This is a genomic window from Bradyrhizobium sp. CIR18 (assembly GCF_014198295.1).
Lineage (GTDB): Bacteria > Pseudomonadota > Alphaproteobacteria > Rhizobiales > Xanthobacteraceae > Bradyrhizobium.
In genome coordinates this window covers 1,168,828-1,281,704 of sequence record NZ_JACIHF010000001.1, presented here as the reverse complement: position 1 = coordinate 1,281,704, position 112,877 = coordinate 1,168,828, and the positions used below count along the sequence as shown (strand labels likewise).

General features: G+C 64.2%; 109 protein-coding genes and 4 tRNA genes (2 of these 113 only partly in view). 69 read left to right on the top strand and 44 right to left on the bottom strand.

Features of this window, described 5'->3' with window-relative positions:
* A protein-coding gene (locus GGD65_RS06360; RefSeq protein ID WP_183234679.1) for a lytic transglycosylase domain-containing protein crosses the window boundary here: on the top strand, positions 1-181 show its 3' end. 899 nt of this gene lie to the left of the window's left edge; the window shows 181 of its 1,080 coding nt (coding positions 900-1,080); the start codon falls outside the window, past its left edge; the stop codon is at positions 179-181.
* Positions 182-346: 165 nt separating this feature from the next.
* Positions 347-1,522 (top strand): DUF2336 domain-containing protein, encoded by a 1,176-nt coding sequence (locus GGD65_RS06355; RefSeq protein WP_092260354.1) that lies wholly within the window; start codon positions 347-349, stop codon positions 1,520-1,522.
* 154 nt (positions 1,523-1,676) lie between these two features.
* Here the strand turns inward: GGD65_RS06355 and GGD65_RS06350 are convergent, their stop codons facing one another.
* The 3 genes from GGD65_RS06350 to GGD65_RS06340 form a co-directional block, all read right to left on the bottom strand.
* Positions 1,677-2,255, bottom strand: a complete 579-nt coding sequence (locus GGD65_RS06350) for an Hpt domain-containing protein (protein ID WP_183234678.1) — start codon at positions 2,253-2,255, stop codon at positions 1,677-1,679.
* 28 nt (positions 2,256-2,283) lie between these two features.
* Complete coding sequence (locus tag GGD65_RS06345; RefSeq protein ID WP_008549760.1) at positions 2,284-2,829, bottom strand: response regulator; 546 nt, start codon at positions 2,827-2,829, stop codon at positions 2,284-2,286.
* A gap of 97 nt (positions 2,830-2,926) precedes the next feature.
* A complete protein-coding gene (locus tag GGD65_RS06340) occupies positions 2,927-3,706 on the bottom strand; it encodes an NAD kinase (RefSeq protein ID WP_018322166.1) in 780 nt (259 codons plus the stop codon).
* A 249-nt stretch (positions 3,707-3,955) separates the two neighbouring features.
* Between GGD65_RS06340 and GGD65_RS06335 the strand changes: the two genes are divergently transcribed.
* The gene (locus tag GGD65_RS06335) at positions 3,956-5,524 is read left to right on the top strand and encodes a S10 family peptidase (protein WP_183234677.1); all 1,569 of its coding nucleotides are present in this window, start codon (positions 3,956-3,958) and stop codon (positions 5,522-5,524) included.
* Between the two features lie 51 nt (positions 5,525-5,575).
* Here the strand turns inward: GGD65_RS06335 and GGD65_RS06330 are convergent, their stop codons facing one another.
* The gene (locus GGD65_RS06330) at positions 5,576-6,958 is read right to left on the bottom strand and encodes a serine hydrolase (protein ID WP_183234676.1); all 1,383 of its coding nucleotides are present in this window, start codon (positions 6,956-6,958) and stop codon (positions 5,576-5,578) included.
* Between the two features lie 108 nt (positions 6,959-7,066).
* Entirely contained in the window at positions 7,067-7,609 is a 543-nt protein-coding gene (locus tag GGD65_RS06325; RefSeq protein WP_092260345.1) for a tetratricopeptide repeat protein, read from the bottom strand.
* Positions 7,610-7,859: 250 nt separating this feature from the next.
* Here GGD65_RS06325 and GGD65_RS06320 point away from each other — a divergent pair, with 250 nt between their 5' ends.
* From GGD65_RS06320 to GGD65_RS40945, 4 genes are all read left to right on the top strand, one after another.
* Positions 7,860-8,267 carry a His-rich protein BRANT gene (locus tag GGD65_RS06320; protein WP_183234675.1) on the top strand — a complete coding sequence of 136 codons (408 nt, stop codon included), beginning with the start codon at positions 7,860-7,862 and terminating at the stop codon, positions 8,265-8,267.
* Between the two features lie 212 nt (positions 8,268-8,479).
* Positions 8,480-8,914 (top strand): hypothetical protein, encoded by a 435-nt coding sequence (locus tag GGD65_RS06315; RefSeq protein ID WP_183234674.1) that lies wholly within the window; start codon positions 8,480-8,482, stop codon positions 8,912-8,914.
* 286 nt (positions 8,915-9,200) lie between these two features.
* On the top strand, positions 9,201-9,908 hold the full coding sequence (locus GGD65_RS06310) for an outer membrane protein (protein WP_183229926.1): 708 nt from the start codon (positions 9,201-9,203) through the stop codon (positions 9,906-9,908).
* Between the two features lie 249 nt (positions 9,909-10,157).
* A complete protein-coding gene (locus GGD65_RS40945; protein ID WP_018322173.1) occupies positions 10,158-10,400 on the top strand; it encodes a DUF6719 family protein in 243 nt (80 codons plus the stop codon).
* Between the two features lie 27 nt (positions 10,401-10,427).
* On the opposite strand, the gene GGD65_RS06300 is transcribed toward GGD65_RS40945, so the two are convergent.
* Together GGD65_RS06300 and GGD65_RS06295 are read right to left on the bottom strand one after the other, a co-directional pair.
* Positions 10,428-10,682, bottom strand: coding sequence for a hypothetical protein (locus GGD65_RS06300; protein ID WP_183234673.1), 255 nt, complete (start codon positions 10,680-10,682; stop codon positions 10,428-10,430).
* Between the two features lie 304 nt (positions 10,683-10,986).
* Positions 10,987-11,361, bottom strand: coding sequence for a hypothetical protein (locus GGD65_RS06295; RefSeq protein ID WP_183234672.1), 375 nt, complete (start codon positions 11,359-11,361; stop codon positions 10,987-10,989).
* Between the two features lie 99 nt (positions 11,362-11,460).
* Here GGD65_RS06295 and GGD65_RS06290 point away from each other — a divergent pair, with 99 nt between their 5' ends.
* Positions 11,461-11,625, top strand: a complete 165-nt coding sequence (locus GGD65_RS06290) for a hypothetical protein (protein ID WP_018322177.1) — start codon at positions 11,461-11,463, stop codon at positions 11,623-11,625.
* 3 nt (positions 11,626-11,628) lie between these two features.
* Here GGD65_RS06290 and GGD65_RS06285 read toward each other — a convergent pair whose 3' ends face one another.
* Positions 11,629-11,829, bottom strand: coding sequence for a hypothetical protein (locus GGD65_RS06285; RefSeq protein WP_018322178.1), 201 nt, complete (start codon positions 11,827-11,829; stop codon positions 11,629-11,631).
* Between the two features lie 246 nt (positions 11,830-12,075).
* Between GGD65_RS06285 and GGD65_RS06280 the strand changes: the two genes are divergently transcribed.
* From GGD65_RS06280 to GGD65_RS06265, 4 genes are all read left to right on the top strand, one after another.
* Positions 12,076-13,773, top strand: a complete 1,698-nt coding sequence (locus GGD65_RS06280; protein ID WP_183234671.1) for a methyl-accepting chemotaxis protein — start codon at positions 12,076-12,078, stop codon at positions 13,771-13,773.
* A 197-nt stretch (positions 13,774-13,970) separates the two neighbouring features.
* A complete protein-coding gene (locus tag GGD65_RS06275) occupies positions 13,971-14,684 on the top strand; it encodes a class I SAM-dependent methyltransferase (RefSeq protein ID WP_183234670.1) in 714 nt (237 codons plus the stop codon).
* 99 nt (positions 14,685-14,783) lie between these two features.
* Positions 14,784-16,616 (top strand): PQQ-binding-like beta-propeller repeat protein, encoded by a 1,833-nt coding sequence (locus tag GGD65_RS06270; protein WP_183234669.1) that lies wholly within the window; start codon positions 14,784-14,786, stop codon positions 16,614-16,616.
* A gap of 235 nt (positions 16,617-16,851) precedes the next feature.
* Complete coding sequence (locus tag GGD65_RS06265) at positions 16,852-17,265, top strand: GFA family protein (RefSeq protein WP_183234668.1); 414 nt, start codon at positions 16,852-16,854, stop codon at positions 17,263-17,265.
* Between the two features lie 18 nt (positions 17,266-17,283).
* Here the strand turns inward: GGD65_RS06265 and GGD65_RS06260 are convergent.
* A tRNA-Thr gene (locus tag GGD65_RS06260) sits at positions 17,284-17,358 on the bottom strand.
* A gap of 164 nt (positions 17,359-17,522) precedes the next feature.
* Positions 17,523-18,062: a hypothetical protein gene (locus GGD65_RS06255; RefSeq protein WP_183234667.1), complete on the bottom strand. Its 540-nt coding sequence runs from the start codon at positions 18,060-18,062 to the stop codon at positions 17,523-17,525.
* Positions 18,063-18,344: 282 nt separating this feature from the next.
* Between GGD65_RS06255 and GGD65_RS06250 the strand changes: the two genes are divergently transcribed.
* Entirely contained in the window at positions 18,345-18,830 is a 486-nt protein-coding gene (locus GGD65_RS06250; protein WP_179734391.1) for a hypothetical protein, read from the top strand.
* A 43-nt stretch (positions 18,831-18,873) separates the two neighbouring features.
* On the top strand, positions 18,874-19,377 hold the full coding sequence (locus GGD65_RS06245; RefSeq protein ID WP_183234666.1) for a hypothetical protein: 504 nt from the start codon (positions 18,874-18,876) through the stop codon (positions 19,375-19,377).
* 211 nt (positions 19,378-19,588) lie between these two features.
* Here GGD65_RS06245 and GGD65_RS06240 read toward each other — a convergent pair.
* A tRNA-Tyr gene (locus GGD65_RS06240) sits at positions 19,589-19,674 on the bottom strand.
* Between the two features lie 206 nt (positions 19,675-19,880).
* On the opposite strand from GGD65_RS06240, the gene rlmB reads away from it, so the two are divergent.
* Complete coding sequence (gene rlmB, locus GGD65_RS06235) at positions 19,881-20,708, top strand: 23S rRNA (guanosine(2251)-2'-O)-methyltransferase RlmB (RefSeq protein WP_183234665.1); 828 nt, start codon at positions 19,881-19,883, stop codon at positions 20,706-20,708.
* A 17-nt stretch (positions 20,709-20,725) separates the two neighbouring features.
* Here rlmB and GGD65_RS06230 read toward each other — a convergent pair whose 3' ends face one another.
* Together GGD65_RS06230 and GGD65_RS06225 are read right to left on the bottom strand one after the other, a co-directional pair.
* Positions 20,726-21,757: an LLM class flavin-dependent oxidoreductase gene (locus GGD65_RS06230; RefSeq protein ID WP_183234664.1), complete on the bottom strand. Its 1,032-nt coding sequence runs from the start codon at positions 21,755-21,757 to the stop codon at positions 20,726-20,728.
* 150 nt (positions 21,758-21,907) lie between these two features.
* Positions 21,908-22,855, bottom strand: a complete 948-nt coding sequence (locus tag GGD65_RS06225) for a LysR family transcriptional regulator (RefSeq protein WP_283806125.1) — start codon at positions 22,853-22,855, stop codon at positions 21,908-21,910.
* A gap of 87 nt (positions 22,856-22,942) precedes the next feature.
* Here GGD65_RS06225 and GGD65_RS06220 point away from each other — a divergent pair, with 87 nt between their 5' ends.
* From GGD65_RS06220 to GGD65_RS06210, 3 genes are all read left to right on the top strand, one after another.
* The gene (locus tag GGD65_RS06220; RefSeq protein ID WP_183234663.1) at positions 22,943-24,301 is read left to right on the top strand and encodes an MFS transporter; all 1,359 of its coding nucleotides are present in this window, start codon (positions 22,943-22,945) and stop codon (positions 24,299-24,301) included.
* Between the two features lie 247 nt (positions 24,302-24,548).
* Positions 24,549-24,794, top strand: a complete 246-nt coding sequence (locus tag GGD65_RS40080; protein ID WP_246783198.1) for a hypothetical protein — start codon at positions 24,549-24,551, stop codon at positions 24,792-24,794.
* Positions 24,795-24,811: 17 nt separating this feature from the next.
* Entirely contained in the window at positions 24,812-26,059 is a 1,248-nt protein-coding gene (locus GGD65_RS06210; RefSeq protein ID WP_183234662.1) for an amidohydrolase family protein, read from the top strand.
* 40 nt (positions 26,060-26,099) lie between these two features.
* Here the strand turns inward: GGD65_RS06210 and GGD65_RS06205 are convergent, their stop codons facing one another.
* On the bottom strand, positions 26,100-27,080 hold the full coding sequence (locus tag GGD65_RS06205) for an NADPH:quinone oxidoreductase family protein (protein ID WP_183234661.1): 981 nt from the start codon (positions 27,078-27,080) through the stop codon (positions 26,100-26,102).
* Positions 27,081-27,136: 56 nt separating this feature from the next.
* Positions 27,137-29,194, bottom strand: a complete 2,058-nt coding sequence (locus tag GGD65_RS06200) for an ATP-dependent helicase (protein WP_183234660.1) — start codon at positions 29,192-29,194, stop codon at positions 27,137-27,139.
* A gap of 128 nt (positions 29,195-29,322) precedes the next feature.
* Here GGD65_RS06200 and GGD65_RS06195 point away from each other — a divergent pair, with 128 nt between their 5' ends.
* On the top strand, positions 29,323-29,913 hold the full coding sequence (locus tag GGD65_RS06195; RefSeq protein ID WP_018322195.1) for a TMEM175 family protein: 591 nt from the start codon (positions 29,323-29,325) through the stop codon (positions 29,911-29,913).
* 9 nt (positions 29,914-29,922) lie between these two features.
* Here the strand turns inward: GGD65_RS06195 and GGD65_RS06190 are convergent, their stop codons facing one another.
* Entirely contained in the window at positions 29,923-30,303 is a 381-nt protein-coding gene (locus GGD65_RS06190; protein ID WP_026202701.1) for a YciI family protein, read from the bottom strand.
* A gap of 212 nt (positions 30,304-30,515) precedes the next feature.
* Here GGD65_RS06190 and GGD65_RS06185 point away from each other — a divergent pair, with 212 nt between their 5' ends.
* The gene (locus GGD65_RS06185; protein ID WP_038950498.1) at positions 30,516-30,698 is read left to right on the top strand and encodes a hypothetical protein; all 183 of its coding nucleotides are present in this window, start codon (positions 30,516-30,518) and stop codon (positions 30,696-30,698) included.
* A 22-nt stretch (positions 30,699-30,720) separates the two neighbouring features.
* Positions 30,721-30,924, top strand: a complete 204-nt coding sequence (locus tag GGD65_RS06180) for a hypothetical protein (protein WP_183234659.1) — start codon at positions 30,721-30,723, stop codon at positions 30,922-30,924.
* An 11-nt stretch (positions 30,925-30,935) separates the two neighbouring features.
* Here GGD65_RS06180 and GGD65_RS06175 read toward each other — a convergent pair whose 3' ends face one another.
* Complete coding sequence (locus tag GGD65_RS06175; protein WP_183233182.1) at positions 30,936-31,649, bottom strand: ABC transporter substrate-binding protein; 714 nt, start codon at positions 31,647-31,649, stop codon at positions 30,936-30,938.
* Positions 31,650-31,995: 346 nt separating this feature from the next.
* On the opposite strand from GGD65_RS06175, the gene GGD65_RS06170 reads away from it, so the two are divergent.
* The 9 genes from GGD65_RS06170 to GGD65_RS06130 all read left to right on the top strand — a co-directional run bounded on the left by GGD65_RS06170 (position 31,996) and on the right by GGD65_RS06130 (position 40,902).
* Entirely contained in the window at positions 31,996-34,401 is a 2,406-nt protein-coding gene (locus tag GGD65_RS06170) for an ATP-binding protein (RefSeq protein ID WP_183234658.1), read from the top strand.
* A gap of 330 nt (positions 34,402-34,731) precedes the next feature.
* A tRNA-Gly gene (locus GGD65_RS06165) sits at positions 34,732-34,805 on the top strand.
* Between the two features lie 464 nt (positions 34,806-35,269).
* Positions 35,270-35,860, top strand: a complete 591-nt coding sequence (locus tag GGD65_RS06160; protein ID WP_183234657.1) for an RNA polymerase sigma factor — start codon at positions 35,270-35,272, stop codon at positions 35,858-35,860.
* Between the two features lie 184 nt (positions 35,861-36,044).
* Positions 36,045-37,973, top strand: a complete 1,929-nt coding sequence (locus GGD65_RS06155) for a VWA domain-containing protein (protein WP_246783197.1) — start codon at positions 36,045-36,047, stop codon at positions 37,971-37,973.
* Positions 37,974-38,190: 217 nt separating this feature from the next.
* On the top strand, positions 38,191-38,496 hold the full coding sequence (locus tag GGD65_RS06150) for a hypothetical protein (RefSeq protein ID WP_183234655.1): 306 nt from the start codon (positions 38,191-38,193) through the stop codon (positions 38,494-38,496).
* A 163-nt stretch (positions 38,497-38,659) separates the two neighbouring features.
* Positions 38,660-39,100, top strand: coding sequence for a DUF2231 domain-containing protein (locus GGD65_RS06145; RefSeq protein WP_183234960.1), 441 nt, complete (start codon positions 38,660-38,662; stop codon positions 39,098-39,100).
* Complete coding sequence (locus GGD65_RS06140) at positions 39,097-40,434, top strand: sorbosone dehydrogenase family protein (RefSeq protein ID WP_183234654.1); 1,338 nt, start codon at positions 39,097-39,099, stop codon at positions 40,432-40,434. The genes GGD65_RS06145 and GGD65_RS06140 overlap by 4 nt, the downstream gene beginning before the upstream one ends.
* A gap of 68 nt (positions 40,435-40,502) precedes the next feature.
* A complete protein-coding gene (locus tag GGD65_RS06135) occupies positions 40,503-40,718 on the top strand; it encodes a hypothetical protein (protein WP_018322207.1) in 216 nt (71 codons plus the stop codon).
* A gap of 13 nt (positions 40,719-40,731) precedes the next feature.
* Positions 40,732-40,902, top strand: a complete 171-nt coding sequence (locus tag GGD65_RS06130) for a hypothetical protein (protein WP_018322208.1) — start codon at positions 40,732-40,734, stop codon at positions 40,900-40,902.
* 23 nt (positions 40,903-40,925) lie between these two features.
* On the opposite strand, the gene GGD65_RS06125 is transcribed toward GGD65_RS06130, so the two are convergent.
* Both GGD65_RS06125 and GGD65_RS06120 read right to left on the bottom strand, forming a co-directional pair.
* Positions 40,926-41,864: a sugar kinase gene (locus tag GGD65_RS06125; RefSeq protein WP_018322209.1), complete on the bottom strand. Its 939-nt coding sequence runs from the start codon at positions 41,862-41,864 to the stop codon at positions 40,926-40,928.
* Complete coding sequence (locus tag GGD65_RS06120) at positions 41,848-42,894, bottom strand: SPFH domain-containing protein (RefSeq protein WP_038972347.1); 1,047 nt, start codon at positions 42,892-42,894, stop codon at positions 41,848-41,850. Before GGD65_RS06120 ends, GGD65_RS06125 begins: the two co-directional genes overlap by 17 nt.
* Positions 42,895-42,995: 101 nt before the next feature.
* Between GGD65_RS06120 and GGD65_RS06115 the strand changes: the two genes are divergently transcribed.
* The 7 genes from GGD65_RS06115 to GGD65_RS06085 all read left to right on the top strand — a co-directional run bounded on the left by GGD65_RS06115 (position 42,996) and on the right by GGD65_RS06085 (position 50,019).
* Positions 42,996-43,736, top strand: coding sequence for an NrtR DNA-binding winged helix domain-containing protein (locus GGD65_RS06115; RefSeq protein WP_183234653.1), 741 nt, complete (start codon positions 42,996-42,998; stop codon positions 43,734-43,736).
* Positions 43,737-44,006: 270 nt separating this feature from the next.
* Positions 44,007-45,404, top strand: a complete 1,398-nt coding sequence (locus tag GGD65_RS06110; protein ID WP_183234652.1) for an MFS transporter — start codon at positions 44,007-44,009, stop codon at positions 45,402-45,404.
* 122 nt (positions 45,405-45,526) lie between these two features.
* Positions 45,527-46,354, top strand: coding sequence for a 3-keto-5-aminohexanoate cleavage protein (locus GGD65_RS06105; protein ID WP_092260283.1), 828 nt, complete (start codon positions 45,527-45,529; stop codon positions 46,352-46,354).
* Between the two features lie 135 nt (positions 46,355-46,489).
* Positions 46,490-47,695, top strand: a complete 1,206-nt coding sequence (locus GGD65_RS06100) for an MFS transporter (RefSeq protein ID WP_183234651.1) — start codon at positions 46,490-46,492, stop codon at positions 47,693-47,695.
* Positions 47,696-47,874: 179 nt separating this feature from the next.
* A complete protein-coding gene (locus tag GGD65_RS06095; RefSeq protein ID WP_183234650.1) occupies positions 47,875-49,104 on the top strand; it encodes a CaiB/BaiF CoA-transferase family protein in 1,230 nt (409 codons plus the stop codon).
* Between the two features lie 209 nt (positions 49,105-49,313).
* Positions 49,314-49,529 (top strand): hypothetical protein, encoded by a 216-nt coding sequence (locus tag GGD65_RS06090; protein ID WP_018322217.1) that lies wholly within the window; start codon positions 49,314-49,316, stop codon positions 49,527-49,529.
* 97 nt (positions 49,530-49,626) lie between these two features.
* Positions 49,627-50,019: a RidA family protein gene (locus GGD65_RS06085; RefSeq protein WP_183234649.1), complete on the top strand. Its 393-nt coding sequence runs from the start codon at positions 49,627-49,629 to the stop codon at positions 50,017-50,019.
* A gap of 4 nt (positions 50,020-50,023) precedes the next feature.
* Here the strand turns inward: GGD65_RS06085 and GGD65_RS06080 are convergent, their stop codons facing one another.
* Positions 50,024-50,686 (bottom strand): TetR/AcrR family transcriptional regulator, encoded by a 663-nt coding sequence (locus GGD65_RS06080; RefSeq protein ID WP_183234648.1) that lies wholly within the window; start codon positions 50,684-50,686, stop codon positions 50,024-50,026.
* 320 nt (positions 50,687-51,006) lie between these two features.
* Between GGD65_RS06080 and GGD65_RS06075 the strand changes: the two genes are divergently transcribed.
* On the top strand, positions 51,007-52,242 hold the full coding sequence (locus GGD65_RS06075; protein WP_018322220.1) for an acyl-CoA dehydrogenase family protein: 1,236 nt from the start codon (positions 51,007-51,009) through the stop codon (positions 52,240-52,242).
* A gap of 140 nt (positions 52,243-52,382) precedes the next feature.
* On the top strand, positions 52,383-53,441 hold the full coding sequence (locus GGD65_RS06070) for a phosphotransferase family protein (protein ID WP_018322221.1): 1,059 nt from the start codon (positions 52,383-52,385) through the stop codon (positions 53,439-53,441).
* Positions 53,442-53,718: 277 nt separating this feature from the next.
* Here the strand turns inward: GGD65_RS06070 and argE are convergent, their stop codons facing one another.
* Positions 53,719-54,897, bottom strand: a complete 1,179-nt coding sequence (gene argE / locus GGD65_RS06065) for an acetylornithine deacetylase (protein ID WP_183234647.1) — start codon at positions 54,895-54,897, stop codon at positions 53,719-53,721.
* Between the two features lie 1,026 nt (positions 54,898-55,923).
* On the bottom strand, positions 55,924-56,709 hold the full coding sequence (locus GGD65_RS06060; protein ID WP_018322223.1) for an SDR family NAD(P)-dependent oxidoreductase: 786 nt from the start codon (positions 56,707-56,709) through the stop codon (positions 55,924-55,926).
* A gap of 135 nt (positions 56,710-56,844) precedes the next feature.
* On the opposite strand from GGD65_RS06060, the gene GGD65_RS06055 reads away from it, so the two are divergent.
* Positions 56,845-57,543 carry a histidine phosphatase family protein gene (locus GGD65_RS06055; RefSeq protein WP_179734435.1) on the top strand — a complete coding sequence of 233 codons (699 nt, stop codon included), beginning with the start codon at positions 56,845-56,847 and terminating at the stop codon, positions 57,541-57,543.
* Between the two features lie 81 nt (positions 57,544-57,624).
* Positions 57,625-58,392, top strand: coding sequence for an SDR family NAD(P)-dependent oxidoreductase (locus tag GGD65_RS06050; RefSeq protein ID WP_141934334.1), 768 nt, complete (start codon positions 57,625-57,627; stop codon positions 58,390-58,392).
* A gap of 206 nt (positions 58,393-58,598) precedes the next feature.
* Here the strand turns inward: GGD65_RS06050 and GGD65_RS06045 are convergent, their stop codons facing one another.
* Positions 58,599-59,834, bottom strand: a complete 1,236-nt coding sequence (locus GGD65_RS06045; RefSeq protein WP_183234646.1) for a serine hydrolase — start codon at positions 59,832-59,834, stop codon at positions 58,599-58,601.
* Positions 59,835-59,985: 151 nt separating this feature from the next.
* On the opposite strand from GGD65_RS06045, the gene GGD65_RS06040 reads away from it, so the two are divergent.
* A tRNA-Trp gene (locus tag GGD65_RS06040) sits at positions 59,986-60,061 on the top strand.
* Positions 60,062-60,197: 136 nt separating this feature from the next.
* Here GGD65_RS06040 and GGD65_RS06035 read toward each other — a convergent pair.
* The 3 genes from GGD65_RS06035 to GGD65_RS06025 form a co-directional block, all read right to left on the bottom strand.
* Positions 60,198-60,959, bottom strand: a complete 762-nt coding sequence (locus tag GGD65_RS06035) for a glycosyltransferase family 2 protein (protein WP_183234645.1) — start codon at positions 60,957-60,959, stop codon at positions 60,198-60,200.
* Between the two features lie 143 nt (positions 60,960-61,102).
* Complete coding sequence (locus tag GGD65_RS06030) at positions 61,103-61,609, bottom strand: hypothetical protein (RefSeq protein ID WP_179739812.1); 507 nt, start codon at positions 61,607-61,609, stop codon at positions 61,103-61,105.
* A gap of 9 nt (positions 61,610-61,618) precedes the next feature.
* Positions 61,619-62,125 carry a hypothetical protein gene (locus GGD65_RS06025; RefSeq protein WP_183234644.1) on the bottom strand — a complete coding sequence of 169 codons (507 nt, stop codon included), beginning with the start codon at positions 62,123-62,125 and terminating at the stop codon, positions 61,619-61,621.
* A 152-nt stretch (positions 62,126-62,277) separates the two neighbouring features.
* Here GGD65_RS06025 and GGD65_RS06020 point away from each other — a divergent pair, with 152 nt between their 5' ends.
* On the top strand, positions 62,278-63,948 hold the full coding sequence (locus tag GGD65_RS06020; protein ID WP_183234643.1) for a hypothetical protein: 1,671 nt from the start codon (positions 62,278-62,280) through the stop codon (positions 63,946-63,948).
* Here GGD65_RS06020 and GGD65_RS06015 read toward each other — a convergent pair.
* From GGD65_RS06015 to GGD65_RS06000, 4 genes are all read right to left on the bottom strand, one after another.
* Positions 63,938-64,972 (bottom strand): Gfo/Idh/MocA family protein, encoded by a 1,035-nt coding sequence (locus GGD65_RS06015; protein ID WP_183234642.1) that lies wholly within the window; start codon positions 64,970-64,972, stop codon positions 63,938-63,940. The genes GGD65_RS06020 and GGD65_RS06015 overlap by 11 nt on opposite strands.
* Positions 64,973-64,985: 13 nt before the next feature.
* A complete protein-coding gene (locus GGD65_RS06010) occupies positions 64,986-66,179 on the bottom strand; it encodes a class I SAM-dependent methyltransferase (protein ID WP_183234641.1) in 1,194 nt (397 codons plus the stop codon).
* A complete protein-coding gene (locus GGD65_RS06005; protein ID WP_183234640.1) occupies positions 66,172-67,389 on the bottom strand; it encodes a class I SAM-dependent methyltransferase in 1,218 nt (405 codons plus the stop codon). The genes GGD65_RS06010 and GGD65_RS06005 overlap by 8 nt, the downstream gene beginning before the upstream one ends.
* A 235-nt stretch (positions 67,390-67,624) precedes the next feature.
* Positions 67,625-69,520, bottom strand: a complete 1,896-nt coding sequence (locus tag GGD65_RS06000; RefSeq protein WP_183234639.1) for a hypothetical protein — start codon at positions 69,518-69,520, stop codon at positions 67,625-67,627.
* A 229-nt stretch (positions 69,521-69,749) separates the two neighbouring features.
* Between GGD65_RS06000 and GGD65_RS05995 the strand changes: the two genes are divergently transcribed.
* On the top strand, positions 69,750-69,953 hold the full coding sequence (locus GGD65_RS05995; protein ID WP_183234638.1) for a hypothetical protein: 204 nt from the start codon (positions 69,750-69,752) through the stop codon (positions 69,951-69,953).
* A gap of 24 nt (positions 69,954-69,977) precedes the next feature.
* Here the strand turns inward: GGD65_RS05995 and GGD65_RS05990 are convergent, their stop codons facing one another.
* The 14 genes from GGD65_RS05990 to GGD65_RS05925 all read right to left on the bottom strand — a co-directional run bounded on the left by GGD65_RS05990 (position 69,978) and on the right by GGD65_RS05925 (position 82,803).
* Positions 69,978-70,949, bottom strand: a complete 972-nt coding sequence (locus GGD65_RS05990) for a lysylphosphatidylglycerol synthase transmembrane domain-containing protein (RefSeq protein WP_183234637.1) — start codon at positions 70,947-70,949, stop codon at positions 69,978-69,980.
* Positions 70,950-71,010: 61 nt separating this feature from the next.
* A complete protein-coding gene (locus tag GGD65_RS05985; protein WP_183234636.1) occupies positions 71,011-71,586 on the bottom strand; it encodes a WbuC family cupin fold metalloprotein in 576 nt (191 codons plus the stop codon).
* A complete protein-coding gene (locus GGD65_RS05980; protein ID WP_183234635.1) occupies positions 71,564-72,229 on the bottom strand; it encodes a class I SAM-dependent methyltransferase in 666 nt (221 codons plus the stop codon). The genes GGD65_RS05985 and GGD65_RS05980 overlap by 23 nt, the downstream gene beginning before the upstream one ends.
* A 25-nt stretch (positions 72,230-72,254) precedes the next feature.
* Positions 72,255-72,647 (bottom strand): LIC12192 family sporadic carbohydrate cluster protein, encoded by a 393-nt coding sequence (locus tag GGD65_RS05975; protein WP_183234634.1) that lies wholly within the window; start codon positions 72,645-72,647, stop codon positions 72,255-72,257.
* The gene (locus tag GGD65_RS05970; protein ID WP_018322239.1) at positions 72,640-73,446 is read right to left on the bottom strand and encodes a sporadic carbohydrate cluster 2OG-Fe(II) oxygenase; all 807 of its coding nucleotides are present in this window, start codon (positions 73,444-73,446) and stop codon (positions 72,640-72,642) included. The genes GGD65_RS05975 and GGD65_RS05970 overlap by 8 nt, the downstream gene beginning before the upstream one ends.
* On the bottom strand, positions 73,443-74,561 hold the full coding sequence (locus tag GGD65_RS05965; RefSeq protein ID WP_179739835.1) for a DegT/DnrJ/EryC1/StrS aminotransferase family protein: 1,119 nt from the start codon (positions 74,559-74,561) through the stop codon (positions 73,443-73,445). Before GGD65_RS05965 ends, GGD65_RS05970 begins: the two co-directional genes overlap by 4 nt.
* Positions 74,551-75,657, bottom strand: a complete 1,107-nt coding sequence (locus GGD65_RS05960) for a DegT/DnrJ/EryC1/StrS aminotransferase family protein (protein ID WP_092260241.1) — start codon at positions 75,655-75,657, stop codon at positions 74,551-74,553. The genes GGD65_RS05965 and GGD65_RS05960 overlap by 11 nt, the downstream gene beginning before the upstream one ends.
* Before the next feature lie 8 nt (positions 75,658-75,665).
* Entirely contained in the window at positions 75,666-76,625 is a 960-nt protein-coding gene (locus GGD65_RS05955) for a transketolase family protein (RefSeq protein WP_183234633.1), read from the bottom strand.
* Between the two features lie 10 nt (positions 76,626-76,635).
* Positions 76,636-77,484 (bottom strand): transketolase, encoded by an 849-nt coding sequence (locus GGD65_RS05950; RefSeq protein ID WP_018322243.1) that lies wholly within the window; start codon positions 77,482-77,484, stop codon positions 76,636-76,638.
* Positions 77,459-78,496, bottom strand: a complete 1,038-nt coding sequence (locus GGD65_RS05945) for an aminoglycoside phosphotransferase family protein (protein ID WP_246783195.1) — start codon at positions 78,494-78,496, stop codon at positions 77,459-77,461. Before GGD65_RS05945 ends, GGD65_RS05950 begins: the two co-directional genes overlap by 26 nt.
* Entirely contained in the window at positions 78,493-79,104 is a 612-nt protein-coding gene (locus tag GGD65_RS05940) for a hypothetical protein (RefSeq protein ID WP_246783194.1), read from the bottom strand. The genes GGD65_RS05945 and GGD65_RS05940 overlap by 4 nt, the downstream gene beginning before the upstream one ends.
* 5 nt (positions 79,105-79,109) lie before the next feature.
* The gene (locus GGD65_RS05935) at positions 79,110-80,111 is read right to left on the bottom strand and encodes an NAD(P)-dependent oxidoreductase (protein ID WP_092260233.1); all 1,002 of its coding nucleotides are present in this window, start codon (positions 80,109-80,111) and stop codon (positions 79,110-79,112) included.
* Between the two features lie 27 nt (positions 80,112-80,138).
* Complete coding sequence (locus GGD65_RS05930; protein ID WP_183234630.1) at positions 80,139-81,704, bottom strand: PfkB family carbohydrate kinase; 1,566 nt, start codon at positions 81,702-81,704, stop codon at positions 80,139-80,141.
* 82 nt (positions 81,705-81,786) lie between these two features.
* A complete protein-coding gene (locus GGD65_RS05925) occupies positions 81,787-82,803 on the bottom strand; it encodes an SDR family oxidoreductase (RefSeq protein WP_092260401.1) in 1,017 nt (338 codons plus the stop codon).
* Positions 82,804-82,968: 165 nt separating this feature from the next.
* On the opposite strand from GGD65_RS05925, the gene GGD65_RS05920 reads away from it, so the two are divergent.
* From GGD65_RS05920 to rplV, 25 genes are all read left to right on the top strand, one after another.
* A complete protein-coding gene (locus tag GGD65_RS05920; RefSeq protein WP_244550731.1) occupies positions 82,969-83,556 on the top strand; it encodes an SIS domain-containing protein in 588 nt (195 codons plus the stop codon).
* A gap of 12 nt (positions 83,557-83,568) precedes the next feature.
* Positions 83,569-84,588 (top strand): lysylphosphatidylglycerol synthase transmembrane domain-containing protein, encoded by a 1,020-nt coding sequence (locus GGD65_RS05915; protein ID WP_183234629.1) that lies wholly within the window; start codon positions 83,569-83,571, stop codon positions 84,586-84,588.
* 85 nt (positions 84,589-84,673) lie between these two features.
* Complete coding sequence (locus GGD65_RS05910) at positions 84,674-85,942, top strand: class I SAM-dependent methyltransferase (RefSeq protein ID WP_179739848.1); 1,269 nt, start codon at positions 84,674-84,676, stop codon at positions 85,940-85,942.
* A gap of 366 nt (positions 85,943-86,308) precedes the next feature.
* The gene (gene secE, locus GGD65_RS05905) at positions 86,309-86,500 is read left to right on the top strand and encodes a preprotein translocase subunit SecE (protein WP_026202711.1); all 192 of its coding nucleotides are present in this window, start codon (positions 86,309-86,311) and stop codon (positions 86,498-86,500) included.
* Positions 86,500-87,054: a transcription termination/antitermination protein NusG gene (gene nusG / locus GGD65_RS05900; protein WP_008136441.1), complete on the top strand. Its 555-nt coding sequence runs from the start codon at positions 86,500-86,502 to the stop codon at positions 87,052-87,054. The genes secE and nusG overlap by 1 nt, the downstream gene beginning before the upstream one ends.
* A 133-nt stretch (positions 87,055-87,187) precedes the next feature.
* Positions 87,188-87,616, top strand: a complete 429-nt coding sequence (gene rplK, locus GGD65_RS05895) for a 50S ribosomal protein L11 (protein ID WP_006611824.1) — start codon at positions 87,188-87,190, stop codon at positions 87,614-87,616.
* A gap of 6 nt (positions 87,617-87,622) precedes the next feature.
* Complete coding sequence (rplA, locus tag GGD65_RS05890) at positions 87,623-88,315, top strand: 50S ribosomal protein L1 (protein WP_018322253.1); 693 nt, start codon at positions 87,623-87,625, stop codon at positions 88,313-88,315.
* A gap of 89 nt (positions 88,316-88,404) precedes the next feature.
* Positions 88,405-89,358 (top strand): 2-hydroxyacid dehydrogenase, encoded by a 954-nt coding sequence (locus tag GGD65_RS05885; RefSeq protein WP_183234628.1) that lies wholly within the window; start codon positions 88,405-88,407, stop codon positions 89,356-89,358.
* A 575-nt stretch (positions 89,359-89,933) separates the two neighbouring features.
* Entirely contained in the window at positions 89,934-90,452 is a 519-nt protein-coding gene (gene rplJ, locus GGD65_RS05880) for a 50S ribosomal protein L10 (RefSeq protein ID WP_018322254.1), read from the top strand.
* 54 nt (positions 90,453-90,506) lie between these two features.
* Positions 90,507-90,884 (top strand): 50S ribosomal protein L7/L12, encoded by a 378-nt coding sequence (gene rplL / locus GGD65_RS05875; RefSeq protein WP_018322255.1) that lies wholly within the window; start codon positions 90,507-90,509, stop codon positions 90,882-90,884.
* Between the two features lie 483 nt (positions 90,885-91,367).
* Positions 91,368-95,486: a DNA-directed RNA polymerase subunit beta gene (gene rpoB, locus GGD65_RS05870; RefSeq protein WP_018322256.1), complete on the top strand. Its 4,119-nt coding sequence runs from the start codon at positions 91,368-91,370 to the stop codon at positions 95,484-95,486.
* A 128-nt stretch (positions 95,487-95,614) separates the two neighbouring features.
* Positions 95,615-99,811 carry a DNA-directed RNA polymerase subunit beta' gene (gene rpoC / locus GGD65_RS05865; RefSeq protein ID WP_183234627.1) on the top strand — a complete coding sequence of 1,399 codons (4,197 nt, stop codon included), beginning with the start codon at positions 95,615-95,617 and terminating at the stop codon, positions 99,809-99,811.
* 191 nt (positions 99,812-100,002) lie between these two features.
* The gene (locus tag GGD65_RS05860; protein ID WP_183234626.1) at positions 100,003-102,063 is read left to right on the top strand and encodes an FAD-dependent oxidoreductase; all 2,061 of its coding nucleotides are present in this window, start codon (positions 100,003-100,005) and stop codon (positions 102,061-102,063) included.
* Positions 102,064-102,198: 135 nt separating this feature from the next.
* Complete coding sequence (locus GGD65_RS05855) at positions 102,199-104,226, top strand: ABC transporter ATP-binding protein (RefSeq protein WP_092260221.1); 2,028 nt, start codon at positions 102,199-102,201, stop codon at positions 104,224-104,226.
* 878 nt (positions 104,227-105,104) lie between these two features.
* Positions 105,105-105,476, top strand: a complete 372-nt coding sequence (gene rpsL / locus GGD65_RS05850) for a 30S ribosomal protein S12 (protein WP_007603006.1) — start codon at positions 105,105-105,107, stop codon at positions 105,474-105,476.
* Positions 105,477-105,491: 15 nt separating this feature from the next.
* Positions 105,492-105,962: a 30S ribosomal protein S7 gene (gene rpsG / locus GGD65_RS05845; RefSeq protein ID WP_018322260.1), complete on the top strand. Its 471-nt coding sequence runs from the start codon at positions 105,492-105,494 to the stop codon at positions 105,960-105,962.
* A 30-nt stretch (positions 105,963-105,992) separates the two neighbouring features.
* Positions 105,993-108,065, top strand: coding sequence for an elongation factor G (gene fusA, locus GGD65_RS05840; RefSeq protein ID WP_018322261.1), 2,073 nt, complete (start codon positions 105,993-105,995; stop codon positions 108,063-108,065).
* Between the two features lie 40 nt (positions 108,066-108,105).
* Complete coding sequence (tuf, locus tag GGD65_RS05835; RefSeq protein ID WP_008136415.1) at positions 108,106-109,296, top strand: elongation factor Tu; 1,191 nt, start codon at positions 108,106-108,108, stop codon at positions 109,294-109,296.
* An 83-nt stretch (positions 109,297-109,379) separates the two neighbouring features.
* The gene (gene rpsJ, locus GGD65_RS05830) at positions 109,380-109,688 is read left to right on the top strand and encodes a 30S ribosomal protein S10 (protein WP_002712302.1); all 309 of its coding nucleotides are present in this window, start codon (positions 109,380-109,382) and stop codon (positions 109,686-109,688) included.
* Positions 109,689-109,741: 53 nt separating this feature from the next.
* Positions 109,742-110,458 (top strand): 50S ribosomal protein L3, encoded by a 717-nt coding sequence (gene rplC, locus GGD65_RS05825; RefSeq protein WP_018322262.1) that lies wholly within the window; start codon positions 109,742-109,744, stop codon positions 110,456-110,458.
* A gap of 1 nt (position 110,459) precedes the next feature.
* On the top strand, positions 110,460-111,080 hold the full coding sequence (gene rplD / locus GGD65_RS05820) for a 50S ribosomal protein L4 (RefSeq protein WP_020508797.1): 621 nt from the start codon (positions 110,460-110,462) through the stop codon (positions 111,078-111,080).
* Entirely contained in the window at positions 111,077-111,379 is a 303-nt protein-coding gene (locus tag GGD65_RS05815) for a 50S ribosomal protein L23 (RefSeq protein ID WP_018322264.1), read from the top strand. Before rplD ends, GGD65_RS05815 begins: the two co-directional genes overlap by 4 nt.
* A gap of 12 nt (positions 111,380-111,391) precedes the next feature.
* Positions 111,392-112,225 (top strand): 50S ribosomal protein L2, encoded by an 834-nt coding sequence (rplB, locus tag GGD65_RS05810; RefSeq protein ID WP_018322265.1) that lies wholly within the window; start codon positions 111,392-111,394, stop codon positions 112,223-112,225.
* Positions 112,226-112,237: 12 nt separating this feature from the next.
* The gene (gene rpsS, locus GGD65_RS05805) at positions 112,238-112,516 is read left to right on the top strand and encodes a 30S ribosomal protein S19 (protein ID WP_008136357.1); all 279 of its coding nucleotides are present in this window, start codon (positions 112,238-112,240) and stop codon (positions 112,514-112,516) included.
* 10 nt (positions 112,517-112,526) lie between these two features.
* Positions 112,527-112,877 carry the 5' portion of a 50S ribosomal protein L22 gene (gene rplV, locus GGD65_RS05800; RefSeq protein WP_008136353.1) on the top strand. The gene runs 36 nt beyond the window's last position, so 351 of the gene's 387 nt are visible here — the first part of the coding sequence; the start codon lies at positions 112,527-112,529; its stop codon lies off the right edge, out of view.

Sequence of the window (112,877 nt, the reverse complement as noted above, 5' to 3'; positions counted from 1 at the left end):
GATCTATCAGCCCGGCGATGCCACGCAGCCGGTCTCGACCACAGTGCAGAAATTGTGGGGCAACAACGCCTCGCTCACGTCGGTCGCACCAGCGACCTCAGTTGCATCCGCGACGCCGGATGTGCGTCCGCCGCAGCCGCTCGATCTGTTCAGCGATCGCAGCGGCACGTTCTCGAGCTGACCCCGCTCTCGTGTCCCGGACGCGCTGCAGCGCCTCTGTTCCCTTAACAAAACGTCAATAAAACCAGCCAGTTATGGTGAACGCTTTGTTAAGCGTCGTGGTTTATTTTGTGTTGCAGGTGACGAGCCGTCACCATTTTCGTTTGTTGTGTAAGCCGGAAGCAGCATGATTGTTCGGCAGTTTATCAATTGGATCAGGACGGCGCCCGCCGGCGAGCGGGCCGAGGCAACACGGGCGTTGGCCCGGGCCTGGCTGATATCAGATCTTTCGACCGACGACCGCCTCGCCGCCGAAGGCGCGCTTCTGATGCAGCTCGACGATCCCTCGCCGCTGGTGCGGCAGGCGATGGCCGAGGCTTTTGCGCGCAGCACGGATGCGCCGGCCTCGATCGTGCGGGCGCTGTCGGCGGACCAGCCGACCGTCGCGCTGCCCGTGCTCGAACATTCCCCGCTGCTGATCGATGCCGATCTCGTCGACATCGTCGCGACCGGCAATGACGAGGTGCAATGCGCGGTCGCACGCCGCATCGCGCTGCCGGTCTCGGTCTGCGCCGCCATCGCCGAAGTCGGCTGCGCGGCGGCCGCGCTGGAGCTGATCGAAAATCCCAACGCCGAGCTTGCACCATTCTCCTGGGACCGCATCGTCGAGCGCCACGGCCATCTCGCCGCGATCCGCGAGGCGATGCTGGTGCTGGACGATCTGCCGTCCGCAACGCGTGCCGCGCTGGTGGCGAAGCTCTCCGAGACGCTGGCGCAATTCGTCGTGGCGCGGAACTGGCTCAGCGCCGACCGCGCCGAACGCATCGCGCTCGAGGCGCGCGACCGTTCCACCATGAACATCGCATCGCGCTCGCGCGGCGAGGACATGCAGGGCCTGGTGCGGCACCTGCGCATCACCGGCCAGCTCACGGCAGGCCTCATCTTGCGCGCGCTGTTGTCGAGCAATCTCGATTTGTTCGACGCGGCGCTGGCCGAGCTCGCCGACCTGCCGCTGGCGCGCGTCACCGCGCTGCTGCACGACCGCGGCGGCAACAGCCTGCACGCGCTGCTGCGCCGCGCCGGGCTTCCCGAGGCGACGTTCGCGGCGTTCCAGGTCGCGCTCGATGCCTGCCACGAGCAGGGCTTCGTCGACAGCGACGACGGAGCGGTGCGGCTGCGTCGGCGCATGGTCGAGCGCGTGCTCACCCATTGCGAGACCGACCGCGGCGTCACCGAGCCGCTGATGGTCCTGCTCCGCCGCTTCGCCACGGAGTCCGCGCGGGAGGAAGCAAGGCTGTTCTGCGACGAGCTGGTCGCGGATGATACGATCGATCCGCTGTATGGCGATCTGATTGCCGCGTAGCGAGCTGCCGTAGGGTGGGCAAAGGCGCACAGCGCCATGCCCACGACCTATCAGTATGATTCGAGATGAATCGTGGGCACGCTTCGCTTTGCCCACCCTACGATGCTGCCCGTGTGGATGGAGCAGCCTCCCACGAGATGAAAAAGACGGGCCTTTACTCCGCCGGCGCTATGCTCGGCGCGAGGATCACCTCGAGATGCTCGGGGCGGTCGCGGTTGACCTGGGTGAGATAATCGTCGGCGACCTTGCGCAGGCGGCGGCTGAGCTCGGCGGAGACGCTGATGCTGTCGAGCCTGGTGTTCTCGTGCACGATGGCGAGGATGGCGTTGATGTGGTGCGTGAACAATTCGGCCGGCACCTTTTCCAGATCAGGCGCATGCTCGATGACGCGGCACAGGCTCTCGGCGATTCCGGCTGCGGCTGGATAGCCGAAGGTCGCGGCGTCGCCCTTGATGTCATGCGCGGCGCGGAACAGCTCGTCGCGCCGCTCCTTGGTGAAGCCGTCATTGCGGATGGCGACATAGGCGGCCGACAGACGGTTGACCTCGGTCGTCATCCAATCCTTGAACTCGCCGGACAGGCCCGCGAGCGCCTGCTCGGCGCGGCCGATCGGATCGTCCATGTCCTTGCCTTCGACCCGGCGCAGGACTTTCCGCAGCGGGTTGGGCTGCGTGATGATTTGATGCGTGGCGAAGGCCGTGACCTCGATGTCCTTTGCGCTGTTCTTCGCCATGATGCCTGCCTCGTCTGAAGGCGTTGCGCTAGATGGATGAGCGGGCCTTGTCGAGCAGCGAGGGCTGCTGGAGCACCTCGTGCTTCTCGCCTACGCGGCGCTCGGGACCCATATAGGCGGAATTGGTGTTGCGGCGCCGGTCCGGCCCGAAATAGGTCTTGGTCTTGATGAAGGGGCGGGGATTGGCGACCACGTTGAGGATGCGCTGATAGAGCCCCTTGGCCGAGATCGGCTTGGCCAGGAATTCGGTGACGCCGGCATCGCGCGCCACGGTGACGCGGCGCTTCTCGGAATGGCCGGTCAGCATGATGATCGGCGCGTAGGGGTTGCCCTTGGATTCCGGCTGCCGGATCATCTGCGCCAGCTCGAGCCCGTCGAAGATCGGCATGGCCCAGTCGGTGATGACGATGTCAGGCACGTAATGGCTGTACATTTCCAGCGCGGTAGCGCCGTCCTCGGCCTCATAGACCTCGCGCGCGCCGAAGGAATGCAGCAGCGTCCGCAGGATGCGGCGCATGTGCGGATTGTCGTCGCAGACGAGGAAGCGCAGCTTGTTGAAGTCGATACGGAACATGACGCCCGGGCCAAAGCGGTCAACCTTCGTTAACCATATCGTGGCGAGGGTTAACGAAGGGTTGCGACCGGGCTCCCGCAGCGTGCGGGGCAGGGGCTCAGTAGCCGAACTGCTCGCGCAAAATGCGTTCTTCCAGGCTGTGGCCGGGGTCGAACAGCATGCGCATCGAGATGCTCTTGTCGGACAGGACCTCGACCCGCCGGACCCTGCGGACCTCCTCATGGTCGGCGACGGCCGCGACCGGACGCTTGTCGTCCTCCAGCACCTCGATCACGACATAGGCGGTGTTGGGCAGCAGCGCCCCGCGCCAGCGGCGCGGGCGGAAGGCGCTGATCGGGGTCAGTGCCAGAAGGGCGGCGTTGATCGGCAGGATCGGTCCCTGCGCCGACAGATTGTAGGCCGTCGAGCCGGCCGGCGTTGCCACGATGATGCCGTCGGCGATCAGCTCGGGCATGCGCTCGCGCTCGTCGATCAGGATCCGCAGGCGCGCCGCCTGCGAGGTCTGCCGGAACAGGTAGACCTCGTTGATGGCGTGGTGCAAATGGACGCGGTCATTGACGTCGGTTGCACGCATCAGGAGCGGATTGATCTCGGATTCATGCGCCGTCTCGAGCCGCGTGCGCAGATCGTGCGTCGCGTATTCGTTCATCAGGAAGCCGACGGTGCCGCGATGCATGCCGTAGATCGGCTTTCCCGTGCGCATGTTCTGGTGCAGCGTCTGGAGCATCAGCCCGTCCCCCCCCAGCGCGACCACGACGTCGGCCTCCCTGGGGTCGCAATTGCCATAGTCCCTGGTGAGCTGGCTGAAGGCGGTCTGCGCCTCGCTGCTCGGGCTGGCGACGAAGGCGATGCGTTCGTATCGCTGGGGCTTGGTCATGGCTTGTCAGGCAGGCCGCTGGCTGGAGGAAGTTCCGCCGGGCTCGTCTATACGAGGTGGCCCTGCATTGTCGAGGATGACCGGGTCTCAAGGCAAACGGGCGATTGTCGATCCGGAGAACAAAACGGGTTGATTTGAGCCGGCCCGGGCGCCTTACTTGCCCATCGGGCCGGTGATCCCGCAAAGCGTCGCAATTCCGCGCTAGCTTTGATGCGCACCGGCTGTGACAGCCGGGCAGGGAGAACGATCATGTTCACGATCTTGCCGACGCTGCGACGAACCGGGCTCGCGCTGGCCGTGTCCGCGGCCGCGCTCGCGAGTGTCGCGCGCGCGGATGATCCGCCGCAGCCGCGCTCCGAGGCGGCATCGCCAGCGGCACAGAAGGGTGGGCGCGCCACCAATCCGCAAAGCGCGACGCAGGCTTCGCCGTCCGCGGCCGAGCCGCACCGTCTCCCCGCGGATTCGACCACGAAGCAGACGCTGGATCTGCCCGGCCGCACCCTCAATTTCGCCGCGACCGCCGGCTCCATCCGCGTGTTCGACGGCAAGGGCGAGCCGCTGGCCGACATCGCCTATACCTCCTACCAGCTCGACGGCGCCGACCGCGCCACGCGCCCGGTCACGTTCCTGTTCAATGGCGGGCCCGGCGCGTCCTCGGCGTGGCTCCAGTTCGGCGCGGCCGGTCCATGGCGGCTGCCGCTCGACGGCGAAGCGCTGTCGCCCTCGGCCTCGCCCGAGGTGAAGCCGAACGCGGAGACCTGGCTCGACTTCACCGATCTCGTCTTCATCGATCCCGTCAGCACGGGCTACAGCCGCTTCATTGCGAGCGGCGAGGACGCACGAAAATCGTTCTACTCCGTCGACGGCGACGTCAACGCGATCGCGCTGGTGATCCGCCGCTGGCTTGAGAAGCACGACCGCCTGACCTCGCCGAAATACGTCGCGGGCGAGAGCTATGGCGGCATTCGCGGGCCGAAGGTGGTGCGCCAGTTGCAGCTCCAGCACGGCGTCGGCGTCAAGGGCCTGATCCTGGTGTCGCCGCTCTTGGATTTCCGCGAGTTCACCGGCACCAGCCTCCTGCAATATGTCGCGACGCTGCCGAGCTATGTGGCGGTGGCGCGCGAGGCAAAAGGGCCGGTCAAGCGCGCCGATCTCGCCGACGTCGAGGCCTACGCGCGCGGCGAATTCCTGGCCGACCTCGTCAAGGGCGAGGCGGACAAGGAGGCCACCAATCGTCTTGCCGACAAGGTCGCCGCGCTTACCGGCATCGACCAGGCGGTGAGCCGCCGGCTCGCCGGCCGTTTCGACGTCGGTGAATTCCGCCGCGAATTCGACCGCAAGAACGGCAAGGTGACGGGACGTTACGACGCCTCCGTGCGCGGCTTCGATCCCTATCCGGATTCGAGCAGCTCGCGGTTCGGCGACCCCTCGGGCGACGCACTCCAGGCGCCGCTGACGAGCGCCGCGGTCGATGTGCTCACGCGCAAGCTCAACTGGCGGCCCGACGGCTCCTATGAAGTCCTGAACGGCAGTGTGGAAGGTCACTGGGATTTCGGCCGTGGCATCAACCCGCCGCAATCGGTATCCGAGCTGCGCCAGATCCTCGCCACCGACGCGAAACTGAACGTGCTGGTCGCGCACGGCCTGTTCGACCTTGCCACGCCCTATTTCGGAACGAAGCGGGTGCTCGATCAGATGCCGGCCTTTGCGACGCAGCGCGTGAAGTTCGCCGTCTATCCCGGCGGCCACATGTTCTATTCGCAAGGCGGCTCGCGGCAGGCGTTTCGCAGCGAGGTCGAGGCGCTGATCAGGGAATAGAGCATGATCCGGAAAAGTGTATAGCGGTTTTCCGATAGGATCATGCTCCGATTAAAGAGGCCTCCGTTTGCGCGGCGGATAGCGGCGCGCGATCTCCTTCGCGACGACGCCTGCGGGCTTGACGTTGGCGCCGGCGATCCAGACCTCGCTGATCCTGCCGCGCTTGTCGCGGATCCGGCGCACCGGCTCGCCATGGCTGGAATAGCCCGCAGCCCAGGCGAGTTTGCCGGTGTCGCGGCCGGTGACCTCGATCTCGGCGGCATCCATGAACGGATTGTTGAATTGCGGATTGGCGACGAGCACGCGGTTGCCTATCGGCACGAGGTCGCTCGCGCCCCAGATCGTCCACCAGCGGCCGGTCCAGTCGCGCAGGCGCCGGTCGGCCGTGCCGCGCGTCTTGAACACGCGCAAGATCTGCATCGCGCCGTCCATCCAGAACGGCGCCGCGCCGTCGATGGAGTTGCTGAGGATGCTGATCGTGAGCTCGCAAGCGGGGATGGCGCAGGTCCGGGAGATGTAGCCCTGAAAGCCGCCGCCATGGCCGAACCAGTCCCAGCCGTCGGTCTTGCCGGCATTGACGCCGAGGCCGTAATAGCCCTCGAAGCTCTGCGGAATGCGCCAATGGTGTCGCGTCATCTCGCGGCGGCTCGCGACCGAGAGCACGCTCTTCTTCGCATTGGGCGCAAGCTGCGCGAAGAAGCGCGCGGTGTCGCCGGCGGTGGCAACGAAGCCGGCGGCGGACGCCATCGCCTGTGCGGGATTGTCGCCGGGGATCACGCATCGCTCGCCGAATGGCAGCTTTCGTGTGTGGCCGCGCGCGAACGACGCGCCTTTGGGTAGCGGCGCGTCCGGCTCGGTTGCGCGCAGGCCCGCAGGCTCGACGATCTCGCGCTTGATCCAGGCTGAGTAGGGCTGCTTGGTCACCGCCTCGATGACGAGGCCGAGCAGGCCAAAGCCGTGATTGGAATATTTGAAGCGGGTGCCGGGCTCGATCGCGGTCGGCAGCTTCAATTCCGCGAGCAACTCTTTCGCGTTGAGATAGGAACGGCGGTCGATGAACTGGCCGGAATCGGCGCCGTCGCGCATCAATCCGGCGCTGTGCGAGAGCACCTGTGCAATCGTGGTCTCGGCGACGCGCGGATGCAGTCCGCCGACATATTGGCCGACCGTGTCGTCGAGCCGGAGCTTGCGCTGCTCGCGCAGCTTCATGATGCCGGCCGAGGTGAAGGTCTTGGAATGGGAGGCGATACGGAAGCGGTGGCGCGGGGTGAGCTTCTCGCCGGTATCGAGATTGGCGAGGCCGAACGCATGCTCGGCGACGATCTCGCCGCGATGGGCGAATGCGATGATGACGCCTGGCTGCTGGATTGTCGTCAGTTGGAATTCGATCCAGGAGCCGATGTAGTCGATCGCGGATCGCAGCCACGGGTCCATTGCACACCAATTTTGCTGGGAAAATCGATGCGAGAGGCTAGCCGAGAAAGCCGAACGGGCACAACCGAAAGGTTGTGCCCGTTCGCTGCATTCGAAGATGCGATTATCTTAGTAGACGAGCGTCGCTCCGGTTGGCTTGTCGAGCGCCGTGGCGAGCGAGCGATACTCGGAGCTGTCGGTGCCGGCGAGCGAGGCGATCTTGTTCAGATGATACTGCGCCTGTTCGCGATTGCCCTGCTCGAGCTGCCAGAGGCCGTAATACTGCCAGGTGCGGACGTGGTTCGGATCGTCCTTCAGCGCCAGCTCGTAATAGACCTTCGACGACTGGTAGTCGCCGAGCTTGCGATAGGAGTAGCCGATCAGGTTGGCGACGTCGGCGACGTCGTCGCGCTTGAGCGACTTCAACTGATCGATCGCGCCGGTGTAGTCGTGGTTGTCGTAGATCGCGGTATAGGCCGTGCGATAGGCGGCGAGGAATTTGGGATCGCTGACCGAAGAGCTCTTCTTCTTGCCCTTCTTGGACGAGGAGTCCGACTTCGGCGGCGGCGAGGGCTCGTCACTGCCGGCGGCATAGGCGCTGGACAGCACCGGCGCGGTCGCCAGCGACATGGCGACCAATCCCGGCACGACAAGCATTGAGAGTTTGCGCATCTAAATTCTCCCGTATGGAACGTGGCGATCCTACACGATTGCCCGAAGACCGGAACACCCGTCTGGCGAAAACATTCCCGCTCCGCACGATCTATTCGCCAGGGCGCGGATGACAAACTTGTCATCCAGATGAACGGAAGCCTGCAGGGGGCTTCAGACAGGGTTCAGCGCGCCGCCCCTAGGCTCCCACCCACGATCGAAGGGTAGGCGAGAGGGCGCCGCCTGAAGATCCTTCCAAGAGGAGACCACCATGCTGAAGACCATTTCCGCAGCCTTGCTCGCAGCTTCCGTGATCGCAGCCCCGGCCTTCGCTGCCGAGGCCGGCAAGACCACTACGGCCCCGATGATCAAGGCGGACCAGAGCCAGACCAAGGCCTCGACCACCGCCGCGAAACCGGACACCGGCATCAAGGCCGATGCCAAGGCGGTCGATGCCAAGACCGACGCGAAGGCCGGCGACGTCAAGCCCGCCGACGTCAAGGCGGACGCCAAGGTGGATAGCAAGTCGAAGGCGCTGAATGCCAACGCAGCGGTCACGTCCGACGAGCACAAGACCGTGCGCACCCATCGCCATCACCACAAGCATCTGTCGGCGAAGAAATCGCTGAAGGCGCAGCCGGACCTGACCAAGCCGGCAACCACCGAGAAGCGCAGCTAACGACTGATCCTCTCGCGGCGGCATCCCAAGCATTGCCCCGCCGCCGCGTCAGGACGTCAGGCCCGGCCCGTCGTCTCGGCGCCTTGCGCGAAAGCGAAAGACGCCGGCGGCGGGACGGTGCGTGCGTCGCAAAGCCCCGGGGACGCGAATTCCCTTTGAGCGACCTTGCGGCTAGAACGTCCCCTTAGTCTGTTCGAGCGGGAGCGGGATCTGTGGGGCGATTGGCGAAACTTGCGGCGAGCTTGGCATCGGTCCTGTTATTGCCGCTGGCGCTCGCGGCATGTTTCGGCAGCGACGGTGATCGTCCAACCATCATCGGTGGGACTCAGGCCGGAGGGCCGCAGCCGTTTCCGGACAATTTCCGCGGCGACATCCCGGCCCTGATGCGCACCTATCTGAACAACCCGGTCGGCGTGCGTGAGGCCAGCATGGCCGAGCCGGTCCAGCGCGAGGTCGGCGGCCGGCAGTTCTATGTGAGCTGCCTGCACTTCACCCCGCGCGAGACCGATGGCAGCTACAAGGCCATGCGGGAACGCGCTGTGATCTTCGTCAACGGACGCGCGGACCGCGTCGTCGACCGTACGAGCGAGCTCTGCGCCGGCGCGGTTTACGTACCCTTTCCGGAACTCGAAAAGATGACGCGGTAGCGCAAAGCCCGTCTTCATCGCCGGGTGCTAGAACGATACTGCCGGAGCCGCGGGATCACATTTCGGCGAGCTTTGAACGGGGCGGTTTGACCTCGCGACAAATTGTTACGGCAGGTGCTGCGCAGACGACAAGAATAGTCGGTGCAGGACGACGGGACGGAACAAAATCGCGTTGTTGCCCCTCCGTCACAGTCACGAGCGATCAACGTTCCGGCATCGCCGCGAAGCAACCCAATTCACGCCACGTTGTTTCCTGAGTGTCGTAAATGAAAGAACGGGGATGATCATGAAATCGATTTTGCTGGGTGCAGCTGCTCTGCTTGCGCTGGCCGCGCCGGCGGCAGCCGCGGACATGCAGCCGCGCACCTACGCCAAGGCCCCGGCCTATACGCCGCCGCAGCTGATTTATAACTGGACCGGTTTTTACATCGGCGGCCATGTCGGCGGCGCGTTTGCCGGCGACAGCAGCTTCCAGTCCAGCGACGCCCGCTTCCTCGGCGGCGTGCAGGGCGGCTTCGACTACCAGTTCGCGCCCAACTGGGTGGTGGGTATCGAGGCCCAGTATTCCTGGCTGCCGACCAACAACAACGGTGTCACGTTCCCGGCGGGCACGCAGGTGACCTCCAACACCGACCAACTCGGGTCGGTGACCGGCCGCGTCGGCTACACCTGGGGTCCGGCGCTGCTCTACGCCAAGGGCGGTTACGCCTGGCGCAATGGCGGCCTGGGCGTCAATGTCGCAGGCGTGCCGCAGGGCTTCACCACCACCGGCAACAGCAAGGACGGCTACACCGTCGGCGCCGGCCTCGAATACATGTTCGCGCCGAGCTGGTCGGCCAAGGCCGAGTACCAGTACTACAATTTCGGCAGCACCACCTTCACCTCCGGCCCGGCCGACATCGTCGGCGTTCGCGGCCGGGAAGACGAGCATACCGTCAAGGTCGGTGTGAACTACCGCTTCGGCTGGGGCGGTCCGGCAGCCTCGCGCTACTGACCCTCCACCGCGACCACGCTCTGGAAAGGCCGGCTCTGCCGGCCTTTCGTTTGTCAGCCTCTTGCCTGTCGGCCCCATGTTTGCTTTGCATGAACCATCTGGCGCGTCATTTGCAGGAAAACATTCCGGCGGGCGCCTTCTCACGCGCGTCATGGGACTTGGGTAAAGCAAAAATAATTTTTGCCGCTTACGGAACTCGCGCTCCGGAAAGCGTTATATGAGAATTACCGGGCTGGTGGGACGACGGACATGCGTATCTTGGTGTCGGCGGTGGTGCTCTCGTGCTTTATCTGCCTGCCGTGCTCTGCACAGACAATCCTCAAATCCGAGCCTTTGATGTTGGCACCTTACGAGGTGGCCTTCGTCAAGGACGCGTCCTGCCCGTCGGGCAAGGTGCTCAAGGTCACCGGCGCGATCCGCGGGCTGCATCGCCGCAAGGCCTGCGTGGCGCTGGCCGGTGAGCAGGCCTCGCTGGCAACCGCAACGCCCTGATCGCTTGGCGGCCTCCGCCGCCAGATCTCACGGATTCAGCTCGAGCTCCATTTTCGACTGGCGGTCGGCCTCGGCCTTGTTTCGAGCGGGGTCCTCACCCTGCGCGACCCGGCAGGGCTTGATCTCGTAGTCGTTGTCGAGCACCCGGCGTGGCCCAGGACGGTCCTCGTCAGCGCTGACGTCGACGACCAGGCCGCTCCTATACGCGAGCTTCCAGACGTCGGCTTCACTCGGATAGACCTTGCTGATCTGGGCGTCGTTGCAGAACAAGGCGTAGGGCATTCTTCCCGCTCCCGGAAAGCGCATTAACGACCTCATGGGCCGGCGGTTCCGGGGGGCAGGCGATCACGGGGCCGTGATCGGGCTGCCGGGCCCCTGAGTCCTTAACGAGTCCTGAATCGGGAAGAAAAGAATCCTTGGGACTCGTTTGGCGGAATCAGCGGATGTTTTCCGCCATGACGAGCGACCTGAAGACCTCCTGCGGGCACATGCTCCTGCCGCTGACGCTGGCGTTATTCGGCGCCTGCGCGGCCAATCTTTGGCTGGTGTGGTCCTGGCTATAGGCCCCTCTGACGGGAGGGGGGCCTTATTTTCTGGCCGGTGGGGCCGGGGAGTCGTGGATGGCGGCGCGCAATCTGGTCAGGGTTTCGGCACAATATTCCTCGCGCTCGCGCTCGAACCGCTCCTGATGCTTGCGGAAATTGGCGATGCGGGCCTGCATCTCGGTGCGGAAATCACCGATCGCCCGCGGTGGCGGCAGAGGCGTGGGTGGGGGCGGTACCGGAGCTTGCGGCAGCTCGATCTCGACTGCGGCGGCCTTCACGGCAACGATTTCGACCGCGACGGTCGTGGCAACCGAGGTCCCGTCCGGCGGAAGGACGTCATCCTTTCTGCCGGTTACCGATTGGACGAAGGCCAGTGTCTGCGCGATCAGCGCGTCGCGTTCCGCGATCCATTTCATGATCCACCTCAGCCGGCCCCATTCCAGCAAAGCGGCTGCGCCGAATCAAGGCGGTAAACAGGGATTGCATATTTTTCCCGGTCACCCGACATTAGTCGGATGGATTCCGGAAAAGAACGGTCGGACGAAGTGGAGGGCCTGAGGCTCATCCGCGCGTTCTTGTCGCTACCGCCCGACAAGCGGGCGGAGGTGATCGCGTTCGTCGAGGAATTGGCGCGTGCGCATGGCCGGCCCGAGGAGGGCACGCAGGCGTCGCCGAGGTGAGCGCTATCGCTGGCGCGGATTGATGTTGGGCTCGAACGGTGCGCCAACCACCCGGACCGGTGTCTGAACCGGTGTCCGGGTGACGTCGATCACGGCTGTCTCCGCGACCCGCTTTTCGGGGGCCGGCGAAAGCATCGGCTCCAACAACGTCAATGTCCCGGCCACGGCGACACAGCACAACGCCACCGTCGCCAGCAGAAACATATTTCGGTTTTCTTCCCTGATCCGCATAGGTCGACAACGGCTGACGCGGAGGCTCGGTTCCGGGCTGGCGATGCCGATCGCGCGACCGAAAACGGGCCGAAGCTTACGCCAGGCTTACGCCCGAGCGCAGAAGGGTTATTTTTGCGTAAGAATACCCGGGCGAATTGAGGTTAAATCTTAACATCCGCCGGTTCCAATGCACGGTGCTGGGATTATCGCCGGCAGCACCATCATTGGACGGCACAAATGAGCTTTTTGAACAATCTGAAGATCGTCTGGAAGGTCGCGTTGATCGTGACCGTGATGGGCTGTGCGATGATCGCCGTCGCGGCCTTTGGCGTGCGCGAACTTTCCGCGACCGTCGACGGTTTCGGCGAGCTCTCCGCCGCGCAATCCTCCTCTCTCAACCTCACCCGCGCCCAGCGCCGCGCCGAGACCTACCACGCGGCGCTCTATGCGGTGTTCACCGAGGCAACCGAGGCGGGCAATGCCAAACGCCTCAAGACCGCGACCCAGAACCGCGACGAAATCCGTCAATTCCTCGATGCGGCCGAGCAGGACGATCCATCGCGTGCCGGCGAGCTGAGGAGCATCGGCGACCAGTTGAAAGCCGCTTTCATCGGCTGCGATCCGGTGCTCCAGGCCGGCTCACAGGCCAGCAGCACGGAAGAGAACGTCAGGGCAGCCGAACGCGCGCACAAGGAGTGCGATCCCCTGATCGATGCGGCCCTGCTGCGCATCGCCAAGTTCACGACCGAAACCGGTCAGGTCGTCGCCAAGCGCAAGGACGCCATCAACCGCGACGCCCACGCCGCGACCTGGACCGTGATCGGCGTCAGCGCCGGCGGCCTGATCCTGGGCATCGCGATCGCGCTGTTCATCGGCCTCAAGGCGATGTCGCAGCCGATCGCCCGGCTCAAGCTCGCCATGGAGGGACTTGCCCGCAACGATCTCAAGACCGAGGTGCCCGAGAAGGACCGGCGCGACGAGATCGGCGACATGGCCAAGACGGTCGAAGTGTTCAAGACCAATGCACTGGAAGTCGAGCGCCTCAAGGCTGCACAGCTCGAAGCCGAGAAGCAGGCTGCCGAGCAACGCCGCCGCGACATGGTCAACCTCGCCGACGGCTTTGAACGTGCAGTCGGCGAGATCATCGACACGGTCGGATCCGCCTCCACCGAGCTCGAAGCATCGTCCTCGACGCTGGCGACCACCGCGCAGCGCGCGCAGGAGCTGACCTCGGTCGTCGCAGTCGCGTCCGGCGAAGCCACCGGCAACGTGCAGTCGGTCGCGACCGCCACGGAGGAGCTGTCCTCCTCGGTCAACGAGATCAGCCGGCAGGTGCAGGAATCCGCGCGAATGGCGGGCGAAGCCGTCGCCCAGGCCCGCACCACGACGGAGCGGGTCAGCGAGCTCTCGGTTGCCGCGACGCGGATCGGCGACGTCGTCGAGCTCATCAACACCATTGCCGGCCAGACCAACCTTTTGGCACTGAACGCCACGATCGAAGCGGCGCGGGCGGGCGAGGCCGGCCGCGGTTTCGCGGTCGTCGCTTCTGAGGTGAAGACGCTGGCCGAGCAGACCGCGAAGGCGACCGGCGAGATCAGCCAGCAGATCTCCGGCATTCAGACCGCGACCCAGGAATCCGTCAACGCGATCCGCGATATCTCGATGACCATCGAGCGGCTGTCGGAGGTGTCTTCGACCATTGCCGCGGCCGTCGAGGAGCAGGGTGCCGCGACCCAGGAGATCTCGCGCAACGTCCAGCAGGCCGCTCACGGCACCCAGCAGGTCTCCACGAACATCACCGACGTGCAGCGCGGCGCGGCCGAGACCGGCTCGGCCTCCTCGCAGGTGCTCTCGACCGCCAAGATGCTGGCGACCGACAGCAACCGGCTCAAGGACGAGGTCGGGAAATTCCTGCGGACGGTGCGTACGGCCTGAGTGTGCGCGGCGGCTTTCATGCCGCGCCCTCGATCAGGCCAGCAGGAAACCGAGCACGAACACGAGCAGCATGGCCGTCATGACGACGGCCGTCACCGCGCCGGCGACGATCTTGGCCTTCTCTGTCGGGGTGGTCGAGCGCATCGGACGCGAGTATAGCGTGTTTGCACCGGAATCTCGACCTTGAGTCCGATCCCATGATCTCCAATCGTCCTCCCGTGCTCGCCCACGAACGCTTCGTCGCCGACCGCGACAACTTCTCGGGGCTAGATCTCGCCGCGCGGTTCGAACGGATCGAGCGGACGAACCTTTGGGGCGCTCCCGACTCGGTGTCGGGCCTCGGCTCGGAGGACTCGGCCACCGCCGCGATCCGGGAGGCGCTTCCTTCGTTGCTGCAACGGCTCGGCGCGCGCTCGCTGCTCGATGCGCCCTGCGGCGATGCCGGCTGGATCGGCCGCGTCAAGCTCGACCTCGATTACATCGGCATCGACATCGTGCGGTCGCTGATCGAGACCAACAACGCGCGTGCGGCGCGCGGCGAATTGTCCGGCCGATTCCTGGTGGCCGATATCACGTGCGATGCATTGCCGCGCGCCGATCTGATCCTGTGCCGGGACTGCCTGGTGCATCTGAGTTTTCAGAACATTGCCCGCGTGATCGCCCGCTTTCGCGAGAGCGGCGCGCAATTCCTGCTCGCCACGACGTTTCCGGAGTGGGAGGAAAACCGCGATTGCGAGGATGGCGACTGGCGCGCGCTCAACATGACGAAGGCGCCGTTCGACTGGCCGGTGCCGCGCGAATTGATCGATGAGCGCTGTGAGGAGGGCGATGGCGGCTGGCGCGACAAGAGCCTCGGGCTCTGGCGGCTGGATGAGTTGCCGGGTCGCGTCCGCACGGCCACGGATGTGTGACAGCTGCGGGCGGAACGTCCATTGCATCAGTGATCGCCCCGGCGATAGACTTTGGGTTGTGGAGCGATCTCGTATCGCGGTGACCTGCCGGAGCCCACCATGAGAGCACGTGCTGTCCTGGCCGCGTTGTTGATCTGGTGCAGCGCGCCGGCGCTGGCCCAGCAGGAGGGGGCCGCGCTCTATGCCGCGCATTGCGCGCAATGCCACGACGGCGATGTGCAGACCCGCGTGCCGGGCCGCGGCGCCCTACAGGCGATGTCGTTCGACCATGTGCTGGCGGCGTTGACCTCCGGCAGCATGGCGGCGATGGCAAAGGATCGCAGCGACGCGGAACGCCGCGCGATAGCGTCCTTCGTCACCGGCAAGATCGCGACCGGCGGCGTTGCGGCCGACGCGGAAGGTCGTTGTACGCAGCAGGCCAGCGGTTTTCCGCAAGCCCTCGACGGTCCGCGCTGGAACGGATGGGGCGTCGACACCAACAACAGCCGATTCCAGCCCGCCGACATGGCGGGGCTGACGGCGGAACAGGTGCCGCGCCTGCGGTTGAAATGGGCCTATGCATTCCCCGGCGCCTCGGTGTCGTTTGCGCCGCCGACCATCGTGGGCGGAATGCTGTTCATCGGCGGCACCGATCGCAAGGTGCACGCGCTCGACGCGCGCAGCGGCTGCACGCTGTGGACGCTGGCGATCGATGCGGCGGTGCGCGCCGCGATCAGCTTTGCGCCGCTTCCTGGCTCCGACCAGTTCGCGATCTTCTTCGGCGATTTGCGCGCCAACGTCTACGCCGTGAACGCGCTGACCGGCGCGCTGATCTGGAAGACGAAGGTCGAGGAGCACGCGGCCGCGCGCATCACCGGAGCGCCGACGCTGCATTCCGGCGTGCTCTACGTGCCGGTGTCCTCGATCGAGGAAGCGGCCGGCTCGCAGGCCAGCTACGAATGCTGCACCTTCCGCGGCAGCGTGGTGGCGCTGGACGCGGCGACCGGCAAGCTGGTCTGGCAGGCCTATACGATTCCGGAAGTGCCGCATCCGACCGGCAAGAGTGCGAGGGGCACGCAGCTCTTCGGTCCGTCCGGCGCCGCGATCTGGTCGGCGCCGACGATCGATGCGAAGCGGGGCGCTGTCTATGTCGCGACCAGCAATTCATACTCCAACCCGCCGGCGGTAACCGCCGACGCGATCCTCGCTTTCGAGCTTGGGACCGGGAAGCTGCTCTGGAAGCAGCAGGCGACGCCGAAGGATGCCTTTGTCGTGGCGTGCTTCACCGCGGACAAGTCCAATTGTCCCGAGGATCACGGACCCGATCACGATTTCGGCCAGTCGCCGATCCTCGTGACCTTGCGCGACGGCAGACGCGTGCTCGTCATCGCGCAGAAATCCGGCGTCGTGCACGCGCTCGATCCCGACGACGGCGGCAAGATCCTGTGGCAGACCCGGATCGGGAAGGGCGGAGCGCTCGGCGGCAGCGAATGGGGCTCGGCCGCGGACGGTGAGCGCATCTATGTCGCCAACTCCGACGTGCGCTTCATGCGTGACGGCACGCGGCAACTCGATTCCACGCAAGGCGGCGGCCTGTTCGGACTTGACCTCGCCAGCGGCAAGATCGCGATGGAAGTGCCGCCGGTCGCCTGCGGCGACCGCCCCAAATGCAGCCCCGCGCTCTCGGCAGCGGTGAGCCTGATCCCGGGCGTGGTGTTCTCCGGCGGCGTCAGCGGCTTCCTGCGCGCCTATGCCACCGACGGCAAGCTGCTCTGGGAGTTCGACACCGCGCAGGATTTCAAGGCCGTGAACGGCGTCCCCGCCCATGGCGGCGCGATCGACGGCCCCGGGCCGGTCATCGCCGGCGGCATGCTTTACACCAATTCCGGCTACGGCCAATGGAGCGGCGTCGCCGGCAACGTGCTGCTGGCGTTCGAGGTGGGGACGGAGTGAGCGTCACGAGTTCGCTCTCGTGTCCCGGACGCGCTGCAACGCCTTCAGCGTTGCGGCGCTGAGCCGGGACCCGGAAAGCGGCACGGAGGAATGCGGCGCGATGGGCCCCCGCTCTGCAGCGCATCGCCGAAGAGGCGCTGCACTGCGTCCGGGGCACAGGTCGGGGCTGCTTCGTCAACCTCGTCATCGGCGCCTCCCTTTCAACTTGCATCCCGACCAACGAGGAGAGAATTCGATGATCGATGCCAGATGCAGCTGCGGTGCTCTCGCGCTGTCGCTTCCGGAACCATCGCGCTTCGTCGTCGCCTGTCATTGTGTTGATTGTCAGCGACGAACCGGCGCGCCGTTCGGCGTCGGCGCCTTCTATCCAGTGGAGACCGTCACCATTACAGGGACGCCAAAGCCGTACGTCCGGACAGCCGCAAGCGGCGGCAAGGTCCGCAGCTATTTTTGTCCCGAGTGCGGCTCGACGGTCTATTGGCAGGCCGAGAATTTGCCCGCGATGATCGGCGTCGCCGTCGGCGCGATCGCAAATCCGGATTTTCCGCCGCCGATCAGATCGGTGTTCGAGCAGTCGAAACATGGCTGGGTGGAGATGTCAGGTGCCGAGCACTTCCAGCAAGGCAGCGCGCCGAAGCATTCGAGCTGAGAGCTGTACGCCAGACGCTGGTGCCGGCTGAGGGGATTGAACCCCCGACCTTCGGTTTACAAAACCGCTGCTCTACCGCTGAGCTAAGCCGGCGACGCCTGGAGGCGGGCAGGGCCGGCATGGGCCGGGGTGTCCACCCGTTGCGCGCCGCAATACCAGACTTGATCGGAAAGCGCCACAACCGGAAACGTCGTGGCCGCAGGCATGAATCAGGCGGCCCGAAGGCCGCCTGATCTCTCGCATCGATTTAGACCGCCTTATTGGCAGATGTGCCGGCGGCCGTCTGCGCCCTTGAACCAGGTGCCGGGCGTGCAGACGAAGCCGTTACGCTGGGCGTAGGTGCGGGTGTCCCAGCCACGATTGTCCCAGCCGCGGTTGTCCCAGCCGCGGTTGTCCCAGCCGCGGTTGTCCCAGCCGCGGTTGTCCCACGAATTGTCGTAGGCGTAGGAATTGTCCCAGGCGCGGAACGGCGCGCTGGCAATCGCGCCCGCGGTGCCGATCGCGGCGCCGGCTACGCCGGCCGCGACGTCGGTCGGCCAGAAGCCGGTGCGGCTCCTGTTCCAGTCATTATTCCAGTCGCCATTGGCCTGACGGTAGGAATTGGTTTGACGATAGGACACGCGGCGATGGCGGTATCCGCTATCGGTGTAGGGATTTCCGGGGCCGAGATTCTGGCAATTGGCGTTGGGGAATTGTGCCGAGCAGCGGCCGGGATTGGTGACCACCGCCTGCGCCATTGCCGAGCCTGCCAGCATGGTCGCCGCAATCGCCGTCGCTCCAAGAAGTTTGATGTTCATGGTTGTTGGCTCCCATTTTGTTGACGGGGGCTAAACGCTTGCGGCGCCGGACGTTCCGATGAAACCGGTGGATTTTCTCGCAAGCGGCGGTCAAACCGATGTGAGCAGCCCCGGTTCCGCTTGGCGAAGCCACATGCCATTAATGCTTCGCTAGTCCGCCTTGCAGCATTTGAGTGGCGCGCAGTCCTTACACATTAGGCTTACCGGAATTTGGTGAGCGGGCCTTAACCCTCTCTGCGCCGCGATCGGATAGGTTGCCGCCGCATAACCGGGGTCCCCCTCATGCGCGTTGTGGCGCTCGCTGCCTTTCTGATCGGACTGCCCGCGACGGCGTTTGCCGACGGCGGCTTCGATATCGTCGTTCCCGGCCGGCCCGGCGTGCCGATCATCATCAACAACATCGACGCGTCCTATGCCGTGGTCGAGGGTGTCTGGGGCCTGGGTAAGAACCAGCAGGTGCAGCCCACTATTTATGGCGGGCGCTATATCGCCGAGCGGCAGCCTGCCGACGTTGGCCATTATTATCCGACGCTGGGCCTGCGGCCCGGCTACGGCCGGCTCGAGGTCGAGCCGCCCGCGAACCGAAAATTGCCGAAGCCTGCCGAGAGCTACCACCAGAGCTGGGGTGCGCAATCGGCGCCGCTGCCGCCGCAGATGGACGTGCCCGTCGATCCGCCGCCGGTGATCCTCGCGCCTGAAATCAACGATCGTCCGCGGCCACCGCGACCGCGGCCGCATGTCCAAGTCCCCGGCAAGCCGCCGGGTTAAGAAACGTCAAAATTCAACAAACGAAAATCAACAGGAGAGAGTAATGCGTCAAATGATTTCGGGACTGGTTGCGGCGGCTGCCGTGATGTTCGCCGCCACCGGGCCCGCTGCGGCCTGCGGCTTCACCAGCTGCGCGCCCGTCGCGCCGGTCTATACCGGCTGCAACACCGGCTGCGGCGGCTATGGTTATGGATACGGCTATGGCTATGGCTATGGCTATGGCGCCTATGAGCGTCTCGCCGAGCCGACCACGCAGTACTACTACGTCAACCAGGGCCCGACCTATACCGGCCCGGGCGCCTTCGCGCCGTATCCGACCTACCGTGAAGACGCCGTCGTCGCGCCCGCCAATTACGGCTACGGCTATCGCGCCGCCGTGGCTCCCTATCACCGCCCGTACTACCGTCCGTATCGCTACGGCTACGGCCCGCGCTACGGCTATCTGCCCCGCGTGCACTACGGCCACGGTCCGCGCTACGGCTACGCCCATCGCCACGCGCCGGCGCCGTACTACGGCGGCCACCGCGTGCTGCGCCGCTATTACTGATCTCTGATCGGTTGAGCTAACGAGACGCCCGTTCGCGCGATGCGGACGGGCGTTTTGTTTTTTTGCGACGTGCGCGTGGTCGCGATTGGAATCGATCGGGGCTGTCAGCCCGCCTGCGCCTGCCGGCTACGGCGTGGCAGCCTTCGCTCGCTTCGCTGAATGATGTTCTGGATTGGCTTGCCGAGCCGTAGCTCGCGAAGCGAGCGAAGGCTGGTGGGGGAGGCAGGACTCGAACCTGCGAAGCCATGAGGCGGCTGATTTACAGTCAGCTCCCTTTGCCACTCGGGACACTCCCCCGCTCGACGGCAGCACAATCGGGCCGGACCTTGCCGGCGACCGAAGACGGCCATGGAACGTGAAGGCCGCGACAGCCCGGATGGGGGCGCGACCGGGCGCGGTTATGGGCGATCCGGTGGGGCAAAGTCAACCGAGGCGAACAGCTAAAATCGCCTCCCAAGCCACCCAAATTGCCATATTCCGGGACCCGTGACACAAGCGAGCCCATGAAGGACAAAAAATTCACCTCTAGGGGTCCCCGCGGCGGGGCTAAGCCCTTCAACAGGCCCGGGAAATCGGGCGGCCGGCCGGCCTGGCGCGACCGCGATTCGCACGCCGACGGGCCGGTCATCCTCTATGGCTGGCACACCGTCACCATGGCGCTGGCCAATCCGGAGCGGCAGATCCGCAAGCTGACGCTGACCGAGAACGCCGCGAAGCGACTTGCGGACGAGAACATCGAGACCCGCGTCACGCCTGAGATCGTCCGGCCGCAGGAGATCGACCGTCTGCTCTCGCCCGATGCCGTGCATCAGGGCCTGCTTGCGGAAGCCGATCCTCTGCCTTCGCCTGATATCGAGAGCTTGAAGCAAGAAGGCATGGTGCTGGTGCTCGACCAGATCACCGATCCCCACAATGTCGGCGCCATCCTGCGCTCCGCCGCAGCATTCGCGGTGAAGGCGATCGTCACCACTGCCCGCCACAGCCCGGAAGCCACCGGCGTGCTCGCCAAGGCCGCCTCCGGCGCGCTGGAGCTGGTGCCAATGGTGACCGTGCAAAACCTCGCGCGCGCTCTGACCACCCTGAACGAAATCGGCTTCCAGACCGTCGGGCTGGACAGCGAAGGCAGCGCGGATCTCAGCGACGTCGCGCTGCGCGAGCCGCTCGCGCTGGTGCTGGGAGCCGAAGGCAAGGGGCTGCGGCAATTGACCCGCGAGACCTGCAGCGTCGTGGCGCGACTCGACATGCCCGGTGAGATCAAGAGTCTGAACGTCTCGAACGCCGCCGTGCTCTCGCTCTATGTCGGCGCGAGCCGGCTCGGGTTGATGAAGTAGGCGGCTGCGTCAAGTCGCTACCTCATCATCTCCCGCACCATCGGTACCACCTTGCGCCCATAAAGCTCGATGCTCTTCATCAGCTTCTCGTGCGGCAGGGGCCCCGCCGAGTACTTCAACTGAAACCGCGAAACACCAAGTGTCTTCGCCGTCCTGGCGATCTTGCGCGCGACCGTCTCCGGCGATCCCGCATAGAGCGAGCCGTGCTCGACCTCGTTGACGAACTCGTCGCGGCCCATCGGGGGCCAGCCGCGTTCCTTGCCGATGCGGTCGCGCATGGCCTTGTAGTCGGGCCATAGCTCTTCGCGCGCCTCTTCATCCGTCTCGGCGACATAGCCGGGCGAATGCACACCGATCGGCTGCGCGGGGCGCCCGAATTCCTTGGCGGCGCGGTGATGGAGATCGACGAAGGGCCTAAAGCGCGCGGGATCGCCGCCGATGATCGCGAGCATCAAAGGCAGGTCATAATGCGCGGCACGCACCACCGATTGCGGACTGCCGCCGACGCCGATCCAGGTCTTAAGCCGGCCGTCCTCGACCGGGGGATAGACCAGCTGATCCCGCAGCGGCGGACGCAGCTTGCCTTCCCAGCTCACCGGCTTCTGCGACAGCAGTGCGGCGAACAGGTCGAGCTTCTCCTCAAACAGCTCTTCGTACTTGCGCAGATCGAAGCCGAACAGCGGAAAGGATTCGGTGAACGAGCCGCGGCCGAGGATCACCTCGGCGCGCCCGTTGGAGAGCGCGTCCAGCGTCGCGAAGCGCTGGAACACGCGGATAGGATCGTCCGAGCTCAACACCGTCACGGCCGAGCCGAGATGGATGCGCTTGGTGCGCGATGCGATCGCGGCGAGCACGGTCTCCGGCGAGGAGATCGCAAAATCGGCGCGATGGTGCTCGCCAAGGCCGATGAAGTCGAGGCCAAGCTCGTCGGCCAGCACCGCTTCGTCGACGACATTGCGGATCACCTGCGCGTGCGGAAGCATCGCGCCTGCGGCGTCCCTGGTGACGTCGCCAAAAGTATCCAGTCCGAATTGAAGCGATGCGGTCATCGGTGAGGTCTCTGCGGACGCAGCTTGCGCTTGTCGCTGTGGGAGGGGATCGTTTGCGGTGGAGCTAGGCCCCGGCGGCCGGTGCAACAATGCTGCTTCGAGAAACCCACCGTTTCCTTTTTGGATGGTGTCAGGCCTGTGCCCGAGTATTCAGTCGGACTTGGCGAACATCTCGACCAGGGTCTCGCGCAGCCAGCGCTGCGCCGGCACGGTGTCGTTGCGCTGGTGCCAGAACAAGCTGACGATGCGCGGCGGCGCCTTGAGCGGCAGCGGCATGGCGTGCAGGAACGGCGCGTGGCGGGATTGCGAGCGCAGATCGCTCGGCAGCACGGCGATCAGGTCGGACTGGCGCACCACCTCGTAAGCGGCGCTGTAGTGGTTGACGGTCGCGACCAGATTGCGCGACAGACCGCGAGAGGCGAGGAAGAGATCGTAGGACGGCAAGGTCTTGCCGGCGAGGCTCACATCGACATGGCCTGCGCCGAGGAAGCTGCGCGTGCTCAGCCGCTTCTGGGCGGCGAGCGGATGGCCGCGCCGCATGAAGCAGGCGTAGTCGACCGTCCACAACGAGCGCGAGCGGATGGCGGCCGGCTGCTGCGCCTCGTTGACATAGACGCTGAGCACGCAATCGACGCGATTGTCTTCGAGCTGATCGGCGATCTCCAGGATGGTGTTGGGAACGGTGTGCACGCGCGCCTTGGGCGCGACCTTGCCGAAATGGCCGAGGAGGTTCGGCATCACCAGCGAGGCGACGTAATCCGACATCGACAGGCTGAACTCGGTCTGCGCGCGGCGCGGATCGAACACCTGCTCGTCGAGCGCGCCGCGGACGCTTTCGAGCGCCTCGCCGATCGGCTCCCACAACACCACGGCGCGCTGGGTCGGACGGATGCCGGTGCCGGACCTGACGAACAGGGGATCGCCGAGCGCGTCGCGCAGCCGTGCCAGTGCGTTGCTGACCGCGGGCTGCGTCATCAGCAGCGCGTTTGCAGCGCGCGTGACGCTGCCCTCGGTCATCAGGGCTTCGAAGACTTTCAGCAGGTTGAGGTCGAGCGATCGAAACGACAGAACATTCACCGTGGTGATGTATGGGATCACGATTATAAATTATGACGATAATATCTCTTTGTCTATGGTTCCCCCAGGGACTTGCGGATGCCGGGCCGCCGGACAGAGGGGACTTACATGTCGATGATCTCGGCGCGCATCGAGCGCCTGCCATTCGCACGCTTCCACACGCATCTGCTGTTGATGGGCGGGCTCGGCTACATGTTCGACGCGATGGACGCAGCCGTGCTGGCGTTCATCCTGCCGGTGCTGCGCACCGCCTGGAATCTGACGAGCGTGCAGATCGGCGTGCTCGGCAGCAGCACCTATATCGGCTTCCTGTTCGGCGCGTTGCTGGCGGGCACGCTCGGCGACCTGATCGGCCGCCGCGCGGTGATGATGTCGGCGCTGGCGCTCTATTGTGCCGCATCGATCGTCAGCGCCGCCGTGGACAGCTGGCCGTCCTTCTTCGCCGCCCGCGTCGTCGCGGGCATGGGCACCGGCGCCGAGAGCGCGATCATCGCGCCTTACCTCGCCGAGTTCGTGGCGCGGCGCTTCCGCGGCAGCTTCACCGGCGCGCTGGCCGGGTTCTTCTCGTTCGGCTTCGTCGCAGCGGCCTTGCTCGGCTACTTCATCGTGCCCGCCTCTGAGAACGGCTGGCGCATCGTGCTGGTCATCACCGCCGTGCCGGTCGTCATGCTGTTGTGGTGGCGCAGGGCGTTGCCGGAATCGCCACGCTGGCTGGAAAGCCGGGGCAGGGCGAAGGAAGCCGAAGCCGTGCTGGACAAGATCGAAGCCGGCTTCGCGCGCCAGGGGCATGTGCTGCTGCAGCCGGTCGTCGATTTAGTCAGCCCGCCCGTCGCCGGGGGCACGTTGCTTGCCAATTTCGCGGCGCTGCTCGACGGCCGGCAGGCGCGCATCACCGTCATGACCTGGATCATGTGGCTTGCGATCACCTTCAGCTATTATTCCTTCTTCGTCTGGATCCCCGGCCTTCTGGTCCAGAACGGCATGAGCATCACCAAGAGCTTCGCCTATTCGATCGCGATCTATTGCGCGCAGATCCCCGGCTATTTCAGCGCCGCCTGGTTCAACGAGCGCATCGGCCGGCAGGCCACCATTGCGTCCTACATGGTGCTCGGCGGCATCAGCGCGCTCGGACTCGCCTTCGCGCAGAGCGACCAGCACATCATGGTCGCGGGGATTCTGCTGTCGTTCTTCATGAACGGCACCTATGCCGGCGTCTATGCCTATACCGCAGAGGTGTTCCCGACGCCGGTGCGAACCACCGGCGCCGGCCTTGCCTCGGCGATCGGCCGCATCGGCGCGATCGTCTCGCCGATCCTGGTCGGCTACCTCTATCCCAATTTCGGCTTTGCCGGCGTGTTCGGGATCACCACCAGCGTTCTGCTGATCGGAGCGCTCACCGTCGTGGTGATGGGCGTGCCGACCCGCGGCCGTTCGCTGGAAGACATCGCCGCGGGCGAAGTCGCATGAGGGAGACGACACGCCGGGCCGATCCGCTGCTCAACGCCGTGGCGGCGGCGCAGGGCAGGGCGGATCAGCCGGAGGCGCTGTTCTCGGCATTGGACGACGCCTTGAAATCGGCGATCGGGCACAAGCTGTTCACGATCCTGACTTATGACGACGACACCGGGGAAGCGGCGCGGACTATTCCAATCTCCCCGGGCCTTACCCGACGGGCAGACGCAAGCGGCTCGCGGCGGGACCATGGACCGAGGCCGTGCTCGACCGCGGCGAGGCTTATATCGGCCGCACCCTCGATGATCTGCGCACCGTGTTCGCCGATCACGAGCTGATCGCTTCGCTCGGCTGCGAGAGCGTGCTCAACATACCCGTGCGCTGGCGCGGACGCACACTCGGCTCGCTCAACCTGCTGCATGAAGCGGGCTGGTACGGCGCGGACGATGCCGCCGCGTGTCTCCCGTTCGCCCAGCTCGCGCTGCCCGCGCTGCTCACACAATCCTGACCGGACAGGAAACGACCATGCCCAGCACCCTCTTCAAGAATGCCGCTCTGCTCGATCCGCTTCAGCCGGATTTGCTGGAAGGCCATCACGTGCTGGTCGAGGACAATGTGATCAAGGAGGTCTCGGACCGGCCGCTATCCATCTCGGCCGACCGGACCATCGATCTGAACGGCAAGACCCTGATGCCCGGCCTGATCGACCTGCACGTTCACGCGATCGCGGTGGAGCTCAACCTGGCGCAGCAGGTGCACATGCCGAACGTGCTGGTGACGCTGCGCTCGACGCTGCTGCTGCGCGGCATGTTGCGCCGCGGCTTCACCACGGTCCGCGACGCCGGCGGCGCCGGCCATGCGCTGAAGCAGGCGATCGACACCGGTCTCACCGACGGCCCGCGGCTGTTCGTCTCTGGCCGTGCGCTGAGCCAGACCGGCGGGCATGGCGACATGCGGGCGCGCTCGGATTATCTCGCGAGCGACGCGCCATGTCCGTGTTGCGTGCGGGTCGGCGCGCTGGCGCGCGTCGCCGACGGCGTCGACGGCGTGCGCAAGGCGGCGCGCGAGGAGCTGCAGATGGGCGCCGACCAGATCAAGATCATGGCGTCCGGCGGCGTCGCGTCACCGACCGACCCGGTCGGCGCCTTCGGCTACTCCGAGGACGAGATCCGCACCATCGTCGAGGAGGCGCGCGGGCGCCAGACCTATGTGCTCGCCCATGCCTACACCGCGGCGGCCATCGAACGCGCGGTTCGCTGCGGCGTGCGCACCATCGAGCACGGCAATCTGGTCGATGCCAAGACCGCCCGCCTGATGGCCGAGAAGGGCGCCTATGTGGTGCCGACGCTTGTCACCTATGAGGCGCTGGCCAATGAGGGCGAGCAATACGGCCTGCCGCCCGAGAGCGTCGCCAAGATCGCCGACGTCCGCGACGCGGGTCTCCGTTCGCTCGCGATCTATCGCGACGCCGGCGTGAAGATGGGGTTCGGCAGCGATTTGCTCGGTCCGTCGCAGCGCCTGCAGAGCGATGAATTCCGCATCCGCGCCGAGATTCTCGGTCCGCGCGCGGTGATCGCCAGCGCCACGGTGATCGGCGCCGAGGTGCTCGGCATGGAGGGCAAGCTCGGCCGTATCGCGCCCGAGTCGATCGCGGACCTGCTGGTGGTCGACGGCAATCCGCTCAGCGACGTCGCCTGCCTGCTCGGTCAGGGCGAGCATATTCCGCTGGTGATGAAAGCGGGCAAGGTCCAGTTCGACCGACTGAACGCGTAGTTGCCGCCACGTCACGGGCATCTTCGCCCGTTTGCGCGTCCTATGTCGAGATGCGCACGACCATCTTGCCGAGCGCCCCGCGCGTCTGCATGGTCCTGAACGCTTCCCGGAAGTCGTCCAGGGCAAAGACGCGACCGACCACAGGCTTCAGCTGGCCGTCGGCAAGCCAGCCCGTCAACTGCGACATCAGGCGCTTCTGCACCTCGGGCTCGCGCACGGGAATCTGCGCGAGATCGACACCGAGCAGGGCGCCACCCTTCAGCAGTGGCAGATTGAACGGCAATGCCGGGATCGCGCCGGCGGCAAAACCGACCACGAGATGACGGCCACGCCAGGCGATGGAGCGAAAGGCCTGCACCGAGACGTCCCCTCCGACCGGGTCGAAGATCACGTCGGCACCGTGTCCGCCAGTCAGTTCCTTCAGCGTGTCGCGCCAGCTGGTCTGCGTGTAGTCGATCACAGCGTCGGCGCCATGTTGTTGGGCGAAGGCGCGCTTGTCCGGTGTCGATGCTGCCGCGATCACACTGGCGCCAAGCAGCTTGCCGATCTGGACTGCCGCGATTCCTGTGCCGCCAGCTGCGCCCAGCACCAGCAGCTGTTCGCCTGCGCAGAGCGAGGCGCGTGCGCTTAGCGCATAGAGCGCGGTCAGATAATTGGCGCGAAACGAGGCGGCGACTTCGGCCGCGACGCCGTCGGGCAGGGGATGGAGCGCTTCGGGCCTGACGACGATCTCTTCGGCCAGCGCGCCCGAGCGCGTCATCCCCATCACGCGCATGCCGGGTTGATAGCCGCCGGGGGCGCCGGGCGCGTCCGTCACCACGCCCGCGAACTCCGTCCCGGGAACGAAGGGCAGGGGATCCCTGGTCTGATAGCGTCCCTCGATCTTCAACCCGTCGACGAAGCCGATCCCGGCGGCTTCCACGCGGATGCGCAATTGTCCCGGTTCCATGGACGGGGGCGGGACGTCCTTCAGTTCGATCTGATCGATCGGTGCGTATTGCTCGACGACGACGGCTTTCATGTCGGACCTCTGTTGTTCCAGTTATCCTGACAGGTCCCGACACGAGCCTCTTGTGTTTACCGCCACATCCCGCGCATCTTTGCTCCGATGTCGACCTTCGGCCCCTGCGCGGCGGTGCGGGCCGCACCGCTTGCGGCCTTCGGCCAAGCGGTACGTTCGAACAGATAGACCAGCTGCTCCGGGATGAAGCGGGTGCGCGAGGCGTAGACGTGGCGGTCGCCCTTGGCGGCCTGGCCGTGGACGAAGAAGCGCTGGGGAACGACGAGGTGCAGATCGTCCTTGGCGCGCGTCATCGCGACGTAGAGCAGGCGTCGCTCCTCTTCGAGTTCGGCGCTGGTGCCGGCGCCGAGATCGGACGGCATGCAGCCGTCGACGACGTTGAGCACAAACACCGACTTCCACTCCTGGCCCTTGGCGGAATGGATGGTGGACAGGATCAGATAGTCCTCGTCGCGCAAGGGCGGCCCGGATTTGTCACTGGTCGCATCGGGCGGATCGAGCGTGAGCTCGGTCAAAAATTTCTCGCGCGAGGCATAGCCGCTCGCGATCTGCTCGAGCTGCATCAGATCGGCGCGGCGCGTCTCGGAATCCTCGTGGAGCCGATCGAGATGCGGCTCGTACCAGAGCCGTACGCGTTCGAGATCGACCGGCCATTCCGAATAGCGCAGGTTCTCGACGGTGCGGACGAAGTCGGTCCAGTCCGCGCCCGTGCGCGCGGGTATCGGGAGCTGGCCCAGCGTGTGAAGCGGATCGGTGCTCTCCGCCATCTGGTCGAGCACGCGCTGTGCGGTCGCGGGGCCGACACCCGGCAACAGATGCAAAATGCGGAAACCGGCGACACGGTCGCGCGGGTTCTCGGCAAAGCGCAGCAGCGCCAGCACGTCCTTGACGTGCGCGGCGTCGAGGAATTTCAGCCCGCCGAACTTGACGAACGGAATGTTGCGGCGGGTCAGCTCGATCTCGAGCGGGCCGGAATGCGAGGAGGTCCGGAACAGCACCGCCTGGTGCTTGAGCAGCGCGCCTTGCTCGCGGTTCGCCAGCACCTGTTCGACGATGTAGCGCGCCTGGTCGGCCTCCTTGTGCACGGTGACGAGCTGCGGCTTGTGCGAGGCGGTGCGGTCGGTCCACAGATTCTTGGTGAAGCGCTCGCGCGCAAGTCCAATCACGCCATTGGCCGCCGCCAGCACGGTCTGCGTCGAACGGTAGTTGCGGTCGAGCGTGATCATCTCGGCGCGGGGCGAGAAGCTCTGCGGAAAGTCCAGGATGTTGCGCACGGTGGCGGCGCGGAACGAATAGATCGACTGGGCGTCGTCGCCGACCACGGTGAGCCCGCGTCCGTCGGGCTTCAGCGCGAGGAGGATCGAAGATTGCAGGCGGTTGGTGTCCTGGTATTCGTCGACCAGAACGTGATCGAAGCGGCCGCCGATTTCCTCAGCGATCAACCCATCGCTCATCATCTGCGACCAGTACAGCAGCAGATCGTCGTAATCGAGCACGTGCTGGGCCTGCTTGGCCTCGACATAGGCCGCGAACAGCCCCTTCAGCTCGGCGGCCCAGCCCGCGCACCAGGGATAGTGCACCCCCAGCACCTTCTCGATCTCCATCTCGGCGTTGACGCAGCGCGAGTAGATCGACAGGCAGGTGCCCTTGGCCGGAAAGCGGCTCTCGGTCTTCGACAGGCCGCGCTCGTGCCGGACCAGGTTCATCAGGTCGGCGGAATCCTCGCGGTCGTGGATGGTGAAGGCGGGATCGACGCCGATCCGTTCGGCATATTCGCGCAGCAGCCGCGCGCCGATGCCATGGAAGGTGCCGGCCCAGGTCAGCGCATCGCGCATGATTGCGGCGTTGTTCTCGCCCAGCACCTTGCGGGCGATGCGCTCGACCCGGCCGGCCATCTCGGCCGCGGCGCGGCGGGAGAACGTCATCAGCAGGATGCGGCGCGGATCGGCGCCGGCGACGATCAGATGCGCGACGCGGTGGGCCAGCGTGTTGGTCTTGCCGGAGCCGGCGCCGGCAATGACGAGCAGGGGAGCGCCCACGGTCGCGCCATCGGCCACGCCATGCTCGACGGCGCGGCGCTGCTCCGCATTGAGCGTGTCCAGATATGTCGCCACGAATCGCCCCGGTGAAAGGGCGAGAGTCGGCGATCCCGTCGCGAATCGCAACGCGGCTGGACGGGACCGGGTTTAGGATTTAGGGGGAAAGACGACCCAAGGTTCCCTCCCGAAAAGCGCCCCCCGGCATGACCGAGCTCAAATCCGACCAGTTCGAGATGCGGCGGCTGGAATCGCTCAGCAACACCATTTTCGGTGTCGCCATGACGCTTTTGGCCTACGACCTGCCCAAGGCCGCGGTGTTCACCAGCGCGCCCGGCTGGAGCGATCTTGCCCATGTCTATTCCGGCAAGCTCGCCGGCTTCGCACTCAGCTTTATCATCGCCGGGGTGTTCTGGATCAGCCATCACCGGCGGCTGGCGCGCCAGCCGGTCGGCAGCCGCGGCGCGGTGATCCTCAACCTGTTCTTCCTGCTCTCGATCGTGCTGCTGCCTGTCACCAACGGCCTCTATACCAATTACAGCATGAGCAGTGCGGTTGCGGTGCTCTACGGGCTGCACCTGACCGCGATCGCCGGCCTCAATGCCTGGCTGTGGTGGACCATCCTCGGCAGCTGGCGCTACGAGATCATGGCCTCGCTGTTTCCGCTTCTGGTGTTCATTCCGGGCACGATCGTGGCGGCATTCGCCCCCCACGTCGCGCCCTTTGTCTGGTTCATCGCCTTCGGCGGGCTCCTGATCCAGCGCTTCTACGGTGCGCGGACCGGGCCGGGGGCGTGAGGCCGTGCCTCACCCGGACGTCGCGCCGAACCCATCGGCCGGCACGTAAAGCTTGACCGGGCGGATTTCGTAGACCGCAGTTGGATTGACCGCTCGCAGCTTGCGCGCCGCCGCGATCGCCTCCTCCTCGGTGGCACATTCCATGAGGTGGAAGCCCAGAAGCTGCTCCTTGGTCTCGGCAAACGGGCCGTCCAGCACCATGCCCGCGCCGGGGCCGCGCAAGGTGCGTGCCTTCCGGGTCTCATCCAGACGGGCGGCCGGACCGAACTGCCCGCTGGCCCGCAAGGGGGCCTGAACCTCGATGACCTTGGCCACGACCGCGGCGTCCTGCTCAGGCGTCCAGGACAGGATCTCGTCTTCCACGTGGTAGGCCAGGATGGCGTACAGCATCGTCACCTCGTTGTTTTTCTGCACCGATCCCAAAGGACGTAGCACCGCGGACGATGCCGACAATCCCCAAACAAGAATTCAAGCACAAAATATTGCGTAGCCATGCCGCGACGAAACCGTCCTGAAACCCGATTGCGGCGTTGCCGTGTGAACGCCGCCGGAAGTGGTCGCGACTGATGACCACAACAACAAGATTTCTGCTGGAGGCGGCAATGTCGGGTCACATCAAGATCATCTGCGACGCACGTCGGGCCGGACAATCTCAGACGGCCGATCTGCACGACCAAAGCGGCCATCACCGCTATTACGGCAGTTCGGCCGAGAATGGCGGCGAGCGCATCGTCGAAAGCCGGCGCGGCAAGCGTCCGCGCGCGCTCGGCGTTTGCGGCTTCTGAAGCCTCGCGCCCGATGTCCCATATGGACGTCCTGCAAATATCGATCGCGGCGATGCCGTTCCTGCTCGCGCTGACGAGCCGGACGAGCAAGGTCATCGTGCCGTGCCTGCTGACGAGCATCTTCACGGTGCTGCTCGGCGGGGAGCCTCACCGCGCAGTCGTGGCCTGGTGCGTCGGCATGCTGATTGCCGCCGTCGCCTTGCGCGAGCGGCTTCGCGCGGGCTGAGTAGGCGCCCGTTACGGGCCGTTCAAGACCTGCTTGACCAGGGCCTCACGCAGCGCCGCCAGTTCGCCGCTCGCCTCCATCTGAGCGATCACCTTGCCGACCTCAGGCACCAGGTCGCGATGGCGTTCATGCAGGTAATGGTAGATGTGGATACGCTGGAGCGGCGGCGAGAGCGGGTGGATCCTGGCCTGCAGATTGAGTTTCCGCACCGCCGCGAGCCCGCTGAAGAGATCGGTGACCATCACGTCGAAACGATCGGCATCGAGCATCCTGACCATGTTGTCGAGGCCAGTGGTCGCCGTAACGCGGGCCATGCCGCGCGTGCCGGCCTCCGAGGAGCCGACGCCGCGGACGATGCCGATGCTGTAGTCCCTGATCGAATCCCAGCCGGCGACGTCGAACCGGAGTTTGGTCGCAAACACTGCAGGCTCGATATAGTTGATCGCCGGCGTGACCTGGACCAGCGTCGGGTAGTCGCGCGAGAGCGTTCCGATGCGCTGGATCTCGCCGTCGACCGCGCCGGCACTCGACAGTGCGAGCGCACGCTTGCCGGGGACGTCCTCGAACTCCAGCTTGATGTTCAGCCTGGCGTAGACGGCCCGCAGCATCTCGCCGCCGACATATTGATCGGGGATGTCGGCGATGCGCGCCAGCCGGATGACCTCCTGCGCCTGCGATGGACCGCTTGCAAGCAGTGACAGGCAGGCGACGATAATCCGCCACATGACGCGCCTCCTCGTTGCCCGATGCTATCGCTGGATTTCCGATGTCCGCCCGATCTACCGGAGATGGCGCCTGCGCGTGGCCATAGCGACACTGCCCGCCCGAGGTGCAGGCGACTTCCGGACTTTCACCGATGTCATTCTACCACGCGAAGTGCTAGTTTGCGCGACAATCCTGCTGCCGGACGCAAGATATGACCCCGCCGACCTCAAGCCGCCCAGGGGTTGACAGGAAATCGGCCGACGGGATCGCCGCGCGCATCGCGGGACGGGGAAGTCTCGACGATCGAAATGCTCGAGGCTGCGACCGGTCGGCCGCGGCGTGCCGCCATTTCCGGGGATGTGGTGCATGGTCAAGGCTGGTGACGAGGACTCCAAGCGCGGCCGCGCCGTTGCACCGGCGGCTGCGAAGCAGGATTTGATCGGCACCGCGCTCGCGCCTTCGATGTTCGCCGCGCTGCTGTCCCGGCTCTTCAACTGGTCGCGCAGCGGCGTCGGGCCGCGCCTGCTCGCAGCCGTGCTGCTGTTCTCTTCGGTCGTGACGCTGACATTGACGGCGCTCCAGCTCTATCTCGATTATGATCGCGAGGTCGGCCTCATCGAGACCAGGCTCGAGGAGATCGGCCGCAGCACCACCGGCAGTCTCGGCGAGAGCCTATGGAATCTCGACCAGAACCAGCTCAAGCTCCAGCTCGACGGTATCCTGCGGCTGCCCGACATCCGCGCCGCCGAGGTGCGCGAGATTGCCGATCGTCCTAATCCGATCCGTCTCGCAGTCGGCGAGCCGAGCACCCGCTCAGTGGTGACGCGCGACTATCCGCTGAACACCATTGTGCAGGGGACCGCACGCGAGATTGGCGTGCTCCATGTCGAGGCGACGCTGACCGATGTCTATCAACATCTGCTGAACCGCGCGTTGGTCATCCTGGCAAGCCAGGCGGCCAAGACGTTCCTCGTCTCGCTGTTCATCATCTATATGTTCCATCTGCTGGTGACGCGGCATCTGGTCGCCATCGCCGAGTTCGTCAGCAAATACAGCCTGGCGCGGCCGCCGCCGCCTTTGCGCCTGGAGCGCCGGCCGCCCTACGATGCCGACGAGCTGGACAAGGTGATCGACGCCTTCAACGCCATGTGCGCGAACCTCCAGCGGGCCTATGGCGAGCTGCGCGAGGCCAATGCAAATCTCGAGCGCGACCTGACCATCCGCCAGCGCGCCGAAGAGGACGCGCGTGCGAGCGAGCAGCGTTTCCGCGACTATGCCGAGACCGCGTCCGACTGGTTCTGGGAGACCGGACCAGACCATCGGTTCACTTACATTTCCGACCGGGCCGGTGCCTTCAGCATGGACAGCAAGGCGCTGATCGGCAAGCGCCGCGCCGATGCCGCGTTCGGCCGCGACGCCGAGCCCGAGAAATGGCGCGCGCACATGGCGATGCTGGACCGCCACGAGCCGTTCCGGAAGTTCGAATATCGCGGCCGCGACACCGCCGGGCGGATGCATCATTTCAGCGTCAACGGCCAGCCGATCTTCGCCGCCGACGGACGCTTCATGGGCTATCGCGGCTCCGCGACCGATCTCACCAAGCAGCACGAAACCGAGGAGCGCTTACGTCAATCCCAGAAGATGGACGCGATCGGCCAGCTCACCGGCGGCGTCGCGCACGATTTCAACAACGTGCTCACGGTCATCACCGGCACCATCGAGATCATCCAGGAAGGGCTTGCGGACAAGCCCGAATTCGCCGCGATTGCGCAGCTGATCGACGATGCGGCCGCGCGCGGCGCGGAGATCACCTCGCAGCTGCTGACCTTCGCGCGCCGCCAGCCGCTGGAGCCGCGCGAGATCGACGTCAACGCCCTCGTGCTCGAGTCTACGAAGTTGCTGAGGCCGATCCTCGGCGCCCATATCGAGATCGTGACCCGGCTCGCCGATGACGCCTGGTCCGCGATGGCTGATCCCTCGCAGCTCTCCTCCGCGATCGTCAACCTCGCCGTCAACGCGCGCGACGCGATGCCGGACGGGGGCAAGCTCACGATCGAGACCGCGAACCGCGAGCTCGACGACACCGGCGTTGCCGGTGATGGCGATGCCGTTCGCGGCGCCTTCGTGATGGTCGCGGTCGGCGACACCGGCCACGGCATCCCCGCCGACATCCGCGAGCGCGTGTTCGAGCCGTTCTTCACCACCAAGGGCGTCGGTCGCGGCACCGGCCTCGGGCTCAGCATGGTCTACGGCTTTGCCAAGCAGACCGGCGGCACGGTCGCCGTCGAGAGCGAGGAGGGGCGCGGCACCGTGATGCGGCTGTTCCTGCCGCGATCGAAGGGCGAGGCGCCGGCCAGGACCGCGCCGGTCCAGGCGCTCGACACGGCACGCGGACATGAAACGATCCTTGTGGTCGAGGACGATCCCCTGGTGCAGGGCTATGTCATCGCCCGGCTCGGCAGCCTCGGCTATCGCACGCTGGTGGCCGGCGACGGCGCGTCCGCACTGGCGCTGGTCGACCAGGGCGCCAAATTCGATCTGCTGTTCACGGACATCATCATGCCCGGCGGCATGAACGGGCGGGAATTGGCCGACGCGATCCGGCTCCGCCGGCCGGGAGCAAGGGTGCTCTATACCTCCGGCTACACCGACAACGCCATGGTCCACGAAGGACATCTCGATTCCGGCGTGGCGCTGCTCAAGAAGCCCTACCGGAAGTCGGAGCTGTCGCAGAAGATTCGCGAGGTGCTTGCGGGCGAGCCGCCGGGTTGAAGCGCGCTCCCGGACGAAAAAGGCGCGGCGGGGGAAGCCCCGTCGCGCCCGATTCTTGCTCGCTGGTCCAGGGCTGAGAGCGCCCCGATGCCAAGCCTTTATCTAGAGCTTAGCGGGCGATCCCAGCGAGGTGACAGCGCTTGGTAAAAGACACTGGATCACCTCCTTTCGTTGGTTTCGGAAGATTTCAATATAGGGGGCATTGCCGCCGCTGTTAAGGGGCGGCGGATCCGCAGGAACCGGGCGCGATTCGCAAAGGCTCAGGACGGCCGGAAAGCGACCGCCTGAACAGTTGAGACCGCCGCCCGGCCGTGTTAGGGAGCCCGTAACGCGGGTGTAGCTCAATGGTAGAGCAGCAGCCTTCCAAGCTGAATACGAGGGTTCGATTCCCTTCACCCGCTCCAGTCTGTTTCATGGCGTTAGCGAGAGAGTTGGATTCATTCTGACCAACGGGCTGCTTCAGATGCCCGGATGCTCGCTTTCCGATCGGCTGTTTCGTGCATCCCACATTGACGGGCCAAACTCAGCCGCCCGCGAGGTGAAACCATGAGACCGTGCGGCAGGCGATCGTTGCCCTCATAAGCGCCGCAAAGCCACGCTGCTTGGGTTGCCACCTCCGCGTCGCGCCGTAAGGCTCTGTTCTCGCGCCGTCCGAAATTTTTTCTGACTTGGCCCAAGGATTCCGCCGTCTCGCCCGTCTCAATTGGTGAAGGCCTGGAAAATCTCTGTCCCGGCACCCCGGTCTATGGGTGGAACTGCTATGGTAGGAATAAGGCGCATGCGATTGTGGTCCCGGGCGGGACTGGCCGAGGGACCGGGTCACGATCCCGATTGTCTTGCTCAATCCTGTCGACCTTGAGGTAGGGGCATGGGGGGCGTCGTTCAGCTTGTGACCGCAGAGGTGACTGAGCCGCTGGATGGCGGCGCCACGGATGACGACCTCGTGAGTCTGGCCACGCAGGGCAATCGAGCCGCATTCGAAGCCTTGTTGCGGCGTCACTACGACCTCATGCACCGTGTTGCGTGGCGCATGACCGGCTCCCAGACTGACGCGCAGGACATTTGCCAGGATGTCTGCTGCGCGCTGGTGGAACGGATCGCTTCTTTCAGGGGGGAGGCGAAGTTCACGACCTGGCTGACCGGAATCGTCCGCAACGCCTGTCATGATCACCATCGGCGCCATTCGACGTTGGCGCGCCTGAAGGGCCACCTCGCCGTGCTTGCGGGAATAGCGGCGCCGCCGGATGGCAGGGATCTTTTTCGTCGCAGCTGGCTCGCGAGCGAACTGGCGCGGCTTTCGCCGCTGCTGCGCGAGACGGTCGTGCTTGTCGTCGGCGAAGGCATGACGCACGCGGAGGCGGCCACAGCGCTCGGCGTCACCGAGTCGACCATCTCCGGCCGCATGCACGAGGTGAGGCGACAGACGAGTCTCGCGAAGGACATTGGCGATGAGCACTGATCACAACACCATGCGTTTGCCCGACCCTCCGCCGTCGGCGCCGGAAGCGCGTGACGCGGCTGTGCAACAGGCGTTGCTGCGCTTCGATCAAAAAATCGCCGAGAAGGGCCAAGGAAATCCGACCGACATCCGTCTCATCGAGCGAACCGCCGCGCCTTTGCGGCCGTCGCACGAGAGGACTGTCATGAATCGTACGCGATATCTCCTGGCTGCCAGCCTGGCCTGTATTGTTGCCGGATCGGGCACCTATCTCCATCTCATGCGGGCGTCGCAGTCGCTAGATGGCGCTGCGCCCGTCGAGCAGAAGCTCGCGAGCAACGACGTCGCTCAAGCTCCCCGGACAGCGCAAGCGAAGAAGGAAAGCGAAAGCCAGGCCCAACTGCAAACGCAAATCCAAATCGCTGCTGCAGACGCAAAGCGCAGCAAGGAGGCCGCCGCGCCTTCGATTGCGGCGGCACCGCCGCCCGCCGGGCCGCGTGTAGAAGATCAGATCGCCGGGCGGGTGGCTTTGGCTCCGCAGGCGCCTTCCATGACGGCGCCCGGCCAGGTGCAGGGTCTCGTGCCGCCTTTTGCCGCCCGTAGCCGCTTTGCGGACGATCTCACTCTCTCGCGCGCGCTGGCGGACGTCCAGCGCGACCGCAGCAAGCGTGAGCCCGCTATTGGCGCGCCCGAGCCCGTCGGCCGCGACAAGTTTGCGAATGCGCCGGAAAACGCCTTCAAGGTCGCGCGCGATGCACCGGTCTCGACATTCTCCATTGATGTCGATACGGCGTCGTACGCATTCGTACGCGCCCAGCTCAACCGCAATGTCCTGCCGCCGCCCGCGTCCGTTCGGACGGAGGAGCTGATCAATTACTTTCCCTATGCCTATGAAGCGCCCGCATCGGCGAGCGAACCGTTCCGGGCCAACGTTGCCGTGTTTCCGAACCCCTGGGCGGAAGGCCGCAAGCTCATTCGCATCGGTGTCAAGGGTTATGCGCTGCAACAGACAAACCGGCCACGCGCGAATCTGGTTTTCCTGATCGATACATCGGGCTCGATGCAGCCGCAAAACCGGTTGCCGCTCGTGAAGCAGTCGCTCGCCATGCTCGTCACCCAGTTGCAACCCGAGGACCGCATCGCGATCGTGACCTATGCAGGGAATGCCGGCACGGCGCTCGAACCCACTTCCGTGTCCGAGAAAGCGAAAATCCTGGCGACGATCGACCGGCTCGAGGCGGGCGGCAGCACGGCGGGCGCCGAAGGCATCAGGCAAGCCTATGCGCTGGCCGAGCAGAACTTCGACGCCAGCGGCGTCAACCGCGTCATCCTCGCGACCGACGGCGACTTCAATGTCGGCATCACGAACAAGGATGAATTGAAAGGCTTCGTCGAGCGTCAGCGCGAAAAGGGCATTTTCCTGTCCGTGCTCGGCGTTGGTGCCGGCAATTACAACGACGCGTTGGCGCAGACGCTGGCGCAGAACGGTAACGGCGTCGCCGCCTACATCGATACGATCAACGAGGCGCGCAAGGTGCTGGTCGAGGAGGCAAGTTCGACGCTATTTCCGATCGGCAAGGATGTGAAGATCCAGATCGAGTTCAATCCCGCAACCGTCGCCGAATATCGGCTGATCGGCTACGAGACCCGACTTCTCAATCGCGACGATTTCGCAAACGACAAGGTCGACGCCGGCGACGTCGGCTCGGGGCAAACCGTGACGGCGCTCTACGACATCGTGCCTGTCGGCGGGCCTCGAACGGTCGACGATCTCAGATACGGTGCGGGGGCTCCGGCGACCGGCTCGCCGTCGCCAGCCGAATATGCCTTCGTCAAGATCCGTTACAAGCTGCCGCGATCCGATCAAAGCGTGCTGATCAGCACACCCGTCGATCGCGGGTCCGAACAGGAGCGGTTCGAGGACGCGCCGCTCGATGCCCGCTTTGCAACCAGTGTGGCCGCGTTCGGCGAGATTCTACGTGGCGGAAAGCACACCGCCCGGTTCGGCTATGACGACGTGTTGCGTATCGCCTCGGCAGCACGCGGCGACGACCCTTACGGCTATCGCTCCGAGTTCCTTCAGTTGGTGCGCGCGGCCAAAACCGCGAGCGCAATGCAGCCGCTGCGCCCTTGATCGATGTCCGATTCTCTCGGCTTGGGGCGGGGCCGACGCGGGTGACCACGATGCCGCCGCGCGCGGCCATCGTGACGTCGGCCTGCAAAAAGAAAGCATCGAGCATACTGATCTCTGCCCGCGAGAAGGATGGCCCAGCCGTGCCGGCCTGATCCAGGTCAATGTCCCGCGCGCCGGATGGTCTATTCGTTGGTCGCAACTTCGGGAAGACCATGACATGACCCACAAGCCGATCGATTGGACGCCAGATCTCACGCTGCCGACCTCCAAACCCACCGTCCAGCACTTCATCGCAGACGTTGGCGGTGACCGCCTGGAGATTGATACCGCGCCCTGGGACGAGGCCGATCTCACGGTCAACGGTCAACCGGTTGCTCACATCGCGGCGGCGCCGAGCGCCGGGGATGCGTTTCGGGCGCTCGAAACGATCGCGGAAGATTTCGAAGCCGGCAAGGATGCGCGTCTGGGTCAGGCGATCGAGGATGACGAGGTCCGCGAACGGCTGGGTCTGACGCGCATTTAGGGCCATCGCGATCAGCGCGAATGGCGAGTTCGCCGCCGCGCTCAGCGCCATCCGCGCGCGTCGGAACGAGGCGGCGCGGATCCCCCAGGAACCATCGCACGACGCACGAGTTGGCCGGTCGGGCAGGACCGAAAATCACACGAGGCCGACCGTGCAAGACGACATGCGCGTGCGAACCACCGCGCAGATCGCGGGTCATCCGATTCATCCGATGCTGGTGCCGATCCCGATCGCGTGCTTCGTCGGGGCGCTCTTGACCGACATCGCCTATGTCGCCAGCGCCGAGATCATGTGGGCGAATTTTTCCGCCTGGCTTCTGCTCGCTGGCGTCGTCTTCGGCGTGCTGGCGGCGATCGCGGGCCTGATTGATTTCCTCGGCAACCGCCTGGTGCGGGCGCAGATGCCGGCATGGCCGCATCTGATCGGAAATGCCGTGGCGCTGATCCTGGCCATCGTCAACGCGCTGATCCATACGCGCGATGCCTGGACCTCGGTGTGGCCGACCGGGCTCGTCCTGTCCGTGATCACGGTGCTGATCCTGCCCGTCACCGGCTGGCTCGGCTGGGCCATGGTCTATCGCCACGGCGTAGGAGTTGCACGATGATATCGAAGCTTGCCCGCGCGCTGTTCTGTTCCTCGCTGCTGCTCTTGTCTGCTTGCGACGACGGCAGCGGCGATCCGAAGGCGCAGATCGGGGCCAATCCTAAGCTTCCCGACATCCAGCAATATCTGCTGCCGCCGGTCCACATCGCGCGCATCGTCGGCTGGAAGAAGGACGAGACGCCGAGTGTGGCGCAAGGTCTGCAGGTCAAGGCCTTCGCGACCGGTCTGCAGCATCCGCGGTTCCTCTATGTGCTGCCCAATGGTGACGTGCTGGTGGCGGAATCCAAGGCGCCGAAGGGGGCCGGGATCAAGCGGCCCAAAGAGATCGTCATGGGCTACATCGAGTCCTGGGCGACCTCGGGCGGCAACGACACCGGGCCGGGCAACCGCATCACGCTACTGCGCGACAGCAATGGCGACGGCGTGCCGGAGACGCAAAGCGTCTTCCTCGACCATCTCAATTCGCCCTTCGGCATCGCGCTGGTTGGCAACGACCTCTATGTCGCCAACGCCGATGCGATCGTCAAATATCCCTACACGGAAGGCGACACCAAGATCACCGCGCCGGGCACGGTGCTGACGCCGCTGCCGGGTGGGCCGATCAACCATCACTGGACCAAGAGCCTGGTCGCGAGCGCCGACGGCTCGAAACTCTATGCCGGCGTCGGCTCCAACAGCAACATCACCGAGAACGGCATGGAGGCCGAGCACAACCGCGCGGCGATCCTCGAGGTCGATCGTGCCAGCGGCCGCTGGCGCGTGTTCGCAAGCGGCCTGCGCAATCCGAACGGGCTCAGCTTCGAGCCGCAGAGCGGCGCGTTGTGGACGGTGGTGAACGAGCGCGACGAACTCGGTCCCGATCTCGTCCCTGACTACATGACCTCGGTGAAGGACGGCGGCTTTTACGGCTGGCCCTATAGCTATTACGGCCAGCACGTCGATCCCCGCGTCAAGCCGCAGCGACCGGATCTCGTCGCCAAGGCGATCGTGCCGGATTATGCCCTGAGCTCGCATGTCGCCCCGCTCGGGCTCGTCTTCAACACCGGCTCCGGCCTGCCGGCCGCCTATCGTGGCGGCGCCTTCGTCGGCGAGCATGGCAGCTGGAACAGGCTGGTGCTCAACGGCTACAAGGTCGTGTTCGTGCCGTTCACGGACGGCAAGCCGAGCGGACCGGCGCAGGACGTCGTGACGGGCTTTTTGAACAGCGACAACCAGGCGCGTGGCCGTCCCGTCGGCGTCGCCATCGACAAGACTGGCGCGTTGCTGATCGCAGACGACAGCGGCAACACGGTGTGGCGCGTCACAGCTGCGCATCCGCAGTTGACGCAACGATAGGCCCGCCGGCGCGTTATCGGACAGACGGTGAAAGCCAAATTCTGAAACTCAAAGCCAGGAGTTGGACAATGGGCCTTGCTCAATATGCCATCGTGCCGGTGAGGGACGAATGGGGCGTGCTGCACGACGGCGACGTCAAGAACACATACGCCACCAAGGAAGCTGCATTCGAATCGGCGGTCGCCGCCGCATCCCTCGCGCTGCGTGAGGGACATGAAGTCCAGGTCAGCGTGCCTGGCCGCGAAGCCGGAGGCAACGCGCTCGGCGTCCAGGACAACGCTTGAGAAGGAAGACGCGATGACCAAGCCGCGTGAGCCGAACGGCGTCGAGCCATCCCGTTCCGAGGACGACATCCAGCGGGAGCAGCTGGGTCCCCGCGGCGTGCCCGGTGCGCCTGATCCGGCCAAGATGACCCCGCAGCGCGACAAGAAGACGCCCAAGCACGTCGATCCCGGCCACACCGCGTGAGGCGGCGCGGCGGCCCAACATGATCAGACGATCAATCGTCCGCGCCGCGCGGCGATCCCGATCGCAACCTCGGCACCCGCGTTGAAGTCGAGACGGTCGGCTTCAATGCCGTCGCTGAAGATGACGCCGTTTTCCGCCATCAGCGAGCGTATGCGCAACTGGTCCGCCGAGGCGAGCCGGCCGCAGACGAGATGGGTCTGCGAATGGCGGCTGGGGAAGGGCTCGCGCACCGCGAAGCGCAGCTCCGGCGCGTCCCAGGGCAGGGCCTCGTAACCGGTCAGCGGGGGAGGCTGCCCAACAAGGCTGCCGGCAATGGCTAGCGAGCCGGTGACGATGCTCTTGAACCAGGCGGTCGATCCGAGGCCGGTCGAGACGATCAGTCCGCTCGAAGATTGCCGTTCCGTCGCTCCGCCGGCGGCAATCTCGTAGATCGCGGAGACATGCGTCCGTGCGCCGATGAACAAATCATTGACGGCGTAGAGCACCTGGCCATCGTTGAGCCGTGCTTCCGCCATCGTCACGGCCTGGCTGCCGCGCTTCTCAGTGGCGACCTCCGGCAGGAGCTTGGCGAGGTCGCGCGGCGCGAAGGGCAGGAGGATGCCGTCGTGGCGCGCGGGATCCGGATTGAGCCCGATCAGCGGATGGTCATCGAGATATTTCATCGTGTTGGCGACGACGCCGTCCTGGCCGAGCGCGACCACGATGTCGTCCGGCCCGAAGAGGAAGTTCGGCAGGAAGCCGCGGTCGATGACCTGATAGCGCCCCCATTGCTCCAGCACTTGCAGCGTCGTGTGACGCTGGGCACGATAGACCTCGTGCTCGCGCTCATAGTCGGAGAAGTCGGCGCCGAGATGCTCGACATAGAAGCGCGCCTGTGCCGCCGTCAGGTGGCGCGCGATCAGGTCCTCCAGCCTGGTCTTGCGCGTCACCAGCACCACCTTGCGGTCATTGGCGGCGGGCATTGGCGGCCTCCGTCGGCTTCGGCTTCTCCATCAATTGGCTGAGCAGGTCCGGCGAGACGTTGAGCTGGCCGATCTTCTCGGCCTTCTCGGCAATGCCGGAGAAGGCTTGTGCGATCAGCTGACCCGGCTGCATGCCGGCAGCGGCAAGCGCCTGGATCACGCGGGTGTCGACGCCCTCGAAGATCTTCATCAGCGCGCCGACGCGATAGGCCTCGGCGTCGGCCAGCGTCCTGGTATTCTCGGCATTGAGGCCGACGAAATCCTTGCGCTTGCCTTCCAGCACGATGTCCGCGGCCATGCCGGCCTCGCGCAGCTCATTGCGCTTTGCCGCAACGCTCGCCTCGGCGTCCATCTGGGTCTCGCGAATTGACCGCTTCTTCTGCTCGACCGCGATCTCGGTGTCGAGCTCGCTCTCGCGAATGGCGCGTTCCTGCTCGACGGCGAAGTTGCGCCGGGCGAAGATGGCTTCGTCCGCGTTCTTCAGGATCGCTTCGCGCGCTTGCGCCTCCAGCGCCTTCGCGGTGTCCGGCGTCGGCTTGATGCCGCGGATCGACACGCCGAGGATTTCGAGGCCGAGAGCTGCGATGTCGGCGCGCGCCCTCAAGCCGCCCGCGATGATGTCGGCGATGCGGTCGGACGCCTGCAACGCGTCCCTCAGCGTCAGTTCCTTCACCGCTTGCTGGGCGAGGACCTCGACCGTGCCGAGGATGCGTTCCGGCAGCTTTTCCGGATCGTCGCTCGCATAGGTCTTGCCGTCAGCCTTCAGGGTGAAGTCGAGCATCGAGGCCGCCTTCTTCGGGTCGCTGACGCGATAAGTCACCTGGCCCTGCACGGTCAGCGTCTGAAAGTCGCGCGCGGTCTGCTCGAAGATGAACGAGGCGTCGCGGCTGCCGATGGGCACCGCGACCAGCATGGTCACCGGCGCGTAATACAGCGCGGAAAGACCAGCACCCTCGGCGACGATCGCGCCGGCGCGATACTTCATCAGATAGGTGGTGGGCTGGGCCTTGATGAACCTGACGCCGAACATGTGTTTCTCCAACGGCTGCAATAAGTGTGTCTGAGCAACTAAGTAAGTTGGACTGTACAACTAACTATGCTACTGTCAAGACCGAACAGGGGAGATTGGCGATGGCAGGTGAGGGGCGGAGCAAGGACCTCGGCAAGGGCCTTGGAAAGTCTGGAGAATTGGACTTTCCGCGCCCCCTGACCACGGTCGATGTCGTGATCTTTACGATCCTCGACGACAGCCTTCAGGTGCTGCTGATGCAGCGCCCGGCCGGCGAGGGCGAGCCGTTTCCGCTCAGCTTGGCGCTGCCGGGCGGCTTCGTGGACGTCACGAAGGACCGCGACCTCGCGGCCTGTGCGGCCCGCAAGCTGAGGGAGAAGACCGGGGTCACCAGTCCTTATCTCGAGCAGCTCGGAAGCTGGGGAAGTGCGACGCGCGATCCGCGCGGCTGGTCGGCGACGCACGCCTATTTCGCGCTGATCCCGGCGGACGCAAGCGTGCTGGCGAACGATGCGCACTGGTTTCCGATTCGAGGAGGCAGGCTCAAGGACAAGCTCGCTTTCGATCACGGCGACATCCTGGCAACCGCGATCCAGCGCCTGCGCAACAAGGTGGAATACACCTCGCTGCCGGCCTATCTGATGCCGCCGGAATTCACGCTGCCGGATTTGCAGCGCGTCTACGAGATCGTGCTCGACCGCCCGCTGGAGAAGAGCGCCTTCCGCACCCGCATCCTGTCGGCCGACATGATCGAGCCGGTCGCGAAGATGCGGCGCGGCCCGAACCGCCCGGCGCAACTCTACCGCCTGAAGAAGGGCAGCGAGCCCGTGTATTTCGTGCGGACGTTCAATCCGCCGGAATGAATTCCGCGGCGGCATGCCGAGCCGTCGGTCAGCGTGCAGGATGGGTCGGCTCGGCCCTTTAGCCCAGATAACATCATGTTAGGTTTATCGCATAACTGGGTAATTGTGTTAGCCCGGCGAAAGCCTACTGTCTCTTCACTCAAGACACCGACCGGCAGTGCCAAGCGCTCGCGGAGCTCCGCAGAGCGCCCGGAGATTGCTGTCCAATTTGTCCAGCGAAGCCCGCCAACGGGACGTCAACAAACGAACAGATCGGGAGGAGCTTTTGTGATGGCTACCACGCGCGCGATCCACGACATGAGTCAGTCCAGGAAGGCTGCTGCCAGCGGCTGGATCGGGTCGGCTCTCGAATATTATGACTTCTTCATCTACGCGACCGCTGCGTCGCTGATCTTCCCGCAAATCTTCTTCCCGTCGGACAATCCCACCGTCGCGATCGTCGCATCGCTGGCGACTTATGGCGTTGGATATGTGGCCCGGCCGATCGGCGCCTTCGTGCTCGGACATTGGGGCGACACCCATGGCCGCAAGACGGTTCTCATCCTCTGCATGTTCCTGATGGGCATCTCGACCATGGCGGTGGGCATCCTGCCGACCTATCAGCAGGTCGGCATCCTGGCGCCGATCCTGCTCGTCATGCTGCGCCTCGTGCAGGGATTTGCCGTTGCCGGCGAAATCTCCGGCGCAAGCTCGATGATTCTGGAGCATGCGCCGTTCGGTCGGCGCGGCTTCTATGCAAGCTTCGCCCTTCAGGGCGTGCAGGCCGGACAGATTCTCGCAGCTGCGGTCTTCCTGCCGCTGGCGGCCTATATGCCGACCGACGCCTTCAACAGCTGGGGCTGGCGGATTCCCTTCCTGCTCAGCTTCTTCGTCATCGTCGCCGGCTACATCATTCGCCGCGAAGTCGACGAGACCCCCGCCTTTGCGCGAGAGGGCGAGCGGGGAGAAACGCCGCGGGCGCCCATCGTTCAGGCCATCAAGCTGAACTGGCCCGACATGCTCAGGGTCATCTGCATGGCGCTGATGAATGTCATTCCGGTTGTCGCGACCATCTTCGGTGCGGCCTACGCGGTGCAGCCGGCCTACGGCATCGGCTTTGCCAAGGACGTTTATCTGTGGATCCCGGTCCTCGGAAACATGCTGGCCGTGTTCGTTATTCCCTTCGTCGGCAATCTCTCCGACAAGGTCGGGCGCAAGCCTCCGATCGTCGTGGGCGCGCTGCTCTCCGGCTTGCTCGCCTTCGGCTACCTCTATGCCATCAGCATCAGGAACGTGCCGCTGGCGATCCTGCTGTCGCTCCTGATGTGGGGCGTCGTCTATCAGGGCTATAACGCGATCTTCCCGAGCTTTTACCCGGAGCTGTTTCCGACCCGCACACGGGTGTCGGCGATGGCGATCTCGCAGAACATCGGAACGACCATCACCGCCTTGCTTCCAGCCCTGTTCGCCATCGTAGCACCTCCCGGCTCGGCCAACATTCCCTTGACGGTGGGCGCGATCGCCTTCGGCATCACGGTGATCGCGGCGCTGGCGGCCGTCACGGCCCGGGAAACCTATCGGATCAAGATCGACGATCTCGGCAATCCCAAGGCCGTTCCGATGCCGCGAGCCGACTATGAGCGGCAGCGTGCGGAAGCCGCGAATGGTGTGGCCGCAGTTCAGACCTGACGCGAACGCAAGGAAGCCGTGCCGCTGCGACAATTGATGTTTGCGGCGGCAGGGCTCCGCGCGCTATGTCAGGGCCTGATCGAACTTGGTGCGCGTGAGCGCGATCATCATGAGGTTGCAGGATGAACCCCGTCGTCGTTGCTGTCGCTATCACCGGCTCCGTTCCGCGCAAGAAGGACAATCCGGCGGTGCCGATTCTGCCGTCCGAACAGATCGAGTCGACGCAGGAGGCCTTCGAGGCCGGCGCCACGCTTGCCCACATCCACGTTCGCAATGATGACGAGACGCCGTCGTCCGATCCCGAACGTTTTGCGAAGGTAGCGGAGGGGATCAGGAAGCATTGTCCTGGCATGATCGTGCAGTTCTCGACCGGCGGGCGGGGCCGCGATCCCTCGGCGCGCGGATCGTCGCTTTATCTGAAGCCGGACATGGCCTCGTTGTCCACGGGATCGGTGAACTTCCCGACGATTGTTTATGAGAATAGCGCCGCCCTGGTCGAGACCCTCGCCACCGGCATGCAGACGAATGGCATCCGGCCGGAGATCGAGATCTTCGATCTGTCTCATATCCATGGTGCCCGCCGCCTGATCGAGGCGGGGCTGATCGACCCGCGTCCGCACGTACAGTTCGTCATGGGCGTCAAGAACGCGATGCCGGCGGACGAGCATGTCCTCGACATCCTGCTGGCTGAGCTCAGGCGGCTGATCCCGCACGCGACCTGGACCGCGGCCGGGATCGGACGTCACCAGGCCGAGGTCATGGGCTGGGCGCTGGCGCGGGGCGCCGACGCGGTTCGGACCGGGCTCGAGGACAATATCAGGATCGACAAGACACGCCTGGCCGCCAGCAATGCGGAGCTCGTGACCATCGCCTGCGAGGCTGTCACGCGCCACGGTCGCCGCGTTGCGACCGCCGCCGAGGCGCGATCCTTGCTCGGGATCGCGCGGTAGAGGCCACTGCCTCCTCCTGACATGCTCCCGGCTGCCTTCTGCCATTCGGCGGCCGGCGTTCCCGTGCGCTGAGTCTCCAGCTAAGAGAGGTGTCACAGGCGTGATCGGCGCCTGCCGGGCAGGCGAACGTTTGGAATGCGGTTCTTGAAATCTGACAGCGGGCTGATCGGGGTCCTGCTGGTGCTCGCCATCACGCAGCTGGTCGGATGGGGCACGATCGGGCTTCCTGCCATCGTCGGGCGCGATCTCGCCGCCGATCTCGGCATGAGCCTGCCGGCGGTGTTCGCCGGGACATCCGTTCTCTATGTCTCGATGGGGCTGTGCGCGCCGTGGCTCGCCAGATCGTTTGCGCGGCATGGCGCGCGGACGGTCATGATGGTCGGCACGGTCGTCACCGCGCCCGGCTTCGTGCTGCTGTCTCTCGCGCGCGAGCCGATGCTTTATTTCGCCGCCTGGATCGTCCTCGGCATCGCCGGCAGCGCCACGCTGTCGACCGGCGCCTATATCATGCTGAACGAGGTCGCGGGGCGGCAGGCCAAGAACGCGATCGGGGCCTTGATGCTGGTGACAGGCCTGTCCAGCAGCATCTTCTGGCCGACGACGTCGTTCCTCAGCGGGCACCTCGGCTGGCGGGGGACGTGCCTGGTTTACGCGGCCATGCTGATCCTCGTGTCGCTTCCGCTCTATGCATTCGTGGCGCCGCGCCGGAGACTTGCGAAGGACGATGGCGGCAAGCCGGCTAAGTCTGCCGATGTGCCCGCGATTCCAAGGAGCACTTTCGGCCTCGTCGTCGCCGCGATCACGCTCAACGCCTTCGTCAATTTCGGCATCAGCGCCATCATGATCGAGCTGTTGCGGGCGGAGGGGCTCACGCCTGCGCAGGCCCTCGCGTTCGGCTCGATGCTGGGCGTGATCCAGGTCAGCGCCCGCGGGCTCGATCTCCTCGGCGGCGGGCGATGGGACGGGATCACGACCGGGCTCGTCGCGGGCACGGCGCTGCCTGTCGCCATGCTGCTCTTGATGCTGAGCGAAGGCGCGACCTGGGCGGTCGCGGTCTTCATCCTGCTCTATGGCGCCGGCAGCGGCGCGATGGCGGTGGCGCGGGCGACCATCCCGCTGGTGTTCTACGACCAAGCCGAGTTCGCCAAGGCGATGTCGATGATCGCGCTGCCGCTCAATCTGGCGTCCGCGATCTCGCCACCGCTCCTCGTCGGCCTGCTTACCCAATTCGGCAGCCGCGGCGCGCTCGGTCTCACCTTCGTCTGCTCCTGCGCGACGGTATTGATCCTGATCCTGCTCGGCCGGCGGCGGCCGCGCGTGGCGGCGGCAGCCGTGACCTGAGCCGATCAGGCAATATTCGCGGCGCGGAAAGTTGCGGACAGGAATGGGCGTGCTGCCGGAGCTGCGGATAGCCGTATGCCGCCAGTGCAGTGCTCAAGGCGCCAAAATAGTGTATCCGCTGGGGAGCGCGGCCGCTCAGAGCCGCCGCGCCAAAATTCAGTTCCCCGGAGGAAATCGACATGTCGGCCCTGCCGCTTTCAGGCATCAAGATCCTTGACCTTACGCGCGTGCTTGCCGGGCCTTTGTCGGCCCAGATGCTGGGCGATCTCGGCGCCGAGGTGATCAAGATCGAGCGGCCGGGCACCGGCGACGACGCGCGCGCCTTCGGCCCGCCTTACCTCAGCGATCCCGAAGGCAAGGCCAACAACAACAATTCCTTCTATCTCTGCGCCAACCGCAACAAGAAGTCGGTCACCGTCAACATCGCCAAGCCCGAGGGCCAGGCGATCATCCGCGAGCTCGCCAAGGACGTCGACGTCTTCATGGAGAACTACAAGGTCGGCGATCTCAAGCGCTACGGCCTCGACTACGAGACCATCAAGGCGATCAACCCCGGCATCATCTATTGCTCGGTGACCGGCTTCGGCCAGACCGGACCGTACGCGCCGCGCGCCGGCTATGACGCCATCCTGCAGGCGATGGGCGGCCTGATGAGCGTCACCGGCCACATGGATGGCGAGCCGGGCGAGGGCCCGATGAAGGTCGGTCCCTCCATTGTCGACTACATGACCGGCATGAACACCTCGATCGGAATTCTCTCGGCGCTCTACCATCGCGACGCCAATAACGGGCAGGGCCAGCATATCGACGTCTGCCTGTTCGACACGGTCATTGCGTCGTTGTCGCACTGGCTGCAGATCTACCTCGTCAACGGCAAGACGCCGCCGCGACGCGGCACCTGGGGCAATGGCGGCATGCCGGCCGGCGTGTTCCGCTGCACCGATGGCGAGCTGATGCTGGTGGTCGGCAACGACGGCCAGTTCCGGAAGACCTGCGCCGTGCTCGGCGAACCCGAGCTTGCGAGCGATCCGCGCTTCGTCAAGAACAACGACCGCGTCACGCACGGCAAGGAGATCATGGCAATCTTCGCCGGCCTGTTCCTGAAGCAGCCGGTGGCCTACTGGCTGGAAAAGCTGGAGGAGGCCGGCGTGCCCTCGGGTCCGATCAACAATTTCGAGCAGGTGTTTTCCGATCCGCACGTCCAGTCGCGCGGCATGTGGGTGAAGACCGAGCACAAGTTCGAACCGGAACTCTCGCTGATCCGAAACGCGCTGACTCTTTCGGGCACCCCCATCACCGAATATCGCGCCCCGCCGCTGCTTGGTGAGCACACGCAGGAGGTCCTCGGCGGCAAGCTCGGCTATGATGCGGGCAAAATCGAGACGCTGAAGCAGCAGGGGATCATCTAACTCAGCAGAGGCAGCGTGCGCTCTTACCCTCTTCCCTCGTGGGAGAGGGTGGTTCGCAGCAAAGCGGCGGCCGCAGAGGACGCGCGCGTGCTCGGGCTTGCCTGAGGCTTGCGCGCCATCCCCAGATAGTTCCGGTCCGTAGTCTCACAGGCTTCCGTTCCGCGCCAGACTCTGTTTCGATCTCTCCACTAACGTCGGGAGGGAAATGGATGTCCTACACGATCGGGTTCCAGGCCAAGGACCAGAAGGCAATTCTGGCGACCGAGGCGGCCACCGCCAATCAGGCCGTCGCCATCGTTGCCGCACTGCGGCAGAGTGCCGAGGAGATCAAGTTCATCCGCTCGCCGCAGGAAGGCGAGATGGGCATCGAGATGCTGCTGCTGCTCGCCAAGGAAGAGGCCGAGGAGATGCCGCAGCGGGCCTGAACCCGTCGCGACAACCACACTTCGATTAAAAGCGAAGCATGCCGACTGCAGAATAAGGTAGTCCGGCGTCGGTCTCGCTTGAACCGAAGGTGGCTGCATGAAACGCGAAGCGCTCCGCGTCGAACCGATCTCGACCTTTCTCGACCGCCGCAACGCACCGGTCTCGCCGGTGACGCGCGCCGGCAACATGATCTTCGTCGCGGGCCTGCCGCCGTTCGACCCGGAGACGGGCGAGATCGCGCAAATGCCGATCGAGCGGCAGAGCGAGATCGTCATGGAGCAGATGAAGCTGTGCCTCCAGGCGGCCGGTGCCTCGCTCGACAACGTCATGAAGTGCAATGTCTATTGCACCTCGACAAAACATTTCGCCGCGTTCAACGCCATCTATGCGCGCTATTTCCCTGATGATACGCCGGCGCGGATCTTCGTCTGCACGCCGGAATGGTTCGGCCCCTTCGACGTCGAGATCGACTGCATCGCGATGACGTGAGGGACTACCTCGCCGCGACCCGCGCCGGTGCCTTCGTCTCGGCCTTTCCCGCCGTCAGCGCCATCGTCGCCACGCTGACCACGCGCGCGACCACGTCCTCGACGTCGTCGAGGTCGCATTTGCCTTCCGACAATTTTATCAGCCGCTCGCTCTCGCGGATGGTGTGGTGCGCCATCGCGAGCGCGAAGTTGAGACCCCAGTAGATATCGACGTCGCTGCGGTCGGGCAGGGCACGGCGCATCGCGCCGGCGAATTTGCGCAAATGGTCGATCTCGCGGTTCTTGATGCGGCGGATCGGCGGCACGGATTCAATCGAGGCGCGGATCATGAAACGCGCTGCGGTCGAGCGCTGGTTCTCAGGCCCGAGGCAGCCGCGCAGCGTCGGCCCGACCAGCGCGTGCAAGATCACCTCGATCGGCGCACGGCCGCCGCCTTGCTCTTCCGCCGCCTTCAATTCGCGCAGGCGCTCGCGGTTGGTGGCGATCGAGCGGGTGACGAATAATTCCGCGATCAGCTCGTCCTTCGAGCCGAAATGATAGTTCACCGCGGCGAGGTTGACACCCGCCTCCGCGACGATGTCGCGCAGCGTCACGTCGCCGAAGCCGCGATCGGCATAGAGCCGTTCGGCGGCGGCGAGAATGGCAGACCTCGTATGATCGCTGGCCATGACCTTTATCCCGTCATTCCGGGGCTCGCGAAGCGAGAACCCGAAATCTCGCCCCACATTTCGAGATTCCGGGTTCAGCCCTGCGGGCCGCCCCGGAATGACGTCGTGAGCGAGGGAGTTGCAATTCAAACAGTTGTATGAAACTATCGTTTGAAGGCCGGATATGTCAATCGCAATCGGACCCGTTCGCAACTCGCGAAGCCGGTTCCGAAGCGTCCGCAAGCCGCGCGCTTGCGGGCTGCGCGCAGCGGGAGACCAGTCCGGCGCAAAACAGGCTCGCGAAGCAAACAGGTTCGCAGAAGAGAGACGAGGAGCGTCCCATGGATTTCGATCTGTCCCCCAAGCAGAAGGAATGGCTCGACCGCGTGCGGTCTTTCATGGCCAAGCACGTGCGCCCGGCGGTGCCGATCTATGATCAGCAGGATCACGCCGGCGAGCGCTGGAAGGTGATCCCGATCCTGGAGGACCTCAAGAAGAAGGCGAAGGCCGAAGGCCTCTGGAACATGTTCATGCCGCCGAGCGAGCATGAGGACGACGAATTCCGCGGCGCGGGACTGACCAATCTGGAATACGCGCTGCTGTCGGAAGAGATGGGCCGCATCACCTGGGCTTCGGAAGTGTTCAACTGTTCCGCGCCCGACACCGGCAACATGGAAGTGTTCATCCGCTACGGCTCCAAGGAGCAGAAGCGCAAATGGCTGCGTCCGCTGATGGACGGCGAGATCCGCTCCGCCTTCCTGATGACGGAACCGGCGGTGGCCTCCTCGGACGCGACCAACATCGAAACCCGCATCGAGAAGGATGGCGATCATTACGTCATCAATGGCCGCAAATGGTGGTCGTCCGGTGTCGGCGATCCCCGCTGCAAGATCGCGATCCTGATGGGCAAGACCGATTTCAAGGCGGCCAAGCATCAGCAGCAGTCGCAGATCCTGGTTCCGCTCGACACGCCCGGAATCAAGGTCGAGAAGATGCTGCCGGTGTTCGGCTTCGACGACGCGCCGCACGGCCATGCCCAGGTGTTGCTGGAGAACGTCAGGGTGCCGAAAGAGAACATCCTGCTCGGCGAAGGCCGTGGCTTCGAGATCGCGCAGGGCCGGCTCGGCCCCGGCCGCATCCATCACTGCATGCGCACCATCGGCAAGGCCGAGGAGGCGCTGGAGAAGATGGTGAAGCGCCTGTCCTCGCGCAGCGCCTTCGGCAAGAAGATCGTCGAGCACTCTGTGTGGGAGCAGCGCATCGGCGATGCCCGCACCAACATCGAGATGACGCGCCTGCTCTGCCTCAAGGCTGCCGACATGATGGACAAGGTCGGCAACAAGACCGCGCAGGCCGAGATCGCCATGATCAAGGTCGCAGCCCCCAACATGGCGCTGAAGATCATCGACGAGGCGATCCAGGCTTTCGGCGGCGCCGGTGTCTCGGACGAGGCGGGCCTTGCCAAGGACTACGCCCACATCCGCACGCTCCGTCTCGCCGACGGTCCGGACGAGGTGCACAATCGCGCCATTGCCAGACTTGAGGTTCGGAAGTATGCAAACTCTCCCGGTCACTAAGAGGGAGAGCCGGGAGGCGCTCCCGATCTGAAGACACGACAGGGCATGATGCGGTGACCGCTTGACGCAAGTGCGTCAGCGGTTACCGATTAGGATCATGCTCGACCTGAAATGGTCAGGACTGAAGAGGGAGCGTCATCGTGGCTGACGGCGTCAGGAAAGACGAAGAGTTCTCGGGCACCAAGCCGGTCGAGGAGCGTCATCGCTTCGACGAGATGCGGCTCGAAGCCTGGATGCGCGACAACGTCGAAGGCTATCAGGGGCCGCTGGTCGTGCTCCAGTTCAAGGGCGGCCAGTCCAATCCGACCTACCGGCTGAACACGCCGAACCGTTCCTACGTGATGCGCCGCAAGCCGTTCGGCAAATTGCTGCCGTCGGCGCATGCGGTCGATCGCGAATATCGGGTGATCGCAGCGCTCGGCAAGCAGGGCTTTCCCGTCGCGCACGCCTATGCGCTGTGCCAGGACGACAGCGTGATCGGCGCGGCCTTCTACATCATGTCGATGGAGGAGGGCCGGGTGTTCTGGGATCCGACGCTGCCGAGCCAGGATGGCGATGCGCGGCGCAAGATCTTCACCAGCAAGATCGAGACGCTGGCGAAGCTCCACATGTACGATCCCACCGCGATAGGGCTCGGCGAGTTCGGCAAGCCTGGCAATTATTTCGCGCGCCAGATCGACCGCTGGACCAAGCAGTATCGCGCGTCCGAGACGCAGCACATTCCGGAGTTCGAGAAGGTCGCCGAATGGCTGCCGAAGACGGTGCCGGAGCAGGCCCGCGTCTCGATCGTCCATGGCGACTATCGTCTCGACAACATGATTTTCCACGCGACGGAACCGCGCGTACAGGCCGTGCTGGACTGGGAGCTGTCGACGCTCGGCGATCCCATGGCCGACTTCACCTACCTGTTGATGCAGTGGATCATGCCGGGCCTGCAGGGCGCGGACCTCAAGGCGCTCAACATCCCGAGCGTGGAAGAAGCTGCGCAGATCTATTGCAACGTCACCAAGATGACGGTGCCTGATCTCAACTGGTACTTCGCCTACAATCTGTTCCGTCTCGCCGGCATCACCCAAGGCATCGCCGGCCGCGTCCGCGACGGCACCGCCGCCAACGCCAAGGCGCTGGAGTCAGCCAAGCGCACCGTGCCGCTGTCGCAGGCCTCATGGGAATACGCGCAGAAGGCCGGCGCGGTGTAGGAACGACGAAGGCGCCGCCGGTGGCCGCGCTTTTTTCTTGCGCCACTCTCGCCACACACTCCGTCATTGCGAGCGTAGCGAAGCAATCCAGACCATTTCCGCGGGGACAGCCGGGATTGCTTCGTCTCAAGGGCTCCTCGCAATGAGGAGGCGGGATACGAGACCCCTGATTGACAGCTCTCGTAGGGTGGGCAAGAGCGCGCAGCGCTGTGCCCACGATCTCCCCGTGATCGCAGCCTGAGGGTGGGCACGCTTCGCTTTGCCTACCCTACGGCACCTACGACGCCGCTTTCGCACAATGCGCGATCAGTCTCTCCACGAACCCCGCACACTTCTCCAGCTCCGCCATCTCCACGAATTCATCCGGCGTATGCGCCTGCGCGATCGAGCCCGGGCCGATCACCACGGATGGGATATCGGCCATGCTGGCGAACAGGCTGGCCTCGGTGCCGAAGGCGACCTTGGCGTGGTCGTTGCGCCCTCCAAGGCTCTTGGCGAGCGTGACGATGGCGGCGTCGGCGGCGGTGTCGAGGGCGGGGTAGTCGAGGATCTCCTCGAAATCGATGCCGCACTCCGGATGCCGCGCCTTCATCGCTGGCTCGAGCTCGGCCCTGGCCCAGGCGACGATCGCATCCGTCACCTCCCTGGACTCGGTGATGCCGATGCCGCGGCATTCGAAATCCACCGTGCAGGTGTCGGGCACGATGTTCAGCGCGGCGCCGCCGTGCACGATGCTGGTGAGCAGCGTCGAGTGCGGAACGTCGTAGAGGCTGTCGGTCGCTCGCACGGCTGCGAGCGCCACGGCGCGGCGGCGGATCTCAACGATCAGCTCGGCGGCATATTCGATTGCGTTTACGCCGTCGGGCGCGATCGAGGAGTGGCGTGCAAGCCCGCGAAAGGTCGCGCGCACGCCGTGCTTGCCCTTGTGGCCGATGATGACCTTCATCTCGGTCGGCTCGCCGATGAAGGCGCCGAGCGGTATGATCCGTTTCTTCGCGACCTCGCCGAGCATCGGCCGCACGCCGACGCAGCCGATCTCCTCGTCATAGGAGATCGCCAGATGAATCGGCGTTACGAGCTTGGCCTCCAGCATCTCCGGAACCATGGCGAGGCACACCGCGACAAAACCCTTCATGTCGGTGGTGCCGCGGCCGTAGAGCTTGCCGTCGCGCTCGACCAGCCTGAAGGGATCGTGGCTCCAGTCCTGTCCCACCACCGGCACGACGTCGGTATGGCCCGACAGCACCAGGCCCGGGCGGTCCTCGGGGCCGATCGTGACCCACAGCGAGGCCTTCTGCCCTGTTACGTCGGTGATGCGCTCGCCCTTGACGCCGAACGCGGCGAGGTAGCTCTCGATATGGGCAATCAGGGGCAGGTTGGTGCGGTCGCTGACGGTGTCGAAGCCGACGAGGTCGGCGAGGAGTTTGCGGATACGGTCGGGTCTTGAGCTGGGCATTGTCTCGTTCTGTCAGGGAGTATGGAGGCTGCAGTGCTTGCAGGAACCATACCAACGCGGTGGCTGATTGCGCAAATCAACACAAACCCGTAGCCGGATGGAGCGAAGCGTAATCCGGGGCCTGCGTGCTTCGTGACAGGACTCCCGGATTACGCTGCGCTTCATCCGGGCTACAAGGGCCACAATCCCTTGGGTTGCCCGTCGGGCAAAACACGCCAGCGCTGGGTCAACGCAGGGCGACAAAAATATTCCACTTTACCGAAATTCGGAAATGACGTATGTGTCGCCTCAACCCGGCCCAAGGAAGAGGGGCGTATCGCGATCGTCACGAACGCGGGCCGGGCGGCGGTGGACGCAGGTGACATCGGCGCGAACAGCTTCGCAGGGCGGGTAACCGTGAGCGAAGACCTCGCGCACACGACCGGTGTGATCCGCGTACGGCAAAATCGTGTGGTCCTGACGCCCGGGGTCTGTGCGTCAAGTGTTGCGGTGATGGGTGTCGTCCAACCGGACGCATCCCTCAGCCATCCGCAAGGCGACGGGGGCAATAGTGCAACGCTCCCCGGGGAGAGCACGACATAAGCCGTAAAGCCACTGCGCAGGGAAGGCCGGGATGTCCTGGCTACACCTGTATGCCGCTGTGCAGCTTCTTGTTACGCAGGTTTCGCACAGTGGACCTCGGGTGCCAGCGGGCTCCCGGTCTTCCCTGCGCCCTCTTTCAATTATGAGGGTGAAGAGATGAAGCAAAGCTCGGGCGAGATGAGCCGCGAGGATGCGAGGGTGTGTCTGCGGTTTGAGCTACGTGCCACGATCTCGATCTCGTAGGGTGGGCCCACGCCCTGTGGCTCAGGGAAGGAGATCGTGAGCACGGCGCTATGCGCCTTTGCCCACCCTACGGCACGGCGGCTGGATCTGCACTGGAGCATCGCAATGACGATGTGGAGAGAGCTGCCAAACTCGCCTCTCGTGCCCTGGACGCTGCGCAGCAGCGTAAGAACGCTGCAGCGCGTCCGGGACACGCGAGAGTTAAACCGGCTTGCCCGTATACGGCATCGACGCGGTGAGGCCACCGTCGACCGGGAACGCCTGGCCGTTCACATAGGAGGCTTCGTCGCTGGCCAAAAACAACCCCATCGCCGCGAGCTCGTGCGGTTGGCCGGGGCGCTTGAGCGGGTTGAGCTGGCCGATCTTGTCCTGGGTGCCGCGCTCCTTGGCGCGGTCGAAGATCGGCTTGGTCATGCCGGTCTCGATCAGGCCCGGGCACACCGCGTTGATGCGCACGCCGGTGCCGGTGAGCGAATACGCCGTGGTCTGCACCAGGCTGATCACGCCGGCCTTGCTTGCGGCATAGGGATGCCCGCTGGCCCCGGCCTTGAGGCCTGCAACGGACGCGGTCAGCACGATCGCGCCGGACTGCTGCTTCACCATGTGCGGCATCGCGTGCTTCACGGCGAGGAACGGGCCGATCAGATTGACGCGCAACACCTCCTGCCAATGCTCTACGGTTTGCTCGCCGAGCGGGACGAGCCCGCCGCTGACGCCGGCATTGGCCCAGATCACGTCGAGTCGGCCGTGGGTCTTCACCGCCTTGTCGATCACGGCGATGACGTCCGTCTCGGAGCCCGCGTCGGCGATCATGGCTTCCGCGACGCCGCCGGCCTTCTTCACCTCGTCGACGGTCTCCTTCACCGCCTCGGTGCGATCGACCGCGATCAGCTTGGCGCCTTCCCGGGTGAACAGCAGCGCGGCGGCGCGACCGATGCCGCTGCCGGCGCCGGTGATGATGACGGATTTGCCTTGCAGGCGGCCCATGCGTTCTCTCCTGTGGTGCCTCACGCGACGCTTGCCGCGCGACGGAATTTCAAACAAGATTTCAAACGGTAAAAGTGTCTTGAGACACGTTCACACCTGACGTACAGCGACATCAAACGGGATGGAAGGGTTTCGATGGCAGGCGCAGACAAGCCCAATGTGGTCATGACACGGTGGTGGTGGGTCCGTCACGCGCCGGTGCGCAATGACGGCGGCAACATCTACGGACAAAGCGACATCGCCTGCGACACCAGCGATACCTATGTGTTCAATGCTGTTGCCAAGGTGCTGCCACGCACGGCGGTCTGGTATTCGAGCAATCTGATGCGCACGCACCAGACCGCGGAAGCGATCTGGGCGGCCGGCTTCCCAAGGCCTGAATCGATGAAATGGGAAGCGGACCTCGCCGAGCAAAATCTCGGCCGCTGGCAGGGCATGAACCGCGCCCAGTTCGTCGCCAGCCGACCCGTCGGCACGAGCTGGTTTGCCGACATCAACGAGCCCGCGCCCGGCGGCGAGAGCTTCATGGATCTCTACAACCGCACGCGCCGCACCATCGAGCGGATCAACGCTGAGGCGGGAGGCCAGGACATCATCGCGGTCGCGCATGGCGGCACCATCAAGGCGGCGCTGGGGCTCGCGCTCGACGGCCAGCCGGAGCGGGGATTGTCGTTCGACATCGACAATTGCTCGGTGACGCGGCTGGATTATTTCGCAACTCCCGAGCGCAAGGTCTGGCGGCTGCCGATGGTGAACCAGCAGCCGTGGATCGCGGATGCTGCGCACGCGGCGATGCATCAGCCGGCGGGACCGGAGGTCAAGAAGCTGGCCTGAGTGAGCTGTCATTCCGGGGCGATGCGCAGCATCGAGCCCGGAATCTGGAGATGAAGACAAAGATCAATCTGGGAGAGAAACATGACCTTGTTCGACATGAAGGGGAAAGTCGCCGTCATCACGGGATCGACGCGCGGCATTGGGCTTGCGATTGCCGAGCGCATGGCCGAGCACGGCGCCAAGGTCGTGATCTCATCGCGCAAAGCCGATGTCTGCGAGCAGGTGGCCAAGGGCATCAACGACAAGTTCGGCAAGGGCACCGCGGTCGCAGTTGCTGCGAACATCTCCTCGAAGGAGAACCTGCAAAACCTCGTCGATGAGAGCAACCGCGCCTTCGGCAAGATCGACGTGCTGGTCTGCAACGCCGCCTCGAACCCGTACTACGGTCCGCTCGCCGGCATCTCCGACGACCAGTTCAGGAAGATCCTGGACAACAACATCGTCGCCAACAACTGGCTGATCTCGATGGTGGTGCCGCAGATGATCGAGCGCAAGGACGGCTCCATCATCATCGTCTCCTCGATCGGCGGATTGAAAGGCTCGACCATCCTCGGCGCCTACGCCATCTCCAAGGCCGCCGACATGCAGCTGGCGCGCAACCTCGCCTGCGAATACGGCAAGGACAACATCCGCGTGAACTGCATCGCGCCCGGCCTGATCAAGACCGATTTTGCCAAGGCGCTGTGGGACAATCCGGAGAACCTGAAGGCCTCGACCGCGCGCTCGCCGCTCCTGCGCATCGGCATCCCCGACGAGATCGCCGGTGCCGCGGTGTTCCTGGGGTCCAAGGCCGGCGACTTCATGACCGGCCAGACCATGGTGATCGACGGCGGCGCGACGATTAGCTGAGAAGCGTTGTAGGCCACGGTGTGGCCGCGAGTGACGGTGCGCTCCCTCTCCCGCTTGCGGGGGAGGGTTGGGGAGGGGGTGTCGCCACAATCGAGGACCCCCAAGAGGAGAGGGCCCCCACCCGGCACTTGGTGCCGACCTCCCCCGCAAGCGGGAGAGGTTGCACCGAGCTTGGTGCTTGATCATTCAACTCAAGCGACGCCACCTCACTCCACCGCCGCGTAAACCAGATCCCGCACCAGCGTTCGCGTGTAGTCGCGCTGTCCCGGCCCCTGGCTCATGAACACCGCGAACAGATCCTCCTTCGGATCGATCCAGAAGAACGTCCCCGCGATGCCGCTCCAGAAATATTGGCCGACGCTGCCGGGGAACGGCGCGATGCCGGCCTCGCGGCGCACGGCGAAGCCGAGGCCGAAACCGTGGCCGGGCGAGAGCAGGGTTCCGTTGGTCTGAACCTGCGGCCCGAGATGATCGGACGCCATCAGCTCCAGCGTCTTGCGGCCGATGATCCTGGCGCCGTCGAGCGTGCCGCCGTTGCGCAGCATCAGGCAGAAGCGAGCATAGTCCATCGTGGTCGAGACCAGGCCGCCGCCGCCGGACTCCATCACCGGTGCTTCGTGCATGTTGAACAGCGCGACCTTGTCGCCGGTCCACGGATCGGCCGCGAATGGCTCGGCGAGCCTGCCCGCATTGGCCTCCGAGGTCGAGAAGCCGGTCTCGGCCATCTGCAGCGGGGCGAGCACGCGTTCGGTGAGGAACGTGCCGAGCGACTTGCCGCTGACGACCTCGATGATGCGGCCGAGGATGTCGGTGGAGCGGCTGTAGTTGAATTCCGCGCCGGGCTGGCAGACCAGCGGGAAGCTCGCCACCAGGGCGGCGTGCTCGGCGTTGGTGATCTTGCGGCTGCGGACGCGGGACTCCTGGTAGAGCTTGTGCACGGGGCCGTCGCCCTGGTGCTCGTAGGTCAGGCCCGAGGTGTGGCGAAGCAGGTCCTGCACGGTCATCGGCCGCGCCGGCGGCACCAGCTCCAGCTTGCCGTCCTTGACGATGCCGACCTGCTGGCTGGCAAATTCCGGGATGAACTTTGCGACGGCGTCGCTGAGCAGGAGATAGCCGTCCTCGACCAGCGCCATGATGGCGACCGAGACGATCGGCTTGGTCATCGAGAAGATCCGGAAGATCGAATCCCGCGTCATCGGCGCCGCGGCCGCCGGGCTCTGCCGGCCGAGCGCCTCGAACCAGCCAACCTGGCCGCCCCTCGCCACCAGCACGGTGATCCCGGGAACGGTTCCCTTGTCGATCTCGCGCTTGAAGGCGTCCGACATGGCCTGCAGGCGCGGCCGCGACAGCCCAAGCGTCTCCGGCCTTGCCTCGGGCAAAGGCGGGGTGGAGGCTGCGATCGTGGCCTGTGAGGCGGCTGGAGCGGTCGCTGTGGCGGTCATGGGCACTCCCAGTGTGTTTTTGATTATCGGCAACGGACTGTGGCCCAGAAACCCCGGTGCAAACAAGCGAAGCGGGCGCGGTTCACCCTTGCAAACCGGCCGTCGCCTGTGCTTGAAAGCGGCCCTGATCCTGGGGCGACCCGAGGTCTGTAGGAGTGTAGCTCAATTGGTAGAGCACCGGTCTCCAAAACCGGGGGTCGCAGGTTCGAGCCCTGCCACTCCTGCCAGTCAAATCAATCACTTAAGTCAGGTGCTGGCAGGATAGGGACAAGGCGTCCCGCGGGCGAATCGCCACGCGCGAGCCCATCTCACCAGGCCTGAGCCCATCCGCTTGATGTCCGGGGTTGGCAGGCCAGGCGGCGCCTAGCGCGCCGGGGCCCGCTCCGCGTCGTCAGGAATCTGGCTGAGATCGACGTCCCGGATGGGAACGCGGCGCAGCAGCGAGACGATGGTGCCGCCGAGCTCGAAATAGGTACGCAGGCGCAGCGCACGGGACGAGCCCTTCAGCTCTGCGTTCAGGCTCACGGGCACCTGGACGTAGGTGAGGCCGAGCTGGAGCAGCGAGATCAACGCGCAGATCTGATAGCCGTAGCCGTCGGCCTTGACCGCGATCTGGCGCAGCCATTTCACGGGGTAGACGATCATGCTGTGATAGTCGGACAGCCAGAAGCCGAACAGGCAGTTCAGGATGAACCGAAGCGAATGCGACTGCAGCGAGCGGTTGACGGAGCGGTCCGACTGGTTGTCGCGATAGGTGATGACGAGGTCGGCGGCGCCCGCCGCCTTGAACATCCGGGCAACACCCTCGTTCTGAAAGGCGTGATCGCCGGGAATGAGCGTAATGGCATCGAATTTCGCGCGTGACAGGGCGTATTCGAAGCCGGCACCGACGCCTCGCGGCTGGGCGTTATGTTGCACGATGATGCGCCGCTCGCCGGCTGCGAACTCGTCCATGATCGCGCCGGTGGCGTCGGTGCTGCCGTCGTCGATCAGGAAGATCTCGAAATCGTCGAGCAGCTCGCGGGCGAGCGGCAGCACGCCGTCAATGGTGTCGGCGATCTTGTCCTGCTCGTTCAGTGCAGGGATGACGATCGTAAGCCGTTTTGCCGCCCTGGAAGGTGTCATCTTATGCCGCCCGTTGCCGGCCACTCTTTACTGGTGGAACCCTGGCGCAACTCTAGGTCATCTGAACTAGGCGAACAATAAGGGGCCCGCAGATATGCCCTGCACAATCGGCACGAAACCGGCGATGTGTGTGATCTCGGCAACTATTCGGAAAAATCATAGAGGCTGGTATCGCCGATACCGAAGGCGCGGCGCAGCTGTCCGACGCGGCCTGCCATAGTCCGGCCCGCCGCCGTCGCTGCAAAATGTGAATCCACCGGTTCGACCAGGCCGCCGTCGACCAAGTTCCCAATTCGTCCCTGGAACAAATCTGGAACCTGCCGTTCGATGATCTCCGAAAGTGGAGCCCTCCGCCCGGGCCGGTCCAGGAGGCTGAGCAGAATGTCCAGGGAAACCGATTTGTACACTGCGCCAAACGCGAAGACGTAACCCATCACGCAAAAACCGAAAATCGACGCGGCGTCCCAATACTGAAATTGCGGGACGACGAGGATTCCAAGCATCACGCCGAGACCATGGGTGAGGATCGCGGCGATCGCAAGCAGGGTCACGGCGCCAAGCGACCATCCGCGAGCGCGGGCCATGAGCTGCAAGGCAGGCGCCAACAAGGCGAAGGTCACTGCGGCGAGAAATCCGACAACGAAGGACATCGTGGCCGCTCACCCAAGGCCCGTCGACAGACGAAGGAGTTTGACGAGACGCGCGACCGCCACCCCCTTGGCCGTCGGAGCCAGCCTGCCGTCGGCCGTGATCACCATCCCCGCGCCGACCAGGAGCTTCAGGCGGTTGTGCGTGAAGGTGCCGAGATCTCCGCCCTGCATGTAGGCTACGGCCCATTGCTGCAGGGTGAGGGGACGCCCGGCTTTAACGAGTGCCGTGAGCAGCGTCAGCGTAAAGCCCCAGGCCAGCAGGCTGAACAGGATGTAGAAAAACATCATCGCGGTCGCGAGCAGGAATAGGCCGCCAAGCACGTCGTCATAACGGCGCTGACCGGGAAGCGCGAGACAGGCGATCGCGTAAAGCGCCAAGACGGTGATGCAGCCGAGCCGGAAGCGGCGGCCGGATCCGCCGGTGGCGGCGATGCGCGCGTAGCACAATAGCAGCAGTGGCAGCGCGACACTGAGACCAATCGCAGCGGCTTGCGCCGGGCCCGGGAGCATGTTCATTGCGGAAAATCGTCCCGGACGCCTCTCAGGCCCAGCCAGAGCGAAAGTCTATAAAAGGTCGCATTTTTCCGGTCAAGGGAGCCCATCATCCCGCCTTGCGGACGTCACGTGGGCGTGCGAATCCTGCCGGCGATGCCGTTCCTCCGTCCGAGATGTCCCCATTGCTGCGTGCGATAGTCGTCCTCCTCGTCGTGCTATTGGCTGCGCATGCGCCGATGCTCCTCAACGACGGTCTCTTCATGGACGACTGGCTGGTGCTCAAGCCGCGTCCCGACTATTTCATCAACATCGATTTCCTGCTGAACGGCGCCGGTCATCCGATCTTTTACAGCTACGACACGTTCGCGAACTGGACGGGCGCCCCCGTTGTCGTGATGGTCTCGCTGGCGATTGCTGGAATTGTCTTCGGCGCAATATCGCTCGCCCTGACCGCAACGCGTCTCGGTCTGCTCGACCGCGCCGAGGCGGTCGGGTTCGCGCTGATCGTCTGGACATATCCCGGCTATCAGCTGTGGGCGGGCAAGGCGAACGCGGTCTACGTCTTCAGCTTCGGACTGCTGTTCATCGGCGCATGGCTGTTGACGCTGGCCTTCAGCGCCCGCGGCCTGCGGCGCGTGCTGCTTCGCGTGGCCTGTGCGCTCGTGTTCCTGCTGGGCTTCGCACTCAACTCGACGATCGTGCTCTATGCCTTCGTGATGCTTGGTCTGTTCGTTGCGATATGGCGGGGCGGGAAGCCGACGGACGGCTTGGTTCGCCGCACATGGCTCGCATCCTGGCGCTACGCCCTGGGTTATCCGGAATTGATCCTGCTTCCTCTGATCTACTGGGGCACGCTCAATATCTGGTTCAAGCGGATTGGCGTGTACGCGCAGCACTATGATGCCCATTTCCCGACGCTCGGCGAGTTGGTGAAGGGATGGTTGGCATTCTTCATCACCGGCTACAGGGACGTCCTGGCCCACACGTTGCGTGCGGCGATCGCCGTCCCGGGGCTGTTCATTTTGGCGGCGGTGCTCGTCGGCATCGTCTTGCTGCTGCTGCGCGCCGACACGAAGCCGACTACGTCCAGACTCGCGATCGCCTTGCCGCTCGTGCTCGCCTTGGTCTTGTTCCTCGCATTGTCGTCGCCTTATCTGATCGCCGGCCTGCGGCCGTCGTCCACGCATTTCTACGAGAGCCGACATCTACTGATGTTCGGTGTGCCTGCGGCGCTGGGGTTTCTCGCATTCAAGCGGCTGGCCGAACGTTGGACCAGTCCCAGCACCGCCTTTGCAGCCATATTTGGATCGGGCCTGATCATGTCGATCGGCATGCTGTGGAGCGACTACGTCTTCATGCAGGCGAGAACGCTGAAGCAGGAGGCCCTGACGCGCAACCTTGCCGGCCGCGCCCAGCCCGCGGCGACGGTCTATGCGCTCGATGACGGCTTTTTCGACTACCCCTCACGGCATGTGCCGTTCGGCCTCGCCGAGGTCACCGGCATGCTGCGCCTTGCCTGGGGCAATCAGCCGTTCTTCGGATTTGCACTGCGGGCCGAACGGCCCGACATCCTGCGGGGAATGGACGAGGCGCGGACGGCTCCGGGAAGCGCATTCCATCATTTCGATCCGACGGGGCCGCAGGCGACGATCTCGTTCCAGCCGGGCCCAGGGGCCGCACCGAACCAGACCTTGGTGCGGAAGTACTATGCGTGCCGGTTCCTGGCGCGCTGCGATGTTGAAGAGTTCCTGGCTCAACTTGCGCAGGTGACGATCAAGCTCGGGCCCATCGCGGGCGTCCTGCCGCTCGAGGGCGCAAGCAAGGCTGCCGCGCCTAACCGCTAGCCCGCTGTTTCCAAACCGTCTCCGCAAGCGCGATGTCGGTCACTGAATCCGCGCCGGAGGCCAAGGGGACGCCTCGCGCGGCGACGTCGGAAACGAAGGCGTCCGCCTGGCGCCGAAATGCCCAGCTCTTGTCGCCCGTCAGCCGCGTGCTCTGACCATCGTGATCGACGATGACCTCCGCCTCTTGCTCGGCGAAAGGTGGCGGCAATTCCAGGGTCACTGCGCCGCGCTCGAAATCGATCGTCAGCCCCTCGCGCCAGCTGCCGTCGGAGCCGTTCACGAGATCCAGCGTGCAGGCGATGCCGTCGAAGTCGAGCGTGATGCGCGCGGCTCCCGAAATCTCGATCGCGCTTTCGGCGACCGTCGGCGACGATCCGAGCAGGTAGCGCGCAAGATTGATGATATGGCTGAAAACGTTCAGAAAATTATCGTAGCCGGGACGCATCGCGCGCGGCATCCAGTCGGGACCATCCTGCCAGAGTTCGATCCCGTCCGGTCGCGCTTCGCCGGACATCACGAAATTGTCGTGCGACCGGCCCGTGTCGCCGCCGAAGCACCAGCCTTTTGCCCGGACGATGCGTCCGAGCGAGCGGTCTTCGCGCAAGCGCGTCAGCACCCGCAGCGCCCGTGCCACACCGGCATCGTGACGTTTCATGTAGCCGACGCTGTAGACGAGGTTTTGCTGCCGCGCGGCTTCGACCAGCGAAATGGCCTGGGCCGTCGTGTAGGCCATCGGCTTTTCCGACAGCACGTGCCGCCCGCTGTTCAACGCGTCCAGGACGATCGGGCCGGTGGCACGACGCTTCGTCACGACGACGACGGCGGACACCGCGCTGTCCGCGAGTAGCTCGCGGTGCGTGCCGTAAACCTTGGGAATGCCGAACTTCTGCGCCGCGGCGGCAGCGAGGTCCGGCCGGAGATCGGCGATCGCGACGACGCGGCAGGCGGGATTGGCAGCGAAATTGGCGAGGTGGCACATCTGGCCGACCATGCCCGTTCCGATGATGCCAATGCCTGGCTTCACTGGCTAAGATCCTTTAGCGCTTCCGGATCACGAGGAAATGCGCCGGCTGTCCCCACGTGTTGATGAAGGCCGGATCCGCCTGGGTGAGGGCGGTGACTGCGGACACGTCCCGTCGCCCGATCGCGCCAAAGATGCGATGGAAGCTGTCGAGCGTCGCGATGATGGCTTCGATGTCGGCGGCATCGTCGGCGAGAACGTCTGTGGTCCGGATTGTCTCGCGCAGCGACGCAAGGCCCGCGATCACGCGCGGCAGGCTCGCGCCGAAGGGATCGTCGATCATGCCATCGACGTCGAGAACCAGCGCCTCGATCGATGCCGAGATCGCCTGCACGGCATCGGCCTTGCCGACCAGATAGAGCTTTCGTCCGCCGAGGAAGCTCAGGCGGCTGCGGTCGAGATGGTGCGTCGCGCGGTGCAGCTTCTCATCGCCGGACAGGACTTTCTTGTGCCAGTAGATGTCGAGGCTGTCGCGGTAGGCCGGCCATGCCGAATGGACGTCGAACCCCTGTTGATGCGCCGCCGCGCACAAGGTGGCCGCGTCGAGAAAGTAGCGATGCCGGACGAACGGATTTTCCAGCACGTCCATCAGCCAGGATTCGAAGCTGCGGGTGTGCGGAATGCTGTCCCACTTCGCCTCGAAAAGCAGCTTCGCAGTTTCGAGCGGGGCGCGACCGGTCAATGCCTTGCCGGCCGCATGGATCGCCTTGAGCGCGAGCTCGAAGAAGCCGCCATAGCGCTCGTAATAGGATACGACGGCATAACCGTCCGGATTGAGCAGCCGATGGAAGATGCCGAGCCATTTTTCGCTCGGCCGCACCGTGTAGATGAAGCCCTCGGCATCGATCATGTCGAAGCGGCGATCGCTGCTGAAGCCCTCGACGTCGGCCAGTGCGAGCTCGCGGAGACGCTGGGTCAGGCCGAAATGTGCGAAGTAGGCGTGGATTTTCGGGTGTGCATGCCGGTTCGGCTCGGCGAGCGTCATGTTCGCGCCCCAACCGGCAAACACCAGCGCGTTCTCGCCGGAATCGGGACCGAATTCGAGCACATCGGCATCGCGGAACAGCCGTGGCGGCAGCACCAGCTTGTCCGAAAACAGCTCGCGCCGCTGGCTGGCGTAGGCCTCGAGCTCGGTGGACGATTTGAAATTCCCGAACGTCGGCAGAACATCCTGACGTTCGTAATAGTTGAAGAGCTTGTCCTCAGCCATGCCGCGACCCTGCGGCCGCCTCGAGACGGTCGAGCTCGCTCCAGATGTCGTTCGGCGCGAAGATCGAAACGATCTGCAGCGGACGCTTCACGCTCTCGCGCAGCCGGCTGCTGACCTTGGCCTCGTTCTCCTCGTTCACGGCCAAGAGACAGACGAGCGGACCCGACTTGCCGGCGAGATCCTCGGGCGAGCGGATCGGAATGCCGGTGCCGGGCAGGAACAACCCCTGGCGCTCCTTCTGGTCGTCGACTGAGAGGTCGACGAGATCCGCCAGCTCGTGGGCGTTGGTGAAGGTGCAGGCGCGGCAGCCGGCGCCGTAGATGGCAATCTCGGCGCCGTTGGCGCGGGCCTTCGCGAGAATCGGGCGGAGACGCGCGCCATACTCTCTTGCGCGCTGACCGAATTTCTCGCCGACGCCGGACGGCGCGGGCGGCGGCGTCACGGCGCCCTTGGCGCGGCGGGCGGCGATCGCGAGGCTGCCGCCGCTGAAATTGTATTTCTTCACGGACACCGCCTCGAAGCCGTGGCGCGCCAGCAGCGTGAGCAGGGTCGGTTCGGTGAAATAGCTGACGTGCTCCTCCCAGAGGACGGAGAGGTCACCCACTGCCGAGCCGGGCGCGAAATCTGGCACGTCGATGAACAGCAGTCCGTCGTCGCTGAGCGCGATCTTGACGCAGTCGAAGAAGTTCTCGAAATCGACAATGTGCTCCAGCACCTGGCGCGATATCACGAGGTCGAACTTGCCGGACTGAGCGACAGCATCGTGGGCCATCGCCGGGCTGAGCATGTCGGCATAGACCTTGATGCCGCGCTCGCGGGCGATCTTGCCCGACACCGGATTGGGCTCGACGCCGACCATGACCTTGGTGCCGCGCTCGCGCAGCTTGTCCATGAACAGGCCGTCGTTGCATCCGATCTCGAACACGGACTGGTGCTTGGAGAATTTCGCGATGGTGTCGAGCTCGTCCGCCTGATGCGGCTCCGGCTTCCAGCTGCTGAAATTGTAGTTGAACTGGCGGTACAGAATGTCGGGATCGATCGGCTTGACGATCTGGGGCAGGCCGCAATCGCCGCAAGCCAGCACCTCGAACGGATATCGTTCATCTTGCTCGTTTCGGCTATGCCGAAGCCGATGCGCAATCGGCATCAGTCCGAGGTCGATGACCGGACGCAGGTTGGTCGAATGGCAAAGGCGGCAATGGTCGGTCACGGGTTGTTCTCGCGTGTGGACAGATCTGACGAGGCGATTTTCACTGAAACCGAGGCGGCCGGCAATGACCTGTTCCAGCGCCGGATACGTCTGATAACCGGTGGGCCCCCCTCCGGCCGCCACCTCCTTAGTCGGGAGGTACCAGCCGGCGGGTGGTCTTGCAAGACATGCCGCCCCGCTCCAAGGCGATCTCTGTGGGCCCATGTGCGGTTAGCAAGGCCAGAGCAGCGTGCAGTCAATGCCGCCTCTCGTACAGGGTCAAATTGCCCTTGGTCTCGACAGCCACATAATCTCGCTTGATGCGTTCCAGGGTTTCGCGGACACGTGGAAGCGTGGCCCGAGTCTCTACGATATTGTCGTAGAACACCCGGTTTGCCGTGTTCATTGAGCGATCGACGTAATGTTCGTCAAAGGCCACCATGAGCGGCATGAAATAGGCCTCTGGAGCTCGATGAGCCTGTGCAAGATATGCCCAATCCATCATGGCGATCACCAGCACCCGTTCGCCGGGCTTCGAGTTGTCTTGGATGAACTTCGTCTCGGTCTCCGTGATCCGGCTAAAGTCCTCCTGCCACGTTTCGACAGAGGGAGACACGAACGGCCGCATCAGCAAGCTGGGATAATACACGTATGATCTCAGGCCGTAGGGGTGTGGATTGATTTTGTCCTGTACGAAGAGCAGTGCCGCAATCGTTGCAACGGCCACGCCAGCGCCGACGGCCTTCTTGAACGAGGGGCGCCAGGCCGCAGCGAATTGATGGGCCCACCAGGCCGCGACGATCACCAGCGGTAATGCGTTCTGGTGCCAGACTGCGTCCAACGTTCGGTTGACCCACTTGATCATCAGGGCGATGCCGATCATCGACAGCGCCAGGAGCACTCCTGCTACGAACCGATCCCGCGGAGAGTCAGACGACCGTGACAGCCGCATCGAGGCCCATCCGATGGTGATACATCCGATGACCTGAAGCGGAAGATCGTAGATCACGCTCCAGCTCAGGGTCCATTTGATCGGCGAACTTCCCCATCCCGTACCGTAGAGCACGAGTGGACGAAAGCACTCGATCAGGAAGGTCAATGAGAGGACGCGTGGTCCGAACAGCAGCAGACACAACAATATTGCTGCCGCGATCGACGTGATGAAGAAAACGAATGCGTTGCGATAATTCAGAAAACCCCCGGCAATCGCTGCGACGCAAGTGCCTGTCACGAGAAAGAACAGCCCAATCTCGGTTTGCCAGAGCAGCGAGAGGGCGCACATGATGGCCGACACGATCAACCATCCCGAATGCTTGGGATCGGCGCAGTGCAGACCGATTGCCAACACGAAGACGATCAGCAACGGAAACCGCGTGGGATAGGCCGAAGGCGAGTAGAAGTGATTGGTGGTGGAGAATGCCAACACAGCGAGGGCCGTGACGATGCCGATCGCGAGGAGTCTCGATCTAACCAAGTACGCCAGAAGGAAGTAGGCCTGAATATACACCGCAAGCGTGATCGCGATGTTCAATCCGACCGCTCGCATGGCCGCGGATTTCCAGCCATCTCCCATGATCAGGTGGAAGAACCAGCCAAGCGCTGGGCCATAATGCGAATGGTAATCCAATCCCGGAATAAGGCCCGGTGTATAGCCGTAGAGGGCAGGCCCGATGAAGTAACTGACCTTGTGGGACTCCTCTCGCACGACCGAGGTCACGCGTTCGAGGTCGGACGGTATCAGGAGCAGGGCAAGGAATGCGACCGGAAGCAGATCGATCAGCCCCACAGCGAATGGGACACCGGTCGAAGATTTTACGGGCGGAAAGTAAGTATTGGCCCGTCGATTAATTCCGACCGTGACGGCTGCGACCGCGAGAATGATCAGCGTGATCGCGAAGTTGCTACGATCATTAGCGGCATGGAGAGCAAGGTAGACCAATCCCGCCGTGATCGTGCTCAGCGCGATTGAACCGGACGATCGATGCGACGTGTACAATGCGGCCGCCGCGGCAATCGGTGCGCACAGGAAGAAGGACCCATAGAAAGCCTTCTTGCATACGTCACAGTTCTTCTGGGCCGCTGTCAGGTCGAAGGCGTCGTCGAAGTTCCATTGAAATGCCGGAAGGTGATTTTTCAACAGCAGCAGCGCCACGTAGGCTACGGCGCAACCAAGGAGAGCGGCTACAACTGCTCTCGCGGCGATCGAGTATTCCCTGGTGTACTGCACTAGAGCGTTCCGGGGCCAGCAACGGCAACTAAATCGGTAATTCTCAAGTTCTTTGAAATCACGCCTAGCCCCCAATTGCCCGCCGGGCAATAATTCACGCGTTTACCATCACAGGCTTAGCCGAGCAATCCCACCAGCTAACGGTTGAGACTGGATGTTGCATCCCTGCGTTTGCGACGGCCATGACCAATTGTCGAAGGTCATCTCAGCCGACAAATTGAATTCGCCTCGAGCGGGGCAGCTGCTCGGCCGTCCGATCGTCACGGCGCGCCTGCGGAAGACGGCTGCGAGAACGATCAGCCTCAAGCAGATCGCCGAGCAGGATCGGACAGTCGGCCCAGCCGTGCCCGAGGCGTAGGAAAAAGATGCGCTTGAGCCACGGTCAAACCGGTGCAGCGTCGGTCCGTTCGGACCAGGCTTGGTTCGTGAAGTGGGCCCGTTCCGGCGAGACCATCCACACCAACCCACCGGAAAGCCCTAAGATCAGGCCGCACAGCCCTAACAAAACTGATATCGCGAGGGCCTTGTCGGCCGCGAGCCCCGCCAAGCTGAGGGCAGCAACCATCGCGCCTTCGCGCAAGCCCCAACCTCCGATCGATATCGGGGCGGCGGACGATAGAATAACAAGCGGAATGAGAACGAACGCATCCAGCGCGGACAGTTCCGCCCCCAGTCCGATGGCAAGGACATAGCAGGCCGCAACATTGATCAAGGGAATGGAGATGGCGGATCCGATCAACGCTCCGCGTCCTTCGGTCGCCAGTAGAGGAACCCTGATAAGCATTGCGGAGCGTATGAGCTTGGCCGGAAGGGCGGCTGTCACGCGCGACGGCCACCAATTCAGTGTGAGCAAGGTGATTGCACCGAGGCACGCGGCTGATAAGAAGCCCAGAACGGCGAACAGGAGCGAGCCCTCGCTGGTCCGCGAGAGCAGGAACGGCATTCCCGTCAGTATGACGAGACTGAGCGCCAATAGACCGAGGAAGCGATCGGCCACGATGCTGCCGATCGTCTGCGACCATTGCACGCCATTCCGCCGCAGCATCCAGATCCGGACCGCGTCGCCGCCTGCGGGCAGCACCTGATTGAAGAAGGTGCTGATGATGAGAATGCGCCAGCCGGCCAGCCATCCCAGGGGGACGCTCATGGCGCGGAGGATCAGGATCCAGCGGTGGCAGAGAACGAAGGTCTGGGCGAACAGCAGCAACACCGCAAGCGCGAGCATGTTCAAGTTGACCGCGAGAAGATCGGCTTTCAGGGACGACAAGTCCTGGCTGCGCAAGAGCAATACCAGGATCCCGATCGACACCGCGAACTTGACCAGGGTAACCAGTGCTTTTGCAGGCGGCTTCATCGTTTGGTTTCGTCCTCGATCATTCACGGCGGGATCGTCGAGCAGCGAGTGTGGTCGAAATCTATTGTCTCGCCAGATGCTCCGCGGCGAGTGCGCCAATCCGTGTGACGTAGCGTTGGACCTCGGCAGCGTCGCCGCCATCGGGGGCCCAGTCAGGAAATGCCGTGCGTGAGGGATCAAACGGGCCGGCGGTGGTTTCGTGGAACACCAGCCATTCCGAGGTGATCAGGATCGAGTGGAAGACTTTTTCGGGCATCCGATAATAGCAGCGCTTGCTCTGGCCGTAGGGCGCCATCTCGAGTACGTCGCGAATGCGGCCGTCATCCTCGAAGATCACGACCTGCGCAGTGCCCTCGATCACGTGAAACGATTCAGGTTTGCCAAAATGCTTATGCGGCCGGACATAGGCCTCGCGATGATGCACGATCAGCATCTCGTGCAGGCTGGACGCGGGATCGGGGTGCGTGCACAGCCGGCTGCGCAGACGCGGGTTACCGGCGGCGATGCGTTTCAGCTCCGCGATCGTGGCGTCATCCGCCGTGACGATGGCGTCGTCCGAATAATACACTTCCGGATTCTGCGCGCGCAGCGACGTCGGCCGGCGCAGGCCGGCTTCATTCGAAGAAGATGAACCCATGGTCGCCCCGATAGCGGCATTTGTCGTAGATCCACGCCCAGGTTTCCGGGCCGTGGAAGCTCAGGCAGGTGAGCTGCCAGTAGAGGAGGTTCGCCTTCTCGCGCTCGTTGCGGAACGATTCCACCATCAGATATTTCGAGGCGCCACGCCCGACGCGCTCGATCTCCGACACCGCGCGGAACACGTCCTCGAGCGGAAGGTTGTGCAGCACGCCGAGCGACACCACGAGGTCGAAGCTGTGATCGGGGTAGGGGAGCTCGACGGCGCTGCCGACCTTCAGCAGCGGCCGCACCTCCTCCTTGGCATTGGCGATGCTGTAGTCGGAGATGTCGATGCCGGCGATCGTGAGGTCGGGGACGAGCTGGGTGAACTCGTAGAGCAAATAGCCCTTGCCGCAGCCGACGTCGAGCACGCTCATGCCGGGCTTGATGCCGTAGCGATCGATCAGGGTCTGGGCGAGCGGGCGCCAGCGTCCGTCATAACGATAGCCGCCATAGCCGTAGCGCCGGTCGCCGTCCCAGTAGTCGCGTCCCCATTGCCGCGCGACGGTGGCGGATTCCGCCTTGTCATGCTCAACCACGCGCTGAACGTAGTTCCGCCTGGTCGATGCGTGCATCGGTTGGAGCAAGTTGATCTCACTCATGGGGCCCAACCGGTCCGCGGCATCGTCACAGGATCGTGGCGTATTTATTGACCAGCAGAATGTCCTCGACGGCCTGGATGTCTTTCTGCGACGACAGCGTGATCTCCTCGACTGCGGCGTGGAGATCGCAGCCCTCGCGCAGCACGCGGTCGTAGATCTCCCGTCGCCGTGCCTCGTCGGGCGGCAGCATGAAGATGCTGTAGAGGATCAGGCCATTCAGGCGGGGCAACTCGTCCAGGATGTCCTCGAGCACCATGTAACTGCCGGGCATGATGTGCTCGACGGCGCTCAGCAGAAATTGCAGGTTCTTCCGCCGCGCGTAGTCGCGGATCACGACGTTCTGGACGTGCTGCGGGGTGCGGCTGCCGTTCAGCGGCCGCGCGCCGATGTAGCCGCGATGGCCGGCTCGCTCAGCCATGGAAGCCTCCCGGCAGCTTGTATTGCATGCCGACCCGCGTCGCCGGGCGCAGCAGGATCGGCTCGAAGAACTCGCCGAAGCGCTTGTCGGCGTAGGGCGACATGATGCTCTTGAACCGGCAGTTCATGCTCCAGCGCGTGCCGGGCTCTTCGTTGACGCGATTGCCGTGCATCAGGGTCTGGTTGAACAGCATCACGTGACCGTAGGGAATCTCGATGAAGGTCGCGTGCGGCTTGATCGTCTTGTACAGCTCCTCGGCGCTGCGCAGGCTTGCCATTCGGTCCTGCATGTCGCCGTTGAGCGACGGCGGCAGCAGATACATCGCCTTGGTGTGGTGGACGTCCACCAGCGGCACCCACACCACGACCTCGAACGGCGAGTCGCCCGACCAGACATCGGAATGGGTGGCGAGCAGCGAGGAATCGTCGCCGGGCATCTGGATGCTGAGATTGACGCGGCGCTGCATGCACAGCTCGTTGCCGACGATGGTCTCGATCGTCGAGCGCGCCAGGCGAAAATAGGTCGGCCGGAACCACGGCTCGGCGTTGAGGCCGTTGAAGACGTGCAGCCGCAGGCCGTTGAGATCGTCCACGCTCACCCGTGTGTGGATGCTGTCCAGCATCGCATAGGGATCATTGCTGTGCGGCAGCTTCAGATAGTCCGCCGCCAGCTCGGCGGCGCGCCGCTGGATGCGGTCGAGGCCAGCGCGATCATCGGCCGGCGTTGTGACGAAGCCGTTGTCGATGAAGCGCTGCGCCAGCGCCTGCTCATCGGCCTGCAGGAAGTCGGTATCCGTCATGCAAAATACTCCCGGGCGGTCGCGCAGATATAGCTGATATCGGCGGCCGACAGGAACTGGTTGATGGGAAGCGTGAGGATCTGGTCCGCCTGCCGCTCGGTCACCGGGAACGCGCCGCGGCCTTGCCCCAGATGCGCCGCGGCCGGCTGCAAATGGATCGGGACCGGATAGTGGATCGCGGTCTCGATGCCCTTGTCGGCCAGATATTTCTGGAAGTCGTTGCGGCGGTCGGTCTGCACCACGAAGGTGTGGAAGGTGTTGAACTCGATGTTGCGGCAGGGCGGAATGAACAGAGGGAGCCCGGCGAGCTCGGCGCGGTATTGCGCGGCGTTGCGCCGCCGGCGTTCGATCACCGAGGGCAGGTGACGCAGGCGAATGCGCAGCACCTCGGCCTGGAGCGTGTCGAGCCGGGACACGATGCCCCACTCCTGGACGTCGCTGCGGTTGATGAGCCCGTGATTGCGAAGGCGGCGGATGCGTGCGGCCATCTCGGCGTCGGCCGTGACGAGGAAGCCGGCATCGCCTGCGGCATTGAGATTCTTGAGCGGATGGGCGGAGAAGCAGCCGAACGTGCCGATGGTGCCGCTCATCCGGCCGTCATAGGTCGAGCCGACCGCCTGGGCGCTGTCCTCGATCACGGCGAGCGCGTTCTTGTCCGCGATCGCCATCAGCGGGGTCATGTCGGCCATGCGCCCGGTCAGGTGCACCGGCATGATCGCCTTGGTGCGCGACGTGACGGCGGCTTCGACCGCGGCGGGATCGATGTTCTGGTCCGGCAGCACGTCCGCAAAGACAGGCGTGGCGCCGACCGCGATGATCGCGGCGGTGGATGCCACGAACGAATTCGGAGGCGTGATCACCTCGTCGCCGGGGCCGATGTCGAGCGCCCGCAAGGCGAGGATCAGCGCGTCGGTGCCGGAATTCAAAGTCACGACATGGGGCGAGCCGAGATAGGCGGACAATTCCTCCTCGAGCTTTCCGACCGCTGCGCCCCCGATGAAGTCGCCGCGGGAAAACACGCCCTCGACCGCCTGCATGATCTCGGCGCGCTCTTCCTCGAACTGGGCGGGAAGATTGACGTAACCGATGCGCCGGCGGCCGGTGTCAGCGTCCATGACAGAACTTCCTGACGGTCTCGATGACACGGTCCTGTTGTGCGCGCGTCAGATGCTGGTCGACGGGGAAGCTGATGACTTCCTTGGCGTGGCGGTCGGTGACCGGGAAGGTGCCGGGCGCGTAGCCGAGATGCTTGAGGCCTTCCTGCTGATACAGCGGGATTGGATAATGGATCTTGGCCTCGATGCCGTTGTCCAGGCAGTATTGGTAGAGCTCGTCGCGGCGTTCGGCGAACACCATGTAGAGATGGTAGACGTGCTTCACATTGGGCCGGCGCGGCGGGACGCGCAGGCCGGGCAGGCCGGCAAGGCCCGCATCGTAATAGGCCGCGTTCTCGATCCGGCGCCGCGTGATCTCGCTGGTCTGGCCGATCAGCCAGTTGCCGACGACGGCCTGCAAGGAATCGAGCCGCGAATTGCAGCCGAGGATCGCGATCTCGTCGCGGTTCTTCATGCCGTGGTTGCGGATCAGGCGGAGCTTCTCGTTCATGCCGTCGTCATTGGTGACGACGACGCCTGCATCGCCCCAGACGTTGAGGTTCTTGAGCGGATGCAGCGAGAAGCCGGCCGCGATGCCGTGGGTGCCGGAGCGCTTGCCCGCAAACTCCGACAGGATGCCCTGGCAGGCGTCCTCGACGACGGGGAGGTTATGGCGCTGGGCGATCGGCATCAGCTTGCCCATGTCGGTGACCTCGCCGGTCAGCTGAACCGGCATGATCGCCTTGGTCTTCCTGGTAATGGCGGCTTCGACCTGGTCGACGTTCATGCAGAAGGAATCGTCGCAGTCGACCAGCACCGGCGTGGCGCCGGTTTCCGCGATCGCACCGACGGTGGCGATGAAGGTGTTGGCGGCGGTGATGACCTCGTCGCCGTGACCAATGCCGAGCGCCTTGAGCGGCAGCTTGAGCGCGTCGGTGCCGGATCCGACGCCGATGGCGTGGCGCACGCCGATCAGCTCGGCAAAGCGCTTCTCGAATTCGGCGACGGGCTTGCCAAGGGTGAAGTCACCGGTCGCAACCAGCCGGCCGATCTCGGCCAGGATCGGAGCGGGGTCGGAGAATTGCTCGAGCAGATAGGAATATCGAACGTCGTACATGTGACCCGTCAGGTGGAATGAAGTTGAGGAGCGGAGGTGCGCGACGCCGCGAGCGCGTGCTCGATCGAGGTCGCGATGGCGTTGGGCGCGAGGCCGTGCTTCTTCAGCAGCGAGTCCTGCGAGCCGTAATTGTGCATGAAGCGGTCCGGCAGCGACAGCCGCAGTATCGCGGGCAGGCCGGAGCCGAGCTTGTCGATCAGCGTCTCCGCAACCGCGCTGCCGAGGCCGCCGGAGGGCACGTGCTCCTCCAGCGTTGCCACGAGCTTGATGCCGCGGATCGCCTGCAGCAGCGCTTCGGTGTCGAGCGGCTTCACCGTATGCATGTGCAGGATGCCGGCGCGAATGCCTTGCGCGGCCAAGAGGTCGGCTGCGGCGATGGCGCGCTGGAGCATGATGCCGGTGGTCACCATGAGGACGTCGCCCGGCGGGCGCATCAGGATGGCCTTGCCGATCTCGAAGCCGTGCTCGGCCTTCGAGACGACGGCGTCGCCGCCCTTGCCGAGCCGGATGTAGATCGGTCCGGTCCAGTCGAGCGTCTTGTCCATCATCCGCGCGGCCTCGTCGGCGTCGCACGGGCAGACCACCGTCATGTTCGGCAGCGCCCGCATGATGGCGATGTCCTCGATCGCCTGGTGGGTGGGACCGAGCGGCGCGTAGACCAGCCCGCCGCCATTGGCGATCAGTCGCACTGGCAGATTGTGCAGACAGAGATCGACGGCGACCTGCTCGTAGCAGCGGCGGGTGAGGAATGTCGCGATGGTATTGACGTAAGGCACGAAGCCTTCCATCGCGAGACCGGCCGACATGCCGATGATGTGCGCTTCCGAAATGCCCTCGATCAGATGGCGCTTGGGAAACTCCTTGCTCATCGCACGCAGCGTGCCGGCGCCGGGATCGGAGCCGATGTAAAGCACACGCTCGTCGCGCGCGGCGAGCTTGTGGACCATGTTCATCGCGGTGTTGCGCATGGGGAGCCGATCAAAAATCGCCGACGGCGACGCGGATGGCGTCGAGCTCGCTGTCGGACAGCTTGTTCTTGTGATGCCAATCGGCGTTGGATTCCGCGGCCGGCAGACCCTTGCCCTTGACGGTATGGCAGATGATCGCGGTGGGCTTGCCCGGAACGGCGGGGACCTGCTTCAGGACGGTGCGCAGGGCGCCGACGTCGTGGCCGTTGAGCTCCTGCACGGCAAAGCCGAAGCTGCGCCATTTGTCCGCGAGCGGCTCCAGCGGCAGCACGTAGTCGGTGGGCCCGTAGCTCTGGAGCTTGTTGTAGTCGATCATCGCGACCAGATTATCGAGCCCGTGCTTGGCCGCGCCCATGGCGGCCTCCCACACCGATCCCTCGTTGATCTCGCCGTCGCCGAGCAGGACAAAGGTCCGGTAATTGCGCTCGCGCATGCGGGCGGCCAGCGCAAGGCCGACGCCGATCGACAGGCCGTGCCCGAGCGCGCCGGTCGACGCCTCGACACCCGGCACCATGCCGTATTCGGGATGTCCGCCCAAGATACTGTCGGAGCCGCAAAAGCCGTCGAGCTCCGACAGCGGGAAGAAGCCGCGATCGGCGAGGAGTGCATAGAGCGCGAGACAACCGTGTCCCTTGCTGAGGATGGCGCGGTCGCGTTCGGGATCGCGCGGGTTGTTCGGATCGATCCGCAGGATGTCGTCGTAGAGCACGCGGACCATTTCGATGAGCGACAGGGCCGGACCGACATGGCCGCGTCCGGCCGAACGGACAGAACCAAGGACCAGGCGGCGCAAATAGAGACTGCGCTCGTCCAGCGTGCAGGTGAGGGCGGCTTCAGCGTGGGGTGAGATCTGGATCACGTTGGCAAATCGTTTGATGAAGCCGGCGTGCTTTGTCGAGCTGACCGGCAAGGCGGACCGTCAGATCGCCACCTTGCGCAGCCAAGGCGCGCCGGGAGCGGCTTTCGGGCAAATAAGCATTCAGGACAATCAGGCACCAAATCGCCCCGAACACAGGATACAGTACGTCACGGCGGATCGCAAACGCGTCATCCCTAGCCGCGAAGGCTTGCGTGAGGCGTTCGATGAGGCGATTCGCGCCTGTTGCGGGCAGATCGCTGCCGGGGTGGATCGCGGTATCGGACAGCAGTTTGACCGGATCGTCCCAACCGAAATATTCGAAGTCGATGAAGCGCAGGCGGCCGTCTTCGCCGCGCAGGGCGTTGTGCAGTCCGAAGTCGGACGGGCTCAGTGCGCGATGCGCGGGCAAGAGGTCCGCTGCGGGATCCCGCCCCAGTTCCGCATAACGCTGGCGGAGCTTTCGGATAGCGACGGCCGTGCTGGGAACCAGGCTGCCGTCGATGAACGTATGCAGCTCCGGGTGATCCTGCGACTCACGCGTCAACCCGTCGAGGCGCTGCTCGTACTGGGCGATGGCTTCCTCGGGCGAAAAGATGCTGGCTGACGCGTTCCGCAAGGTCTGCGCACCTTCGGCGTCGCGCAGCTTCTGCAATTCGATCAGGAAATCGGCCAGCTGGTCCGCATCGTCGTCCTGTGGACGGAGCACCGCCGCGTCACCGTCGAACCATTGATACAGCGCGCAAAACGCATCGGCGTCCTTTGCAATCGGCCGTGGCGTCGACGCGATGCCGTGGCGCGACAGGAACGTGAGCGCGTCATATTCCTGTCCCAGCCGATCGCGCCCGTCCGACGGATAGTGCTTGAGGGCGAGGGGCGGTCCTTCCGCCATCTCCAGCCGAAACACCCTGTTGTTGCCGCCGGACCGCGCCGGCTGGGCTGCCGCGACCGTTGTTCCGGCAAGGCGGCTGCCGATCGAGATCGCATCCGCTGCGCTGATGTCCGGCTCGCTCATGCCGCAAACACCTCGTCGCGGATCCCGGCCCATGTCGCGATCGGCTTGCAATGTTCGGGGTGCGGGGACTGCGAACGCGTGAACAGGATCGATCGCGTACCCTTCGGGAAATGCGGCTGCTCGAAGACCTCGACGAGATCGTCGATGAAGATGTCCAGCTCCAGGCTCGCGAGCCTGTCGACCTTGGCGGCCATCGTGTCCTCGAAATAAACATCGCCGCTGGCCACCGTCGCCGCAGCAGCGTCGATGAGGCCGGCGCCACGCAGCCAGCCGCGTGCGGCTTCGCGCAGGTCGGTATGGTCGGGGTCCTGATGACCGTATCTGGTCTTGTGGCTGACGATGCACACCTTGGCGCCGGCCTGTCTGCACGCCGCGAGGAATTCCAGCACGCCCGGATAGATCTCGGCGCCGCCAATGCCCTTGCCGTAGACGAAGCCTTGCAGGCCTTGCCAGGCGAGCTCGCCACCCGTGCGGGACCGCAGATAATCCCGCACATCGTTCTTCAGCCCAACCCAGCCCTCCGGCACCAGGCCACGCTGGTGCGCGACGGCGGCAAAGACCTTATCGTAGCAGATGATCGTGTTGTCGAAATCGATGCCGATCCGCACGCCGCTCACTTCAGGCTGATGTTCTGCATCATCTTGATATTGAAATACCGGGGATCGTTGAGCGAGTTCGGCAGGCGGCCGGACCTGAAGGCGTCCACGAGGCCGGACACGGCCTGCTCGATCGTGTGCGTCGGTGCAAATCCGAGCTCGCGGCGAATCTTCTCCGAGGAGACGTGGTAGGAGCGCAGATCGTCGGTCGGCTCGACGGCCACGTCGACGTTGTTTCCGACCACCGATTTGACGATGTCGGCGATCTTCATCAGCGAGTGGTTCTCGTAGCCGATATTGTAGGTCTTGCCGTCGATCTTCGCATCATCCTGCTGCAGCAGGAACAGATAGGCCGCCGACATGTCCTCGATGTGCAGGTTGGGCCGCTTCTGCGTTCCGCCGAACACGCGGATGCGGCCGGTGTTGACCGCGAGGTTGGTCAGGATGTTGACGACGACGTCGAGGCGCTGCCGCGGTGCGTAGCCGCAGACGGTGGCAGGACGGACCGTGCAGGTGACGAAGCCGGACGCAGCCTCTTCGGCAAGGTCGGTCTCACACATCGCCTTGAACTTGGAGTAGTCCGTGAGCGGCTCGCAGGACAGTTCCTCGGTCACCTCGGCCTCGTCCTTGATGCCGTAGACGCTCGACGAGGAGGCATAGATGAAGCGCTTGACGCCGGCCTTCTTCGCGGCGCGCACCATTGGACGGAAGCAGTCGTAGTTGATGGACTTGCCGAGCCCCGGGTCGAGCTCGAACGAGGGGTCGTTGGAGATGCAGGCGAGGTGGATCACCGCATTGTTGCCGCGCAGGGCCTCGTTGATCGCGGCCTCATCGCGGATGTCGCCCTTGATCAGGCGAAGGTTCGGATTGTTGCGAACCGCGTCGAAAACGGATTCGCCGTACATGAACAGGTCGAGCACCGTGACCTTGTGGCCCGCTGCCAGCAACTGGGGAACCAGCACGCTGCCGACATAGCCGGCGCCACCGGTGACCATCACGTTCCATTTCTGATCAATCACTGCCGTTCTCCAGATTTCCCGCTCGCGTTACTTCAATAGCGCGGTGACGAATTTGACCAAGGGCGCCTTTTCGACCGAGTTGCGGTGACCGACGATGCCGACCTTGATCGCGCCCGCCGCGTTGCCGATGAAGGCGACGTCCTCGATATTGCCGCCGGCCGCCACCAGCGGCGCCGTGATCGTCAGGAAAGCATCGCCGGCGCCGACCGTGTCGACGACGGTCTTGGTGAAAGCGGGCACGCGCGCGACGCCGGTCTTGGACGAGAAGGGGTAGCAGCCGAAGGAGCCGTGCGTGATGATCATGTTGTCGCAATCGATCTTGCCGTGCAGGCGGTTCTCGATCACCGACGCGATGTCGCTGAACTTGTCGGTCGCGGCCAGACGCGCTTCCGGCGCGTCGATGCAGACGTAGTCGGCGCGCGGATATTTCGTGATGAGATTATAGCCGTGGTTGCCGCTGTTGCTCTGGGCGTTGACCGCCAGGAACTTGGAGTTCGCGATGAGCGTGTCGATGGTGCTCGACGCGATCATGCCGTGACCGAAATCTGTGACGATCACCACGTCCCCGCCACGAACGCGCTCGGCGGTGATTCGGTCGATCTCCTTGCGCTCGGCCTCGTCGAGCGGCGTGTCGTCCATGGTGTAGACTTCGAAGAGCTTGTGCAGATAGCCCATCTCGACGTACCGCAATTTGCGGGTCGTCGGTCGGCCCTGAATGCGGATCGGCGTCAGCGTGACATTCGGGCGGACATGCGCGCGAATGAACTCCTCGGGGTAGTCGTTGCCACCCAGCGTCGTGACGATCTCCACCGACTTGCAGAAGCTCGCCACGTGATTGGCCGCGGCAATGACGCCGCCGGCAAATTGCTCGCCATTCTTGAGCAGGGTGGCGACGATGTTCTCCTTCGAAGCCTTCCCCAGCGCCGTGACGTACTGGTATTCGTCGATGATGGTATCGCCGACCAGCACGACGTGCATGTCCTGGATCTTGTCGATCAGCTTCAGCAGGCGTTCGGCGCCGCCGCCTTCACGTACCTTCTGGAGGTAGTCGCGCAGGGGAGGATCGTAGATGCCGAAATAACGGTTCAGCAGCGATGACGAGCTGAACGTCACGTCGCGCGTGAAGACGATTCGTCCGCCATGACGTTCGACGGCCTCGCGCTCGGTGGCGATCTTGCCGGTGACGTCATCCTCGGGATTCTCGTAGTCCGAGCCTTTCACGTAGGTGTCGGGGCGCACGGCATCGAGGACCGGCTCGGCGCTGGAAGTGCGGTTGATGCCGACCCAGTCGACCGTGCCGAGCGCGGCCAGCATCTCGGCGCGCATGTTCTCCGGAAAGATCGGCCGTCCCGGGCCCTTGTTGACGAAACGGTCGGCGGTGATGGTCACGATGACCACGTCGGCCTCGTTGCGCGCCGCCAGGATGTGCCGGACGTGGCCGAGATGCACCAGATCGAACACGCCGTGGCAGAGCGCGACGGTCTGGCCCTTGGCCTGCGCGGCGCGCGCAATCTCGCCCAGCTCCTCGATCGTCTTGATCTTGTCGTGCGGTGCCGGATGGCCGGTCAGCTTGTCTGTCGCAGCATTACCCATGTGGATTACCCAAAGCGCCGGCAGGTCTCAGATGGCCGGCCTGAAATGATCGACTCGCAGCAACGATATCCGGCGAGCCTGTTCAAGAGCTTGCCTTCTGCGGCGAGCCGTCGTCGTCACCGAGATATTTGAACCAGTCCTTGGTGGCGTCGGCGATCTTGTCGACCGTCCACAGAGGCGCGTCCTTGTACTGATCCATCGACTTCAGCATCGTCGCGACGCCGTCCTCGAATTTTACCTTCGGCGTCCAGTTCAGGACCCGCTTGATCTCAGTGATGTCGGCGTAGGTGCAATCGGGCTCGCCCGGTCGCTTGGGAATGTGGACTTTGTCGCCGCCGAGAAGCTCGACCAGCCGGTTGACGCTGTAGGTGTTGTCGGAGCCGACGTTGAATATCTCGTGCGAGATATCGGAGCGCGCAGCAGTCACGAAGGCGTCCGCGACGTCGCTGACGAAGGTGAAGTCGCGCGTCTGCTCGCCGTCGCCGACCACGGTGAAGGGCTTGCCGGCGAGCTTCTGCGCCATGAACACACCGAACACGGCGCCGTAGGTGCCGGTGGTGCGATGGCGCGGCCCATACACGTTGAACAGGCGTAGCGCGACCGCAGGCAGCTTGTAGACCTGGCACCAGTGCATGACGCACTGCTCGCCGAGATTCTTGGTAAGCGCGTAGGGATACATCGGCCGGATCTCGGCGCTCTCCGGCGTCGGATAGACGTCGGGAATGCCGTAGCAGGACGACGAGGCGGCGTAGACGAAGCGCTTGACGCCGGCGTGCCGCGCCGCTTCGAGAACGTTGACCGTGCCGTCGACATTGGCGCGATGATAGGGGATCGGCGACTCGATCGAGGGAACGATGTCAGCCAGCGCCGCGAGATGGAAGACCCAGTCGATACCGTGAAAATACGGCTTGATCGACTCGAGGTCGGTGACGTCGGCCCGCACGACCTTCAACTGGCTCGAACCGGCGTGTGCGGCCAGATTTTCGGGGCGTCCGATGACGAAATTATCGAGCGCGATGACCTCATGGCCGTCGTCGAGGAGACGATCGACGAGGTGACTTCCAATGAAACCGGCGCCGCCAGTAACGATGCATTTCATGAGGAACATCCGTGACGCGAATGCCCAGCGAAACAGGCCCGCCAATGTTGAGTGAAACCCGAAAGCCGACTACCAGCCGCTCGCTGACTTTGCAAGTATTATACCTTTGCAATCCTTGGTAATAGCCGGTATCACCCGGTCATGTTGCAATCGAGCCGCCAGCCCATGCCTGCCGAGTCCGTCGATCCCGATCACAAGGCTTTCCTCGACGATTACGTGGGACGCCTCCATCGCGCGACGGCAGTCGACGTCGGCGTTTTCGCCGCAATCTCCGCGACCCGTGCCACTTGGTTGCGCGCGCGCGAGCAGGGCGGTCGCGTCATCTTCATCGGTAATGGCGGCTCAGCCGGCATCGCCTCGCACCTGGCGATCGATCTGGCGAAGAACGCGTCGGTGCCTGCGCTCTGCTTCAGCGACGCGAGCATGATGTCGTGCCTCGCCAACGATTACGGCTTCGAGGACTGGATCGCGCACGCCGTGCGGCTGAGCGCACGCGCCGGCGACTGCCTCGTTGCGATCAGCTCGTCGGGGCGCTCGAAGAACATCCTCAACGCGGTTGCGCAGGCGCGGACGATGAAGCTCGACGTGGTCACGCTGTCGGGCATGAATGCGGACAATCCGCTGCGCAATCTCGGCGACGTCAATTTCTTCGTCGACAGCCGCAGCTACAACATCGTCGAGACCACGCACCAGTTCTGGATGATGGCCGCGATCGACCTCGTGATCGGTCGCGCGGAATATCCGGCATCCTGAGGCGGGCATCCGATGCAGTCGCGGTTCAAACAGGCGGCCCTGTTTTCGGTAAAGCTGCTGCTGTCGATTGCCGTGCTGGTCTACATCGCGCGCGGTCTCGATCTGCAGCGGTTGCGCAGCCATCTCGTCTCGGTCGATCCTTTGCTGTTCGTCCTGGCGCTGACGTTGATTTTCTTCCAGACCTTCGTGCTCAACGGCCGGTGGGAGCTGATCATGCGCGCGCTCGGCGTGTCGCTGGACTGGCTCGCGGGCTGGCGGATCCTCATGATCAGCCTCTGGTTCAATCAGGTGTTGCCGTCCTCGGTCGGTGGCGATGCGGTGCGGATGTGGCTGCTGCGCCAGCGCGGCGTGCAGTGGCCGGAGGCGGTCAAGGGCGTTGCGGCCGACCGTTTCACGGCGTTGATCGGGCTGATCGCGCTGATGGTGGCCGGATTGCCGTTCCTGTTGTCTCGCGTGTCCGATCAGGCCGCGATCCTGGCCGTCGGCGGGCTGACGCTGGCCGGCGTCGCCGGCACCGTGGTTCTGTTGACGCTCGACCGTCTGCCCAAGCGCCTCATCGCCCATCCGGCGATCGCAAGCTTTGTCCGGTTCGGAGCGCTGGTCAGGTTTCTCCTCCTGCAGTCCGAACGCCGTGCTTTGCTGTTCGGATCGGCGTTGCTCATCCATCTCGTGACCGCGGCGGCCTGCTTCGCCCTGGCGCGCGGTGTCGGAGCAAAGCTCTCGGTGGTGGACGCCGGTATCCTGATTCCGCCCGTGGTGCTGTTGACGGCGGTCCCGATTTCGATCAGCGGCTGGGGTGTTCGCGAGGGGGCGATGGTCGCCTGCCTCGGTCTGGCGGGTGTCCCTTCCGAGGAAGCACTGTCGGTTTCGCTGCTGCTGGGCGCCATCAGCGTGATCATCGGGCTCGTCGGAGGCGCGATCTGGTTGGCAAGTCCGGAGCGCGGGTCGTATTCAGCGGACAAGGCCGCCAAGGCGGCGGAGGAAGCCCCCAGCTACGACGGGCTGGGCAAGGAAGTCTCGAGCCACCCATGACTCGCTTGAGCCCGTTGCTGGCGGTCTGGTCTTCACGGGGTGGGATTGCCTCACCCGATCGCGTATCTCATTTTTCGGTTCCACGATGAAAAACCTGTTCTACGTCCGCCATACCTGCCGCCTCTGCCATTCGGACAAGCAGGAGCTTGTCGTCCCGATGGCAGGCATGCCGATCGGCACGCCGAACTTCCAGGTCCCGGACGCCAGCGTCGACGATCCCGTGTTCCGCGCTGCGGTGCCGATGGCGCTGCATCTGTGCAGGGATTGCGGCCATCTCCAGATTCTCCATGTCGGTAATCCCGAGATCCAGTACCGCAACTACGTCTACACCACCTCGCTCTCGCTCGGCCTGCGCGAGCACTTCGCGGGCTATGCCAACGACGTCGTCAGCCGCTTCGGTGTCGCGCCGGGCTCGCTGGTCGTCGAGCTCGGCAGCAACGATGGATCGCTGCTCGGCTTCTTCAAAGAGCGCGGCATGCGGGTGCTGGGCGTCGATCCCGCTGTGGACATCGCGAAGCGCGCGACCGAGGCGGGGATCGAGACCATCGGCGATTTCTTCACCGATGCCATCGGTCACCGCATCCTGCAGAGCCACGGCGCGGCGAGCGTCGTGATCGCCAACAACATGATCGCCAATGTCGACAATCTCGATCCGCTGGTGATCGGGGTTCGCGACGTGCTCGCGCCGGACGGATTGTTCGTGTTCGAAACGCAATATGGCGTCGACGTCACCGAGAAGAACCTGCTCGACACCGTCTATCACGAGCATCTGTCGTATTTTAACATCAAGCCGCTGATCCGTTTCTTTGCCCGGCTCGGCATGGAGCTGATCGACGTCCAGCACATCTGGACCAAGGGTGGCTCGATCCGCGTGACCGTGCAGCGTGCCGGTGGCGCCAAGAAGCCGTCGGCTGAGGTCGCGCGCTTCGTCGCCGAGGAAGAACGGCTGGGCGTCGATCAGCCGGCCTATTATGCGCCCTATGTGAAGCGGATCGCCGCGATCCGCGACGAGCTGGTCGCGATGGCGGATGCCGCTCATGCGCGCGGGCAGCTCGTCGCCGGCTACGGCGTCTCGGTCGGCACCACGACGCTGCTGCCGCAGTTCGGCCTGGAGAACAAGATCGACTTCCTGGTCGACGACGATCCCAAGAAGGGGAACGTGATGGCGGGCCCGGGTTACGACATCCCGATCCTGCCGCCTGCCGCCCTTTATGAGCGCAAGCCGGCGTTCGTCGTCGTCTTCGCCTGGCGCTACGTCGACCCGATCCGGGCCAAGCACGCCCGCTACTTCGCCGAAGGCGGAAAGTTCGTGGTGCCGCTGCCTGGCATTTCCATGGTCGACCGGGCCGACTGACCGCGCAATAGGGCCGAGGCGGACGCTCCGGGGGAGCGTCTGGAAAGGAACCGGACGGGCGCTGCGATTGCGCCCTGAAGGGTGGGTGGATAAGCCTTTGATCCGGCTGGGCTCTGCTCTAGCGCCCGGGAAGGTCGGCCGGTCCAGTCGGGCCCTCTATATCTTGACCTTTGGTCCTATCCGCAGTAGATACCCCGCACTCGCAGCCGGCCCGTTAGACGCGGATCTCCGGCGCGGCTTTGAAATCCCCGAACAATCGAGCCCGGTTTCCGGCTCATCCTTCGAGACAGAGGGCTGGGCCAACGGCGGCTGTTCGGATCCCTGAAATTCATTACCGTCAGTCGACGGACGTTGGACATCAAAACGATGGCAGTCAGCCCGTTCAAGTTCTTGCAGGAAGTGCGCTCGGAGACCGCCAAGGTCACCTGGCCGACCCGCCGCGAGACCACGATCACCACCATCATGGTGTTCGTCATGGTCGCCGTGGCCTCGATCTTCTTCTTCGCCGCCGACCAGATCATCCGTGTCCTCATCACTTACCTTCTGGGCATTCACTGATGGCAACCGCAACCGCTCAACTGTCCGACAAGCGCTGGTACATCGTCCACGCCTACTCGAATTTCGAGAAGAAGGTCGCCGAATCGATCCGCGAGCAGGCCAAGCAGCGCGGGCTCGAGGAGCTGTTCGAGTTGGTGCTGGTTCCGACCGAGAAGGTCACGGAAGTGCGCCGCGGCCGCAAGATCGACGCCGAGCGCAAGTTCTTCCCCGGCTACGTGCTGGTGAAGATGAAGCTGACCGACGAAGCGTTTCACCTGATCAAGAACACGCCGAAGGTCACAGGCTTCCTCGGCGCTGAAAACAAGCCGATGCCGATCTCGGAATCCGAGGCCATGCGCATCCTGCACCAGGTGCAGGAAGGCGTGGAACGGCCGAAGGCGTCGGTGTCGTTCGAGATCGGCGAGAACGTGCGCGTGGCCGACGGCCCGTTCGCCTCGTTCTCGGGTGTCGTCGAGGAAATCGACGAGGCGCGCTCGCGCGTGAAGGTCGCGGTGTCGATCTTCGGCCGTGCCACGCCGGTCGAATTGGAATTCGGTCAGGTCGAGAAGGTCTGACCGGGTAGCGCGTGAAGTCGAAAAGCTTCGCGCAAAGAGAGGCCGTGGGAGGGAGAGGGCGGTTGCCAGCCGCATCCGACCCAGACCACGAACCTGAAACCGCCGGCGACAGCCGGCACAACAGGAGTGATACATGGCAAAGAAAGTGACCGGATACCTGAAGCTTCAGGTCCCGGCCGGTGCGGCGAATCCTTCGCCCCCGATCGGTCCCGCGCTCGGTCAGCGCGGTCTCAACATCATGGAGTTCTGCAAGGCGTTCAACGCGCAGACCCAGAAGGAAGAGAAGAACACCCCGATTCCCGTCGTGATCACGATCTACGCCGATCGTTCGTTCACGTTCGAGATGAAGACCCCCCCGATGTCCTTCTTCCTCAAGCAGGCCGCCAAGATCCAGTCCGGCTCGAAGGCGCCGGGCCGTGACAAGGCCGGCAAGGTGACCAAGGCGCAGGTGCGCGAGATCGCCGAGAAGAAGATGAAGGATCTCAATTGCGATTCCATCGAGTCGGCCATGAAGATGGTCGAGGGCTCTGCCCGTTCGATGGGCTTGGAAGTGGCGGGGTAAGCGGTCATGGCAATCGGAAAGCGTTTGAACAAAGCCCGCGAAGGTGTTGACCGCGAAAAGCTTTACCCGCTCGCGGACGCCATCAAGATGGTCAAGGAACGCGCGAAAGCGAAGTTTGACGAGACCATCGAGGTCGCGATCAATCTCGGCGTCGATCCGCGTCACGCCGACCAGATGGTCCGCGGCGTCGTGACCCTGCCGAACGGCACTGGCCGTACGCTCCGCGTCGGCGTGTTCGCCCGCGGCGCCAAGGCCGATGAGGCCAAGGCTGCGGGTGCCGACGTCGTCGGCGCCGAGGACCTGGTCGAGAAGGTGCAGAACGGCTCGATCGATTTCGACCGCTGCATCGCCACCCCCGACATGATGCCGCTGGTCGGCCGTCTCGGTAAGGTGCTCGGCCCGCGCGGCCTGATGCCGAACCCGAAGATCGGCACCGTGACCATGGACGTCACCGGTGCGGTGAAGGGTGCCAAGGGTGGCTCGGTCGAGTTCCGTGTCGAGAAGGCCGGCATCCTGCAGGCCGGCGTCGGCAAGGCCTCGTTCACCGAGGAGAAGCTGGTCGAGAACATCAAGGCCCTGGCTGACGCTGTCACCAAGGCGAAGCCAGCCGGTTCCAAGGGCACCTACATCCAGCGCGTTGCGGTGTCCTCGACGATGGGCCCGGGCGTGAAGGTCGAGCCGGGCACCATTCTCGGCTAAGTCTGGAAATCGCATGAGGCGAGGGGCGGAATTGGGCAACCGATTCCGCCCCTCGTCGTTTGTGGCACGGCTCACCGGAAACAAGAACAATGGCTGACAAGGTCCTGATCTATTCGCGCTTTCCCAAGTCGATGATGGCGCGTTTCGCCGAGCGCTTCGAATTGCTCGACACCGGCGGCAAGCCCGCGGGGGAGGTGCTGTCGGCCGACGAACTCGGCAGCGTCCGCGCGATGCTGACGGCGGGCGGCTCGCCGCTCTGTGCGGAGGCGATGGATCTGTTTCCAAAACTCGGCGCCATCGTCTGCTACGGCACCGGCTATGACGGCGTCGACCTGAAGGCGGCAGCCAGCCGCAATATCGCGGTCGCCCACAGTCCCGGCGCCAATGCGGCCTCGGTTGCCGATATCGCGATGACCCTGATGCTGGCGACGACGCGGCGGATCCTGGTGGCCGACCAATATGTCCGCAGCGGCGATTGGGCCGCCTCGAAGCAATCGCCGATGATGCGCCCGCAGGCCGGCATGCCCGGCCGCCGCATCGGCGTCTACGGCATGGGCGAGATCGGCCGCAAGATCGCAGGCCGCTGCGCGGCCTTCGAGAGCGAAATCGGCTATTTCAGCCGCAGCAAATACGATCTGCCCTATCAATATTTCCCGACCCTGGAGGCGCTGGCCGATTGGTGCAGCGTGTTGATGATCGCGGTCCGGGCAGGGGCCGAGACCCAGCATGTCGTCAATGCCGACATCCTCAGGCGTCTCGGCGCCGACGGCTATGTCGTCAATATCTCTCGCGGATCTGTGATCGACGAGAAAGCGCTGGTCGCCGCCCTCAGCGACAAGACCATCGCCGGCGCCGGCCTCGACGTCTTCGAGAAGGAACCGCACGTCCCCGACGCGCTGACCGCGCTGCCGAACGTGGTGTTCGCCCCGCATATCGGCGGTCACACCCTCGATTCGCACGTCGCCATGCAGAACTGCGTGCTGGCGAACCTGACGGCGTTCTTCGAGGGCAAGCCGCTGCCTTATGCGGTCAAATCGGCCTGAATCGGTCTTTATCGGCCCGGGTCAAGCACCCGCGGCAACGGATTGGAACTGGTGTGAATTTTGCTCTTGGCAAGCAGGCTCTGAGCGGTTAAAGAACCGCTTCCGGACGTGCCGGCTTCGGCTGGCGCGTTCGTGCACGCATTCCGAAAACCGAAGACTGGAGATCATTCCTTTCAGGACGTCCGCAAGGATTTGCCCGAAAAGGAAGAAAAACCCGTCGGCTGGTGGGGTGCGGGCAGAGGTCGGGCGGTTCGCCGGCTGACCTTGTCCTGTCCAAGACTGCAGGCGCCCGCGGGAAGTTTCGACTTCTCAAAGGCTTAATCGCATGGCCTGCATAGACGGGTGAAGACCGGATTTCACTTCGCGTCCAGCTTTAAGGGCTGGTTTGCGGAACGGGTCTGGTTCGGACCTCGACACGCCGTGGGCCCAAGGGCTCCCGGAGGGCAGGCTTTGAATCGTCGTCGTGCCCGGCGTGTCCGAAGGGTTTTGCCCCGAGGTTCAGGTTTGGGTGGGACGATGGGTGCAACCCGGCGGTCCCGCTTTTCGCGATGACCGCCAACCGGAGAGAGCTTGCTGTGGAACGAGCGGCAAAAAAAGAGGCGGTCGAACAGCTCAATGAGGTCTTCAAGACCACGAGCGTCGCGGTCGTTGCTCAATATTCCGGCCTCACCGTCGCCCAGATGCAGAAGCTGCGCCAGCAGATGAAGCAGGCGGGCGCTGCGGTGAAGGTCTCGAAGAACCGTCTCGCCAAAATTGCTCTTGAAGGCACTGACGTCGTTGCCATCGGCCCCATGCTGAAGGGACCGACCGTGATCGCCACTTCGAACGATCCGGTAGCGGCGCCAAAGGTCGCCATCGAATTCGCCAAGGCGAACGAAAAGTTCGTCATCGTCGGCGGCTCGATGGGGAAGACCGTCCTGAATGTCGACGGCGTGAAGGCGCTTGCCTCGCTGCCGTCGCTTGATGAACTGCGCGGCAAGATCGTCGGCCTGCTTGTGGCCCCGGCGACCAAGCTCGCTCAGCTCGCCAATGCGCCCGCGGGCAAGCTCGCGCGCGTCATCCAGGCTCATGCCTCAAAGGGCGAAGCGGCCTGACGCCCTTCGCAAAACTCAAACCCGAACCAGACTTACACGTAAGGAAACTGAACAATGGCTGACTTGCAGAAGATCGTTGACGACCTCTCGAGCCTCACCGTGCTCGAAGCTGCTGAACTGGCGAAGCTCCTCGAAGAAAAGTGGGGCGTTTCGGCTGCCGCGGCTGTCGCCGTGGCCGGCCCGGCTGGTGGTGGCGCTGCCGCCGCTCCGGCGGAAGAGAAGACCGAGTTCACGGTCGTTCTCGCCAGCGCCGGCGACAAGAAGATCGAGGTCATCAAGGAAGTCCGCGCCATCACCGGCCTGGGCCTGAAGGAAGCAAAGGACCTCGTCGAGGGCGCGCCGAAGCCTGTCAAGGAAGGCGTGAACAAGGACGAGGCCGACAAGATCAAGGTCCAGCTCGAGAAGGCTGGCGCGAAGGTCGAGCTCAAGTAAGCACCGCTTACTGACGAGGTCTCGGGCGAGCGTAAGCAGGCCCGGGATCCTGGCTTGCCCTTCAAAAAGGGGTCGGCCTGATGCAAAAGGCGTGCGACGGAACGTCCCGACGCAGGCCGAACACGAAAAAGTGTGGGGATTTGAGGGTTTGCCCCTCGAATCTCCACTATTGTCGCCCCATATCGGTTCGGCAGCACGAAAGCACGGTGGGCAGGGATGCCGGATTCCCTGTAAGCCGTTGGGAGAGCAGGCTATTTCGGGCTTTTGCAGTCCGTGAAGACGATCGTTGTGACGGGCGGGCGCGCACCAGCGCCCCGCGCGTCGTTTTGCGTTTTGAAGGTCTGAAGAACAGATTCAGGACATTTTCGCCTGAAGCTGAGTCTCCGGCCCCCAAAACGGGTTCGAAAAATTCAACCCGGGGAGCGGTGGCAGCCGCGTCCCGGACGGTTCGCCCAGAGCGGGCGACGAAAATGAGAGGCCACGATGGCGCAGCAGACATTCACCGGTCGCAAACGCGTTCGCAAGTTCTTCGGACACATCAAGGAAGTCGCCGAGATGCCGAACCTCATCGAGGTTCAGAAGGCGTCCTATGACCAGTTCCTGATGGTCGATGAACCCCAGGGTGGCCGTCTCGACGAGGGTCTGCAGGCGGTGTTCCGCTCGGTGTTTCCGATCTCCGATTTCTCGGGCACCTCGATGCTGGAATTCGTCCGCTACGAGTTCGAGCAGCCGAAATACGACGTCGACGAGTGCCGCCAGCGCGGCATGACCTTCGCGGCCCCCCTCAAGGTGACGCTGCGCCTCATCGTGTTCGATATCGACGAGGAAACCGGCGCGAAGTCGGTGAAGGACATCAAGGAGCAGGACGTCTACATGGGCGACATTCCGCTCATGACGATGAACGGCACCTTCATCGTCAACGGCACCGAGCGCGTCATCGTCTCGCAGATGCACCGCTCGCCCGGCGTGTTCTTCGATCACGACAAGGGCAAGACCCATTCCTCGGGCAAGCTGCTGTTCGCCGCCCGCGTGATCCCGTATCGCGGCTCCTGGCTCGACATCGAGTTCGACGCCAAGGACATCGTCTATGCGCGTATCGACCGTCGCCGCAAGATTCCGGTGACGTCGCTGATGTTCGCCCTCGGCCTCGACGGCGAGGCGATCCTGTCGACGTTCTACAAGAAGATCCTCTACAAGCGGACCAAGGAAGGCTGGCGCGTTCCGTTCGACGCCAACCGTTTCCGCGGCTACTCGACCATCAACGACCTGATCGATGCCGACACCGGCAAGGTCGTGCTCGAGGCCGGCAAGAAGCTCACCGTCCGCGCCGCCCGCCAGCTCCAGGAGAAGGGGCTGAAGGCGCTGCGCATGGCCGATGAGGAGCTGGTCGGCAACTACATCGCCGAGGACCTCGTCAACCCGAAGACCGGTGAGATCCACGCCGAAGCCGGTGAGGAAATCACCGACAAGTCGATGAAGGTGCTCAACGAGCACGGCTACAAGGAATTGCCGCTGCTCGACATCGACCACGTCAATGTCGGCGCCTACATCCGCAACACGCTCTCGGCCGACAAGAACATGACGCGTGAAGACGCGCTGTTCGACATCTACCGCGTGATGCGTCCGGGCGAGCCGCCGACGCTGGATTCGGCGCAGGCCATGTTCCAGTCGCTGTTCTTCGATGCCGAGCGCTACGACCTCTCCGCGGTCGGCCGCGTCAAGATGAACATGCGCCTCGACCTCGATGCGCCCGACACCCAGCGCACGCTGCGCAAGGAAGACATCCTCTCCGTCATCAAGACGCTGGTGGACCTGCGCGACGGCAAGGGCGAGATCGACGACATCGACCATCTCGGCAACCGCCGCGTGCGCTCGGTCGGCGAGCTCATGGAGAACCAGTACCGCATCGGCCTCCTGCGCATGGAGCGCGCGATCAAGGAGCGCATGTCCTCGGTCGACATCGACACGGTCATGCCGCAGGACCTGATCAACGCGAAGCCGGCGGCTGCCGCCGTGCGCGAGTTCTTCGGCTCCTCGCAGCTCTCGCAGTTCATGGACCAGACCAACCCGCTGTCGGAGATCACCCACAAGCGTCGCCTGTCGGCGCTTGGACCGGGCGGTCTGACCCGCGAGCGTGCCGGCTTCGAGGTGCGCGACGTGCATCCGACGCATTACGGCCGCATCTGCCCGATCGAGACGCCGGAAGGTCCGAACATCGGCCTGATCAACTCGCTCGCGACCTTCGCGCGCGTGAACAAGTACGGCTTCGTCGAGACGCCGTATCGCAAGGTCAAGGACGGCCGCGTCACCGACGAGGTCGTGTACCTCTCGGCGATGGAAGAGGGCCGCTACACGGTCGCGCAGGCCAACGTGCCGCTCGACCCGAAGGGCCGCTTCACCGAAGACCTCGTGGTCTGCCGTCACGCCGGCGAAGTCTTGCCGGTGACGCCCGACAAGGTCGACTACATGGACGTGTCGCCGAAGCAGCTCGTTTCGGTGGCCGCGGCGCTGATCCCGTTCCTCGAGAACGACGACGCCAACCGCGCGCTGATGGGCTCGAACATGCAGCGCCAGGCGGTGCCGCTGGTTCGCGCCGAGGCGCCGTTCGTCGGCACCGGCATGGAAGGCGTGGTTGCGCGTGACTCGGGTGCCGCGATCGCGGCGCGCCGTTCGGGCGTGATCGACCAGATCGACGCCACCCGCGTCGTCATCCGCGCCACGGAAGATCTCGATCCGACCAAGTCGGGCGTCGATATCTACCGCCTGATGAAGTACCAGCGCTCGAACCAGTCGACCTGCATCAACCAGCGTCCGCTGGTGAAGGTCGGCGACATCGTCAAGAAGGGCGACATCATCGCCGACGGTCCGTCGACCGATCTCGGTGAGCTCGCGCTCGGCCGGAACGTGCTCGTCGCGTTCATGCCGTGGAACGGCTACAACTTCGAAGACTCGATCCTGCTCTCCGAGCGGATCGTGAAGGAAGACGTGTTCACCTCGATTCATATCGAAGAGTTCGAGGTGATGGCTCGCGACACCAAGCTCGGACCCGAGGAAATCACCCGCGACATTCCGAACGTCTCGGAAGAAGCGCTGAAGAACCTCGACGAAGCCGGTATCGTCTACATCGGTGCGGAAGTCCGCGCCGGCGACATCCTGGTCGGCAAGATCACGCCGAAGGGCGAGAGCCCGATGACGCCGGAAGAGAAGCTGCTGCGCGCGATCTTCGGCGAAAAGGCTTCCGACGTTCGCGATACCTCGCTGCGCGTTCCCCCGGGCGTGCAGGGCACGATCGTGGAAGTGCGCGTGTTCAACCGTCACGGCGTCGACAAGGACGAGCGTGCGCTGGCGATCGAGCGGGAAGAGATCGAGCGTCTGGCCAAGGACCGCGACGACGAGCAGGCGATTCTGGACCGCAACGTCTACAACCGTCTTGCCGAGCTGCTCGAGGGGCGGCAGGGCATTGCCGGCCCGAAGGGCTTCAAGAAGGACACCAAGATCACCCGTGCGGTGCTCGAGGAGTACCCGAAGTCGCAGTGGTGGCTGTTCGCCTCGCCGAACGACAAGCTGATGGCCGAGATCGAGGCCATGCGGAAGCAGTACGACGAGTCGAAGAAGGGGCTTGAACAGCGCTTCCTCGACAAGGTCGAGAAGCTTCAGCGCGGTGACGAATTGCCGCCCGGCGTGATGAAGATGGTCAAGGTCTTCGTCGCGGTGAAGCGCAAGATCCAGCCCGGCGACAAGATGGCCGGCCGCCACGGCAACAAGGGCGTGGTGTCGAAGATCGTGCCGATCGAGGACATGCCGTTCCTCGAAGACGGTACGCACGCCGACATCGTGCTCAACCCGCTCGGCGTGCCTTCGCGCATGAACGTCGGACAGATCCTCGAGACCCATCTCGGCTGGGCCTGCGCCGGCCTCGGCAAGCGTATCGGCCAGACGGTCGATGCTTACCTGTCGAAGCAGGACATCAAGCCGCTGAAGGAGACCTTGAAGAAGGTCTACGGCGAGGACGAGACGATCAAGTCGCTCAACGACAACGAACTGATCGAGCTCGGCCACAACCTCAGCCGCGGCGTGCCGATCGCGACGCCGGTGTTCGACGGCGCCAAGGAAGCCGACATCGAGGAGATGCTGAAGCTTGCCGGCCTGGATGCGTCGGGTCAGTCGACCGTCTATGACGGCCGCACCGGCGATGCCTTCGATCGCAAGGTGACGGTGGGCTACATCTACATGCTCAAGCTGCACCATCTGGTCGACGACAAGATCCATGCGCGTTCGATCGGTCCGTACTCGCTCGTCACCCAGCAGCCGCTGGGCGGCAAGGCGCAGTTCGGCGGCCAGCGCTTCGGCGAAATGGAGGTGTGGGCGCTCGAGGCTTACGGCGCGGCGTACACGCTCCAGGAGATGCTGACGGTGAAGTCGGACGACGTCGCCGGCCGTACCAAGGTGTACGAGGCGATCGTGCGCGGCGACGACACGTTCGAGGCCGGTATTCCGGAATCGTTCAACGTGCTGGTCAAGGAAATGCGCTCGCTCGGCCTCAACGTCGACCTGCACAACTCCAAGATGGGACCGGCACCGACGTCGGAAGCGGCCGAGTAATTCGACCTGTCATGCCCGGCCTTCGCGGCCGGGCACCGGCGCCCCGTCCGAGGCCTTGAGGGCAGGGCGCCTGCTTGAGTGATTTTCGAATTTGCGGCCGGAGGCGACCGGCACGCGAGGAGAAGACGATGAACCAAGAAATTATGAATCTCTTCAACCCGACGACGCCGGCTCAGGTCTTCGACCAGATCCGGATCTCGATCGCGTCTCCAGAGAAGATTCTGTCCTGGTCCTACGGCGAGATCAAGAAGCCGGAGACCATCAACTACCGCACCTTCAAGCCCGAGCGCGACGGCCTGTTCTGCGCCCGCATCTTCGGGCCGATCAAGGATTACGAGTGCTTGTGCGGCAAGTACAAGCGCATGAAGTACAAGGGTATCATCTGCGAGAAGTGCTCGGTCGAGGTCACGCTTTCGCGCGTCCGGCGCGAGCGCATGGGCCATATCGAGCTCGCAGCGCCCGTCGCCCACATCTGGTTCCTGAAGTCGCTGCCCTCGCGCATCGGCCTCCTGCTGGACATGACGCTGAAGGATCTCGAGCGGATCCTCTACTTCGAATACTACGTCGTGCTCGAGCCGGGCCTCACCGCGCTGAAGGACCGCCAGCTGCTGTCGGAAGACGAGTATCTGAAGGCGCAGGACGAGTACGGCCAGGACAGCTTCACCGCCATGATCGGCGCGGAAGCGATCCGCGAGCTGCTCAAGGGCATGGACCTCGAGAAGCTCGAGGCGACCTTGCGCCTCGAGATGCAGGAGACCGACTCCGACATCAAGCACAAGAAGCTCGCCAAGCGCCTGAAGATCGTGGAAGCGTTCCGCCACTCCGGCAACAAGCCGGAATGGATGATCATGACCGTGGTCCCGGTGATCCCGCCGGACTTGCGTCCGCTGGTGCCGCTCGACGGCGGCCGCTTCGCGACCTCGGACCTCAACGACCTCTACCGCCGCGTCATCAACCGCAACAACCGCTTGAAGCGGCTGATGGAGCTGCGCGCGCCCGACATCATCATCCGCAACGAGAAGCGCATGCTTCAGGAAGCGGTCGATGCGCTGTTCGACAACGGCCGCCGCGGCCGGGTCATCACGGGCGCCAACAAGCGCCCGCTGAAGTCGCTCGCCGACATGCTCAAGGGCAAGCAGGGCCGCTTCCGCCAGAACCTGCTCGGCAAGCGCGTCGACTATTCGGGCCGTTCTGTGATCGTGGTCGGTCCCGAGCTGCGCCTGCATCAGTGCGGCCTGCCGAAGAAGATGGCGCTCGAGCTGTTCAAGCCGTTCATCTATTCGCGGCTCGACGCCAAGGGCCTGTCCACCACGGTGAAGCAGGCCAAGAAGCTGGTCGAGAAGGAGCGGCCCGAGGTCTGGGACATCCTGGATGAGGTCATTCGCGAGCATCCGGTGCTGCTCAACCGCGCACCGACGCTGCATCGTCTCGGCATCCAGGCGTTCGAGCCCGTGCTGATCGAGGGCAAGGCGATCCAGCTTCACCCGCTGGTCTGCTCCGCGTTCAACGCCGACTTCGACGGCGACCAGATGGCCGTGCACGTCCCGCTGTCGCTCGAAGCGCAGCTGGAAGCTCGCGTCCTGATGATGTCGACCAACAACATCCTGCATCCGGCGAACGGACAGCCGATCATCGTGCCGTCGCAGGACATCGTGCTCGGCCTCTACTACGTCTCGATCATGCGCGAAGGCCTGCCCGGCGAGGGCAAGGTGTTCGGCGAGATGGCCGAGCTCGAGCACGCGTTGCATGCGAAGGTCATCCACCTCCACACCAAGATCAAGTACCGGTGGGAAGGCGTCGACGAGACCGGCAAGATCTCGAAGCGCTGGATCGAGACCACCGCCGGCCGCGTCATGCTCGGCAATTTGCTGCCGAAGAACCCGCGCGTCCCCTACGAGATCATCAACAAGCTGATGACCAAGCGCGAGATCTCGGGCGTCATCGACCAGGTCTACCGCCACTGCGGCCAGAAGGAGACGGTGATCTTCTGCGACCGCATCATGGCGCTCGGCTTCTATAACGCGTTCAAGGCCGGCATCTCGTTCGGCAAGGACGACATGGTCGTGCCAAACTCCAAGTGGAAGATCGTCGACACCACCCGTACGCTGGCGAAGGATTTCGAGCAGCAGTACAACGACGGTCTGATCACCCACGGCGAGAAGTACAACAAGGTCGTCGACGCCTGGTCGAAGGCCACGGAAGAAATCGCCAAGGCGATGATGAAGGAGATCTCCGCCACCAAGAAGACGGCGGCCGGAGCCGATGCCGACATCAACTCGATCTACATGATGGCTCACTCCGGTGCCCGTGGTTCGCCGGCCCAGATGCGCCAGCTCGCCGGCATGCGCGGCCTGATGGCCAAGCCGTCGGGCGAGATCATCGAGACGCCGATCATCTCGAACTTCAAGGAAGGCCTCTCGGTGCTCGAGTACTTCAACTCGACCCACGGCGCCCGCAAGGGTCTCGCGGACACCGCGTTGAAGACCGCGAACTCGGGCTACCTGACCCGTCGTCTCGTCGACGTCGCGCAGGACTGCATCATCACGCAGAGCGACTGCGGCACCAAGCTCGGCATCAAGATGCGCGCCATCGTCGATGCCGGCACCGTGGTTGCTTCGCTCGGTTCGCGCATCCTTGGACGCACGGCCTGCGAAGACATCCGTGACAGCTCGGGCAAGGTGATCATCAAGCGCGATACGCTGATGGAAGAAAGCCATCTGGACGCCATCCAGCAGGGTGGTGTGCAGGAGGTGAAGATCCGCTCGGCACTGACCTGCGAACTCGTCAACGGCATCTGCGGCAAGTGCTACGGCCGCGACCTCGCCCGCGGCACGCCGGTCAACCACGGCGAAGCGGTCGGCGTCATCGCGGCGCAGTCGATCGGCGAGCCGGGCACCCAGCTCACGATGCGTACGTTCCACATCGGTGGTGCGGCGCAGCTCAACGAGCAGTCGTTCGTCGAAGCCAATTTCGACGGCAAGATCGTGATCAGGAACAAGGCCATCGCCCGCAACAGCGAAGGTCACCTGGTCGCGATGGTGCGCAACATGGTGGTGGCGATCGTCGATGCCGACGGCACCGAGCGTGCGACGCACCGTGTCCAGTACGGCTCGCGCCTGCATGTCGACGAAGGCGATATGGTCAAGCGCGGCCAGCGCGTCGTCGAGTGGGATCCCTACACCCGTCCGCTCCTCACCGAGGTCGAAGGTACCATCGGCTTCGAGGATCTGGTCGAGGGGCAGTCGATCTCGGAAACGCTCGACGAAGCCACCGGTATCGCCAAGCGCGTGGTCATCGACTGGCGCTCGACCCGCGGCGGTGCGGACCTGCGTCCGGCCATCGTGGTCAAGGGCAAGGATGGCAAGGTGCTCAAGCTCGCCCGTGGCGGCGATGCCCGCTACATGCTGTCGGTCGACGCCATTCTCTCGGTCGACGTCGGCGTCAAGGTCAATCCGGGCGACATCCTCGCCCGGGTCTCGACCGAAAGCGCCAAGACGCGTGACATCACCGGCGGTCTGCCGCGGGTGGCGGAACTGTTCGAGGCACGGCGTCCGAAGGATGCGGCGATCATCGCCGAAATCGCGGGCACCATCCGGTTCGGGCGCGACTACAAGAACAAGCGTCGCATCTCGATCGAGCCGATGGACAAGACCGACGAGCCGCGCGAGTACCTGATCCCGAAGGGCAAGCACATCCACCTTCAGGACGGCGACGTCGTCGAAAAGGGCGACTTCATCGTGGAAGGCAACCCGGCGCCGCACGACATCCTGGCGGTCAAGGGCATCGAGGAACTCGCGGCCTATCTGGTCAACGAGATCCAGGAGGTCTACCGGCTCCAGGGCGTGCTCATCAACGACAAGCACATCGAGGTGATTGTCCGTCAGATGCTCCAGAAGGTGGAAGTCACCGACCAGGGCGATACGGACATGATCTCGGGCGAGCAGGTCGACAAGATCGAGTTCGACGCGCTGAACGAGAAGGCCAAGGAAGAGGGCAAGAAGCCCGCCACGGGGACGCCGGTTCTGCTCGGCATCACCAAGGCGAGCCTCCAGACCCGTTCGTTCTTCTCGGCGGCCTCGTTCCAGGAGACCACCCGCGTCCTCACGGAAGCGGCGGTCAACGGCAAGGTCGATCCGCTCGAAGGCCTCAAGGAGAACGTCATCGTCGGCCGGCTGATTCCGGCAGGCACCGGCGCCTCCATGGCCAAGATTCGCGAAGTCGCCATGAAGCGCGACAAGCTGATCCTGGACGAGCGCGAGAAGCAGGCGGCGGTCGTGTCGCCCGCGCCGGAAGCGGAGCTTCCTGCGCTGCCGCCCGCGGAATGATCGTTCATCCGTAGGACTACCGAGGACAATGAAAAGGCCGGCGAAAGCCGGCCTTTTTGTTGCTTTGCTTGTCTGTTGCGATGCGGGATCAACCTTTGTTCATCTTTCCTTCAGCCGCAAAAGCGCTTCTGCTAGGAGAGTTTAGACCGGTGGTCCCGTGAAGGGGGCGGGCCGGAGACCACGGAACTCACATGCTTGATCTCGCAATCGTAGGCGGCGGCCCCGGCGGGCTGATGAGCGCTTGGTATCTGAAGCGCAAGCTTGGCGATCTCTGTCGCGTCACCATCTACGAGGCCTCCGATCGGCTCGGCGGCAAGATCGTCACCCGCAAGTTCGATTCCGCACCTGCGATGTACGAGGCCGGCGTTGCCGAGATCTACGACTACTCGATGACCGGGCCGGATCCGCTGCGCGAGCTGATCCAGCATTTCGGGCTGCAGACGATCCCGATGGATGCCGAGCAGGTGCAGTTCGGCGGCGAGCTTCTCGACGACGTGCCGGGCATGCGCCGCAAGTATGGCGCCAAAACCGCCGCAGCGATCGAGGCGTTCCGCAAGCGCTGTGCCGAGGCGATGTCGCCGATCGAATATTACGAGGGCGTCGGCGCGCACGACAACGAGAACCCCTGGGCCTACAAGACCGCCGAGCAGGTGCTCGACGAGGAGGTCGAGGACGAAACCGCAAAGCGCTTCTTCAAGGTGATGGCGCGCTCCGACATCGCGACCGAAAGCCACAACACCAACGGCCTCAACGCGCTCAAGAACTATCTGATGGATGTCGACGGCTATATCGGCCTCTATTCCATCCAGAACGGCAACGAGCAGCTGATCGAGTGCCTGCAGTCGGAGGTGAACGCCGACATCCAGCTCAATCACCGCGTGCTCACAGTCGGCAAGGCGCCGACCGGGCGCTACCAGCTCAAGATGATGAACGGCAAGGGACCGGAGACGCGTGACTTCGATCTCGTGCTGGTCTGCCTGCCGCATTCCTGGCTCGCCACCATGGGGTGGGAAGGCGAACAGCTCCGCAAGTCGATGGTCAAGCACGTCTCTTACTTCGACCGTCCCGCGCATTACCTGCGCGTCTCGATCCTGTTCGACACGCCGTTCTGGGGCGAGAAGATTCCGGGCGCCTGGTTCATGTCGGAAGCGTTCGGCGGCTGCTGCGTCTACAACGAGGGTGCGCGCCACGACGTCGGCAAGCACGGCGTGCTGAACTGGCTGATTCCCGGCTCCGACGCGCTGGCCTTCGCCAATCTGTCCGACCAGGAGCTGATCGATGCCGCGCTGAAATCGCTGCCGGCCTCGCTCGGCGATGCGCGCCAGCATTTCATGGAAGGCAAGATCCACCGCTGGTTGTCGTCGGTGAACGCGATTCCTGGCGGCCTGCCGGTGCGCGACGTCATGACCAATCACCGGCCCGAGCCGAAGGAGCATCCCGGCATCGTGGTGGTCGGCGACTATCTGTTCGACTCGACCCTGAACGGCCTGCTCGACTCCTCGGATGCGGCGACCGACATCATCCTGACCGAGATGATGCGCCTGCGCCGCGAGCGCGCGCAGGACGACAAGCCGCTCTCCGACAAGATCGACCGCGACTATTTCGAGAACTATCGCGGCCTCGGCCCGTATCACGAGGCGTGGCGCCACTTCACCGATCCCGATTACCTCACACGGCTGCTCGGCATCGTCTGGGGCAAGACCAAGGGCGCCAAGCTGCTCGTCGCGGGCTCGGCCAGCGGCGAATTGGTCGGCGCGCTACGCGAGCGCGGCATCGATGCCTTCGGCATCGAGAGCAACCGCGCCATCCACGCCAGGACGCCGAAGGCGCTGAAGAAGTACAACAAGCTCGGCTCGATCACCGACATGCCGTTCAAGGACGGCGCGTTCGACTTCGTGTTCGAGACCAGCCTCTGCCACGTTTCCCCGAAGCAGGTGGTCCGCGCGATCAAGGAACTGAACCGCGTGGTCAAGACCGGCCTCGTGTTCGGCTCGATTACCTCGGACATGGCGCCGGCGCTGATCGACCGCTACGACCTCCTGCGCGGGGTCAAGAAACTCGGCACCTGGTGGGAATGGTCCGAGCTGTTCTTCGGCAACGGTTTCGACCTCTCGATGCACCGCAAGGACTGCACCGATGCGCTCTGGGAGGCCACGCTCGCCGCCAACAAGGGGCCGGGGCAGTGGTACGCCGACGCCGACAGTCTGCGCTATTCCTTCTTCGACAAGGTCGAGGACGAAGACGAGGACTAGCCGCGGGGCGCGCGTCGAATTCGCCAATTGTTTTGCCGAATTCATCCTGATCGCATAGAATCGGGTTCAATAGCGGCTTGCCGCTATGTTCTGCTTTCTCTGCGGTCATGCCGGCCGTCAGCATCGGTTGGTTTCATGGCATCCAAGCCTCTTTCGCCCGACAAACAGAAGCTCGCCGCCGAAGAGGCGGCCGAGCTCGACGACAAGCTCGCCTCGGCTGCCAAGCCGGACCTCGAAGACGACGAGGACGCCGAAGACGAGGCGGACGACGAGCTGGAGCTCGACGACGACGATGAGGACGAGGACCTCGTCGTCTTCACCGCGCGCGAGGCCGCCGGCGCGCTCGCGACCATCGTCGGGTTCGTCAAGCCGTTCCTGGCGAACTACAAGCGGATGCTCTCCTTCGTGGCGTTCGGCGTCTGCGTCGAGACGCTGTTCAACGTCATCATGCCGCTCAGCCTCAAGTTCCTGATCGACGACGCGCTCGGCGAGGAGGATTTCCAGGCGCTGTACAAGATCCTCGGCGTGCTCGCCGTCGCCGGCATCTTCACCTCGATCGTCGCGGTCTGGTACGAGCGCTGGGACGCGCGATTGGCGGCCTGCATCATCTCCGACGTCCGCAAGCGCCTGTTCGAGCACGTTCAGGACCTGCCGGCGGCCTATTTCGGCCGCACCAAGCGCGGCGAGATCCTGTCGCGCTTCTCCGTCGACCTCTCGGCCTTCGAAGGCTCGGTCAAGACGTTTGCCAACAGTGCCGCGCTGCCCTTTCTGGAATTGGTTGCCGGCATCATCCTAATGGTGTTCCTGAACTGGCAGCTCGCGGCGGTCGCGCTGCTCGTGTTCCCGATCACACTGATCGGTCCGCGGATCCTGACGCCGAAGGCGGTGCAGGCCAATTACGAGCAGAAGCTCAACGAAAGCGCGCTGCTCGGCATGGTGCAGGAGAACGTGGCGGCGCAGGCCGTGATCAAGGCGTTCAGCCTGCAGCGCAAGATGTTCGGCTTCTTCACCTTCCGCAACGACGAGACGCGCAACAAGATCGCCTCGGCCGCGTTCCTGTCGACCATGGTGGAGCGGACGGTCACCATCTCGGTGCTGATGCTGCACCTCGTGGTGCTCGCGATCGGCGCCTATCTCGCCACCAAGGGCCAGATCACCATCGGCACCTTCGTCACCTTCGAGAGCGCGTTCTGGGAGGTCTCCTACAACATCGCTCATGTCATGCATTTCATCCCGGTGTCGATCTCCTCGGCCGCCGCGATCCGGCACATGCAGGAGCTGCTGGACGAGCCGACTCGCGCTGCCGACCGCCCCGGCGCACCCGACCTGCCGCGCATCACCAACGACATCACCTTCGATCACGTCACCTTCCAGTACGAGGGCAGCCAGACGCCGGTGCTGGACAATCTCAGCCTCAAGCTCAATGCGGGCAAGCGCATCGCGATCGTCGGCCCGAGCGGCTCCGGCAAGAGCACGTTGCTCAATTTGATCCTGCGGCTTTACGTGCCCGACGAGGGCCGCGTCACCATCGACGGTGTCGACGTCCGCAAGGTGACGCTGGATTCGCTGCGCCGGAGCATGGCGGTGGTGTTCCAGGAGAACATGCTGTTCAACATGTCGATCCGCGAGAACATCCGGCTCGGCAAGGAGGGAGCGACCGACGAGGAGGTGGAGGAGGCGGCCAAGAAGGCCGAGATCCACCGCTATATCATGAGCCTGCCGCAGCGATACGACACGCCGGTCGGCGAGCGCGGCGACACCCTGTCGGGCGGCCAGCGCCAGCGCATCGCGATCGCGCGCGCGGTTATCCGCAATCCCTCGGTGCTGCTGCTGGACGAAGCCACCTCGGCGCTGGACCAGACCACGGAAGCCGCGATCAACCGCACGCTGCTCAAGGTCGCCAAGGGGCGCACCATGATCTGGTCGACCCACCGCCTGACCTCGGTGGTGGAGATGGACGAGATCATCGTGATCTCGGGGGGAAGGGCGATCGAGCGGGGCTCGCATGCCCAGCTGCTTGCCAAGAACGGGACCTATCGCAAGCTCTGGAACGACCAGATCCACCAGCCGCATGGCGCGGCGGCTCACGCCGACGACGGCAGCGACGATGAGGACGAAGACGACCTCGAGGATGATGAGGACGAGGACGACGAGGAGGAATGACCGAGCTCGCACCGATTCTATGCGGCCATCGGTGTGCGCTTGATTCCCGACGTGACGATGCGCTCTTCGGTCAGAAAAAGCCCGGTCGGATAGCTCACATGCGGATAGGTCAGGACCGTCGGAAGCCTCGCGGCCGATATCCCGGGCGTTGGTCGCGCCGGGCAACCTCCGCCGATTTTGGTGACGTCCCCGCCGCCGATTGCTGCTGAAGCGGTTAGATTTGCGGCTCCCGCATAAAAAAGCCAATGCTCCGCGACACAAAAGTGCTTTTTGTCCGGATATAAATAGCCGCGAGGCTGGCGAAATGAAGGCTGCGGTCCCATATCGGAGTGGTGCGGCGAGGGCGGCAAACACCGATTTTGACAGGCTCCTGAAGCGGTTCGTGGCTGTCGTTTCGCCTTGACTTGATCGATTCTCACTTATAGAAAGCGCCTCACTTAACGACAGGCGGTGAGCATCGCCAGCGTCGGAACGGGCCACCCGTTAGATCCCCGCGGACTAGAGCCACAAGGGATCGCTCAAGGCGGGCACCAACCTCGACGAATGCCGCTCAAACGCTGTCGCTCATAGCTAGGCAATGCCAGTGCGATTCTAGTTCTCTTGAGCTTATTCTCTTGAGATCGAATTCGGATGCATGACCTCAGTGCGCGGGCCGCGGCTTTATGCTGACCGGCCTCAATACTGCGGTCCTCTGTGGCGTCGAAGCGCTTTCCGCCCGTTGATGGGGCGGTTGGCGCGATTTCGCTTTGTGCGGATTGTTCCGCGGAAGGTGACCTCGTCGGGCAGGTAGCTCGAAAGAATTTGCAGTCCCGGCGACGGGCTGCGGCAAGACAGCGGATCCGAAAAGGATCTGCGACAGAACAAAGGGTAAGGCCAGGATGCCGACGATCAACCAGCTGATCGCTCAACCGCGTGAAGTGCAGAAGTCGCGCAAGAAGGTGCCGGCGCTGCAGCAGTCGCCGCAGAAGCGTGGTGTTTGCACCCGCGTCTACACCACGACCCCGAAGAAGCCGAACTCGGCGCTTCGTAAGGTCGCCAAGGTGCGCCTGACCAACGGCTTCGAGGTGATCGGCTACATCCCCGGTGAGGGCCATAACCTTCAGGAGCACTCGGTGGTCATGATCCGCGGCGGTCGCGTCAAGGACTTGCCCGGCGTGCGCTACCACATCCTCCGCGGCGTTCTGGATACCCAGGGCGTCAAGAACCGTAAGCAGCGTCGTTCGAAGTACGGCGCGAAGCGTCCGAAGTAAGCGGGAACCAGGTCCATGTCTCGTCGCCACTCAGCGGAAAAGCGCGAAGTCCTTCCCGATCCGAAGTTCGGGAACATCATCGTCACGAAGTTCATGAACTCTGTGATGTACGCCGGCAAGAAGTCGGTCGCCGAAGGCATCGTCTACGGTGCGTTCGGTATCATCGAAACCAAGACCAAGCAGAACCCGCTCGGCGTGTTCGAGCAGGCACTCGAGAACGTCATGCCGACGATCGAAGTGCGCTCCCGCCGCGTCGGCGGCGCGACCTACCAGGTTCCGGTCGAAGTTCGTTCGACCCGCCGTCAGGCGCTGGGCATCCGCTGGCTGATCTCCGCTGCGCGTGATCGCAACGAGAAGACCATGACCGAGCGGCTCTCGGCCGAGCTGTTGGACGCCTCGAACAACCGCGGGAATGCCGTCAAGAAGCGCGAAGACGTGCACCGGATGGCGGAAGCCAACCGCGCCTTCTCGCACTATCGCTGGTAACGGCGACACACGGAATCTAAGGAACACCCTATGCCCCGCGTTCATGCCATAGAGAATTACCGCAACTTCGGTATCATGGCGCATATCGATGCCGGCAAGACCACGACCACCGAGCGCATCCTCTATTACACCGGCAAGAGCCACAAGATCGGCGAAGTGCACGAAGGTGCCGCGACGATGGACTGGATGGAGCAGGAGCAGGAGCGTGGCATCACGATCACCTCGGCTGCGACCACTGCATTCTGGGCCGGCAAGCGCCTGAACATCATCGACACCCCCGGCCACGTCGACTTCACCATCGAAGTCGAGCGTTCGCTGCGCGTGCTCGACGGCGCCGTCTGCGTGCTCGACTCGAACCAGGGCGTTGAGCCCCAGACCGAGACCGTCTGGCGCCAGGGCGACAAGTACAAGGTTCCGCGCATCGTCTTCGCCAACAAGATGGACAAGACCGGCGCCGACTTCTTCAAGTGCCTGGCCGACATCGTCGACCGCCTCGGCGCCAAGCCGATCGCGATCCAGCTTCCGATCGGCGCCGAGAACAACTTCAAGGGTCTCGTCGACCTCGTGAAGATGCAGGGCATCATCTGGAACGATGAATCGCTCGGCGCGAAGTTCGATTATGTCGACATTCCGGAAGATCTGGTCGAGCAGGCCAAGGAATACCGCGAGAAGATGGTGGAAGCCGCCGTCGAGCTCGACGACGACGCCATGGCCGCCTATCTCGACGGCAAGGAGCCGGACGAAGAGACGCTGAAGCGGCTGATCCGCAAGGCGGTTCTGACCGGTGCGTTCTATCCGGTGCTGTGCGGCTCGGCCTTCAAGAACAAGGGCGTGCAGCCGCTGCTCGACGCCGTCGTCGACTATCTGCCGTCGCCGATCGACGTGCCCGCGATCAAGGGCACCGACGACCGCGGCAACGAAGTCGTGCGCAAGGCGGACGACAAGGAGCCGCTCGCGCTGCTCGCGTTCAAGATCATGGACGACCCGTTCGTCGGCACCATCACCTTCTGCCGCATCTACTCCGGCGTTCTGCAGAGCGGCACCGGCGTCGTGAACTCGACCCGCGAGAAGAAGGAGCGCATCGGGCGCATGCTCTTGATGCATGCGAACAACCGCGAAGACATCAAGGAAGCCTATGCCGGCGACATCGTCGCGCTGGCCGGCCTGAAGGAAGCGCGCACCGGTGACACGCTGTGCGATCCCGACAAGCAGGTGATCCTCGAGAAGATGGAATTCCCCGAGCCGGTCATCGAGATCGCGATCGAGCCGAAGTCCAAGGCCGACCAGGAAAAGCTGGGCGTGGCGCTGGCCAAGCTCGCTGCGGAGGATCCGTCCTTCCGCGTGTCGACCGACCAGGAGTCCGGCCAGACCATCCTCAAGGGCATGGGCGAACTCCATCTCGACATCAAGGTCGACATCCTCAAGCGTACCTACAAGGTCGACGCCAACATCGGCGCGCCCCAGGTTGCGTTCCGTGAGCGCGTCACCAAGAAGGCCGAGGTCAAGTACACCCACAAGAAGCAGACCGGCGGTACCGGTCAGTTCGCGGAAGTGTCGATCGTGGTCGAGCCGAACGAGCCCGGCAAGGGCTACGAGTTCGAGTCCAAGATCGTCGGTGGTGCGGTTCCGAAGGAATACATCCCCGGCGTCGAAAAGGGCCTCAACAGCGTGATGAGCTCTGGTGTCGTCGCGGGCTTCCCCGTGGTCGACGTCAAGGTTCAGCTCGTCGACGGCAAGTATCACGACGTCGACTCGTCGGCGCTCGCCTTCGAAATCGCATCGCGCGCGGCATTCCGCGAAGCCTTGCAGAAGGGCAAGTCCGTCCTGCTCGAGCCGATCATGAAGGTCGAAGTGGTGACCCCGGAAGACTACACCGGCTCGGTCATCGGCGACCTGAATTCGCGGCGCGGTCAGATCCAGGGTCAGGACATGCGCGGCAACGCCAACGTCATCAATGCGATGGTGCCGCTCATGAACATGTTCGGTTACGTGAATAACCTGCGCTCGATGAGCCAGGGTCGCGCAACCTTCACCATGCAGTTCGACCACTACGCAGAAGCGCCGGCCAACGTGTCGGCAGAAGTCCAGAAGAAGTTTGCCTGATTGTCGTCGGTCACGAACTGACGATTGAACGGAGAGTCAAATGGCCAAAGCAAAGTTTGAACGTAACAAGCCGCACTGCAACATCGGCACCATCGGTCACGTCGACCATGGCAAGACGTCGCTGACCGCGGCGATCACCAAGGTTCTCGCCGAAGCCGGCGGTGCGACGTTCACCGCGTACGACCAGATCGACAAGGCGCCGGAAGAGAAGGCGCGCGGCATCACCATCTCGACCGCGCACGTCGAGTACGAGACGCCGAACCGCCACTACGCCCACGTGGACTGCCCCGGCCACGCCGACTACGTCAAGAACATGATCACCGGCGCCGCCCAGATGGACGGTGCGATCCTGGTCGTGTCCGCCGCTGACGGCCCGATGCCGCAGACCCGCGAGCACATCCTGCTCGCCCGCCAGGTCGGCGTGCCCGCGCTCGTCGTGTTCCTCAACAAGTGCGACATGGTCGACGATCCGGAACTGCTCGAGCTCGTCGAGCTCGAAGTCCGCGAGCTGCTCTCGAAGTACGACTTCCCGGGCGACAAGATCCCGATCATCAAGGGTTCGGCGCTCGCCGCTCTCGAAGATTCCGACAAGAAGCTCGGCCACGACGCCATCCTCGAGCTGATGAAGAACGTCGACGAGTACATCCCGCAGCCGGAGCGTCCGATCGACCAGCCGTTCCTGATGCCGGTTGAAGACGTGTTCTCGATCTCGGGCCGCGGCACCGTCGTGACCGGCCGTGTCGAGCGCGGCATCGTCAAGGTCGGCGAGGAAATCGAGATCGTCGGTCTCCGTGCGACCCAGAAGACGACCGTTACCGGCGTCGAAATGTTCCGCAAGCTGCTCGATCAGGGCCAGGCCGGCGACAACATCGGTGCGCTGCTCCGCGGCACCAAGCGCGAAGACGTCGAGCGCGGCCAGGTGCTGTGCAAGCCGGGTTCGGTCAAGCCGCACACCAAGTTCAAGGCTGAGGCTTACATCCTCACCAAGGAAGAGGGCGGTCGCCACACCCCGTTCTTCACCAACTACCGTCCGCAGTTCTACTTCCGCACCACCGACGTGACCGGTGTCGTGCACCTGCCGGAAGGCACCGAGATGGTGATGCCGGGCGACAACATCGCGATGGAAGTGCACCTGATCGTGCCGATCGCGATGGAAGAGAAGCTCCGCTTCGCGATCCGCGAAGGTGGCCGCACCGTCGGCGCCGGCGTCGTCGCCTCGATCATCGAGTAACAAGCGAATAGGGAATGGTGAGTGGCGAATAGGGATTTCTATTCGCTACTCGCTACTCGCCACTCACTAAAGAAAGCACGGCAATGAACGGCCAAAACATTCGTATCCGTCTCAAGGCGTTCGACCATCGTATCCTCGATACGTCGACCCGCGAGATCGTGAACACGGCGAAGCGCACCGGCGCGCAGGTCCGCGGACCCATTCCGCTGCCCACCCGCATCGAGAAGTTCACCGTCAACCGTTCGCCCCACGTCGACAAGAAGAGCCGCGAGCAGTTCGAGATGCGCACTCACAAGCGCCTGCTCGACATCGTCGATCCGACCCCGCAGACCGTCGATGCTTTGATGAAGCTCGACCTGGCCGCCGGTGTCGACGTCGAGATCAAGCTCTAAGATTTTTGGATCCCGTTCGCTTAAGGCGGACAGAAAGAACAGGAAGCAAGCCGATGCGCTCCGGAGTGATCGCACAAAAGGTCGGGATGACGCGGGTCTTTACTGAGGCCGGCGAACATATCCCCGTGACCGTGCTGAAGCTCGGCAATTGCCAGGTCGTGGGCCACCGTACCGAAGAGAAGAACGGTTACGTGGCGCTCCAGCTTGGTTCTGGTGCCCGCAAGACCGTTTACATGCCCAAGGCGGAGCGCGGCCAGTTCGCGGTCGCCAAGGTCGAGCCGAAGCGCCGGGTCGAGGAATTCCGCGTCACCGCGGATGCCATGATCCCGGTCGGCGCCGAGATCCTTGCCGACCACTTCGTCGTCGGCCAGTTCGTCGACGTCACCGGCACCTCGGTCGGTAAGGGCTTCGCCGGCGGCATGAAGCGCTGGAACTTCGGCGGTCTGCGCGCCACCCACGGCGTCTCGGTCTCGCACCGCTCGATCGGTTCGACCGGTGGCCGTCAGGACCCCGGCAAGACCTGGAAGAACAAGAAGATGCCCGGCCACATGGGTGTCGACCGCATCACCACGCTCAACCTTCGCGTCGTTCAGCTCGATGTCGAGCGCGGCCTGATCCTCGTCGAAGGTGCCGTTCCCGGCTCCAAGGGCGGCTGGATCCGCGTGCGCGACGCCGTCAAGAAGCCGCTGCCGAAGGAAGCTCCGAAGCCCGGCAAGTTCAAGGTTGCCGGTGGCGAAGCCGAGGCTGCGGCCCAGCAGGAGGGTGCGTGAGATGGAATTGAAGGTCACCACCCTCGAAGGTAAGGAAGCCGGCTCGGTCCAGCTGTCCGACACCATTTTCGGCCTCGAGCCGCGCCAGGACATCATTGCGCGTTGCGTGCAGTGGCAGCTCAACAAGCGTCAGGCCGGCACCCACAAGGCCAAGGGCCGCGCCGAGATCTGGCGCACCGGCAAGAAGATGTACAAGCAGAAGGGCACCGGCGGTGCTCGTCACGGCTCGGCCCGCGTGCCGCAGTTCCGCGGCGGTGGCCGTGCCTTCGGTCCGGTGGTGCGTTCGCACGCCACCGATCTGCCGAAGAAGGTCCGCGCGCTGGCGCTGAAGCATGCGCTCTCGGCCAAGGCCAAGGACGGCGATCTCGTCGTGATCGAGAAGGCCGCGCTGGAAGCCGCCAAGACCAAGGCGCTGCTCGGTCACTTCTCGGGTCTGGGTCTCACCAACGCGCTGATCATCGACGGCGCCGAGCTCAACAACGGCTTCGCCGCTGCGGCCCGCAACATCCCGAACATGGACGTGCTGCCGATCCAGGGCATCAACGTCTACGACATCCTGCGCCGTCAGAAGCTCGTTCTGACCAAGGCCGCCATCGATGCGCTGGAGGCGCGCTTCAAATGACGAAGAACATCGAGGCTCGCCACTACGATGTGATCCTGTCGCCGGTCGTGACTGAAAAGGCAACGATCGCCTCGGAGCACAACAAGGTGCTGTTCAAGGTGGCCGCCAAGGCGACCAAGCCGCAGATCAAGGAAGCGATCGAGAAGCTGTTCGACGTCAAGGTCAAGAGCGTCAACACGCTGGTCCGCAAGGGCAAGACCAAGATCTTCCGCGGCAATCTCGGCTCGCAGTCGAACACCAAGCGCGCGATCGTGACCCTCGAAGAGGGCCACCGGATCGACGTCACCACCGGTCTGTAAGGTCGTACGACGATGGCACTGAAGACATTCAATCCTACGACGCCGGGCCAGCGCCAGCTGGTCATGGTCGATCGTTCGGCCCTGTACAAGGGCAAGCCGGTCAAGGCGCTCACCGAGGGCAAGCACTCCTCGGGCGGCCGCAACAACACCGGTCGCATCACCGTGCGTTTCCGTGGCGGTGGCCATAAGAAGACGCTGCGCACCGTGGATTTCAAGCGCGAGAAGATCGACGTCCCCGCGACCGTCGAGCGTCTCGAGTACGATCCGAACCGCACCGGCTTCATCGCGCTGATCAAGTATCAGGACGGCGAGCAGGCCTACATCCTGGCGCCGCAGCGCCTGGCCGTCGGTGACACCATCATCGCGGGCAACTACGTCGACGTGAAGCCGGGCAATGTCATGCCGCTCGGCAACATGCCGGTCGGCACGATCATCCACAACATCGAGGTCAAGATCGGGAAGGGCGGCCAGCTCGCTCGTTCGGCTGGCACCTACGCCCAGCTCGTCGGCCGCGACCAGGACTACGTGATCATCCGCCTGAACTCGGGCGAGCAGCGCCTGGTGCACGGCCGTTGCCGCGGCACGATCGGCGCGGTGTCGAACCCGGATCACATGAACACCTCGATCGGCAAGGCCGGCCGCAACCGTTGGCTGGGCCGCAAGCCGCATAACCGCGGTGTTTCGATGAACCCGATCGACCATCCGCACGGCGGTGGTGAAGGTCGTACCTCGGGCGGTCGCCACCCGGTCACCCCGTGGGGCAAGCCGACCAAGGGCAAGAAGACCCGCACCAACAAGTCGACCAACAAATTCATTCTCCTAAGCCGCCACAAGCGGAAGAAGTAAGGAACGCCGGACATGGTTCGTTCAGTCTGGAAAGGCCCGTTCGTCGAGGGTTCTCTGCTCAAGAAGGCAGATGCCGCCCGCGCGTCCGGCCGTCACGACGTCATCAAGATCTGGAGCCGTCGCTCGACGATCCTGCCGCAGTTCGTCGGCCTGACCTTCGGCGTCTACAACGGTCAGAAGCACGTGCCGGTGGCCGTCAACGAGGAAATGGTCGGTCACAAGTTCGGCGAGTTCTCGCCGACCCGGACCTTCCATGGCCACTCCGGCGACAAGAAAGCCAAGAAGGCTTGAGGATTAAACGATGAGCAAACCTAAGCGCGAACGGAGCCTCGCCGAAAACGAGGCCAAGGCGGTCGCCCGGATGCTGCGGGTGAGCCCGCAGAAGCTCAACCTGGTCGCCCAGCTCATTCGCGGCCGGAAGGCAGCTGCTGCGCTCGCCGATCTGCAGTTTTCGCGCAAGCGGATCGCGGTCGACGTGAAGAAGTGCCTGGAATCGGCTATCGCCAATGCCGAGAACAATCACGATCTCGACGTGGACGATCTCGTCGTGGCGCAGGCCTTCGTCGGCAATGGCCTCGTGATGAAGCGCTTCGCCGCCCGTGGCCGTGGCCGCTCGGGCCGTGTCTACAAACCATTTTCGCAGCTGACGATC

Bases quoted from the DNA above. Each gene is read 5' to 3' on its own strand.
- GGD65_RS06330 (WP_183234676.1), bottom strand. From the start codon at position 6,958: ATGGACCCGTGGCTGCGATCCGCGATCGACTACATCGGCTCCTGGATC.
- GGD65_RS06050 (WP_141934334.1), top strand. From the start codon at position 57,625: ATGACCTTGTTCGACATGAAGGGGAAAGTCGCCGTCATCACGGGATCG.
- rplB (WP_018322265.1), top strand. From the start codon at position 111,392: ATGGCACTGAAGACATTCAATCCTACGACGCCGGGCCAGCGCCAGCTG.
- rlmB (WP_183234665.1), top strand. From the start codon at position 19,881: ATGAAGGACAAAAAATTCACCTCTAGGGGTCCCCGCGGCGGGGCTAAG.
- GGD65_RS06145 (WP_183234960.1), top strand. From the start codon at position 38,660: ATGCGCGTGCGAACCACCGCGCAGATCGCGGGTCATCCGATTCATCCG.
- GGD65_RS05915 (WP_183234629.1), top strand. From the start codon at position 83,569: ATGCAGTCGCGGTTCAAACAGGCGGCCCTGTTTTCGGTAAAGCTGCTG.
- GGD65_RS06085 (WP_183234649.1), top strand. From the start codon at position 49,627: ATGAAACGCGAAGCGCTCCGCGTCGAACCGATCTCGACCTTTCTCGAC.
- GGD65_RS06340 (WP_018322166.1), bottom strand. From the start codon at position 3,706: ATGACCAAGCCCCAGCGATACGAACGCATCGCCTTCGTCGCCAGCCCG.
- GGD65_RS06055 (WP_179734435.1), top strand. From the start codon at position 56,845: ATGGCAGGCGCAGACAAGCCCAATGTGGTCATGACACGGTGGTGGTGG.
- GGD65_RS06335 (WP_183234677.1), top strand. From the start codon at position 3,956: ATGTTCACGATCTTGCCGACGCTGCGACGAACCGGGCTCGCGCTGGCC.
- tuf (WP_008136415.1), top strand. From the start codon at position 108,106: ATGGCCAAAGCAAAGTTTGAACGTAACAAGCCGCACTGCAACATCGGC.
- GGD65_RS06170 (WP_183234658.1), top strand. From the start codon at position 31,996: ATGGTCAAGGCTGGTGACGAGGACTCCAAGCGCGGCCGCGCCGTTGCA.
- GGD65_RS06115 (WP_183234653.1), top strand. From the start codon at position 42,996: ATGGCAGGTGAGGGGCGGAGCAAGGACCTCGGCAAGGGCCTTGGAAAG.
- GGD65_RS06320 (WP_183234675.1), top strand. From the start codon at position 7,860: ATGCTGAAGACCATTTCCGCAGCCTTGCTCGCAGCTTCCGTGATCGCA.
- GGD65_RS06275 (WP_183234670.1), top strand. From the start codon at position 13,971: ATGATCTCCAATCGTCCTCCCGTGCTCGCCCACGAACGCTTCGTCGCC.
- GGD65_RS06245 (WP_183234666.1), top strand. From the start codon at position 18,874: ATGCGTCAAATGATTTCGGGACTGGTTGCGGCGGCTGCCGTGATGTTC.
- GGD65_RS06125 (WP_018322209.1), bottom strand. From the start codon at position 41,864: ATGCCCGCCGCCAATGACCGCAAGGTGGTGCTGGTGACGCGCAAGACC.
- GGD65_RS05955 (WP_183234633.1), bottom strand. From the start codon at position 76,625: ATGCGCAACACCGCGATGAACATGGTCCACAAGCTCGCCGCGCGCGAC.
- GGD65_RS05960 (WP_092260241.1), bottom strand. From the start codon at position 75,657: ATGTACGACGTTCGATATTCCTATCTGCTCGAGCAATTCTCCGACCCC.
- rplC (WP_018322262.1), top strand. From the start codon at position 109,742: ATGCGCTCCGGAGTGATCGCACAAAAGGTCGGGATGACGCGGGTCTTT.
- GGD65_RS05965 (WP_179739835.1), bottom strand. From the start codon at position 74,561: ATGGACGCTGACACCGGCCGCCGGCGCATCGGTTACGTCAATCTTCCC.
- GGD65_RS05885 (WP_183234628.1), top strand. From the start codon at position 88,405: ATGGCTGACAAGGTCCTGATCTATTCGCGCTTTCCCAAGTCGATGATG.
- GGD65_RS05995 (WP_183234638.1), top strand. From the start codon at position 69,750: ATGTTGCATCCCTGCGTTTGCGACGGCCATGACCAATTGTCGAAGGTC.
- GGD65_RS06255 (WP_183234667.1), bottom strand. From the start codon at position 18,062: ATGAACATCAAACTTCTTGGAGCGACGGCGATTGCGGCGACCATGCTG.
- GGD65_RS05930 (WP_183234630.1), bottom strand. From the start codon at position 81,704: ATGGGTAATGCTGCGACAGACAAGCTGACCGGCCATCCGGCACCGCAC.
- GGD65_RS06250 (WP_179734391.1), top strand. From the start codon at position 18,345: ATGCGCGTTGTGGCGCTCGCTGCCTTTCTGATCGGACTGCCCGCGACG.
- GGD65_RS06105 (WP_092260283.1), top strand. From the start codon at position 45,527: ATGAACCCCGTCGTCGTTGCTGTCGCTATCACCGGCTCCGTTCCGCGC.
- GGD65_RS06045 (WP_183234646.1), bottom strand. From the start codon at position 59,834: ATGACCGCCACAGCGACCGCTCCAGCCGCCTCACAGGCCACGATCGCA.
- GGD65_RS06035 (WP_183234645.1), bottom strand. From the start codon at position 60,959: ATGACACCTTCCAGGGCGGCAAAACGGCTTACGATCGTCATCCCTGCA.
- GGD65_RS06100 (WP_183234651.1), top strand. From the start codon at position 46,490: ATGCGGTTCTTGAAATCTGACAGCGGGCTGATCGGGGTCCTGCTGGTG.
- GGD65_RS05860 (WP_183234626.1), top strand. From the start codon at position 100,003: ATGCTTGATCTCGCAATCGTAGGCGGCGGCCCCGGCGGGCTGATGAGC.
- GGD65_RS05925 (WP_092260401.1), bottom strand. From the start codon at position 82,803: ATGAAATGCATCGTTACTGGCGGCGCCGGTTTCATTGGAAGTCACCTC.
- GGD65_RS06160 (WP_183234657.1), top strand. From the start codon at position 35,270: ATGGGGGGCGTCGTTCAGCTTGTGACCGCAGAGGTGACTGAGCCGCTG.
- GGD65_RS06190 (WP_026202701.1), bottom strand. From the start codon at position 30,303: ATGCTGTACGCCATCCTGGCCTACCACGTGGAAGACGAGATCCTGTCC.
- GGD65_RS06230 (WP_183234664.1), bottom strand. From the start codon at position 21,757: ATGACCGCATCGCTTCAATTCGGACTGGATACTTTTGGCGACGTCACC.
- rpoC (WP_183234627.1), top strand. From the start codon at position 95,615: ATGAACCAAGAAATTATGAATCTCTTCAACCCGACGACGCCGGCTCAG.
- GGD65_RS06140 (WP_183234654.1), top strand. From the start codon at position 39,097: ATGATATCGAAGCTTGCCCGCGCGCTGTTCTGTTCCTCGCTGCTGCTC.
- GGD65_RS06080 (WP_183234648.1), bottom strand. From the start codon at position 50,686: ATGGCCAGCGATCATACGAGGTCTGCCATTCTCGCCGCCGCCGAACGG.
- GGD65_RS06205 (WP_183234661.1), bottom strand. From the start codon at position 27,080: ATGAAAGCCGTCGTCGTCGAGCAATACGCACCGATCGATCAGATCGAA.
- rpsJ (WP_002712302.1), top strand. From the start codon at position 109,380: ATGAACGGCCAAAACATTCGTATCCGTCTCAAGGCGTTCGACCATCGT.
- GGD65_RS06350 (WP_183234678.1), bottom strand. From the start codon at position 2,255: ATGGCGAAGAACAGCGCAAAGGACATCGAGGTCACGGCCTTCGCCACG.
- GGD65_RS05970 (WP_018322239.1), bottom strand. From the start codon at position 73,446: ATGACGGATACCGACTTCCTGCAGGCCGATGAGCAGGCGCTGGCGCAG.
- GGD65_RS06155 (WP_246783197.1), top strand. From the start codon at position 36,045: ATGAATCGTACGCGATATCTCCTGGCTGCCAGCCTGGCCTGTATTGTT.
- GGD65_RS06355 (WP_092260354.1), top strand. From the start codon at position 347: ATGATTGTTCGGCAGTTTATCAATTGGATCAGGACGGCGCCCGCCGGC.
- GGD65_RS05980 (WP_183234635.1), bottom strand. From the start codon at position 72,229: ATGAGTGAGATCAACTTGCTCCAACCGATGCACGCATCGACCAGGCGG.
- GGD65_RS06210 (WP_183234662.1), top strand. From the start codon at position 24,812: ATGCCCAGCACCCTCTTCAAGAATGCCGCTCTGCTCGATCCGCTTCAG.
- GGD65_RS06060 (WP_018322223.1), bottom strand. From the start codon at position 56,709: ATGGGCCGCCTGCAAGGCAAATCCGTCATCATCACCGGCGCCGGCAGC.
- rpoB (WP_018322256.1), top strand. From the start codon at position 91,368: ATGGCGCAGCAGACATTCACCGGTCGCAAACGCGTTCGCAAGTTCTTC.
- GGD65_RS06120 (WP_038972347.1), bottom strand. From the start codon at position 42,894: ATGTTCGGCGTCAGGTTCATCAAGGCCCAGCCCACCACCTATCTGATG.
- rplD (WP_020508797.1), top strand. From the start codon at position 110,460: ATGGAATTGAAGGTCACCACCCTCGAAGGTAAGGAAGCCGGCTCGGTC.
- GGD65_RS06295 (WP_183234672.1), bottom strand. From the start codon at position 11,361: ATGAAATGGATCGCGGAACGCGACGCGCTGATCGCGCAGACACTGGCC.
- rpsG (WP_018322260.1), top strand. From the start codon at position 105,492: ATGTCTCGTCGCCACTCAGCGGAAAAGCGCGAAGTCCTTCCCGATCCG.
- rplA (WP_018322253.1), top strand. From the start codon at position 87,623: ATGGCAATCGGAAAGCGTTTGAACAAAGCCCGCGAAGGTGTTGACCGC.
- GGD65_RS05920 (WP_244550731.1), top strand. From the start codon at position 82,969: ATGCCTGCCGAGTCCGTCGATCCCGATCACAAGGCTTTCCTCGACGAT.
- GGD65_RS06300 (WP_183234673.1), bottom strand. From the start codon at position 10,682: ATGCCCTACGCCTTGTTCTGCAACGACGCCCAGATCAGCAAGGTCTAT.
- rplK (WP_006611824.1), top strand. From the start codon at position 87,188: ATGGCAAAGAAAGTGACCGGATACCTGAAGCTTCAGGTCCCGGCCGGT.
- GGD65_RS05910 (WP_179739848.1), top strand. From the start codon at position 84,674: ATGAAAAACCTGTTCTACGTCCGCCATACCTGCCGCCTCTGCCATTCG.
- GGD65_RS06020 (WP_183234643.1), top strand. From the start codon at position 62,278: ATGTCCCCATTGCTGCGTGCGATAGTCGTCCTCCTCGTCGTGCTATTG.
- GGD65_RS06270 (WP_183234669.1), top strand. From the start codon at position 14,784: ATGAGAGCACGTGCTGTCCTGGCCGCGTTGTTGATCTGGTGCAGCGCG.
- GGD65_RS05855 (WP_092260221.1), top strand. From the start codon at position 102,199: ATGGCATCCAAGCCTCTTTCGCCCGACAAACAGAAGCTCGCCGCCGAA.
- GGD65_RS06290 (WP_018322177.1), top strand. From the start codon at position 11,461: ATGGATTCCGGAAAAGAACGGTCGGACGAAGTGGAGGGCCTGAGGCTC.
- rpsS (WP_008136357.1), top strand. From the start codon at position 112,238: ATGGTTCGTTCAGTCTGGAAAGGCCCGTTCGTCGAGGGTTCTCTGCTC.
- rplL (WP_018322255.1), top strand. From the start codon at position 90,507: ATGGCTGACTTGCAGAAGATCGTTGACGACCTCTCGAGCCTCACCGTG.
- argE (WP_183234647.1), bottom strand. From the start codon at position 54,897: ATGCCCAGCTCAAGACCCGACCGTATCCGCAAACTCCTCGCCGACCTC.
- GGD65_RS05945 (WP_246783195.1), bottom strand. From the start codon at position 78,496: ATGAGCGAGCCGGACATCAGCGCAGCGGATGCGATCTCGATCGGCAGC.
- secE (WP_026202711.1), top strand. From the start codon at position 86,309: ATGGCAGTCAGCCCGTTCAAGTTCTTGCAGGAAGTGCGCTCGGAGACC.
- GGD65_RS06345 (WP_008549760.1), bottom strand. From the start codon at position 2,829: ATGTTCCGTATCGACTTCAACAAGCTGCGCTTCCTCGTCTGCGACGAC.
- GGD65_RS06220 (WP_183234663.1), top strand. From the start codon at position 22,943: ATGTCGATGATCTCGGCGCGCATCGAGCGCCTGCCATTCGCACGCTTC.
- GGD65_RS05815 (WP_018322264.1), top strand. From the start codon at position 111,077: ATGACGAAGAACATCGAGGCTCGCCACTACGATGTGATCCTGTCGCCG.
- GGD65_RS40945 (WP_018322173.1), top strand. From the start codon at position 10,158: ATGCGTATCTTGGTGTCGGCGGTGGTGCTCTCGTGCTTTATCTGCCTG.
- rpsL (WP_007603006.1), top strand. From the start codon at position 105,105: ATGCCGACGATCAACCAGCTGATCGCTCAACCGCGTGAAGTGCAGAAG.
- GGD65_RS06135 (WP_018322207.1), top strand. From the start codon at position 40,503: ATGGGCCTTGCTCAATATGCCATCGTGCCGGTGAGGGACGAATGGGGC.
- GGD65_RS05975 (WP_183234634.1), bottom strand. From the start codon at position 72,647: ATGGCTGAGCGAGCCGGCCATCGCGGCTACATCGGCGCGCGGCCGCTG.
- GGD65_RS06110 (WP_183234652.1), top strand. From the start codon at position 44,007: ATGGCTACCACGCGCGCGATCCACGACATGAGTCAGTCCAGGAAGGCT.
- GGD65_RS06095 (WP_183234650.1), top strand. From the start codon at position 47,875: ATGTCGGCCCTGCCGCTTTCAGGCATCAAGATCCTTGACCTTACGCGC.
- GGD65_RS06025 (WP_183234644.1), bottom strand. From the start codon at position 62,125: ATGAACATGCTCCCGGGCCCGGCGCAAGCCGCTGCGATTGGTCTCAGT.
- fusA (WP_018322261.1), top strand. From the start codon at position 105,993: ATGCCCCGCGTTCATGCCATAGAGAATTACCGCAACTTCGGTATCATG.
- GGD65_RS06180 (WP_183234659.1), top strand. From the start codon at position 30,721: ATGGACGTCCTGCAAATATCGATCGCGGCGATGCCGTTCCTGCTCGCG.
- GGD65_RS06075 (WP_018322220.1), top strand. From the start codon at position 51,007: ATGGATTTCGATCTGTCCCCCAAGCAGAAGGAATGGCTCGACCGCGTG.
- GGD65_RS06285 (WP_018322178.1), bottom strand. From the start codon at position 11,829: ATGTTTCTGCTGGCGACGGTGGCGTTGTGCTGTGTCGCCGTGGCCGGG.
- GGD65_RS06265 (WP_183234668.1), top strand. From the start codon at position 16,852: ATGATCGATGCCAGATGCAGCTGCGGTGCTCTCGCGCTGTCGCTTCCG.
- GGD65_RS06150 (WP_183234655.1), top strand. From the start codon at position 38,191: ATGACCCACAAGCCGATCGATTGGACGCCAGATCTCACGCTGCCGACC.
- GGD65_RS06010 (WP_183234641.1), bottom strand. From the start codon at position 66,179: ATGGCTGAGGACAAGCTCTTCAACTATTACGAACGTCAGGATGTTCTG.
- GGD65_RS06030 (WP_179739812.1), bottom strand. From the start codon at position 61,609: ATGTCCTTCGTTGTCGGATTTCTCGCCGCAGTGACCTTCGCCTTGTTG.
- GGD65_RS06280 (WP_183234671.1), top strand. From the start codon at position 12,076: ATGAGCTTTTTGAACAATCTGAAGATCGTCTGGAAGGTCGCGTTGATC.
- nusG (WP_008136441.1), top strand. From the start codon at position 86,500: ATGGCAACCGCAACCGCTCAACTGTCCGACAAGCGCTGGTACATCGTC.
- GGD65_RS06325 (WP_092260345.1), bottom strand. From the start codon at position 7,609: ATGCGCAAACTCTCAATGCTTGTCGTGCCGGGATTGGTCGCCATGTCG.
- GGD65_RS06130 (WP_018322208.1), top strand. From the start codon at position 40,732: ATGACCAAGCCGCGTGAGCCGAACGGCGTCGAGCCATCCCGTTCCGAG.
- GGD65_RS05990 (WP_183234637.1), bottom strand. From the start codon at position 70,949: ATGAAGCCGCCTGCAAAAGCACTGGTTACCCTGGTCAAGTTCGCGGTG.
- GGD65_RS05985 (WP_183234636.1), bottom strand. From the start codon at position 71,586: ATGGGTTCATCTTCTTCGAATGAAGCCGGCCTGCGCCGGCCGACGTCG.
- GGD65_RS06175 (WP_183233182.1), bottom strand. From the start codon at position 31,649: ATGTGGCGGATTATCGTCGCCTGCCTGTCACTGCTTGCAAGCGGTCCA.
- GGD65_RS06090 (WP_018322217.1), top strand. From the start codon at position 49,314: ATGTCCTACACGATCGGGTTCCAGGCCAAGGACCAGAAGGCAATTCTG.
- GGD65_RS06185 (WP_038950498.1), top strand. From the start codon at position 30,516: ATGTCGGGTCACATCAAGATCATCTGCGACGCACGTCGGGCCGGACAA.
- GGD65_RS06195 (WP_018322195.1), top strand. From the start codon at position 29,323: ATGACCGAGCTCAAATCCGACCAGTTCGAGATGCGGCGGCTGGAATCG.
- GGD65_RS06310 (WP_183229926.1), top strand. From the start codon at position 9,201: ATGAAATCGATTTTGCTGGGTGCAGCTGCTCTGCTTGCGCTGGCCGCG.